Raw genomic sequence first — 89,082 nt, forward strand, 5'->3', positions numbered from 1 at the left:
GACACCGAGTACGGCCTGGCCGGCGCGGTGTGGACCGCCGACGCCGGACGCGCCCGCCGGGTCGCCGGACTGCTGCGCCACGGCACCGTCTGGATCAACGACTTCCACCCCTACCTGCCGCAGGCGGAGTGGGGCGGCTTCGGCAAGAGCGGCGTCGGCCGCGAACTCGGCCCGGCCGGGCTCGCCGAGTACCGCGAGACCAAGCACGTCTACCAGAACCTCGCGCCGAAGCCCGTCCGCTGGTTCGCCGGCTGAGCCCCGCCTCTTCCCCGACAGCTTCCTGGAGTAACACCCCCATGCCCCCCGTGCACCAGAACACCCCCCACGAACACGTCTACGACTACGTCGTCATCGGCGGCGGCACCGCCGGCTCCGTCATCGCCTCCCGGCTGACCGAGAACCCCGACACCACCGTCGCCGTCATCGAGGGCGGCCCCAGCGACGTGGGCCGCGACGACGTGCTCACCCTGCGCCGCTGGATGGGCCTGCTCGGCGGCGAGCTCGACTACGACTACCCGACGGTGGAACAGCCCCGCGGCAACTCCCACATCCGGCACAGCCGCGCCCGCGTGCTCGGCGGCTGCTCCTCGCACAACACCCTCATCTCCTTCAAGCCGCTGCCCTCCGACTGGGACGAGTGGGAGGACGCCGGCGCCAAGGGCTGGGGCGCGGTGCCGATGGAGGCGTACTACGCGCGGCTGCTGAACAACATCGTCTCCGTCGACGAGAAGGACCGCAACGCCATCGCCCGCGACTTCGTGGACGCCGCCCAGTCGGCGCTCGGAGTACCCCGCGTCGAGGGCTTCAACCGCAAGCCGTTCACCGAGGGCGTCGGCTTCTTCGACCTCGCCTACCACCCGGAGAACAACAAGCGTTCCTCGGCGTCGGTGGCGTATCTGCACCCGGTGATGGACTCCCGGCCCAACCTGACGATCCTGCTGGAGACCTGGGCGCACAAGCTCGAGATCACCGACGGCCGCGCCGAGGGCGTCCATGTGCGCACCAAGGACGGCGAGGAGCTGCTGATCCGGGCCCGTGGCGAGGTCGTGCTGTGCGCGGGCGCCGTCGACTCGCCGCGCCTGCTGCTGCACTCCGGCATCGGCCCCCGCAAGGACCTCGAGGCGCTCGGCATCCCCGTCGTCCAGGACCTGCCGGGCGTCGGCGAGAACCTGCTCGACCACCCCGAGTCGGTCATCGTCTGGGAGACGAACGGACCCATTCCGGAGAACTCCGCGATGGACTCCGACGCCGGCCTGTTCGTGCGCCGCGACCCGGACCACGCGGGCCCCGACCTGATGTTCCACTTCTACCAGATCCCGTTCACCGACAACCCGGAGCGACTGGGCTACGAGCGCCCGGAGTTCGGGGTGTCGATGACGCCGAACATCCCCAAGCCGAAGTCCCGCGGCCGGCTGTACCTGACCAGCCCCGACCCGGCCGTCAAGCCCGCGCTGGACTTCCGCTACTTCACCGACGAGGACGACTACGACGCCCGCACCCTCGTCGACGGCATCCGCATCGCCCGTGAGATCGCCGCCACCGAGCCGCTGTCCGGCTGGCTCAAGCGCGAGGTGTGCCCCGGCCCGGAGATCACCTCGGACGAGGACTTGAGCGAGTACGCCCGCAAGGTCGCGCACACCGTGTACCACCCGGCCGGCACCTGCAAGATGGGCGCCGCCGACGACGAACTCGCCGTCGTGGACCCGGAGCTGAGGCTCCGCGGCCTGGACGGCATACGGATCGCCGACGCGTCCGTGTTCCCGACCATGACGGCCGTCAACCCGATGATCGGAGTGCTCATGGTCGGGGAGAAGGCCGCCGACCTGATCGGAGGTGAGGCGCGATGACCATGACCGTGCCCACACGCAAGCCCCCCACCACGACCACCGGCCCCGCCGCCCCGGTCTTCTCCGTCGACGGACTGTGGAAGGTCTTCGGCCCCAAGGCGGACCGCATCCCCGGCGACCCCGAACTGACCGCGCTGGACGCCGCCGAGCTGCGCGCGCGCACCGGCTGCACCGCCGCCGTCCGGGACGTCTCCTTCGACGTGCGCAAGGGCGAGGTCTTCGTCGTCATGGGCCTGTCCGGCTCCGGCAAGTCCACGCTGGTGCGCTGTCTGACCCGGCTCATCGAGCCCACCGCCGGGACCATCGCCATCGACGGCGAGGACGTGCGCGCCATGGACCGCTCCCGGCTGCGCGAACTGCGCCGCCACCGCGCCGCGATGGTCTTCCAGCACTTCGGTCTGCTGCCGCACCGCACCGTCCTCGACAACGTCGCCTACGGCCTGGAGATCCAGGGTCTCGGCCGGGCCGAGCGCCGTGAGAAGGCCGCCGAGATCGTCGCCAAGGTCGGCCTGGAGGGCATGGAGCAGCGCCGCCCCGGCCAGCTGTCCGGCGGCCAGCGCCAGCGGGTCGGCCTCGCCCGGGCCCTCGCGGTCGACCCCGAGGTCCTGCTGTTCGACGAGCCGTTCAGCGCGCTCGACCCGCTGATCCGGCGGGACATGCAGGAGGAGGTCGTCCGGCTGCACCGCGACGAGGGCCGCACGATGGTCTTCATCACGCACGACCTCAGCGAGGCCCTCAAGCTCGGCGACCGCATCGCGCTGATGCGCGACGGCCGGGTCGTCCAGCTCGGCACCCCCGAGGAGATCGTCGCGACCCCGGCCGACGACTACGTCCGCGAGTTCGTCCGCGACGTGCCGCGCGAACAGGTCGTGACGGTCCGCAAGGCCATGCGGCCGGCCTCGGCCGACGAGGCCGGCAGCGGCCCCGCGGTCCGCCCGGACGCCACGGTGTCGGAGGCGATCGAGGCGGTGGCCCGCGCGGGCGAACCCGCCCGCGTCGTCGACCAGGGCCGCTGCCTGGGCGTCGTGGACGCGGACACGCTCCTCGGCGTGGTCGCGGGCGCCGCCACCGAGGCCGAGGGGGCCTGATGGCCACCGTCACCGCAACCCGTCCCCGTACCGCCCCCGCCTTCCTCACGCGGCCCGCGGTCCGCAAGCTCGCCGTGCTCGCCCTGCTCGCCGCGATCGTCGTGCCGCTCGCCACCAGCCACTGGCCCGGCACCGCCTGGCCGAGCGCGCTCACCGTCGACCTCACCCAGCCGCTCACCAAGGTCAGCGACTGGATCATCGACCACCGCGACAGCCACCCGCTGTTCCTCTACTTCTTCGGCTACGTCTCCAACGCCGTCGTCGTCTCCGTACGCGCCGTCTACCTGCTGCTCCTCGGCCTCGGCTGGGCCGGAGTCACCGCGCTCGGCGCGCTGGTGGCCTGGCGGGCCGCCGGGGCGCGGCTCGCGCTCGGCACGGCGGTGGCGTTCCTCGCCTGCGGGCTGCTCGGCATGTGGGTCCCCACCATGCAGACGCTCGCCCTCATGGTCGTCGCCGTCCTCGCGTCCGTGCTGGTCGGTGCCCTGCTGGGGCTGGGCGCCGGGCTGTCCGGGCGGCTGGACCGGGCGCTGCGGCCGCTGCTGGACACCATGCAGGTGCTGCCCGCCTTCGCCTACCTGCTGCCGGTCGTCCTGGTCTTCGGCATCGGCGTCCCCGCCGCCGTCCTCGCCACCGTCGTCTACGCCGCCCCGCCCATGGCCCGCCTGACCGCGCTCGGGCTGCGCGGCGCGGACAAGGAGGTGCTGGAGGCCGTCGACTCGCTCGGCGCCACCTCCCGGCAGCGGCTGCTGACCGCGCGTATCCCGCTGGCCCGCAAGGAGCTCCTGCTCGGCCTCAACCAGACGATCATGATGGCGCTGTCCATGGCCGTCATCGCGTCCGTGATCGGCGCCGGCGGCCTCGGTGACCGCGTCTACCAGGCGCTGGCCTCCGTCGACGTGGGCGCCGCCCTCGCCGCCGGCATCCCGATCGTGCTGCTCGCCGTCGTCCTGGACCGGGTGACCGGCGCGGCCGGCGCGGGCATGCCGCGGGTGCGGCGCTCCCTCGCCGCCGGCGCGCTCGCCGCCGTCGTCGCCGTCGCCCTCGCGGGCCGCTTCGCCGGGGCGCTGGAGTGGCCGTCCGGCTGGACCGTCGGCATCGCCGAGCCGGTCAACCGGGTCGTCGACTGGATGACCTCCCACCTGTACTCCGGCGTGCCCGTGATCGGCGGCACCGCCGAGTGGGCCGCGCACTTCACCACCTGGGTGCTCGACCCGGTCCGCTCCACGCTGCTGTGGCTGCCGTGGTGGTCGGTGCTGCTGATCGTCGCCGCGCTCGCCTGGCTGATCGGCACCTGGCGCACCGCGCTCACCGCGGTTCTCGCCATGGGCGTGATCGGTGCGCTCGGCGTGTGGAAGCCGTCCATGGACACCCTGTCCCAGGTGCTGGCCGCCGTCGCGGTCACCCTCGTCATCGGCTTCGCCACCGGCATCGCGGCCGCCCGCAGCGACCGCTTCGAGCGGCTGCTGCGGCCGGTGCTCGACGTCTTCCAGACGATGCCGCAGTTCGTGTACCTGATCCCGGTCGTCGCCCTGTTCGGCGTCGGCCGCGCCCCGGCCGTCGCCGCGGCCGTCGTCTACGCGCTGCCCGCCGTCGTCCGCATCACCACGCAGGGCCTGCGCCAGGTCGACCCGGCCGCGCTGGAGTCCGCCCGCTCGCTCGGCGCGACCCCCGGCCAGCAGCTGCGCCAGGTCCAGCTGCCGCTCGCCCGGCCCGCGCTGCTGCTCGCGCTCAACCAGGGCGTGGTCCTCGTCCTCGCCGTCGTCATCATCGGCGGTCTGGTCGGCAGCGGCGCCCTCGGCTACAGCGTCGTCTTCGGCCTCGCCCAGGGCGACCTCGCCACCGGCCTGGTCGCCGGCATCGCGATCGTCTGCCTCGGCCTGATGCTCGACCGGGTGACCCAGCCGACGGACCGCCGCGCCGGGAAGGGAGCCTGACATGCGTATCCGTACGACCGCCGCCGTCGCAGCGGCGGGCTCGCTGCTGCTGCTCACCGGTTGCGGCGCCGCCGACATGACCAAGCAGGCGTCGCCCTTCGCGAACGCCCGGGGCGCCAAGACGGTCACCCTGTCCGTGCAGTCCTGGGTGGGCGCGCAGTCCAACGTGGCCGTCGCCCAGTACCTGCTGGAGCACAAGCTCGGCTACCGCGTCGACACCGTCCAGGTCGACGAGGTGCCTGCCTGGGACGCGCTCAGCCAGGGCCGGGTCGACGCGATCCTGGAGGACTGGGGCCACCCCGACCAGGAGAAGCGGTACGTCGACGACAAGCACACCATCGCCCGGGCCGGCGGGCTCGGCGTCACCGGTCACATCGGCTGGTTCGTGCCGACGTATCTCGCCGAGCAGCACCCGGACATCACCGACTGGCGCAACCTGAACAAGTACGCCTCGCTCTTCAAGACCGCCGAGAGCGGCGGCAAGGGCCAGCTGATGGACGGCTCCCCGTCGTACGTCACCAACGACAAGGCGCTGGTGAACAACCTGAAGCTGAACTACCAGGTGGTGTTCGCCGGTTCCGAGGCGGCGCAGATCACCCAGATGAAACAGTTCGCCAAGGAGAAGAAGCCCTTCCTGACCTACTGGTACGCACCCCAGTGGCTGTTCAAGAAGGTGCCGATGACCGAGGTGAAGCTGCCTCCGTACAAGGAGGGCTGCGACGCGGACGCGGCGAAGGTCGCCTGCGCCTACCCGCACACCCCGCTGCAGAAGTACCTCAACGCGGGCTTCGCGCACCGCGGGGGCAAGGCGGCGGCCTTCCTGAAGAAGTTCCGCTGGACGACCGAGGACCAGAACGAGGTCGCCCTGATGATCGCCGAGCAGAAGCTGTCGCCCGAGCAGGCGGCGAAGAAGTGGGTGGACAGCCACCCCTCCACCTGGAAGGCGTGGCTGTCCTGACCGTCAGATCGCCTCGGCGATCTCCTCCAGGGCCCGTGCGGCCCGGCGCTGCAGCCCCGGTCCGAAGGTGATCCGGGTGGCCCCGCGCTCGCCCAGTGCGGCGGGCGTGGGGCCCTCGCCGAGCCGGGCCAGGGCGTTCAGGGGCCCCTCGGTCCCGGCCCGCAGCAGCGGCAGCACGTCGGCGGGGGCGAGGATCGGATAGACGCAGTCGGCGCCCGCCGCCACGTACAACGCGGCCCGCTCCAGGGCCCGTTCGGGGTCGCCGTCACCGTGGACGAAGGTGTCGATCCGGGCGTTGAGGAAGAGCCGCTCCCCTGCGGCGGCCCGTACCTCGGCGAGGAACGCGGCGTGCTCGTGCGGGTCCTTGAGCCGGCCGCCCGTGGAGTCCTCCAGGTTGCAGCCCACGGCACCCGTCTCCAGCAGCCGCTCCACCAGCTCCTTCGGGGCCAGTCCGTAGCCGTCCTCGATGTCCGCCGACACCGGCACGTCCACCGCCCGCGCGATCCGGGCGACGGCCGCGAACATCTCGTCGGCCGGGGTCTCACCGTCTTCGTACCCGAGAGAGGCGGCCACGCCGGCGCTCGGGGTGGCGAGCGCCGGGAAGCCGGCCTTGGCGAACACCCGGGCGCTCGCCGCGTCCCACGGTCCGGGCAGGACGAGGGGGTCGCCGGGGGAGCGGCGACGGTGCAGGGCGCGGAACGCCGCGGCCTTGTCCATGACGGGCTCCTCGGTCACCATGCGGGGCCTCCCGGCGGGACGCGGCGGCTGACCATCAGCCGGTTCCAGCTGTTGATGACCGCGATCAGCCCCAGCAGATGGGCCAGTTCGCGCTCGTCGAAGTGCCTTTCGGCACCCTCGTACACCGCGTCCGGCACGAAGCCGCCGGTGAGCACGGTCACCGCCTCCGTCAGCTCCAGCGCCGCCCGCTCGCGGGCGCTGTAGCGGTCGCCGGCCTCCCGCCAGGCGTTCAGCAACTGGATCCGCTCGTCCGACTCGCCGTTCTTGCGGGCGAGCGTCACATGCATGTCCAGGCAGAACGCGCACTGGTTGAGCTGCGAGGCGCGGATCATCACCAGCTCGGCGAGGGCCGGGTCGCCCAGTCCCCGCTTGGCGGCGGCGCCCGCCTGCTGCAACGCGTCGCGGACCCCGGCGTCCAGCAGGGTGGTACGGGCCGTCACGCGTGCTGTCCCGGGGTGTAGTGGCCCGGGATCATGCGGCAGGTCACGCCGAACCGGTTCCAGGCGTTGATCACCGTGATCGCGGCGATCAGCTGAGCGAGCTCGGCCTCCTCGAACTGCTTGGCGGCCTGCTCGTACACCTCGTCCGGCACGAAACCGTCGGTGAGGACGGTGATCGCCTCGGCCAGCTCCAGCGCCGCCAGTTCCTTCCCGGTGTAGAAGTGCCGGGACTCCTCCCAGGCGCTCAGCTGCACGATCCGCTCCACGCTCTCCCCGGCCGCGAGCGCGTCCTTGGTGTGCATGTCGAGGCAGAACGCGCAGTGGTTGAGCTGCGAGACGCGGATCTTCACCAGCTCCGCCAGCTTCGGGTCGAGGCCCTTCCGGGCGGCCACGTCCAGGCGGATCATCGCCTTGTACACCTCGGGCGCGTGCTGCGACCAGTTCAGGCGGGCCGGAGTCTCGGGGGCGTAAGCGACGTTCTCTGAGGTCATGCCCTTGAGCCTAGGAGCCGGGCAGCCCAGGGGTATGGTCCATTCCCATGGCGAAACCTTGGGCCACTTTCGGGGTCGACCTGCACCTGGAACCGTCCGGTCCAGGCGTGCGACGGGGACTGACCGACGCGCTGCGCGAGGCCGTGCGCGGCGGACGCCTCGCCCCCGGCACCCGGCTGCCCTCCTCCCGCTCGCTCGCCGCCGACCTCGGCATCGCGCGCAACACCGTCGCCGACGCCTACGCCGACCTCGTCGCCGAGGGCTGGCTCACCGCCCGGCAGGGCTCCGGCACCCGGGTCGCCGAGCACACCGCCGTGCCGCGTCCGCAGGAGCGCCCGGCACCCCGTCACCGCGAGCCCGGCCGGCCCACGCACAGCCTGATCCCCGGCGTGCCCGACCTGTCCTCCTTCCCGCGCGCCGAGTGGCTCAAGGCCGCCCGGCGCGCCCTGGCCGCCGCGCCCGACGACGTCCTTGGCTACGGCGACCCGCGCGGCCGTATCGAACTGCGCACCGCGCTCGCCGGTTACCTCGCCCGCGCCCGGGGCGTGCGCGCCGACCCCGGCCGGATCGTCGTCTGCAACGGCTTCGCCCGCGGCCTGAAACTCCTCGCCGAGGTCCTGCACGGACGCGGCCTGCGCAGCCTCACCGTCGAGTCGTACGGCCTCGACGTGCACTGGGACCTGCTGCACCGCACCGGCCTGACCACCGTCCCGCTGCCCCACGACGAGGCCGGGCCGCGGATCGACGCCCTCGGCGACGCCGGCGCGGTGCTGCTCAACCCCACCCACCAGTTCCCGCTCGGCGGCGCCCTGCCGCCCGAGCGGCGCGCGGCCGCCGTGGAGTGGGCGCGGCGCACCGGCGGCCTGATCCTGGAGGACGACTACGACGGCGAGTTCCGCTACGACCGCCAGCCCGTCGGCGCGCTCCAGGACCTCGACCCCGACCACGTCGTCTACCTCGGCACCGCCAGCAAGTCCCTCGCGCCCGGCCTGCGGCTGGGCTGGATGGTGCTCCCCGAGTCGCTGCTGCCGGAGGTCCTGGAGTACGGCGGCGCCCGCTCCGTCGGCATCCTCGATCAGCTCGCCCTGGCCGAGTTCCTCACCTCCGGCGCCTACGACCGGCACGTCCGCGCCGCCCGGCTGCGCTACCGGCGCCGCCGCGACGCCCTGGTCGCCGCGCTCGCCGCCCGCGCACCGCAGGTCCGCGTCACCGGTATCGCGGCCGGGCTGCACGCCGTACTGCGGCTGCCGCCCGGCACCGAGCAGGCGGTCGTGCAGGCCGCGGCCTGGCAGGGCCTCGCCGTCACCGGCCTCGACTACTACCGCCACCCCGACACGACCGCCGACCCCCTCGAGGCCCTGGTGGTCGGCTACGGCACCCCCTCCGACCACACCTGGCCCCAGACCCTGGAGGCCCTGTGCCGCGCGATGCCCTGACGAAGGGTCAGCACGGGTGCGGCCGGGGCCGGGGGCGTGGGCGTAATGCCGGCGGCTCCGGCGTGGCGTCCGGAAGGCCGTGAGGCGCGGTGTCAGTGGCTCCGGCGGTGGCTCCCCGAGGCCGACACCGACGTCGGCGCAGCCCTCTTGTCCCCGTCCGCGTCCGTGCCGTGGCTCAGCTCTCCGGCGCGGGTTCCGGGGCCTCTCCGAAGCGGGCCAGGGCGAGGGCACCGGCCACGGCCACCGCGAAGCCGAGGATCGCCAGCCAGGCCAGGCCCTCGCGGGTGCGGTCGCCCAGCCAGACCACGCCGATCAGGGCCGGGCCCACGGTCTCGCCGATCACCATGCCGGCCGTGGCCGTCGTCACCGAACCCCGCTGCAGGGCCGACGTCAGCAGCAGGAACGCGGCGCCCCCGCCGAGCAGCAGGGCATACGCCGCCGGGTCCCGCAGCAGGTCCAGCGGGTCGAGGGAGTCGATCAGCCGGACCGTCACCTCCACCACCCCGAAGCCGAAACCCGCCCCGAGCCCCAGCAGCAGCGCCCGCGCCCGCCCGGTGAGCCGCCCGCCCACCGCGCCCAGCAGCAGCACCCCCGCCGCCGTCGCGAGCATCGCCCAGTCGAGCCCCGCCGGTCCGCTCTCCTCGCCCTCCGTGCCCGAGGCCAGCCCGAGCATCGCCAGGCCCGCGCACACCACGCCCACCGCGGCCCACTCCACCGCGCTCAGCCGCGTCCGCAGCAGCCGCGCCGCGGCCACCGCCGTCACCGCCAGCGAGGCGGCGAGGGCCGCGCCGACCGCGTAGATCGGGACCGAGCGCAGCGCCACGATCTGCAGCAGGAAGCCGACGCCGTCCAGCCCGAGCCCCGCCAGATACCGCCACTGCCGCACCGCCCGCAGCAGCAGCGCCGCGTCGCCGCCCCGGCCCGGAGCGGCGGCCGCCCGCGCCGCCACCGCCTGCAACACCGTCGCCGTACCGAAGCAGACCGCCGCACCGAGCGCGCACACCATTCCGAAGAGCATCAGGCGACTCTAAGCGAGCGGTCCGGGTAAGGGGCTCTTGCACGTCCCCTCTCACCGGTCTCTAGGCTGACCGCCGAGAACGAGACATCCTTTCGACGGCGAAACAACCGCAACCACGGGGGAAAGACATGGCCGACGCACGGCGGCAACTGCGCTCCGGCACAGTGGTCCTCGGCGGGATGGGGCTGCTCGCGGCCGCCCTCACCGCCTGCTCCTCGGACCCGGACAAGCGCTGCGTGGACCGCGACAGCTACAACGCCCTCAAGGGCTACAAGGTCGTCTCCGACAAGAACTGCAAGGCCGGCACGGGCACCGGCACCTGGTACTACGGCGGCAAGAAGAAGAGCGGCTGGGTCGACGGCGGCTCCTTCACCAAGCCCCGCAAGGGCGGCGGCGGTTCGGGCGGCAGCGGCGGAAGCCACGGCGACGGCGTCGACCGCGGCGGCTTCGGCGGCGGCCACGGCAGCGGCGGCGGCTGAGCGGACGACGACCCATGGAACGCCGTACCGTCGCACCCCGCCCCGGCTGGCAGCAGACCGTGGAGGCGCAGGGCCTGATCTACCCGCTCACCCGCTACCCCGACGACTCCCTGCGCCCCTACTGGGACGAGAGCGCCTACTACGTCTTCTCCCTCGACGAGGTCGAGGCGCTGGAGGAGACCGTCGAGGAACTGCACCGCATGTGCCTGGCCGCGGCCGGCCACATCGTCGAGGAGAACCGCCTCGCCGACCTCGGCATCACCGACCCGCGCGTCGCCGGGGCGGTCACCGAGGCCTGGCACCGCCGCGCCGAACTGCCCTCCGTCTACGGCCGGTTCGACCTGCGCTACGACGGCACCGGCCCCGCCAAGCTGCTGGAGTACAACGCCGACACGCCCACCTCCCTGGTGGAGGCCGCGTCCCCGCAGTGGTTCTGGATGGAGGACCGCTTCCCCGGCGCCGACCAGTGGAACTCCCTGCACGAACGCCTCGTCGCCGCCTGGCGCGGTCAGGCGAAGCTGCTGCCGCCGGGCAGCCCCCTGTACTTCGCGCACTCCGCCGCCGACGAACTCGGCGAGGACCTGATGACGGTCGCCTACCTCAAGGAGACCGCCGAGCAGGCCGGGCTGGAGACCGACTGGATCTCCATGGAGGAGATCGGCTGGGATCCGCTCTCGGGCCGCTTCGTCGACAACCGGCTCCGGTTCATCCGCAGCGTCTTCAAGCTCTACCCCTGGGAGTGGCTCACCACCGACCGTTTCGCCGGTCACGTCCTCGGCACCCTCGACAACGGCGGCGGCACCGGCTCCACCCTGTGGATCGAGCCCGCGTGGAAGATGCTGCTCAGCAACAAGGCGCTGCTGGCGATCCTGTGGGAGCTGTACCCCGGCCACCCCCACCTGCTCCCCGCCTACCTCGACGGCCCCCGCGAACTGGCCGACGGGCCCGGCTGGGTCGCCAAGCCGCTGCTCGGCCGCGAGGGCGACGGCGTCACGGTCCACGAGCCGGGCAGCGCACCCGCCGTCCGCGACGAACCCTGCTGCTACCAGCAGCTCGCCCCGCTGCCCGCCTTCGACGGCAACCATGTCGTCCTCGGCGCCTGGGTCGTCGGGGACGAGGCGGCCGGCCTCGGCATCCGCGAGTCCTCCGGCCTGATCACCGACGAGTACGCCCGCTTCCTGCCGCACGTGATCCTCTAGGGGGGCGAGACACCCCCTGGCCCCGGCGTCGCCCGGTCCGGACGACACCCCCTCGCCCGGATGGTGGACGGCCCCGCCCGGCCGTCCGGACCGCCCGGTAGGCTGGCAGCGGGCCGTGACTGGCGCGCTGGGATGGGATGGACCATCGGGGAGCGGCCCCTGCGAAAGCTGTGCCGTGCGCCTGGGCCGAACCGTGAACGCCGTACCCACCACGTCCGGAGGTCCCCCGATGGCCGACAACGGTCCCCTCTCCACCGAGTCCACCGCCTACCGCGCCGCCCTCGACGTGATCCGCGCCGTCGAACCGCGGGTCGCCGACGCCATCGGCCAGGAGGTCGCCGACCAGCGCGAGATGCTCAAGCTGATCGCCTCGGAGAACTACGCCTCCCCGGCGACCCTGCTGGCGATGGGCAACTGGTTCAGCGACAAGTACGCCGAGGGCACCGTCGGCCGCCGCTTCTACGCCGGCTGCCGCAACGTCGACACCGTCGAGTCCCTCGCCGCCGAGCACGCCCGCGAACTCTTCGGCGCCCGGCACGCCTACGTCCAGCCGCACTCCGGCATCGACGCCAACCTGGTCGCCTTCTGGGCCGTCCTCGCCGACCGCGTCGAGGCGCCCTTCCTGCAGAAGACCGGCGTCCGCCAGATCAACGACCTCACCGACGCCGACTGGGCCGAGCTGCGCCAGGCCTTCGGCAACCAGCGCATGCTCGGCATGTCCCTGGACGCCGGCGGCCACCTCACCCACGGCTTCCGCCCGAACATCTCCGGCAAGATGTTCGACCAGCGCTCCTACGGCACCGACCCGGCCACCGGTCTCATCGACTACGAGGCCCTGCGCACCCAGGCCCGCGAGTTCAAGCCGCTGATCATCGTCGCCGGCTACTCCGCGTACCCCCGTCTGGTGAACTTCCGGATCATGCGCGAGATCGCCGACGAGGTCGGCGCGACCCTCATGGTCGACATGGCGCACTTCGCGGGCCTCGTCGCCGGCAAGGTCCTCACCGGCGACTTCGACCCGGTCCCGCACGCCCAGATCGTCACCACCACCACGCACAAGTCGCTGCGCGGCCCGCGCGGCGGCATGGTCCTGTGCGACGACTCCCTCAAGGACCAGGTCGACCGCGGCTGCCCGATGGTCCTCGGCGGCCCCCTGCCGCACGTCATGGCCGCCAAGGCCGTCGCCCTCGCCGAGGCCCGCCGGCCCGCGTTCCAGGACTACGCCCAGCGGATCGTCGACAACTCCCGCGCGCTCGCCGAGGGCCTGACGCGCCGCGGCGCCACCCTGGTCACGGGCGGCACGGACAACCACCTCAACCTGATCGACGTCGCCGGCTCCTACGGCCTCACCGGCCGCCAGGCCGAGCAGGCCCTGCTCGACTCCGGCATCGTCACCAACCGCAACGCGATCCCGGCCGACCCGAACGGCGCCTGGTACACCTCCGGCATCCGCATCGGCACCCCGGCGCTCACCACCCGCGGCCTCGGCACCGCCGAGATGGACGAGGTCGCCGGCCTGATCGACCGCGTCCTGACGGCCGCCGAGCCCGGCACCACCAAGTCCGGCGCCCCCTCCAAGGCGGCCCACGTCCTGGACGCGAAGATCTCCGACGAGATCTCCCGCCGCGCCACCGACCTCGTGGCCGGCTTCCCGCTGTACCCCGAGATCGACCTGGGCTGACCCCCTCCCGCTGGTCGGAGGCCGATCAGCTCCCGACGAGGCTCGTCCCGCGGGGGGGGGGGGGGGGGGGGGGGGGGGGGAGGGGGGGGGGGGGGGGGGGGAGGGGGGGGGGGGGGGGGGGGGGGGGGGGGGGGGGTACGTACNNNCCCTTGGCACCCGGGGGCCGACGGGGGCGGCCCCCCTCCCTTTGTTGGGGGGCGGGTAAGCCCCGGATGGGGTTTGTCCCGTGGCGGCCCGGCACTGCGCCGGCCCGCCGCGCGGCGTAGGGGCACCGCCCGAGGACCGACCGACTCACGCCTTCCCCCGGCCGCATCGCGCGCCCCCTTCGCTCGCCCGGCGCGGCCGCCGCGCACGGGCTCCCCCGGCTATTGCGCGCGGGGAAGCGCTCCGGAATGATCACCCGCGACCTTTCGGCCACACCCGGCCGCCATCAGTACGAAAACTTCATCGGGGGAACCATGACGGCTCAGGACGCCACGACCACGCCGGACCCATCCGCGGCGCCGGACATCCCGGCGTCACCCGCGGCCGAGCGCCCCGCGCCGCCCGCCCGGTCCCGGGGCGCGGCCCTCGGCGGGTGGGTCCTCACCATCGGGCTCAACGTGGCCGCCCCGATCCTCACCTACAACGCCCTGCGCGACCACGGCTGGAGCGAGTTCGCGGCGCTGCTCGCGAGCGGTGCCTGGCCGGTGCTCGACAGCGCCCTCCACCTGGCCTGGCGGCGCCGTCTCGACGAGTTCGCCGTGGTGACGCTGGTGTTCCTGGTGATCACGGCCGTGGTGTCGCTCGCCGGCCCGCACTCGGCGCTGTCCCTGCTGATCAAGGACTCGGTCGTCACCGGGCTGTTCGGGCTGCTGTGCCTGGTCACGCTGGCCGCGCCGCGCCCGCTGATGTTCTACTTCGGCCGCAAGTTCGCCACCGACGGCACGCCCGCGAGCACCGCCTGGTGGAACGGCCTGTGGGAGTTCGAGGGCTTCCGCACGACCATGCGGACCATGACGACGGTCTGGGGCGTGGCCTACTGCCTGGAGGCCGTCGTCCGCATCGCGCTGGCCTACACGCTCAGCACCGACACCATGGTCTCCCTGAGCCCCGTCATGATCTACGGCGTGCTCGGCGCCCTCGCCCTGTGGACGGCGCTCTACGGCAAGCGGGCCCGCCGCAAGGGCGAGGAACGCACCGCGGCCCTGGCCGCCGCGCGGGCGTAGGGCACACCCCCACCGCATCCCGGCCGGCGCTCGTCGCCGACCGGGTGCCGCGCGCCCTGTGGCCTCCGTCCCACCGGAGGACGATCTTGTTACACGGCCCGCGACGATTCGGTTCCGAGCTGTTTCCGACCAGTTCCTGTTCGACCCTCCCGCTCTGAGAGAATGGGCCCATGGCCTCTGATCGACCCCGCGTGCTGTCCGGCATCCAGCCCACCGCCGGCTCGTTCCACCTCGGCAACTACCTCGGCGCCGTCCGCCAGTGGGTGGCCCTCCAGGAGTCCCACGACGCCTTCTACATGGTCGTGGACCTGCACGCGATCACGGTCCCGCAGGACCCTGCCGACCTGCGTGCCAACACCCGCCTCGCCGCCGCCCAGCTCCTCGCCGCCGGCCTGGACCCGGACCGCTGCACCCTCTTCGTGCAGAGCCACGTGCCCGAGCACGCCCAGCTCGCCTGGGTCATGAACTGCCTCACCGGCTTCGGCGAGGCCTCCCGCATGACCCAGTTCAAGGACAAGTCCGCCAAGCAGGGCGCCGACCGCGCCTCCGTCGGCCTGTTCACGTACCCGGTGCTGCAGGTCGCGGACATCCTGCTGTACCAGGCGCACGAGGTGCCGGTCGGTGAGGACCAGCGCCAGCACATCGAGCTGACCCGCGACCTCGCCGAGCGCTTCAACGGCCGCTTCGGCGAGACCTTCACCGTGCCGAAGCCGTACATCCTCAAGGAGACGGCGAAGATCTACGACCTTCAGGACCCGTCGATCAAGATGAGCAAGTCGGCGTCCACGCCGAAGGGGCTCATCAACCTCCTCGACGAGCCGAAGACGACGGCGAAGAAGGTCAAGAGCGCGGTCACCGACACCGACACCGTCATCCGCTTCGACCCGGAGAACAAGCCGGGCGTGAGCAACCTCCTCAGCATCTACTCCACCCTCACCGGGGCGGGCGTCGCCGAGCTGGAGGAGAAGTACGACGGCAAGGGCTACGGCGCGCTCAAGACGGACCTCGCCGAGGTCATGGTCGAGTTCGTGACGCCGTTCCGGGAGCGCACCCGGAGTTACCTGGACGACCCGGAGACGCTGGACTCGATCCTCGCCAAGGGCGCGGAGAAGGCGCGTGCCGTGGCCGCGGAGACGCTGGCGCAGGCCTACGACAGGGTCGGATTCCTGCCTGCCAAGCACTGACCCGGCCGGCGCGCACGCCCCAGCGGAGACGGTACGGCGGCTCACCCTGCGCGGTGAGCCGTACAGCACACGTCCGCACCCGCCCAACACCGCGGCGGCAGCCGTACAGTCGATAACCGAAGGCTGCCGCGGCAGCCGCCCCTGCCCCGGACCCGCCGGGACAGCCCGACGACAGGAGACGACGTGGGGACCGTAACGATCGGCGTGTCGATCGCGGTCCCGGAGCCTCACGGCAGCCTGCTCCAACAGCTGCGCGCGGGCTTCGGTGACGCCGCCGCCCACGGCATCCCCACGCACGTCACCCTGCTGCCGCCGACCGAGGTGGACGCCTCCGCCCTGCCTCAGGTCGAGGCCCACCTCACCCGGGTCGCCGCGGCCGGCCGCCCCTTCCCGATGCGGCTGGAGGGCACGGGCACCTTCCGCCCGCTGTCCCCGGTCGTGTACGTCAAGGTCGTCGAGGGCGCCCAGGAGTGCACCCGGCTCCAGCAGCAGGTCCGCGACGCCTCCGGTCCCGTCGAGCGGGAGCTGCAGTTCCCCTACCACCCGCACGTCACGGTGGCGCACGGCATCGACGACGCCGCCATGGACCGCGCCTACGCGGAACTCGCCGGCTACACGGCCGACTGGTCCTGCACCGGCTTCGCCCTGTACGAACAGGGCGCCGACGGCGTCTGGCGCAAGCTCCGCGAGTTCGCCTTCGGCGGCGCGGTGGTCCCACCCCAGGCCGGCAGCATCGAACAGAGCTCCCTGCGCTAGCGGACCTGCACTAGAGCGGCAGCCTGCGGAACACGCCGCGGGGCAGGTGTCGCAGGGCCGTCATCACCATGCGCAGGGCGCCCGGTACCCATACCGTTTCCGAGCGGCGGCGCAGGCCGAGTTCGATGGCGGCGGCGACCGCCTCCGGTGTCGTCGTGAGCGGTGTCTCGTCCGGACCGTCCGTCCGCGGTGTCCGCACACTCCCGGGTCGTACGACCATGACGTGCACGCCCGTGCCGTGCAGCGCGTCGCCCAGGCCCTGGGCGAAGGCGTCCAGGCCGGCCTTGCTGGAGCCGTAGATGAAGTCCGAGCGGCGGGCCCGCTCGCCGGCCACCGAGGACAGCACGACGAGCGAGCCGTGCCCCTGGCCCTGCAGGGCGCGGGCGCTGACCAGGCCCGCGCTGAGGGCACCGGTGTAGTTGGTCTGCGCGACGCGCACCGCGGCGGACGGTTCGCGTTCGTCGCGTGCCTGGTCGCCGGGGACGCCGAAGGCGAGCAGCACCAGATCGATGTCGCCCTCCGCGAACACCTTGCCGAGGACCGTCTCGTGGGCCTCGGGGTCGAGGGCGTCGAAGGCGACGGTGCGGACGTCGGCGCCGAGGGCGCGCAGGCTCTCGGCGGCCCGCTCCAGGCCGGGGGAGGGACGCCCGGCCAGCCACACCGTGCGGGTGCGGCGGGCGATCAGCCGGCGCGCGGTGGCCAGCGCGATCTCGGACGTGCCGCCGAGGACGAGCAGGGACTGGGGAAGACCGAAGGCGTCCTTCACGAATGGCTCCTGGGTGTCACGGGCGGGGGTCACAGACCGAGGCGGCGGGCGAGGTCGGAGGTGAACACCCCGCCCGGGTCCAGCTCCGCGCGCAGCCGGCGGAAGTCGGCCAGGCGCGGGTACATCGCGGTGAGCAGGTCCGGGCGCAGCCGGGCGTCCTTGGCGAGGCAGACCCGGCCGCCCGCCGCGGCGACCTCCTCGTCCAGGCCGTCGAGGAGGGCGGCGAGGCCGGGAAGGCGCGCCGGGAGGTCCAGGGCGAGGCTCCAGCCGGGCGCCGGGAACGACAGCCAGCCGGACCCGGCTTCCCCGAAGCGCTTGAGCACGGCCGGGAAGGACGGGCAGCGGTGCTCGGCGAGGCGGCGCACGATCCGGCGCAGGGCGTCCTCCTCGCCGTAGCCGAGGAGGCACTGGTAGTGCACGAGCCCGCCGCGCCCGTAGACGCGGTTCCAGTGCGGGACGCCGTCCAGAGGGTGGAAGAAGGCGGCGACCGGCCGCAGTTCGGTACGCGCGCGTGCCGCCCTGCGGTGCCGCAGCTCTCCGGTCAGCGCTGCGGCGGTGCGGCCGAGCAGCCCCGTGGGGACGAAGGCGGGCGGGGCGGGCAGCGGGCGCGGGCGGAAGGCCAGGGGTTCGTGCCACGCGCGGGTGCCCGGGCGCAGGGCGGCCACCGGCGCGTGGTCGGCGTGGGTGACGAGGCCCCGGCCGGTGGCGGCGCCGCGGGCGAGCAGGTCGATGCGGGCGGCGGCGTGGCGGTGGCGCCGGGCGGCGTTCGCCAGGCCGGCCATCACCTCGTCGAGGTCACGCGCGCGTTCGGTGCCGACCGACATCAGGGCCGTCTCGACGGGCAGCAGCCGGAGCGTGGCCGTGAGGATCACCCCGGTCAGGCCGAGACCGCCGACGGTCGCGTCGAACAGCGGGGTGCCGTTCGCGACGGTGTGCACCGAGCCGTCGGCGGTGAGGAGTTCGAACGCCGCCACATGGCGGGAGAAGGCGCCCGCGACGGGATGGTCGCTGCCGTGCACATCGCCGGCGATCGCACCGCCGACCGTCACCTGGCGGGTGCCGGGAACCACCGGGACGAACCAGCCGAGCGGCAGCAGTACCTCCATCAGCCGGTGCAGGGAGACCCCCGCGTCGCACAGCACGGTTCCGTCGTCGGCGTCCACGACATGGATGCGGTCCAGGCCCGTCATGTCGAACACGTGACCGCCGGCGTTCTGCGCCGCGTCCCCGTACGCCCGGCCCAGCCCGCGCGCGATGCCTCCACGGGCCCCGCAGTCCCGGACGGCGGCCACGGCCTGCGCGTAGTCGCGGGGGCGGATCAGCCGGGCGGTGGTGGGGGCGGTGCGGCCCCACCCGGTGACGGGCACGGTGTCGGTTGCCATGAAAAGACGCTATCGACACGATATGCGGCGTTGGTTTACTAACATTCCGACTCTGCACGAAACGGGTGATAAGTGAGACAACGGCCATGCATCACCGGGCCGTGGCGGGGGAGATCACGACCATGGACTGGCTGACAGGACTCCCCGTCATCGGACCGCCCCTCAAGCGGCTGATGCTCACGCACGCGTGGCGGTCGTACGAGCGGCTGGACCGTGTGAAGTGGACGCGGCTGGCCGCCGCGATGACGTTCGTCAGCTTCGTCTCGCTCTTCCCGCTGCTCACCGTCGTCGCCGCGGTGGCCGCCGCCACCCTCGGCGCCGACCGGCAGAAGACCCTCGAGAACAAGATCGCCCAGCAGGTCCCGGGCATCTCCGACCAGCTCGACATCCAGGGCCTGGTGAACAACGCGGGCACCGTCGGCCTCATCGCCGGCGCGGTGCTGCTGTTCATCGGCATCAACTGGGTCGGCCAGATGCGGGACTGCCTGCGGGCGGTGTGGGAGCTGCCGGACAGCACGGAGAACCCCCTGCTGAACAAGGCCAAGGACGGCGGCATCCTGCTCGGTTTCGGCGGGGCGGTGCTCGCCACGCTCGCCGTCTCCGCCGTCGCCTCCGCCGCCGTCGACTGGATCGCCGGCCAGGCCGGACTCGACGAGCACGGCTGGGGCAGCGCCCTGCTGCGCGTCGCCGCGTTCGCCGTGGCCGTCCTCGCCGACTTCCTGCTCCTGCTGTACGTGCTCACCCTGCTGCCCGGCGTGGAGCCCGCGCGTCGCCGCCTGGTCGTCGCCGCCCTGCTCGGCGCGGTCGGCTTCGAACTGCTCAAGCTGCTGCTCAGCGGCTACATCCAGGGCGTCGCCACGAAGAGCATGTACGGCGCGTTCGGCATCCCCGTCGCCCTGCTGATGTGGATCAACCTCACCTGCAAGCTGCTGCTGTACTGCGCCGCCTGGACGGCGACGCGCAGCAAGGAGGAGGACGGCGTCGCCGTGGACGAGGGCGCGGACGTCAGCGCCGACGCCCCACCGGCCAGCGGCGGTTGACGACGAACGCGCCGCCGCCCAGCAGCACCAGCGCCCCGCCGGCGATACCGAGCGCGATGCCCATGCCGCTGGAGCCGCTCGCGGTCGCCGCGCTCGCCGCCGCCTTGCCGCCGGAGGCCCCGCCCGACGCGGTGCCGCCCGATGTGCCGGAGGAGGCCGTGGCGCCGGGCTGGGCGTCGCCGCCGACGCTCCTCGGCGCCACCAGCTCACCCACCGGCCGCACCTTGCCGGCCGCCTGGAAGCCCCAGTCGAACAGCCGCGCGGTCTCCTTGTAGACCTCGTTGTGCTCGCTCTTCTCCGGGTGCATCACCGTGACGAGCAGCACATGACCGCCCCGTTCGGCGACGCCGGTGAAGGTGGCGCCCGCGTTGGTGGTGTTGCCGTTCTTCACGCCCGCGATGCCCTGGTACACGGGGACGTCGCGGTCGGTGCCGCTCAGCAGACGGTTGGTGTTCTGGATCTCGAAGGGCTGACGGACCGCTTTGCCCGACTTGTCCTTCCTCGTCTCGCCCGGGAACTCGGCCCTGACCGTCGAGCAATACTCGCGGAAGTCCTTCTTCTGCAGGCCGGAACGGGCGAACAGGGTCAGGTCGTAGGCCGAGGAGACCTGCCCGGGAGCGTCGTAACCGTCCGGGCTGACCACATGCGTGTCGAGCGCCTGGAGTTCCTCGGCGTGCTGGTTCATCTCCTTCACGGTGGCCTCCACGCCGCCGTTCATCGACGACAGCACGTGCACCGCGTCGTTGCCGGAGCGCAGGAAGACACCGAGCCACAGGTCGTGGACCGTGTAGGTCTCGTTCTCCTTTATCCCGACCAGGCTGGAGCCGGCACCCATGCCCGCCAGATCGCTCGGCACCACCTTGTGCTGCGTGGAGGCGGGGAACTTCGGCAGCACCGTGTCCGCGAACAGCATCTTCATCGTGCTCGCCGGCGCCAGCCGCCAGTGCGCGTTGTGCGCGGCCAGCACCTCACCCGACTCCGCGTCGGCGACGATCCAGGAGCGCGCCGTGACGTCCTTGGGCAGCACCGGAACCCCGGAGGCCAGGTTGACCTGCGTACCCGGGCGGCCCAGTTGCGCGCCGCCCACCTGGGACATGGACGCCGGGGGCGTGGCCGACGGGCTCGGCGGCGGGGACGGGGCCGCGAGGGCCGCCGGCGAGGTCAGCGCGAGGGACAACAGGGTCGCGGAGGTGACCAGCAGGGATCGCCTGCCGGTCCTGCGGTGAGCGGGCACGACGCAGAACGTACCTCCCGCGCCCGCCGAAGTCGCGCCCCGCCCCCCACCCCGGACACGGAACCGGACACCCGGCGGCGATACTGGAGGTATGAAGCTCAGCCGCCGGGTCTCGTGGTTCCTGCTCGCCTTCGGGGTGTGGAGCCTCGTCATCTGGGTCACTTTCATCAAGAACTTGATCAAGGACAGCAGCGGGCTCGCCTTCGACGACGGACACCCGACGGCGTACTTCTGGGTGCACCTGCTGCTCGCGGTCGTTTCCTTCGTATTGGGGACGGCCATCGGGGTCATCGGGTTGCGTGGAGTGCGCGCACTGCGCCGCACGTCATAGCCGGCCGGACGGCCGGCACGCCGTCCGACCGGCCGGAAACCGACCGTCAACGGGGGACACGACACGGTGGTCATCGTCTTCGCGCTCGTGGCGCTGCTCGTCCTGGCCGTCCTGGTGTCGGCCAACTGGTACGTGTGGCGACGCCTGTTCCGCGACACCACCGCAGGCCCCGGCCGCACCCGCCGCCTGGGCGCGGCCCTGATCGCGGGCGGCTGGGCGCTCGCCGTCGGCGCGCTCGTCGCCGAACGCGCCGGCGCCCCCTTCTGGCTCCAGCGCGTCCTCGCCTGGCCGGGCTTCCTGTGGCTGGCCCTGTCGATCTACCTGCTGCTGGCCGTCCTCGCGGGCGAACTGCTGCGGCCGCTGCTCCTGCGACTGCGGCGACGGCGCGCGAGCACCGGGACGGACGCGCTGGGACAGGCCGTACCGCGTCCCGCCGTGCCCCGGCCGGCACCCCCGCCGGAGGCCGCCCCCGTGGGCGCGCCCTCGCAGGCCGCCGAGCGGCCGGAGCCGCCCGCACCGGCCGCGGACCCCTCCCGCCGGCTGGTCGTCTCCCGTTTCGTCGCCGGCGCGGCGGCCGCCGCGGCCGTCGGCACCGTCGGCTACGGCACCTACGGCGTGCTGCGCGGCCCGAGTGTGAAACGCGTCACGGTGCCGCTGGCCAAACTGCCGCGCGCCGCACACGGTTACCGGATCGCCGTGGTCAGCGACATCCACCTCGGCCCGATCCTGGGCCGCGGCTTCGCGCAGAAGGTCGTCGACACGATCAACGCCACGCAGCCCGACCTGATCGCGGTCGTCGGCGACCTCGTCGACGGCAGCGTCAAGGACCTCGGTCCGGCCGCGGCCCCGCTCGCCGGGCTGGAGGCCCGGCACGGCGCGTACTTCGTCACCGGCAACCACGAGTACTTCTCCGGCGCCGAGCAGTGGGTCGAGGAGGTGCGGCGGCTCGGCCTGCACCCGCTGGAGAACGCCCGCACCGAGATGCCCTGGTTCGACCTCGCCGGCGTCAACGACGTGCAGGGCGAGAGCGAGGGCCACGGCCCGGACTTCACCCGCGCCCTCGGCGACCGGGACACCACGCGCGCGTGCGTGCTGCTCGCCCACCAGCCCGTGCAGATCCACGAGGCCGTCCGGCACGGCGTCGACCTCCAGCTCTCCGGTCACACCCACGGCGGCCAGCTCTGGCCCGGCAACCTCGTCGCCGCGGCCGCCAACCCGACCGTGGCCGGGCTGGAGCGCTACGGCGACACCCAGCTGTACGTCAGCCGGGGCGCCGGCGCCTGGGGCCCGCCGACCCGCGTCGGCGCCCCCTCGGACATCACGGTGATCGAACTGGCCTCCCGCCAGGCCTGAACGAACCTTCACGAATCAACCAAATCCTCTTCCGTTGCATGGAACTCCTGTGATTGATTGAGCCGCGCGCCACTAATAGGGGAGTGGCCGCCACTGGGGGGAGTGGCACTTGCACAGGGGGCCCGGATCGGGCCCGTGGGAGGGCAACACCACCATGCGATCACTTCGCATGCGCGTTTCGGCGGCCGTACTCGTCCTGGCGGCCGCCGGTGTGGCCGGCTGGCAGATGCTGCCGTCACAGGGCAACAAGAACAAGACGATCGTGGTCGGTACGACGGACACCATCACGTCGCTCGACCCGGCCGGCGCCTACGACGCCGGTTCCTGGGCGCTGTTCAGCAACGTCTTCCAGTCGTTGCTGACCTTCGAGCCCGGCGGTACGCAACCCGTGCCGGACGCGGCCAAGAGCTGCGCCTTCGTCGCGGGCAGCCTGCGCGTCTACCGCTGTGAACTGCGGGACGACCTGACGTTCCCCAGCGGCCGCGAGGTGAGCGCGACGGACGTGAAGTTCTCGTTCGACCGCATCAAGAAGATCAACTCCGATGTCGGTCCGGCATCCTTGCTGTCCACGCTCGCCTCGGTGGAGGCACAGGGCCGCACGGTCACCTTCCATCTGTCGTCCCCGGACGCCACGTTCCCGTTCAAGGTGGCCACCGGCGCCGGTTCCATCGTCGACGCCGAGCAGTACCCGGCCGACAAGCTGCGCGAAGGCACCGCCGCCGACGGCACCGGGCCGTACGAGCTGGCCTCGTACACCAAGGGCGGCAAGGCCGTCCTGAAGCCCAACTCCCGCTACCGAGGCGCCATCAACAGCACCGGCACGCCGATCGAGCTGCGCTACTACAAGGACCCGAAGGCCCTGCACAACGCCTGGAAGGCCAAGCAGGTCGACGTCGCCACCCGCCAGCTGCCGCCGGACGTGCTGGCCGGGCTCAACGCCAGCGACCCCGGGCAGCGCGTCTTCGAGGCCGACAGCTCCGAGACCCGCAACCTGTACTTCAACACCCACAAGGGCGCCCCGCTGCACGACGCGCGCGTGCGGCAGGCGGTGGCCTGGCTGGTCAACCGCGAGCAGCTCGCCGGAGACGTCTACGACGGCACCGTGGAGCCGCTGTACTCGCTGATCCCGACCGGCATCATCGGCCACACCGCGTCGTTCTTCGACAGCTACCCCAAGCAGAACGCCGCCAAGGCGCGGGCACTGCTCACCGACGCCGGGGTCAGCCTGCCGGTCCGCTTCACCTACGGCTACGGCATCGGCAGCGGCGCCGCCGAGCAGGAGGCGAAGGAGATCAAGCGGCAACTGGAGGCGAGCGGCCTGTTCCAGGTCGACGTCAAGGGCTACGAATGGACCGACTTCCAGAAGCACTGGGCCACCGGCAAGCTCGACGCGTACGCCGTCGGCTGGGTCGCCGACTACCCCGACCCGGACACCTTCACGGGCCCGCTCGTCGGCAGCGCCGCCACCATGAACACCGGCTACAGCGACAAGACGGTCGACGCGCTGATCCGCTCCTCGCAGCAGTACGCCGACCGCAGCCGCTCCGCCCAGGACTTCCGCCGCCTGCAGACCCAGGTGGCCGACGACGTGCCGGTGATCCCGCTGTGGCAGAGCAAGGAGTACGTGGTCACGAAGGTGGACGTCAGCGGCGGCCAGTACCTGTCCGACGGCAACGGCGTGTTCCGGCTGTGGCAGCTGACGTGGATCTGATGCGGCCCTGAGGCGCATCCGACGGCAGGCTGACGGGCGCCCAGCGGGGCCGGGATCACCCGTCCCGGCCGGGGTCCTTGTCCTCCGGCTCCGGCGTGGGTGCGGGCGCGGGCAGCATCTTCGTCATGCCCGGCAGGAAGTCCGTGAACAGCTCGTGGACCTCGCGCACCAGCGGGCGCAGCACCCGGAAGCGGGCCAGCGCCACGCCCCGTGCCGTGATGCGCGCGCCCCGCTCGGCCAGCCGGTAGCTGCGCTCGCGCCCCGGGGTCCGGTCGAAGATCCAGTACAGCACCAGCCCCATCTGCGCGAGCCACATCAACTCGGGCAGTGCGTCCCGCAGTTCCTCGGGGACCTTCGTCTTCCTCGCCCCGCGCAGCACCTCGCGGTGGACGCTGATCGCCTCCTCGCGGGCGTGCTCCGACTCCTGCGAGAAGGGGCTCAGCGGGCTGTCCGGGTCGGCGGCGTTCTTGAAGAACTGCACCGCGAACTCGTGGTACGGCGCCGCCACGTCCAGCCAGGTCCTCAGCACGCCCGCGAGCCGCGCCTCGAAGTCGCTCTCGCGCTCCAGAACGCCGCGGACCGCCGCCTGGTGCTCGGCGGCGATCCGGTCGTAGAAGCCCTGGATCAGGTGCTCCTTGCCGGCGAAGTAGTAGTAGGCGTTGCCGACGGAGACTCCGGCCTCCTGGGCGATGGCCCGCATGGTGGTCTTGTCGTAGCCCCGTTCCTGGAACAGCCGCATCGCCGTCTCCAGGATCAGCGCACGGGTCTGCTCCGATTTCTCGGACTTCGGGGTCACGGGGCCCTCATGCGGGCTGTCGTTCTTGGCGGGCACGACACCAGAGCCTAGTCAGTGGCGCAGGTGCCGTCGTCACAGCCGGGTGCGTCGTACGTCCAGCCCGCCCCGCGGTCGTACGACCAGCCGTCGCCCCGCCGGTACACCCGACCGCCCCGTCCCTGCTGCCGCCCCCGCCACTTCGCGGCGGCGAGGACCGCGCCCCGGGCGAGTTTCGCGCCCGCCGGGGTGCTGAGCCGGCGGGCGAGGGGGCGGTGCTCGCGCAGGGCCCACAGGACGACGATCCAGGCGGCGGTGTCCCGGTAGACCTGGCCACCGTCGCCGACGACCGTGACCTCCTGAAGGGTGGCCCCGTGGTCGAGGCCCGGGAAGCGCCGGCGGGCCTCGTCCGACCCGGCCGGCACCAGCTCCAGCGGCACCAGCTGCGGCTGCCGTACGAGCCAGTCCCGCAGGAAGCCGCACAGGGAGCACTGGGCGTCGTAGAGGACGGTGAACCCCCGCACGGCCGGCGGCGCCCCGGCGGTCACGACGCTCATGCCCCGATGCTCGGCCCCGGCGGTCACGACGCTCATGCCCCGGTGCTCGGTGCGACCCAGCCCTGCGGCGGCACCGGCGGTACCTGCTCGCGCTCCATCACGCCGCGCCGCCGGATCCGGTTGAGCACGTACACGTTGCCCAGGTGCATCACGCCGAGCACGAGCAGGACCACACCGAGCTTGGTGGACAGGGCCTCGAAGATGCCGCGGGCGTCCTGGATGGTTTCGTCGCCGCTCAGGTAGAGGGCGACGAAGCCGAGGTTGACGAGGTAGAAGCCGACGACCAGGAGGTGGTTGACGGCGTCGGCGAGCTTCTCGTTGCCGTGCAGGACGTCGGCCAGGAAGACCCGCCCGTTGCGGCTGAGGGTCCGGGCCACCCAGACGGTCAGCCCGATGCTGACGACCAGGTAGATGACGTAGGCGATGACGGTGCGGTCCATGCCCCACCCCTTCTTGAACGCGTTCAAAACGCTGACAGTGACGACTGTAGACCTGTTTTTGAACACGTTCAACTCGCCTGTGGAGGCCGGTACGACCCCGTCAGCTCCGGCGCGCCAGCTCGGGCCGCTTGCTGTAGTCCGTGAACCCGATGACGTTGCCCCACGGGTCGGCGATCTCGACGGTCCACCCGGTGGCGACGGCGAACGGCATCTCCAGCGGCGTGATCCCGGCCGCCACGAGCCTCAGTGCGGCGAGCTTGGCGTCGGGCACCTCCACCCACACCCGCGGGGCGGCCCACGCGGGTGACCGGTACCCCAGCGCGTCCTCCTGCCGCAGCAGCACGCCCGGCGTCTCCCCGCCGACCTTCAGCAGCGCGATCCCGGCCTCGTCCAGTCGGAACCCGACGACGAACCCGGCCCGCTCGTAGAACTCGACGGCTTCCCCGAGCTCCCCGACCGGCAACAGCACGTTGTCGAACCCGAGCAGCTCGTACGACTCTTCGTCAGACATGTCGTCAGATTAGAGCGCACACGGTGCCAAACCCGACAAAAACGCCCGATGGTGCCGTGGGCTTCCGCCGGCCGGCGCGACGCCTACGGCGTGCCGGGAAGCCGGACGGTGACGAGGAGACCGCCGGCGGGGCGGGCCACGAGATCCACGGTCCCCTCGTGGGCGCGGACGATGCTGTGCACGATGGCCAGGCCGAGGCCGGCACCGGCGTGCTCGTCGGAGCGGACGCGTTCCGTTCCGCGCCGGAACGGCTCGACGAGCGTCGGCACCAGGTCCGGTGCGAGCCGGCGGCCCGTGTTCTCGACCCGCAGCACGCTCGTGCGATCCCGCGTCTCGGTGTGGACGGTCACGCTGCCGCCGACGGGCAGATTGTGGACGACGGCGTTCTGGACGAGGTTCGTCACCACCCGCAGCAACAGCTCGGCCGAACCGCGGGCCGGGGCCGCCCCGCCGGTGACGTCGAGCGTGATCCGGCGCTGCTCGGCCAGGGGAAGCAGCGTCTCGGCGGCTTCCTCGGCGATGAGGGAGAGGTCGACCCGCTCGCGGGTGAAGTTCCCCCGGTCGCCGCGGCCGAGCAGCAGGAGGGCCTCGGTGAGCCCGATCGCGCGGGTGTTGACGGCGTGCAGACGCTCGATGAGGTCGTCCCGGTCCCGCGTGGGGTCCTTGCGGGCGACGTCGAGCAGCGTGCGTGAGATCGCCAGCGGGGTGCGCAGTTCGTGGGAGGCGTTCGCGGCGAACCGCCGCTGTTCGGCGACGTGGGACTCGAGTTGCCCGAGCATCGAGTCGAACACGTCGGACAGTTCGCGGAATTCGTCCCGGCGGCCCTTCATGCGGATCCGGTGGGACAGCGAGCCCTTCCCGGCCAGCCGCGCCGCGTCCGTGATCCGGGCGAGAGGGGAGAGCATCCGGCCGGCGAGGAGCCATCCCCCGACGAGACCGAACACCAGCAGGAAGACCATCGCCACGGCCGCGGCGGGGGCGAAGGTGTGCACGAGGAGATAGCGGTTGGGCGAGATCCCGAGCAGGCCCTGTGGGTTGTCGGGTACGTAGCGCAGCAGGAACATCCACACCACGGCCAGCAGGAGAGCACCGGCGACGGCGAGGAACCCCGCATAGCTGAGGGTCAGCTTCAGCCGGACGCTGAGCCCCGGGCCCCTGGGGCCTGTCGTTCGGTGCGACTGCGCGCACCGGACCCCGCTCGGGTCGGCCGAGGGACACCGCACCTCACATCCGGCCTGATCCGAACGACAGGCCCTAGGCACGCGGACCGTCCGCGCGGGTGACGTCGGGGCCGGCGTCGATGCGGTAGCCGACGCCCGGCACCGTGGCGATGACCCAGGGTTCGCCGAGCCGTTTGCGCAGGGCGGAGACCGTGATGCGCACGGCGTTGGTGAGAGGGTCGGCGTTCGCGTCCCAGGCCCTCTCCAGCAGTTCCTCGGCGCTGACGACCCCGCCCTCGGCGGCGACGAGGACCTCCAGCACCGCGAACTGCTTGCGGGTGAGCGCTACATGGCGTCCGTCGCGGAAGACCTCCCGGCGGAAGGGGTCGAGCCGCAGGCCCGCGATCTCGCGGACCGGGGGCCGGGCGTAAGCGCGTCTGCGGTCCAGCGCCCTCAACCGCAGGACGAGTTCACGCAGGTCGAACGGTTTGGTGAGGTAGTCGTCGGCGCCCAGCTCGAACCCGCTGGCCTTGTCGTCGATCCGGTCGGCGGCGGTGAGCATCAGGATCGGCATGCCGCTGCCGGAGGCGACGATACGCCGGGCGACCTCGTCGCCGGAGGGGCCGGGGATGTCGCGGTCGAGGACGGCGAGGTCGTAGGAGTTGACGCCGAGCAGCTCCAGGGCGGCGTCCCCGTCACCGGCGATGTCTGCGGCGATCGCCTCCAGCCGCAGACCGTCACGGACGGCCTCGGCCAGATAGGGCTCGTCCTCCACGATCAGTACGCGCATGTCCGAAGCGTAGGCAGCACGCCGTATCGCCGGCGTATGCAGGACGTGGGCACACCCGGCACGCGGCTCAGCCCGCGGACACCGGCGCGGGGCGGGAGCGGTCCGCCGGCGCCTGCGCGGTACCGCGCCACCAGGGGCGTGACGCCAGCGCGGCCAGCACCACGCCCGCGGTGTTGACCAGTACGTCGTCCACCGAGGACACCCGGTCCAGCCGCAGCACGTACTGCGTCGTCTCCACCAGCGCCGAGAAGAGCGCACCGAGCGCCAGGACCCGCGGCACGGACGCCAGCGCCGCGAACCGCACCGGGGCGAAGAACCCCAGCGACGCGAAGGCCAGCAGATTGCCCACGATGCCGAGCGTCCCCATCGTGACCAGGTCCCGCAGCGGCACCAGGCTCACCCGCTCGGGCACGACGCCGGCCCCGGCGCCCGGCATCATCGTCAGCCACAGGGACGGCAGCGTCCCGTGGACCAGGCCCACCTCGGCCACCGACGTCCGCCGGGCCGAGGGGACGCCGGCGGCACGCCGACGGCTCGCCAGGACCCACGCCACCAGCGCGGACAGCGGCAGCGCGACCAGGGTCATGAGCACCACCCCGTTGAACGTGTCGTAGCAGCCGTGCCATCGCCCGGCCGCGCACATCGGTGCGGACATCATGAGCGGCCGCCGCAGGAGGAACGCGGCGCCCGCGAGGGCGAGGACCGCCAGACCGAGGAGCACGGTCCGGAGCGTGCGGCGCGGCGGTGCCGGCCGGGGCGTGTGGTGGCTCATGCCCTCATTGCAGCCGCAGGGCCGTTGCGACGCCGTATGCGCTTTTGCATACGCCCGCGATACGCGCGTACGGAGAGGGCCCCGCTCCCCGGTGTGGTCACCGGGGAGCGGGGCCCTCTGCCGTGGCTGCGGGAAGCTCAGAAGCGGCGCGTGATCAGTGCGCGCTTCACTTCCTGGATCGCCTTCGTGACCTCGATGCCACGCGGGCAGGCGTCCGTGCAGTTGAACGTCGTGCGGCAGCGCCAGACGCCGTCCTTGTCGTTCAGGATCTCCAGCCGCTGCTCGCCGGCCTCGTCACGCGAGTCGAAGATGAAGCGGTGCGCGTTGACGATGGCCGCCGGGCCGAAGTACTGGCCGTCGTTCCAGAAGACCGGGCAGGACGACGTGCACGCGGCGCACAGGATGCACTTCGTGGTGTCGTCGAAGCGCTCGCGGTCCTCGGCGGACTGCAGACGCTCACGCGTCGGCTCGTTGGTGTCCTTCGTGATCAGGAAGGGCATCACGTCGCGGTACGCCTGGAAGAACGGCTCCATGTCGACCACGAGGTCCTTCAGGACCGTCAGGCCCTTGATGGGCTCGACCGTGATCGGCTTCTCCGGGTTGATGTCCTTGATCAGCGTCTTGCACGCCAGACGGTTCTTGCCGTTGATCCGCATCGCGTCGGAGCCGCAGATGCCGTGGGCGCAGGAGCGGCGGAACGTCAGCGTGCCGTCCAGGTCCCACTTGATCTTGTGGAGGCCGTCGAGGACGCGCTCCTTCGGGTCGATCTCCAGCTGGAAGTCTTCCCAGGTCGCCTCGGCCGAGATCTCCGGGTTGAACCGGCGGACCCGGAAGGTGACCGTGATGTACGGGGAGGCCGCGGACTCCGCCTCGACCTTGTCCAGAACAGGGGTAGCCATCAGTACTTACGCTCCATCGGCTGGTAGCGGGTCTGGACGACCGGCTTGTAGTCGAGACGGATGGACTCGGTCCCGTCGGCGCCGACCTCGCGGTACGCCATGGTGTGACGCATGAAGTTGACGTCGTCGCGGTTCGGGTAGTCCTCGCGGTAGTGACCGCCGCGGGACTCCTTGCGGGCCAGCGCGGAGACCGCCATGACCTCGGCCAGGTCGAGCAGGTTGCCCAGCTCGATGGCCTCCAGCAGGTCCGTGTTGAACCGCTTGCCCTTGTCCTGGATCGCCACGTTCTTGTAGCGCTCACGCAGCTCGGCGATCTTCTCGACGGCCGTCTTGATCGTCTGCTCGGTGCGGAACACCATGACGTTGGCGTCCATGGTCTCCTGCAGCTCGCGCCGCAGCTCCGCCACCCGCTCGGTGCCCGTCGAGGTGCGCAGACGCTCGATCTGCTCCACGACGAGGGACTCCGGGTTCTCCGGCAGGTCGACGTAGTCCGCCTTCTGGGCGTACTCCGCGGCGGCGATGCCCGCGCGGCGGCCGAAGACGTTGATGTCCAGGAGGCTGTTCGTGCCCAGGCGGTTGGCGCCGTGGACGGACACGCAGGCCACCTCGCCGGCGGCGTACAGGCCGGGGACGACGGTGGTGTTGTCCGCCAGGACCTCACCCTCGACGTTCGTCGGGATGCCGCCCATGGCGTAGTGCGCGGTCGGCTGGATCGGGATCGGGTCCGTGTACGGCTCGATACCGAGGTAGGTGCGCGCGAACTCCGTGATGTCGGGCAGCTTGGCGTCCAGCTGCTCCGGCGGGAGGTGGGTGAGGTCGAGGTAGACGTGGTCGCCCTCGGGACCGCAGCCGCGGCCCTCACGGATCTCGGTGTAGATGGAGCGGGACACGACGTCACGGGACGCCAGGTCCTTCATGACGGGAGCGTACTTCTCCATGAAGCGCTCGCCGTCCTTGTTGCGCAGGATGCCGCCCTCACCGCGGGCGCCCTCGGTGAGCAGGATGCCCATGCGCCAGATGCCGGTCGGGTGGAACTGGAAGAACTCCATGTCCTCCAGCGGGATGCCCCGGCGGTAGACGGCGGCCTGGCCGTCACCCGTGAGGGTGTGCGCGTTGGAGGTCACCTTGAAGAACTTGCCGCAGCCGCCGGAGGCGTAGATCACGGACTTCGCCTGGAAGACGTGGATCTCGCCGGTGGCCAGCTCGTACGCCACGACACCGGCCGAGCGCTTGACGCCGTCGACCTCGGTGATCAGCTGGTCCAGGACGTAGAACTCGTTGAAGAACTCCACGCCCTCCTTGACGCAGTTCTGGTACAGCGTCTGGAGGATCATGTGGCCGGTGCGGTCGGCCGCGTAGCAGGAGCGGCGGACCGGCGCCTCGCCGTGGTTGCGGGAGTGACCGCCGAAGCGGCGCTGGTCGATGGTGCCGTTCGGGGTGCGGTTGAACGGCAGGCCCATCTTCTCCAGGTCGAGGACGGAGTCGATGGCCTCCTTCGCCAGGATCTCGGCGGCGTCCTGGTCGACCAGGTAGTCACCGCCCTTGACCGTGTCGAAGGTGTGCCACTCCCAGTTGTCCTCCTCCACGTTCGCCAGCGCGGCGGCCATGCCGCCCTGCGCGGCGCCCGTGTGGGAGCGGGTCGGGTAGAGCTTCGTCAGGACGGCGGTGCGGCTGCGCTTGGTCGACTCGATGGCCGCGCGCATGCCGGCGCCACCGGCGCCGACGATGACGGTGTCGTACTTGTGGATCTTCATGATTCTCGCAGCCCCGTGCCTAGCGGATGTTCGGGTCGAAGGTGAAGATCACCAGCGTGCCCAGCAGGATGGTGAACACCGTGGCGGTGTAGAGCAGGCCCTTGAGCCACAGGCGGGTGTTCGCGCGCTCCGCGTAGTCGTTGATGACCGTGCGCAGGCCGTTCGCGCCGTGCAGCATCGCCAGCCACAGCATCAGCAGGTCCCAGACCTGCCAGAACGGCGACGCCCAGCGGCCGGCCACGAAGGCGAAGCCGATCTTGGACACGCCGCCGTCCAGCACGAGCTGGATCAGCAGGTGGCCGATGACCAGGACGACGAGCACGACGCCGGACAGGCGCATGAAGAGCCAGGCCGCCATCTCGAAGTTGCCCCGGGTCGACTTCGGGGTCTTCTTGGTGCGCTTGCGCGGGGCCTCGATGAAGGGCGCCGGGTTGTCGACGGAGTAGACGGCTCCGCCCTCGACCGGGCCGATGCCGGCAGCGGTGGATTCAGTGGTGGACATGCGCGTCAGCTCCCGAACAGAACACGAGCGGCGTGGCCGAGGACGGGGTAGATCGCCCCGATCATCAGCACGACCCAGATGCCCACGACGGTCCAGAGCATCTGCTTCTGGTAGCGCGGGCCCTTGGACCAGAAGTCGACGGCGATGACGCGGAGGCCGTTGAGCGCGTGGAAGAGGATGGCGGCGACGAGGCCGTACTCAAGGCAGGCGACGATCGGCGTCTTGTAGGTGGCTACGACCTTGTCGTAGTCCTCGGGGGAGACACGCACGAGAGCGGTGTCCAGCACGTGAACGAACAGGAAGAAGAAAATGAGGACGCCGGTGACTCGATGAGCCACCCAGGACCACATTCCTTCCCGGCCGCGGTACAGCGTTCCAGCCGGCACGGAAGTTTCCTCCGGGAGCGGGGGTTGGGGCCGCGCCGGCTTCGGTGTCGGTCGGGCCCGGCCGGGTACGGTCCACCGGCCCCCAGCATCGTAGCGATGCGCCGGCGCTGGGCCTCGCCGGGGTCCCCCGGTGTGATCAAACTGGCACGCAAAGAGGTACGGGTGGGCTAGTGCGGCTGATGAGGTGCCTGGTTTCCGTGCATTTGCCGGGTGTGGGCCGTCAGTGACTGGTCGCGCCCACGCGGCGGAAGCCGCACATCGGACTGGAGCCCCGTGCCCCGGAGTGTCTCCAGCAGCCGCTCCTTCGCGAGGCGCCGGAGTTCCTCTGCCGCCACCACCCGTTCCTCCTCGGGATCGTTCGCCAAACGTGACCGGATCGCTTCCAGGACGTAGTCGAGGGCCTCGTGGGGCGCGACATCACCCAGGCAGATGACGAACGTGTGTCCGAATCTGGCCTCGTAGGCCGCGTTCGCGGCCGTGAGGGCCGTGTGCGCCGCTCCGTAGGTGTCGTCGGGCAGCGGAGGCAGGGTCTCAGCGGTCAGCGCCTCCGCCAGATCGGTGGGCGCGAGGTCGTAGGCGGCCTCGTCGGATGCGGCCAGCAGCGCGTCCAGCGTGGGATACGGACGGTGGTCGGCGATACGGCGCGCCCAGCGCAGGCTGCGCAGGCAGCACAGCAGGGCGCGCACTGCCTGGTCGGCGGGCGCGTCGTTGAAGTCCTCCAGGCCGGCCGGCGGCCGCGGGACGCGCGGCTGCTCGGGCAGTGCCGGTATGGCGACTCGGCCGGGGAGACGGGGAAGACGGTGCGCGGGCAGCGTGAGTCCTCGGCGTGGGTGATGTGTGGGTCGGCAGGGGATCATGTGAGAGATGTGACACCACGTTATCGAGAGTGGTCACGGTGTGTCCGACGGATGCCCGGATTTCACCCGCACGGGAGAGTTTCGTGATGCGGGGTGGACGCTCGGGGAGGCATGGCGGACGCGAGGGAGCCGCACTGCCGGCGGATCCGGGCGCGGTTCACGCCCTTGGCCGGCCGGCATCGGCGGACGGTCGGCCCGTTTGCCCCTGGCCGCCCCTGATCCGCTGGCCGAAAATCTCTTCTTCGCCCTCCCCGACCTGCTCGGTGTGGTACCCCTGTGACACTGCGCGGGCGTCGCACGCAGTAAGGGGAAGTGCGGGCTCCGTAAGGGATGGCGCCCCGTCGAGGGAGGCGTGGATGAGCCTGGTGGATCTCATCTCGCAGGCTGACGAACGCGGGCTGGCCGCGAGCGGACTGGCTTGTTTGGATCGGTGCCTGCCCCTGCTGGGCGGCGACGACGAGACCCTGCGACCCCTGTGGGGCAACCTCGCCGACGACGCCGGCGGCGCCTGGGGCGACCTGCTCGACGCGGCGCGCGGCAGACTCGCGGTGTCGGGCGGTGCCGGCGACGAGGCGACCCTGCTGGCCCAGCGGATGCTCGCCGCCGCGCCCGACGAGCGGTTCGCCCCGCAGGTGCGGGTGTGGGCGGACGCCTGCTCGGTCGCCTCGCTGCAGATCCACCGGTTGCTCGACCCCGCCGAGGACACCTCCGGCGTCGACGCGCGCCGCCAGGGCCGTACGGACGGTATCTCCCCGCTGGTCGCCGCCGAACTGCGCCGCCAGGTCACCGTCCTCGAAGTCCTCGCCGAGCACGGCACGTCCGGCCTGCGCCGGGCCCTGGACGTCTCCACCGAGGGCCGCCGGGTACTGCGCGCGGTGGTCTCACGCCGGTCCCGCGGACGGGCCTGACCCGAGACCGCCGGTCCCGCGGACGGGCCTGACCCCAGACCGCCGGTCCCGCGGACGGGCCTGACCCCAGACCGCCGGCCCCGCGGACGGGCCTGACCGCGGCGGGCCGGCCCGGCGGACGGTCCTGAGTACCAGGGCCGGCCCGGCGGACGGACCGAGCCCCGCCGCCGGTCCGGACAAGGGGGCCTGAACCCCGCAGCCGTACGCTCAAACCCGCTGCCGTGGGCGGGTCCTGTGGCCGTCGTGCGGGGGCGCTGGGGCGGACTCGCACCGGTTCGCGGAACACCCCGGAAACCCGTGACACCGCACCGGCCGGGCGCGCTCTTGGGTACGTGACGACTGTTACCTCCCAGTACACGACCTGGCACCAGCGGACGCCCGGGCGGGACGGCAGACCGCAGGCCGCCGCCAAACCGGCGCGATGGGCGGCCGACGTGGTGGCCACCATGCGCGAGGGCGCCCGCCTCCACCTCGACTACTCGGCGCAGAGCCTGTGGCGCGTCGACCGGATGATCGAGGAGATACGGCGGGAGGGCGCGCCCGAAGCCGCCGTGGCGACCGTGCTGCGCGGCTTCGGCGCCTACGCCGGTGAGGTGATCGTCCGCCAGGCCGGCGCCGAGTGGTGGGCGAGCGGCGGCGACCACTGGGTGCGCACCCCGGACGGCAAGCTCTGGGACCCGGTGGACGAGGCGCACCGCGTCTACGCCGGCCACGGCTCGCTGCGCCTGCTGTGCCGGGACGCGACGGCGTCCGACTGACACCGTCCGGCTCGGCGCGTACGTCGGGGAGGTGCTGGTGCCCCGGACGGGCGCGGCCTGGGTGGACCTCGACGCAGACCAGTGCCGCTGCTTCGGGCAGGCGGTCGGGGTGCGGATGCCCGACGGCCGGGTCCGGAACCCGCTCGGCAAGGTCCTCAATCGCTTCACGGCCGGCGCCCCCGAGGACTCGCTGCGGACCTTCCACCTCACCCTGCACGGCCGGTCCCGGCGGGAGGCCGCCTGACGTGCTGTGACACTTCTGTGAGCCGCGACGCTGATGACCGTGGAGGCGTGGACGACGAACGAGGGCGGACTTGGGCCAGGGAGCTGAACCTCGGCGTGCGCAGGCGTACGACGGGGAGCTGGGCGCGGCGGTCGCACGGGCCCAGGGCGGTGACGAGGCCGCTTTCGCGGTCGCGTACCGGATCGTGCAGCCCGGCCTGCTCGGTTATCTGCGCGGCCTGGTGGGGGAGGACGCCGAGGACGTCGCCTCCGACGCCTGGCTGGAGATAGCCCGCGACCTCGGGCGGTTCAAGGGCGACGGCGCGGGCTTCCGCGGCTGGACGGCCACCATCGCCCGGCACCGGGCGCTGGACCATCTGCGCCGCCGGCGCTCCCGGCCCCGGCCGGCGGCCCTGGACCCGGAGCTGCTGGAGCTGCCCGGGCCGCACAGCACGCACGACCAGGCGCTGGAGTCGCTCTCCACCGAGGAGACGCTCGCCCTCGTGCGCGGGCTGCCCCGCGACCAGGCCGAGGCGGTGCTGCTACGGGTGGTCGTCGGGCTCGACGGCCCGGCGACGGCACGGGTCCTCGGCAAGCGCCCGGGCGCGGTCCGCACCGCCGCCCACCGAGGGCTGCGGCGGCTCGCCCGGCAACTGGGCGTGGCGGCCCAGGCGGACGAAGGTGTGACGGATGAGGCTTCCCGGACGCTGGGGGAGTCGAAATGAACGGTGGCGGCTGCGGGCCGTACACCCCACAGCACAGGCCCGGCCCAGCGGGCCGGCCGGAAAGGGACGGACACGGACATGGGTGACACGCACAGGGGCGGCGAGCCGCACACTCGCCGGCACACCCACCCTGGCGCGCCCGCGTCCGCGACCCACGCCCCCGACGACGCCCCGGCGCCGGCCGCCGAGCACGGCACATCCGGCTCCCCGCTGTCTCCCGGGCGGCGCACGGTCCGAGGTGACCACCTCGCGCTGGAAGACCTGCTGGCCGCCGCGATCCTGAGCGGTGCGGTCGACCCGGACGCCGAGCAGCGCGCCGTGGCCGCGTTCCGCGCGGCCCGCGACGCGGGCGCCCACCGGGCCGGCACCCGGCGGCGCGACGACTGGCGGCCCCGCGCGCGGCGCCCCCGGCGCTCGCTGAGGACCGTGCTCTCCGTGCTGGCGGCGAGCATCACCCTCGGCGGTGTCGCCTTCGCGGCGATCGGCACCCCCGGCTCCTCCTCCGACGGCCCCGGCGGCCCGGACGGCGACCGCCCCGGCACCCGGCCCGTCACCAGTGCCCCCGGCCACACGGCGGACACGGCCACCGGTACGGCGCCCGGCACCTCCGCCGGCCCGCTCCGCACCGGGCCGCCGGGCCGCCCCGACCGGCCCGGGACGGCCCGGGACACCGAGGCCCACTGCCGCACCTGGCAGCGGGGCCACAAGAACGGCAAGGCACTCGACGCCACCGCCTGGCAGCGGCTGGTCGCGGCCGCCGGTGGCGCGGACCGGGTCGACGGGTACTGCGCCGAGCAGCTCGCACACCCGGGCGCGAGCCCGGCCGCCCACCCGAGCACGGCTGGCCGGCCCGCTCAGCCGGGCCACGGCACCGAGCACGGCGGTCAGCCGGACGCCCACGGCACGCCGCCGCAACGCGGGAGCGGGAAGACGCAGGAACCGAAGAAATAGGCCACCCGGGAGCGGGCGGATGCCGCTGTCACCGGTGTGTCGTGCCGCCAAGGCAACGGCCGGGGCCGCCACCCCCCACAGGAGAGGCCCCGGCCGTCGCGCGACACGGGCCGCGCGGCGGCCCGTACTTCCTACAGCGCCGAGCGTGCCTTTTCTGTCACACCCCGTCGGCATCCGTGCGCGTCACGAGATGGTTGCATCCCGGACCTGCATGGACGAGCAGTGGTTTAAGGCCGTAACGTGCCTTTCGCGCCGGACCGCGGGGGGCCCGGACCACCGCGACCACCTGCGGTCTTGAACCGCGACCATCGATCGAGGAACCAGGGTGCTGGGGGACGACGCGGAGCTGACAGCCGCGGTGCGTGCGGCGCAGGGCGGGGACGAGACCGCGTTCCGTACCGTGTACCGCACCGTGCACCCGCGGCTGCTCGGATACGTCAGGACGCTCGTCGGCGACTTCGAAGCGGAAGACGTCGCCTCCGAGGCCTGGCTGCAGATCGCCCGCGATCTGGAGCGGTTCGAGGGAGACGCCGACCGCTTCCGCGGCTGGGCCGCCCGGATCGCGCGCAACCGGGCGCTGGACCACATACGCATGCGCGGCCGCCGCCCCGCCGTCGGCGGCGACGAGACCGAGCTGACCGGCCGCCCCGCGGAGTCCGACACCGCGGGTGAGGCCATGGAGGCGCTGGCCACCGACCGCACCCTCTCGCTCATCGCCCGGCTGCCCCAGGACCAGGCCGAAGCCGTCGTGCTGCGTGTGGTCGTCGGCCTCGACGCCAAGACCGCCGCGCAGACCCTCGGCAAACGGCCGGGCGCCGTGCGCACCGCCGCGCACCGCGGCCTGAAGAAGCTCGCCGAGCTGCTCGGGGAGCGCCCGGACGGTGATCCGGAGTCGGCCGGCGGGCTCGGCGGGCTGCCGCCGCAGAGAGAACCGCGCACCCGCGCGGTGACGTCCGCCGGTGTGACGCAACGATGGGCGCGGACGCAGAAGGACATGTGATGGCCGACGAGCAGTACAGGTGGCTGGACCGCGAGACTGCCGAGCGTCTGCTGCGCGGAGAGCCGCTGGACGCCGTCCCCGCCGACGCCCGTGAGCCGGCCGAACGGATCGCCCGGGCCCTGGGCGCGCTGTCCGCCGTACCCGAGAACGCCGGCACCGAGCTCGCCGGTGAGAACGCGGCCCTGGCCGCCTTCCGCGAGGCGCGCGGCACGCACGCCGGTGCCACCCACGCCGCGGACAACGGTGTCGTCCGGATCGCTGCCGGGCGCCCGGCCGGCCGTCGCCCCCGCTGGGGCCGCCCGCTGCGGCTGGCGCTGTGCGCCGTCGTGGCCGCCGGGACCGTCGGCGGCGTCGCCGTCGCGGCCGGCACCGGGGTCCTCCCGGCGTTCGGCGGCGCCGAGCCCGATCCCCGCGTGTCGGTGTCGGCCGACGCCACCGCCGAGGGCTCACCGTCGCCGGACGGCACCGGGACGGACTCCTCCGGCGGCACCGCGGGCTCCGGCACCGGGCAGGACGGCCGGCGCGACACCGCGGGCGACCCCGACCCCGCAGCCGGCCGTGGCGCCGACGCCTTGCGACGCCGTATCACCGAGGCCTGCCAGGACCTGCGGGGCGGCCACGGCCTCGACGGCGACCGCCGGCACGCCCTGGAGACGGCGGCGGGCGGCGCCCCGCGCGTGGGCGCGTACTGCAAGACGGTCCTCGAAGCCCCGGGAGCCGGTCAGGACGGCACGGGCAGCACGCAGGGCGGAGGCGTCCGCGGCACCACCGGCGCGGGCAAGGACCCGTCCGGCAAGGGCGGCGAGAACGGCGGCGGCACCGGCAACGCCGGTCAGGGCGGCAAGGGCAACGGCGGCCAGGGCGGCGGCAACGGCGGCGGCAACGGCGGCAACGGTGGTGCCAAAGGTGGCGGCAACGGCGGCAACGGCGGCGCCAAGGGTGGCGGCAACGGCGGTGCCAAAGGCGGCGGCAAGGACGGCGGCGGCCAGGGCGGTGACGACGACGGCCACGGCAGATCCGGCGGCCACGGTCACGGCCCCTCGGGCGGCCACGGTCACGGGCACGGCGGCTCGAAGGGTTCCGGCGCTCCGAAGGGATCGGGCGGCGGCTCGAAGGGCGCAGGTCCCTCCAAGGGTTCCGGCGGTGCCGCCGGTCGCGGGGGCTCCGGTGCGGGTCACCACCCCGCCGGCAACGGCCGGGACAGCCAGGTGACGAGCCCGGCTCACCCCATCTGACCTGGGATTATGTAAGTCGTAGAAAAAATTTCGGGCAGGGTGTGACGTTTTCTGCCGCAGCGGCGCAGTAATGAGTGAGCCGACTGGTCATCGGCCGTCGCACTGAGCCGGGGTTCCCCCCGTACCCACGGCTCGTGCACCTGGCGCGGGCGGGGCACGTTCCCCCGGTCCCGCCCGCGCCCGTCTCTCTCCCTCCGGTCTCCCGGTGTCACCAGTACACGACGACCTTGTCGCCGGTGCGGACCTGCGCGAAGAGCGCCGCGATCGCCGTCTCGTCCCGAACGTTGACACAGCCGTGCGAGCCACCGGCGTAGCCCCGGGCGGCGAAGTCGTAGGAGTAGTGCACCGCCTGGCCGCCACTGAAGAACATCGCGTACGGCATCGGCGAGTCGTACAGCGTCGACACGTGGTGCCGGGACTTCCAGTACACGTGGAAGACGCCCTCCCGGGTCGGCGTGTACTGCGAGCCGAAGCGGACCGACATGGCCGACACCGTCCGGCCGTCGATCATCCAGCGCAGGGTGCGGCTGGACTTGCTGATGCACAGCACCCGCCCGGTCAGACAGCGCGGATCCGGAGCCGCGGCCGGCTGACCTCCCATCAGATACAGCTCCCAGGTGCCGGGTTCGTGCGTCATCCGCAGCAGCCGCTGCCAGGTCACCGTGTCGACCCGGCCGGTGCGCGGCAGTCCGCGTTTGCCCTGGAAGCCCTTGACGGCCTGCTCGGTGAGATCGTCGTAGCCGCCGGTCGGGCCGTCGAACAGCCACGCCACCTGCCGCAGCCGGGCCTGGAGTTCGCGCACCTGCCGCCCGGTGTCCCCGGGCGCGAGCAGCACCCGCGCCGCGGCACTCGGCTTGCCGTCGGGGGAGTCCGGGGAGCCGGTGGAGTCGCCGGACGAGGGCGCCGACGGCCCGCGCGACGGCGAGGACGTACCCGGCAGGTCCACGTGGACCGGTGAACGCTGTCCGCCGCCCGTGCCCTGCACGGTGCAGCCGCCGAGCGTCACCACCACCGCCGCCACGGCGGCCCCCGCGCCGACCGATCTGATCATGCCCCTGATACGCATCGCGGACCCCCGCCGTCTCACCGCTGAAGGGTTGGTGTCCTTCAGATGCTTTCCAGGCGTGACGCCTCGCGAACGGCGCGGCATCGTTGTGAGCAAGGTCCCAGCGTGGGGCACTGCACCGGGCGCACGGCCGTCGCTACAGTCCGTGGCAAGGGTTGGTTTCTACTGGCGAGTAACAGATGTAGTGCGGAGGCACACCATGGCACGCGAGTCGGAGTCCGGACTGCCCATCGAGCCGGTGTACGGGCCAGGGGTGCTGGCGGGCTGGGACCCGGCCGAGAAGCTGGGCGAGCCCGGCTCGTACCCCTTCACTCGCGGTGTCTACCCGTCGATGTACACCGGCCGGCCGTGGACCATGCGCCAGTACGCCGGTTTCGGCACGGCGGTGGAGTCCAACGCCCGCTACAAGCAGCTGATCGCCAACGGCACCATGGGCCTGTCGGTCGCCTTCGACCTGCCCACCCAGATGGGCCACGACTCCGACGCGCCGATCGCGCACGGCGAGGTCGGCAAGGTCGGCGTGGCGATCGACTCGGTCGACGACATGCGGGTGCTGTTCGACGGCATCCCGCTGGACAAGGTGTCCACGTCGATGACGATCAACGCGCCCGCCTCCCTCCTGCTGCTGCTGTACCAACTGGTGGCCGAGGAGCAGGGCGTCAGCGCCGACAAGCTGACCGGCACGATCCAGAACGACGTGCTGAAGGAGTACATCGCGCGCGGCACGTACATCTTCCCGCCCAAGCCGTCGCTGCGCCTGATCGCCGACATCTTCAAGTACTGCAAGGCCGAGATCCCGAAGTGGAACACGATCTCGATCTCCGGCTACCACATGGCCGAGGCCGGCGCATCCCCCGCGCAGGAGATCGCCTTCACCCTCGCCGACGGCATCGAGTACGTCCGCACGGCCGTCGCGGCCGGCATGGACGTCGACGACTTCGCGCCCCGCCTGTCCTTCTTCTTCGTCGCCCGGACCACGATCCTGGAGGAGGTCGCCAAGTTCCGCGCCGCGCGCCGGATCTGGGCGCGGGTGATGAAGGACGAGTTCGGGGCGAAGAACCCGAAGTCGATGATGCTGCGCTTCCACACGCAGACGGCGGGTGTGCAGCTCACCGCGCAGCAGCCGGAGGTCAACCTGGTCCGCGTGGCCGTGCAGGGCCTCGCCGCTGTCCTCGGCGGCACGCAGTCGCTGCACACGAACTCCTTCGACGAGGCGATCGCCCTCCCCACCGACAAGTCCGCCCGCCTCGCCCTGCGCACCCAGCAGGTGCTCGCCTACGAGACCGACGTCACCGCGACGGTCGACCCCTTCGCCGGCTCCTACGTCATCGAGAAGATGACCGACGAGGTCGAGGCGGCGGCGCTGGAGCTGATGGGCAAGGTCGAGGACCTCGGCGGCGCGGTCAACGCGATCGAGCACGGCTTCCAGAAGAGCGAGATCGAGCGCAACGCCTACCGCATCGCCCAGGAGACCGACAACGGCGAGCGGGTCGTGGTCGGCGTCAACCGCTTCCAGCTCGACGAGGAGGAGCCGTACGAGCCGCTGCGCGTCGACCCGTCGATCGAGGCCCAGCAGGCGGAGCGCCTGGCGAAGCTGCGCGCCGAGCGCGACCAGGCGGCGGTGGACTCGGCTCTCGCCGCCCTGAAGAAGGCCGCGGAGGGCGAGGACAACGTCCTCTACCCGATGAAGGACGCCCTGCGCGCCCGTGCCACGGTCGGCGAGGTCTGCAACGCGCTGCGCGAGGTGTGGGGCACGTACGTGCCGTCGGACGCGTTCTGACCGGCGCCGCGTGCCGGTGACCGAAACCACGGTGAGGAGTGTCGTACCCCCGTGCGACACTCCTTTCCATGTTCGGCGTCATCGACCTCCCCACCTATCTGGCCGGCCTCGTGCTGATCGTGCTGCTGCCCGGCCCCAACTCGCTCTACGTGCTGTCCGTCGCCGCCCGCAAGGGCATCCGCACCGGGTACAAGGCGGCGGCCGGCGTGTTCACCGGGGACACGATCCTGATGACGCTGTCGGCGCTCGGCGCGGCCTCCGTGCTGACCACGACCCCGCTGCTCTTCCTGGTCGTGAAGTACGCCGGCGCCGGATACCTCGCGTGGATGGCGTACGGCATGCTGCGCTCGGCCCGGGCGATGTGGAAGGCGCGCGGTGAGCAGCCGGCGCCCGCCGCCGAGCCGTCCGCCGAGCAGATGGCCGCCGACGAACGGCCCTACCGCCGCGCCCTGGTGGTCTCGCTGCTGAACCCGAAGGCGATCCTGTTCCTGATCTCCTTCTTCGTGCAGTTCGTCGACCCGCACTACGCCTACCCGGCGCTGTCCTTCGTCGTCCTCGGCGCCCTGCTGCAGACGGCCAGCTTCCTCTACCTGTCGCTGCTGATATTCGGCGGCACCCGCCTGGCCGACGCCTTCCGCCGCCGCAGGCGCCTGGCGGCCGGGGCCACGTCGGCGGCGGGAGCCCTGTTCCTCGGCTTCGCGGTGAAGCTGTCGCTGGCCTAGAGGCGTCCGTGGCCCAGGGGTGCTCCGTCGTCTAGGGCCTGTCGTTTGGATCAGGCCGGCCTCGAGTTGCGGTGCGTCTCGGCCAACCCGAGCGGGGTCTGGTGCGTGCAGCTGCAAGGCGGAGGAGGGCGCCAACGCGGAGCGTTGGCAACCGACGACAACGCGGCAGATGTGCGTGCCAGACCCCGCGACGCCGGGATGATCCAAACGACAGGCCCTAGGCGTCGGGCGAGCCCGCGGGCCGGTTCAGCAGTGCCCTCAGCTTCGGGGTGAAGCGCTCCTCCACCAGTTTGTTCATCAGCCACGCCAGCGCCAGCATGATGGCCACCGTGAGCAGGAACGTGCCGGAGGACGGGATGCCGAGGCCGCGGTGCAGGGCCTGGATCACCGGCCAGCCCAGGTGCTCGTGGACCAGGTAGAACGGGTAGGTCAGCGCGCCCGCGACGGTCAGCCAGCGCCAGTCCACCCGGTTCAGCCGGCCCAGCGCGATCGCGGCGACGGCGAGGAAGCCGAGCGTGACGACCAGGATGACGCCGTAGGCGCTGCGGTAGGAGAACATGTCCGGGGTCGCCGGGTGCCACAGGCTGCGCACCGCGACCTGCTGGCCGATCAGCCAGCTGACCAACGTGATGCCCCAGGCGTAGGCGTCGCGACGGTCGCGGTGCACCAGGTACAGGCCCATGCCGCCGATGAAGAACGGCGCGTAGTCCGGCATCACCACGGCGTCCAGCACCGGCTGGTTCAGCCCGCCCGCGATCGCCGCCGCAAGCGTCCAGCAGGCGCAGAACAGGATCACCCGGCGTCGCGTGGCGCCCGGCAGCACGATGCACAGCGCGAACAGGGCGTAGAAGCGGACCTCCGCCCACAGCGTCCAGCACACCCCGAGCACCCGGTGGGCGCCGAGCGGCATCTGCAGCATGGTGAAGTTGACCAGCGTCTCGCTCGCCGACACCGTCCTGTACGTCAGCACCGGCAGCGCCATCACGGCCGTCACCAGCACGATCGCCACCCAGTAGGCCGGCAGCAGCCGGGAGGCGCGGGAGGCGAAGAACGAACGCAAAGGCCGGCCCCAGCCGCTCATGCAGATCACGAAACCGCTGATGACGAAGAAGATCTGCACGCCCAGGCAGCCGTAGGCGAACAGGGTGTGCAGGGTCGGGAACTGCAAGCGCGGGGAGCTGCCCCAGGCCTTGGTGACCTCGCCGCCCCGGCCGCCGTAGTGGTAGGCCGCCACCATCAGCGCGGCGACCAGGCGCAGCCCGTCCAGGGCGCGCAGCCGCACCGCCCGGGGCCTGGCCGGCGGCTGCGGGATCGTGGTGCGCACCGCCGGGCCGGCCGCGGCGCTCCCCAGGGTGTCCGCGGGCGTGTCGATCACAGGGGACCTCTCATCGAAGCTCGTCAACTCAGCCGGACGCTAACGGCGTCCACCGGCCGCCTCGAGCCCTCGCGGCGACCTTTCGCCGGGCCGTCCGCGAGAGTTCATCCGGCCGTCGCCGGCCGCGCTGCGGGCGCCGCCCGCGGCGAAGCGGACGGCACCGGCACGAGGCTCAGGCGTCGCCCCGGCGGACCATCCGCCGCCGCAGCGTCCGCGCACGCCGTGCCATCCGGCGCACGGTCGCGTTGCGCGGGAGGAACGCCAGCTGCGCCGGCACTCCTCCGGGCAGGCCCAGCGAGGTCAGCCGGCGGCGCTTGAAGTACCGCCGGGTGTACGCGTCCAGCCGGCGGCTCAGATACCGCTCGGCGGCCGGCCGCAGCCCGGGGTGGATCTTCGACTGCATCGCGTAGCCGACCGCCCGCAGCAACTCGGTGAGGGCGTCCACGTCCAGACCCGGCCGCTGCTCGCGCACGGCGTCGCCGTCCGCGAGATCGGGCAGCAGCGCGTCGACGATGGTGACCGGGACCCGGTTGCTGTTCTCGTACGGGGTGAGCCGCTCCAGCAGCAGTCCGGTGCCGGTGCGCGCGACGGGCAGGCCGTACAGGGCCGACGCGGTCAGCAGCGCCGTGGAGAAGCAGCCGACGACCAGCGCCGGGCCCATCCGCTGGTACACCACCTCGGCCAGTACGGGCGTGTCCAGCACGGTCAGTTCGGCGCCGAGCCGCTCCGCCTCCTGCTCCAGCGCCCGCGACCAGCGGGCAGGGGCCGAGGGGTGCGGCTTGAACACCACACGCCTGTGCCCGAGGGCCACCGCCCCGCGCAGCATCCGCACATGGAGCTCTTCCTCCTCCTCGCCGGTGAGGATGTCCAGCGCGGACAGGTACTGGCCGAGCAGCAGCGCCGCCCCCTCGACCGCGGGAAGCTCCTCGCCGGCGGAGCCGAGGTCGCCGAGCACCTTCAGGAAGGCGTCCGTCGGCACGATCTCCGGCGCGACCCCGAACTCCGTGAGCAGCAGCGGCGCGAGGCCCGGCACCAGGTCCAGGTGCAGGACGCGCCGGACCCGGGTCCCCACCAGCGGGTCGATCTTGAAGCGGGTCGGGCCGTAGGACATCAGCCCGTCCGCGTACACGTCTACGGGCGCCCCGCCGAAGACCTGGCAGATCGCCAGCGCCGGGCTGACCTGGATGGACTCCACCGCCAGCTCGATCCGGTCGTCGCCCAGGTCCCACAGCATCCGCAGGTAACGCTCCCAGAGGATCTGGTCGTCCGGACGCGGGGCCCAGCCCCCGGGGTGGAAGGGGGCGATGGCCTCGTTCCACGACAGCACGCCGTCGAAGCGGTCCCGCAGGTGCGCGAAGGCGGGGGTGGCGTCGAAGGGCTCACTCAGCTCGGGGGTCGCGCTGTTGTTGCTGACCAGCAGCAGCCGCCGGTCCGCCGGTGCGAAACAGTCGGCGTCGAGCGCGGCGGCCAGGGTGGCGGCGCCGTACAGGGTGGACGCGCAGAAGATCTGGGTGGTGCGGCGGTCGTTCATGCCACGGCCTCCGAGGCCGTCGTGGGCCTGAGGCGCAGCCGGCGCAGCCGGGCGGCGCGGTCGAGGTCCATGGAGTCCAGGGTGTCGTCGAGCAGGTCCTGCGGCATCCGGCGCAGGGCGGCGGCGCTCAGGGAACGGAGTCTGCGGGCCACCGGCGCCTCGAACTTCTCGATGGTGGCCAGGTGGTGGCTGATGATGGCGCAGTAGGTGCGCACGGCCTTGGGCAGGAAGAGGGCCGCGTCCGGGTCCTCCGCGGTCTCCAGCAGCACCCGGTCGAAGGAGCGGATGAAGTCCAGCTGCCGGGTGTCGCCGATCTGCGTCAGCGAGGACATGACGCCCCGCCGGTAGAAGATGCCGAACACGCTCGGCACCGCGAAGGACTTCGCCTTGCGGTGCAGCCGCCAGATCCACGGCCGGTCCTCGGCGGTGCGCAGATCCTCGGGGAAGTGCAGCAGCCCCTCGTCGACCAGCCGCCGGTGGTAGGCGCCGGCCCAGGAGTACGGGTAGTCCACCGGGGTGGAGCGCTCCGCCGGGAGGATCACCGCGCGCGGGTCGACGACGGTGTCACGCGGTCCGAACGGCACCCGGTACAGGGTGCGCTCACTTCCGGTGAACCGCACGTGGTCGGTGCGGACGAAATCGCATCCCAACGATTCTATGGAATCAACCAATTGCGCGAAATAACCGGGAGCGGCGTAGTCGTCTCCGTCCATGAAGGTCAGATATTCGCCGCGGGCCGCGTCGATTCCGGCGTTGCGTGCGGCGGACACCCCTTTCTCGGTACGCCGGATCAGTACCGCGCCGGGAAGTTCACGCTCGGCGCGTTCCAGGATTTCCTTCGTGCCGTCCGTCGAACAGTCGTCGATCAGGATGAACTCGAAGTCGTCCCGGACGTTGGCGCGCAGGGACCGGACGGCGGCCGGGGCGTATTGCTGCACGTTGTAGAAGGGCACGATGACGGAGAGCTTGACCACGCGGATGACGTTAGGGCGCGGTTCCGGCCCGCGTCTTTGCCGTCGGTTTGCCGAGGAGTGAACGACGCGTGGCGGAGTCGTGAATCCAGCCCGCCCTCACCCCATTCACGTGCCGATTCGCCGTACGGCGACATGCTGTTAACCGTTTGTTGCGTTCCGGTTGGGCCGCACCTCTCCCTGCCTTCCTAGCGTCTTCGGCGTGCCAGTCAGTGCAACGAAAACCCTGCGAGTCGCCGTTCTCGCGGATTCCGACACCCGGTGGAAATGGGGTGCGCTCACCGCGCGCCGCCTTCTTCCCGAGGGCGCCGAAGTCCGCCTCGACGGCTACCTCCTGCGGGGCCGCGCCACCCCCACCGCCCGCCAGCTCGAGGAAGTCGGCGTCCGCGCGGACTCCCTGCGCGAGGTGAGTGCCGTCCAGTTCCTCGGCGAGCTGCGCGAGAAGCCGTACGACGTGCTCGTGCTGGCGCTCGTCGGCGGCGGGGTGCAGGCGATGCTGCACGGCCTGAGGCGGACCTGGGAGGGCCGAGCCGAGCGGCCCGTCGTGGTCACCGGCTATGTCGGCGTCGTCTACGAGAAGCTCGCCGACGGCCTGCTGCTGCGGCACGGCGCCGACCTCGTCCTCGCCAACTCCCGCCAGGACGCCGAGCGTTTCCGCGCGGTGTACGAAGGTGTGGGCGCCGACGCCCGCGCGGTCACCGAGGTCGCCCTGCCGTTCCTCGGCGGCGCGCCCTACACCGGCGAACACACCCCGTACACCGTGGTGTTCGCCGCCCAGCCCTCCGTCCCGGAGAGCCGCGCGGACCGCACCTATCTGCTGCACCGGCTGATCCGGCACGCCCGCCTGCACCCGGAGCGCGAGGTGCTGCTCAAGCTGCGCTCCAGGCCCGGCGAGCACACCACGCACCTGGAGGAGGTGCCCTACCAGAAGCTGGCGCAGAAGACGGGCCCGCTGCCGCCCAACCTCCGCCTGGTGTACGGCAACATGGGCGAGGTCCTGGACCGCACCGACCTGCTGGTGACGGTGAGTTCCACCGCGGCCCTGGAGTCCCTGCACCGCCGTGTCCCCACCGCCGTGCTCACCGACCTCGGGGTGCGCGAGGCGCTCGGCAACCACCACTTCACCGGCTCCGGCTGCCTGGCCTCCTGGGACCGGCTCGACGCCGGACACCGGCCCGAACCGGACGCCGAGTGGCTGGCCCGGCAGGGCGTCGCGGCCGACGGCGACTACGCGACCGCGTTCGACACCGCCCGCGAACGGATCGCCGGACTCCTCGCGCGGCCCGGCGGACTGCCGCCCCTCACGCCGTACTACACCAGCGAGACCGCGCCCGGATATCTGCCCGGCATCCTCGCCCGCCACCACCTCGCCCCCGACGGCAGCCCGCTGCCGGGCGCCCCCGCCGCCGACAGGGCACCCGGGCCCGTCCGGCAGATCGTGCGCCGGGCCGCCCGCGGCGCCTACCGGCACGGCGTGCAGCGCGTGGCGCCCGTCGTCCGGCGGATGGGGGAGCTGTGACCCCGCCCCCTGGAGTCCAAGGAGAAGAGCCCATGTCCGACACGCCGGCGTCACCCCGTGTGCTCGCCGTGATCCCCGCGCGCGGCGGCTCCAAGGGCGTCCCCGCGAAGAACCTGGCCCCCGTCGGCGGTGTCCCGCTGGTCGCCCGCGCCGTGCGCGAGTGCCGCGCCGCACGGCTCGTCACCGACGTCGTCGTCTCCACCGACGACCCGGCCATCGCGGCCGCCGCCCGCGAGGCCGGCGCGGAGGTCGTGCTGCGGCCCGCCGCCATCGCCGGCGACACAGCCACATCCGAGGCCGCGGTCCTGCACGCCCTGGACGCGCACGAGACACTGCACGGCGTCCCCGTGGACGTGGTGCTCCTCGTGCAGTGCACCAGTCCCTTCCTCGTCCGCGACGACGTCGACGGGGTCGCCGCGGCCGTCGTGGAACGGGGCGCCGACACCGCCGTGACCGTGGCGCCGTTCCACGGGTTCCTCTGGCGCGAGGCACCGGACACGCCGGAGGGCGGCTACGGCGTCAACCACGACAAGTCCTTCCGCCCGCGCCGCCAGGACCGCCCCCAGGACCTGCTGGAGACCGGCGCCGCCTACGCCATGGACGCGGCCGGCTTCCGCGAGCACCGGCACCGCTTCTTCGGCCGTACGGAACCCGTGCGCACCGACCCCGCGCGCGTACTGGAGATCGACGACCCGCACGACCTCGCCCGGGCCCGCGCCCTCGCGCCGCTCCTCGACGCCGACCGGCCCGGCGCCCTTCCCACCCACGCGGACATCGACGCCGTCGTCCTCGACTTCGACGGCACCCAGACCGACGACCGGGTGCTGATCGACTCCGAGGGACGGGAGTTCGTCTCCGTGCACCGCGGCGACGGACTCGGCATCGCCGCCCTGCGCGACAGCGGCCTGAAGATGCTGATCCTGTCCACGGAACAGAACCCGGTCGTCGCCGCCCGCGCCCGCAAGCTCAGGCTGCCCGTGCTGCACGGCATCGACCGCAAGGACCTCGCGCTCAAGCAGTGGTGCGAGGAAACGGGCACCGCGCCGGAACGCGTGCTCTACGTCGGCAACGACGTCAACGACCTGCCCTGCTTCGCCCTCGTCGGCTGGCCCGTGGCGGTCGCGAGCGCCCATGACGCCGTACGCGGCGCCGCGCGCGCGGTCACCACCGTCCCCGGTGGCGCCGGCGCCGTCCGCGAGATCGCCGGCTGGCTCCTCGGGCCGCGCCTCGATTCCCTCCCCCAGCCCGCCAAGACCCCCCACCTCCCCCAGCTCTCCAGTTAAGGACACCCCTGCCATGAGCACCCACTCCCGTCTGCGCATGTTCCGTTCGCGTGAGGTCGGCCCCGGCCGCCCCGTCTACATCTGCGGCGAGATCGGCATCAACCACAACGGTGAGCTGGAGAACGCCTTCAAGCTGATCGACGCCGCCGTCGAGGCCGGCTGCGACGCCGTGAAGTTCCAGAAGCGCACCCCCGAGATCTGCACCCCGCGCGACCAGTGGGACATCGAGCGGGACACGCCGTGGGGCCGGATGACGTACATCGACTACCGCCACCGCGTCGAGTTCGGCGAGGACGAGTACCTGCGGATCGACGAGTACTGCCGCACCCGGGGCATCGACTGGTTCGCCTCCCCGTGGGACACCGAGGCCGTCGCCTTCCTGGAGAAGTTCGACGTACCCGCCCACAAGGTGGCCTCCGCCTCCCTCACCGACGACGAGCTGCTGCGCGCCCTGCGCGCCACCGGCAAGACCGTCATCCTGTCCACCGGCATGTCGACGCCGAAGCAGATCCGCCACGCCGTCGAGGTGCTGGGCAGCGACAACATCGTCATGTGCCACGCCACGTCCACCTACCCGGCGAAGGCCGAGGAGCTGAACCTCCGCGTGATCAACACGCTGGAGAAGGAGTACCCGAACGTCCCGATCGGCTACTCCGGCCACGAGACCGGCCTGCAGACCACCCTCGCCGCCGTCGCGCTCGGCGCCTGCTTCGTCGAGCGGCACATCACCCTCGACCGCGCCATGTGGGGCTCCGACCAGGCCGCCTCCGTCGAGCCGCAGGGCCTCACCCGCCTCGTCCGCGACATCCGCACCATCGAGGGCGCCCTCGGCGACGGGGTGAAGAAGGTCTACGACTCCGAGCTGGCCCCGATGAAGAAGCTGCGCCGCGTCACGGGCGTCGTCGCCGAGGCGGAGATCGCGGCGGCGGCGGGCGAGCCGGTCGGCGTGTGACGGATCCGCAGCGCTGATCAGGGGACGGACCCGCGTCGATGAACCCACGCGCCGGCGAACCCGGCACCACCCTCGCCTTCGTGGAGAGCCCGGTACAGCTCCTCAACGTCCTGGAGTGGGCCCACGCCCACGGCATCCGGCCGCTTCAGGAGCCCGGCGCGGGGTTCACCCTCGTCGTCCTGTCCCCGACCGACCCGATGACCCGGGGCCAGCTGCGGCGCATGGCCGACCTGGCCCGGGACGAGGGACACACCGTCCGCTGGGAGGAGGCCCGGGGCGGTCCCGCGGCCCCCTTCCAGACGGTCGGCTCGCTGGCGGGCCCGCTGCGGCGGGCGGAGCGGATCGTCATGGGCGACCCGTTCTCCCGGTACGTCCAGCTGCTGCTGACCATCACCCGCGCCCGTGACCTGGTCGTCGTCGACGACGGCACGGCCACGATGGAGTTCGTCGCCCAGCTCGCGCGCGGCGAGCGGCTGGTGCGCTGGCACCGCAAGGGCGGCCGGCGCGGCCCGCGCGACCTGGTGTTCGCGCCGGTGTCCGCCGTCGCCCGGCGCCGCCTCACGCCCGGCGGCGAGCAGCGGGTGGAGGTCTTCTCCTCCCTGCCGATCGAGGAGGCCCCCGACGGCGTGCGCGTCACCGCCCACGACTTCGCCTGGACCCGGTCCCGCTTCGGGCCGCCGCGCATCACCAAGGGCGCCGACATGGTGGGTACGTCGCTGGTGGAGACCGGAGTCGTGGACGGCGAGCGCTACCTCGACGCCGTCCGCACCCTGGCCAAGGCACACGGTGTCACCCGCTACTTCGCCCACCGGCGCGAGAGCGCGGAGAAACTGCACCGGCTGGCCGTCGAGACCGGTCTCGAGATCGTCCGGCCCGAGCTGCCGCTGGAGCTGATCGCCCGCCGGGGGCCTGTCGGCCGGACCATCCTGAGCTTCCCCTCGACGGTCGTGCACACCCTGCCCCTGGCCCTGGCCGGCACCGACGTCCAGGTCGCGGTCTGCGACATCCACCCCGACTGGCTCACCCGCACGGCCTCACCACGCGCCCAGGGCTTCCTGTCGGGAGTGACGGGAACGGCCCGGGGAGTCCGCAGACTGACCCACATGAGCACCGCGTAGGCCTGTCCGGTGGATCAGGTGACGGGGGCGGCCGGGTACGGCGCCGACCGGTGCCGTGATCTGTCCGGCTGCCGGGTGCGGCGTCCGGCGCCTGCCGTGATCGGTCCGGCTGCCGTGTGCGGCGTCGGGCCGGTGCCGGCCGGAGGCCCGTCCGGCACCGGCCGGCCGCCGCGAGGCCCCGTGTCCGACCGTGCGGAGGGGCGTGGCAGGTCCCGCGTCGGCGACGTGAGCCGCTGGGCCGGGCCGGCGGTCGTCCGGTGAGGCGGATGCGGCGCCGGGCTCAGCTCGGCTTGCTCGCCAGTACGAAGGCCCGGGCGCGTTTTTCCTCGTCCAGCGGCTCGCGCACGACCCGGGCCCGGAGCGACAGGCCCGCCTCCGCCAGAACGGCGGCCACCGCCTCCGGGGTGCGCCAGTAGTAGTCGAGCGCGATCTCCCTCCCGAACCGCTCCGACAGGTGCAGATGCTCCGTCCCGTCGGCCGCCGGGTCCGCCGTCTGGAACGACAGCAGCAGCTGCCCGCCCGGCACCAGCACCCGGCGGAACTCGGCGAACACCGCCGGCAGCCGCTCGTCCGGTACGTGGATGACCGAGTACAGCGCCAGCAGTCCGCCGAGCGTGGCGTCCGGCAGGTCCAGCGCCGTCATCGACCCCACGTGAAAGCGCAGGCCCGGATGGGTCTCACGGGCGAGGGCCACCGTCCGTGGGGAGATGTCGACCCCGAACACCGGCACGCCGAGCGCGTGCAGCCGGGCCGTGACATGGCCCGGGCCGCTGCCGACGTCCGCGACGGGCTCCGGCCCGTGCGCCGTGACCTGCTCGGCGAACGCCGACAGCAGGGCCCGCTCCAGCGGGCGGTCGGTCAGGCTGTCCGGGAACGCCTCGGCGTACGCCGGCGCGATGGCGTCGTACGCGGCGCGGGTGTCGGTGAGGAACGCGGCGGGGGAGCCTCCCGCGAAGCCGCCGGGGGAGGCTGCGGGGGAGCCCGCGGGGGAGCCGGCGAGGCAGTCGGCGGTGGAGCCGGCGGTGGGTTCGGTCACGCCGGGACCCTACGGCCCCTGCCGTGCTCCGGGCGGGGTGATCAGGGAACCCGGTCCGGGGAACCCGGCTGCCGTCCCCACCGGGGACCCGAGCCCGTCCCGACAGGCGAACACCGGCCGCGTGGTCTGCGCGCGGCGTGGTATCCGTGGAAAAGAGGTGAAAAGAGCAGAAGACGGAGGCTCGACCCAAGATCGACCCGGTCTCGAGTCGGGCGAGTTTACCCTTCCACGACCACCCCTATGCGTCGAGCGGCCAGATTTTCTTCCCCTAACGGGCTGAACTTTTGTTGATCGCGGGTCAGTTGGCCGCCCCGGCGCCCTACCCTTCAGAGGGTGAAGCAACTGATGTCGCTACAGTCCGAGGCCGATCCGTCCGGGGCCGCCGTGCTCCCCGGCACGCTCCCCGAGCAGCTGCGCGCCGAGCTCGTCGCCTTCCGCCGCGACCTGCACATGCACCCCGAGCTCGGCAACCAGGAGTTCCGCACCACGGCGGCGATCAAGGCCCGTCTGGAGACGGCCGGGCTCCACCCGCGCGTGCTGCCCAGCGGGACCGGTCTGATCTGCGACATCGGCGTACCCGTGGGCGGCTCGTCCGACGGCCCCGGCATGCTCGCCCTGCGCGCCGACATCGACGCGCTGCCCATCCCGGACATGAAGGCCGACTGCCCGTACCGGTCGACCGTGCCCGACCGCGCCCACGCCTGCGGCCACGACGTGCACACCACGGTCGTCCTCGGCACCGGGCTCGTCCTCGCCGAGCTGCACCGGCACGGGCGGCTGCCGCGTCCGGTGCGGCTGATCTTCCAGCCCGCCGAGGAGGTGCTGCCGGGCGGCGCCGCCGACGCGATCGCCTGCGGCGCGCTGAACGGCGTCGGACGCATCCTCGCCGTGCACTGCGACCCGCGGGTCGACGCGGGCCGGGTCGGACTGCGGGCCGGCGCGATCACCTCCGCCTGTGACCGGCTGGAGATCTCGCTCGACGGCCCCGGCGGCCACACCGCGCGTCCGCACCTGACCACCGACCTGGTCACCGCCGCGGCCCGGGTGGTCACGGACGTGCCCGCGCTCGTCGGGCGGCGCGTCGACACGCGCAGCGGGCTCGCCGTGACATGGGGCCGCATCGAGTCCGGACACGCGCCGAACGTCATCCCGCAGCACGCGGAGCTGGCCGGGACCGTGCGCTGCCTGGACATCGAGGCGTGGCGGCAGGCGCCGGACATGGTGGTCGCGGCGATCGACGAGGTGGCGAACCTGCACGGGGCGAAGTCGGAGATCAATTACGTGCGCGGGGTGCCGCCGGTGATCAACGACCCGGCGGTCACGGAACTCCTGCGCGAGGCGATGACGGCTCGGCGCGGAGTGGAGTCGGTCGAGTCGACGGAGCAGTCGCTCGGCGGCGAGGACTTCTCCTGGTACCTGGAGCACGTGCCCGGCGCCATGGCCCGCCTCGGCGTCCGCCCGCCGGGCGAGCGCACGGTGCGGGACCTGCACCAGGGCGACTTCGACGTCGACGAGTCGGCGATCACGGTGGGGGTGGAACTCTTCACGGCGGCGGCACTGCTCGACGCGGTCGGCCGCTTCGGGTGAGCCTGGCCCGTCGTCCTGGTGCGTTTGCCTGCGGCGCCGGGTGCGTTTGCCTGCGGCGCCGGGTTCGTTGTTGTCTGCGGGTGCGTTGTGCCTGCGGCGCTGGGTGCGTTGTCTGCTGCGGGTTTCGTTGTGGCTGGTCGCGCCGTTCCCCGCGCCCCTTTTTTGCCTGCGGCGGCCCGTGGCGGTCCGTCGTGGCGTGCGTCGCCGCCTACGGGCGGTGGTCAAGTCGGGGCCGGGGTGGGGGGTGTCCGTCCTCGGTCCGGCCGGCCGTTTGCGACGGGGGTGCCGTTGGTCGGTGCCGGACGCTGCGGGCGGACACCCCCCACCCCGTCCCCTCCCCGCCGTACGCGACTGCGGGCCGTCGTCGGCTTGGGTGCCGGGTCGCGTGCTGGGCGGCACGAAACGGTAACGCCCGGTGCAAGCCCGTTCCCCCGCCTCTCTACGCGCGTTACTGTGCGCCGAAATCGCCTTGGGGATGCGGTCCCGTGAACGGTGCCGTGGGGATGAAGGGGTGCTCGACGTGCGTCTGAAATCTCGGAGGACCAGGTTCTCCCAAGCCGCGGTGGCCGTCACGGTCATCGCCCTCGCGGCCGCCGGATGCGGCGAGTCCAGCTCCTCCTCCAGCAGCGCCGACGCCTCCGGGAAGTACTCCGGCAAGGGCATCGGCCTCGCGTACGACATCGGAGGCAAGGGCGACCAGTCGTTCAACGACGCCGCCTTCTCCGGCTTCCAGAAGGCCGAGCAGGAGTTCAAGATCGGCGGCCGGGACGTCGAGCCCAGTGACAACGAGTCCAGCGCCGACAAGGTGCAGCGTCTCGAGCAGCTCGCCAAGGCCGGGTACAACCCGATCATCGGCGTCGGCTTCGTCTACGCACCGGCGGTCAAGGAAGTCGCCGCCAAGTATCCGAAGGTCACCTTCGGGATCATCGACGACGACACCGTCCAGGCGAAGAACGTCGCCGACCTGGTGTTCCACGAGGAGCAGTCGTCGTATCTCGCGGGCGTCGCCGCCGCGAAGGCCACCAAGAAGAACCACATCGGGTTCATCGGCGGCGTGGACATCCCGTTGATCCACAAGTTCGAGGCCGGGTTCGCGCAGGGCGCCAAGTCCGTGAACCCGGGGATCAAGATCGAGTCGCAGTATCTGACGCAGACCGCCCAGGAGGGCGGCTTCTCCAGCCCCGACAAGGGGGAGGACGCCGCCAACGGGCAGATCGAGGCCGGGGCCGACGTGGTGTACCACGCCGCCGGCCTGTCCGGGCAGGGCGTGATCAAGGCCGCCGCCCAGCACAAGGTGTGGGCGATCGGCGTCGACTCCGACCAGTACAAGCAGAGCGCCCTCGGCCAGTACAAGGACTGGATCCTCGGCTCGGCCCTGAAGAACGTCGGCGGCGCCGTCTACGACCTCGCCAAGTCGGTGTACCAGGGCAAGCCGCTCAGCGGCACCGTGCGCGGGTCGCTCGCCAACGACGGCGTCGGGTTCGCCGACTCCAACCCGAAGTACCAGGCCATGAAGGACGTCGTGGGCGCCGTCGACAAGGCCAGGCAGGAGATCGTGAACGGGAAGGTGACCGTCAACACCAAGTAGGCCCTTAGGGTTCCTTCCTGCGGATACGCCCCTTGCTTCCTGCAAGGGGCGTTTCGCTGTCCGTAATCTGGGGCGCGACTGTGGCCACAGCTCGATAACGGACCGGACAGAAGGGTTTTTCCGTCTGGTCTACGCGCGTTACGCTGCGGCGGAACCAGCGCCTGGTATGGGCGCTTGCACAAAGGAGTCTCGTTCCATGCGCCGGGTGTCCCGAATCGCGGTTGCGGGTGTTGCCACCGCAGCCCTCGCTGTCACCGTTTCCGCCTGCGGAAGCTCCTCCAGCTCCTCGTCGGGCAGCAAGAAGGACCTGGGCCTCGCCCTGGCCTACGACGTCGGCGGCAAGGGCGACCAGTCCTTCAACGACGCCGCCACCGCCGGCCTGGAGAAGGCCGACAAGGAGTTCGGCTACAAGTCGACGGCCGTCGAGCCGCAGGACGGTGAGTCCGACGCGGACAAGGTGCAGCGCCTGGAGACCCTCGCCAAGCAGGGCTACAACCCTGTCATCGGCGTCGGTTTCGCCTACGCGCCGGCCGTGAAGGAAGCCGCCGCCAAGTTCCCGAAGACCACCTTCGGCATCGTCGACGACAACACCATCAAGGCGCCCAACGTCGCCGACCTCGTCTTCCACGAGGAGCAGGCGTCCTACCTCGCCGGTGTCGTCGCCGCCAAGGCCACGAAGACCAACACCGTCGGCTTCATCGGCGGCGTGGACGTCCCGCTGATCCACAAGTTCGAGGCCGGCTTCAAGCAGGGCGTCGCCGACACCAAGAAGGGCGTCACGGTCAAGTCGCAGTACCTGACCCAGACGGCCCAGGAGGGCGGCTTCTCCAGCCCCGACAAGGGTGAGGATGCCGCCAACGGTCAGATCGAGGCCCACGCCGACGTCGTCTACGCCGCCGCCGGTCTGTCCGGCCAGGGCGTGATCAAGGCCGCCAACGCGCACAAGGTGTGGGCGATCGGCGTCGACTCGGACCAGTACAAGCAGGACGCGCTGGCCAAGTACAAGGCGTCCATCCTCACCTCCGCGATGAAGGACGTCGCCGGCGCCGTGTACAACCTGGCCAAGTCGGTGCACGACGGCAAGCCGCAGACCGGTGAGATCCGCGCCAGCCTCGCCACCGGCGGTGTGAGCCTCGCCGACTCCAACCCGGCCTACAAGAGCAACGCCGACATCCAGGCCGCGGTGAAGAAGGCCGAGGAAGGCATCAAGAACGGCACCATCCAGGTGAAGACCTCCTGACCATCCCGGTCAGAGGCCTTGGCCACCACAACGCCGCAATGGCAGCGTTACGGCCATGCAACGGGGCGCGGAGAGGATCGCTCACCGTGCCCCGTTCGCGCGGCAGAATGCTCGGAACCGATCGGGGACCCGAAAAAGACCGATTCGGTCCGAGCACTATTTAAAGCAGGGGCGCTACGCGCGTAGAGCGGCCCCTTTCCTGAGGAGAGTGCGCCATCGACGCGACCAGCAGCCCTCCGCTCACCGCTTCGTCGACCATCGCGGTAGAGCTGGCGGGGATCACCAAGCGATTCCCCGGTGTCGTCGCCAACCACGACATCCACCTGACCGTCCGCAAGGGCACCGTCCACGCCCTCGTCGGCGAGAACGGCGCCGGCAAATCGACCCTGATGAAGATCCTCTACGGCATGCAGAAGCCGGACGAGGGCACCATCACCGTCGACGGCGAGCAGGTCGCTTTCTCCAGCCCCGCCGACGCCATCGCCCGCGGCATCGGCATGGTCCACCAGCACTTCATGCTGGCCGACAACCTCACCGTGCTGGAGAACGTGGCGCTGGGCAGCGAGAAGCTGTTCGGCATCGGGGCCGGCGCCCGTAAGAAGATCAAGGAGATCTCCGACCGGTACGGCCTGGGCATCCGCCCGGACGAACTGGTCGAGAACCTCGGCGTGGCCGACCGCCAGCGCGTGGAGATCCTCAAGGTCCTCTACCGCGGCGCCAGGACGCTCATCCTCGACGAGCCGACCGCCGTGCTCGTCCCGCAGGAGGTCGACGCCCTGTTCGCCAACCTGCGCGAGCTGAAGTCCGAGGGCCTGTCCGTCATCTTCATCTCCCACAAGCTGGGCGAGGTGCTGTCGGTGGCGGACGACATCACCGTCATCCGCCGCGGTACGACCGTGGGCACGGCCGTCCCCTCGCAGACCACCCCGCGCCAGCTCGCCGAGATGATGGTCGGCAGCGAACTGCCCACGCCGGAGACCGCGGAGTCGACGGTCACGGACCGGCCGGTGATCGAGGTGCAGGGCCTCACGGTCTATTCGTCGGGCACGGTGTCGCTCGGCGAGTCGTCCGCGAGCTATCTCATGGACGAGGTCCAGCGCGGCGAGGTCAAGAAAGTCCTCGACGACGTCACCTTCACCATCCACGCCGGCGAGGTCATGGGCATCGCCGGTGTCGAGGGCAACGGCCAGACCGAGCTGATCGACGCGCTCATCGGCACCAAGAACGCCGACGCGGGCACGATCCGCTTCCTCGACGAGGACATCACCGGCTGGGCCACCCGCAAGCGCCGCGAGTCCGGCGTCGGGTACATCCCCGAGGACCGCCACCGCCAGGGCCTGCTCCTGGAGTCCCCGCTGTGGGAGAACCGCATCCTGGGCCATGTCACCGAGGCCCCCAACGCCAAGGGCTTCTGGCTGAACCCGAAGGGCGCCCAGGACGACACCCGCCGGATCGTCGAGGAGTACGACGTCCGCACCCCCGGCATCGACGTCACCGCGGCGTCCCTGTCCGGCGGCAACCAGCAGAAGCTGATCGTCGGCCGCGAGATGAGCCACGCCCCGAAGTTCCTGATCGCCGCCCACCCCACCCGCGGTGTGGACGTCGGCGCGCAGGCGCAGATCTGGGACCGCATCCGGGAGGCCCGCCGCGAGGGCCTGGCGGTGCTGCTGATCTCCGCCGACCTGGACGAGCTGATCGGTCTGTCGGACACCCTGCGCGTGATCTACAACGGCAGGCTGGTCGCCGACGCCGACCCGGCCACCATCACCCCCGAGGAGCTGGGCTCGGCCATGACCGGTGCCGCCACCGGCCACCTGGAGCACGACGAGCACGGCGACGACGAAGCCGCCCCGGAGGACGAGGCCCGATGAAGAAGTTCGACAAGGAGCGGGTGCTCACCGCGGTGGCCGGCCCGGTCATCGCGCTCGTCCTCGCCATCGCCCTGACGTCGGTGGTCCTGATCGCCTCCGGCAAGAACCCGTTCGAGCCGTACCGGCTGATGCTGGAGCAGGCCGGCTACTCCGACGTCCAGGTGCTGATCATCAACCAGGCGTCGCTGTACTACATCGCCGCCCTCGCGGTCGCCCTCGGCTTCCGGATGAACCTGTTCAACATCGGCGTCGACGGCCAGTACCGCCTGGCCGCCGTGATGACCGCCGTCGTCGGCGCCAAGGTCGCCCTGCCGAACTTCCTGCAGGTGCCGCTGCTGCTGCTCGTCGCGATCCTGACCGGCTCCCTGTGGGCCGGCATCGCGGGCGTCCTCAAGGTCACCCGGGGGGTCAGCGAGGTCGTCGCGACGATCATGCTGAACTCCATCGCCACCGCGCTCATCGGCTACCTCACGCTGACCGACGTGTGGGGCCGGCAGGTCGGCAACAACATGACGACCGGGATCATGCACGAGTCCGGCTGGATCCCCGGCATCAACCTGGGCTCCGACGTCGGCGAGATCTACGGCCTGGTCTTCCTCGCCGTGCTGCTGGGCATCCTGTACTGGCTCGTCCTCAACCGCACCCGCTTCGGCTTCGACCTGCGCGCCACCGGCGCCTCCGAGACCGCGGCCGCGGCCTCCGGCGTCGACGCCAAGCGCATGGTGCTGGTATCCATGCTGATCTCCGGCGGTGTCGCCGGCCTGTCCGGTCTGCCGCTGCTGCTCGGCGACGCCCACACCTACAGCCTGAGCTTCCCGGCGGGCCTCGGCTTCACCGCCATCGGCATCGCCCTGCTCGGCCGCAACCACCCCGGTGGCATCGCGCTCGCCGCGCTGCTGTGGGCCTTCCTCGACAAGGCGTCCCCCGCCCTCGACTACGCCACCCCGGTGGCGTACGAGAAGGAGATCGCCACGATCATGCAGGGCCTGATCGTCTTCGCGGTCGTCATCTCCTACGAGGCCGTACGGCAGTGGGGCCTGCGCCGCCAGCAGAAGCGGGTCGGTGCCGAGCTCGCCGCCGCCGCTCAGAACACCCAGAACAAGGAGGTGGCGGCCTGATGTCCACCGCGACCATCGCCAAGCCGCAGGCGAAGAAGCCCGGCCGGGGCGGCCGCCGCATGTCGCTCCCGGTGCTGCTGCTGGTCATCGCGGGCGTGCTGGTCCTGACCTCGGCCGTCCGCCTGATCACCGACGCCCACGGCATCACCTCCACCGGCCAGATGTCCACGGCGCTGCGCCTCGCCGTGCCGATCGGCCTCGCCGGTCTCGGCGGCCTGTGGGCCGAGCGCGCGGGTGTCGTCAACATCGGCCTCGAGGGCATGATGATCCTCGGCACCTGGTTCGGCGCCTGGGCCGGCTACCAGTGGGGCCCGTGGACCGGTGTCGTCTTCGGCATCATCGGCGGCATGCTCGGCGGCATCCTGCACGCCATCGCCACCGTCACCTTCAACGTCAACCACATCGTCTCCGGTGTGGCACTGAACATCCTGGCGCTCGGCACGACCCGCTATCTGTCGAAGTTCACCTTCGAGGGCGTCCCGCAGGGCTCCTCCAAGCAGTCACCGCCGATCGACTCCCTCGGCACCTTCGACATCCCGGGCCTGTCCAGCTGGCTGGACACCCTCAACGGCAAGCACTGGTTCCTGATCTCCGACATCGCCGGCCTGCTCGGCGGTCTGATCACCGACCTGTCCCCGCTCACCGTGATCGCGGTGGCGCTGGTCCCCGCGACCTGGTGGGTGCTGTGGCGCACCTCCTTCGGCCTGCGGCTGCGCTCCTGCGGCGAGAACCCGGTCGCCGCCGAGTCCCTCGGCGTCAACGTCTACAAGTACAAGTACATCGCGGTGATCATCTCCGGCGGCTTCGCCGGTCTCGGCGGCGCGTTCCTCTCGATCGTCGCCTCCAACGTCTACCTCGACGGCCAGACCGCCGGCCGCGGTTACATCGGCCTCGCAGCGATGATCTTCGGCAACTGGATGCCGGGCGGCCTCGCCCTCGGCGCGGGCCTGTTCGGCTACACCGACAGCCTCAACCTGCGCGGCGGCACCACCAACGTGCACGCGCTGATCCTGCTGCTGGCGATCCTGCTCGTGGCCGGGGCGATCTACCAGGCGTGGAAGAAGAAGTACGTCCCCGCCGTGATCACGCTCGCCGTCTCGGCACTGATGTTCGCCTGGTACCTCGGTACCGACGACGTCCCGAAGCAGGTCGTGACGGCCACCCCGTACCTCGTCACCCTGCTCGTGCTGTCGCTGTCCGCGCAGAAGCTGCGGATGCCGAAGGCGGACGGTCTGCCGTACCGCAAGGGCCAGGGCAAGTGACCGCGTCCGCCGAGGCCGGCGCCGGTGCCGGGGTCGACTGGGAGGCGCTGCGCGCCGTGGCCCGCGAGGCCATGACCCGGGCGTACGCCCCCTACTCCGGCTACCCGGTCGGGGTCGCGGCCCTCGTGGACGACGGCCGCACGGTCTCCGGCTGCAACGTGGAGAACGCCTCCTACGGCATCGGCCTGTGCGCCGAGTGCGGGCTGGTCTCGGAGCTGGCCCGCACCGGCGGCGGCCGGCTGACGCACTTCACGTGCGTGGACGGCCGCGGCGACATCCTCGTGCCGTGCGGCCGCTGCCGCCAGCTCCTGTACGAGTTCGGCGGCCCGGACCTGCTGCTGGAGACCCCGGAGGGCATCCTGCCGCTGTCCCGGATGCTGCCGCAGGCCTTCGGCCCGGACCACCTCTCCCGGTAACTCCCGCGCGGCCCCTCCGAGTCGGATCGGAGGGGCCGCGCATTTCTTGAACGTCTCGGAAGGAACGCCATGGCCATGGACGCCATCTCCGTCATCCGTACCAAGCGCGACCGCGGTGGACTCAGCGACGAACAGATCGACTGGGTCATCGACGCGTACACGCGCGGCGAGGTCGCCGACGAGCAGATGTCCGCGCTCGCGATGGCCATCCTGCTCAACGGCATGGACCGCCGGGAGATCGCCCGCTGGACGGCGGCGATGATCGCCTCCGGCGAGCGCATGGACTTCTCCTCGCTCACCCGCCCGACCGCCGACAAGCACTCCACGGGCGGCGTCGGCGACAAGATCACGCTGCCCCTCGCTCCGCTGGTCGCCGCGTGCGGCGCCGCCGTCCCGCAGCTCTCCGGCCGCGGCCTCGGCCACACCGGCGGCACCCTGGACAAGCTGGAGTCGATCCCCGGCTGGCGGGCCCTGCTGTCCAACGAGGAGATGCTGCGCGTCCTCGACGAGGTCGGCGCGGTGATCTGCGCGGCCGGCGACGGCCTGGCCCCGGCCGACAAGAAGCTCTACGCCCTGCGCGACGTCACCGGCACGGTCGAGGCGATCCCGCTGATCGCGTCCTCGATCATGTCGAAGAAGATCGCCGAGGGCACGGGCAGCCTGGTCCTGGACGTGAAGGTCGGCTCGGGCGCGTTCATGAAGACGATCGAGGACGCCCGTGAGCTGGCCACCACCATGGTGGGCCTGGGCACCGACCACGGGGTGAAGACGGTCGCCCTGCTCACCGACATGTCCACCCCGCTCGGCCTGACCGCGGGCAACGCCCTCGAGGTGCGCGAGTCCGTGGAGGTCCTGGCGGGCGGCGGCCCCGCGGACGTCGTGGAGCTGACGATCGCCCTGGCCCGCGAGATGCTCGACGCGGCCGGAGTGAAGGACGCCGACCCGGCGAAGGCCCTCGCCGACGGCTCCGCGATGGACGTCTGGCGCCGCATGATCGCGGCCCAGGGCGGCGACCCGGACGCGCAGCTGCCGGTGGCCCGTGAGCAGCACGTGATCAAGGCGCCGTCCTCGGGTGTCCTGACCCGCCTCGACGCCTACGACATCGGTGTCGCCGCCTGGCGCCTCGGCGCGGGCCGCGCCCGCAAGGAGGACCCGGTGCAGGCGGGCGCCGGCGTGGAGATGCACGCCAAGCCCGGCGACACGGTGACCGAGGGCCAGCCCCTCCTCACCCTCCACACCGACACCCCGGAGCGCTTCGACTACGCCCTCCAGGCGGTCGAGGGTTCCTACGACATCGCCGCCCCGGGCACGGCCTTCACGGCGTCGCCGGTGGTGCGGGAACGTATCGCCTGACCTGCGGTTTCCCCTTTCGGGTGAACGGGACCGGTGGACCTGCACCGGTCCCGTTCGGCATGCTGGGATCGGTGCCGCACCGATTGGAGAACCGCCATGAGCGCACTCACCGTCGACCACTCGACGGCCGGCGGCAGCGAGTGGGACGGCCTCGTCCGTATCTGGGAGGAGACGGACGCACCGGAGGGCTGCAAGGTGGAGATCATCGAGGGGATCGTCACCGTGGCACCACCGCCGTCCAACGACCACAACGACATCGCTGATCTCGTTCAGCGCAGCCTGTATGAAGTGATCCCCAAGAGTTGGGGCATCTACCAGACACTGGGCACGGCAGTCCCTTCCCGTGACGGGCTGTACATCCCGGACATCGCCGTCGCGCCGAGGGAAGTGCTGCGCGCGCAGAAGAGCCACTACATCGCGGCAGCTGCGGCCGAGCTCGTTGTGGAGATCACGTCCAAGTCGAACGCGAGCAATGACCGGATCAAGAAGGCTGCGGGTTATGCGCAGGCCGGTGTTCCCCTCTACCTCCTCATCGACCACTGGGCGCCCGGAGGACCCACGATCACGCTGTACGGCGAACCGCATGGTGACGTGTACCGCGTTTTGCGCGCCGGCAAGTTCGGCGTCACGATCTCCCTGCCGAAGCCCTTCGACCTCGACCTCGACACCAGCGAGTTTCCGGTCGACTGACCCTCACCCCAGCACCGCCGCCACCGCCACCAGTACCGGTACCGACGTCACCGTCGACAGCAGGATCGATTCGCGGGCCAGGGATTCCGCGACGCGGTAGCGGCTGGCGTAGGTGAACAGGTTCTGTGCGGCCGGCAGGGCCGACGTCACCACCACGTCCAGCAGGGCCGCGCCGTGCAGGCCGAAGACGGTCCGCGCCAGGCACCAGGCGATCAGCGGCTGGCCCACCGACTTCAGCGCCACCGACAGCAGCACCGGCACCCGGTCCCGCCCCCGGCCCGGCGCCGCGCTGCCGTACAGGGAGATGCCGAAGGCGAGCAGCGACGCCGGGACCGACATGTTGCCGATCAGCTTGATCGGGTCCATGACCGGCCCGGGGACGTGCACACCGGCCGCCGACACCAGGACACCGGCGAGCGAGCCCACCGCGACCGGGTTGCGCAGCGGCGTCAGCAGCCGCTGCCACAGCGGCCCCTTCTCGCCCCGCCCCGAGAGGTCCAGCACCGCCAGGGCGAGCGGGGTGACCAGGATCAGCTGGAAGAGCATCACGGGCGCGACGAGTGAGGCGTCGCCGAGGACGTACACGGCGATCGGGATCCCGAGGTTGCCGGAGTTGACGTAACCGGCGCACAGGGCACCGATCGTGGTGCGGCCCACGCCCCAGCGGCGCAGCACCCCCACCGCCACGAAGATCCCCACGACGGCCGCCGTGCTCAGCGCCGTCACCAGCAGCCGGCTGGAGAAGATCACCGACAGGTCGGCCCGCGCCAGGGTCGTGAACAGCAGCGCGGGCGTCGCCACCTGGAAGGCGAGCGCCGTCAGGACGTCACGGCCCTGCTGCCCGAGCGAGCCGAGCCGCCCCAGCACGTACCCCACACCGATGACGACCGCGATGACCGCGAAGCCGCTCAGCACCCCCTGCACAGGACCTCCCCGGCGAGCGGGTGAACGTCGGGTACCGGGTCCGGAGCTGGTTCACAGGGCATGGCGATCACCCTGGTCGGCGCGGCCGAGCCGGGTCAATGTGATTCTCGTCGGCGGCCCCCGGCGCCCGCCGCGATGAGTTCCGCCCGGCCGCGCGGTCTACCGCACGTGGACGCCATGACACCGCCCGTACTCGCGCTGGCCGGCCCCGTCACCCGGGATGAGGTGACGGGGCTGTGCGACGACGTGCGGGCGCTGCTGGAGGCCGGCGGGACCGGCGTCGTGGTCTGCGACGTCGGCGGGCTGGGACCACCCGGACTCACCGCCGTCGACCTGCTGGCGCGGCTCCAGCTGACCGCACGCCGGGCCGGCGCGCGGATACGCCTGCGCGACCCGGCCCCCGCGCTAACCGCCCTGCTGGACCTCGTCGGCCTCCGCTTCGAGCTGGAGGGGCAGGCCGAACAGCGGGAACCAGCGCTGCACGTCCAGGAAGCAGTGGAACCCGGTGATCCGGCCGTCTGAGATCTCCAGCGCCTGCACCGCCCACGCCGAGAAGCCGCCCGTCTCCTCCGGCTTGTAGTGCGCGAACCCGGGCAGGCCGTTGACCTGCACCGGCACCAGCCGGGAGTGCGCGCAGGACGCGCCCAGCGTGGTCATGAAGCCGGTGATGTCCGCCGGGCCGGTCAGCCACAGGTCGAACGGCGGCATGGTCATGATGGCGTCCTCGTGCAGCAACGCCGTCAGCGCGGCCATGTCGTAGCCCTCGAAGGCCTGCACATAGCGCTCCAGGAGCTTGCGCTGCTCCTCGTCCAGCGGGTCCGACACCGCGGCCTCGGCGCCCGGCTCCGGTTGCTCCGCGAGCGTCGCGCGGGCCCGCTGCAGGGCGCTGTTGACCGACGCCACCGATGTCTCGAGCAGCTCGGCGACCTCGCTCGCCCGCCAGGCCAGCACCTCCCGCAGGATCAGCACCGCGCGCTGCTTGGGCGGCAGCTTCTGCAGGGCCGCCATGAACGCCAGCCGCACCGACTCCTTGGCCACCGCCGCCTCCGCCGGGTCCTCGACCGCCGGCAGCACCCGCGCGTCCGGCATCGGCTCCAGCCAGGTGTTCTCGGGCCGCGGGGACAGCGCCGCCTGCGCCAGCGGCGTCGACTCCGTCAGATCCATCGGCCGCGCCCGCCTGTTGCCCGCGGTCAGCATGTCCAGGCAGACGTTCGTCGCGATCCGGTACAGCCACGAGCGCAGGGAGGAGCGGCCCTCGAACTTGTCGTAGCTGCGCCAGGCGCGGACCATCGTGTCCTGCACCGCGTCCTCGGCCTCGAAGGACGAGCCGAGCATCCGGTAGCAGTACCCCGTCAGCTCGACCCGGTGCTTCTCCAGCCTGACGTCCAGATCGGCCGTCGCCGTGCCGTCACCCATCGTCCACCCACCCCTGTGGCCGTGTCCCTGTCCGCCGCATCGTCGCTACCGGACACTTCGGAAGCTACCGCAGCCCACTGACAATGGCCTCCGGAGTGGACAAAGAGGCAGGTCAGGGGCGGGGAGTGGTCAGTGCGCCGGCACCGGCTCGCGACGGGCCGCCACCCGCGCCGCCCGGGTCCCCAGCAGCGTGATCGACACGACGCCCAGCACCGCCAGCAGGCCCACGCCCACCGTCCCGGCCCAGCCGCCCGAGTGGAACGCCATGGCGCCGACCGTGCTGCCGACGCTGGAGCCGATGTAGTACGCCGACTGGTACAGCGCCGACGCCTGCGCCCGTCCCCGGGTCGCCGTCTTGCTGACCGCCGAGGACGCCACCGCGTGTCCCGCGAAGAAGCCCGCCGTGATCAGCACCAGGCCGAGCAGCACCAGCGGCAGGGAGGCGGCCAGGGACAGCAGCAGACCCGCCGCCGTCGTGCCGCCCGCCAGGTAGAGCGCACCCCGTCGGCCCAGCCGCCCGACCAGCCGGCCCGCCGTCGACGCCGACACCGTGCCGACCAGGTACACCAGGAAGATCGAGCCGACGATGCCCTGCGGCAGCGAGAACGGCGCCCCGGTCAGCCGGTAGCCGATCACCGTGTACACCCCGCCGAAGACGGTCATGAACAGCGCGCCGATGGCGTACAGCCGCCGCAGCAGCGGGTTCGCCAGGTGGTCGCGGACCGTGGCGGCCAGCACCCGGGGCCTGAGCGACCCCGGCGTGAAGTGCCGCGGCGCGGGCAGCAGCAGCCGGAACGCCACCGCGCAGCCCACCGCGATCACCCCGATCACGCCGACCGCGGTCCGCCAGCCCCACTCCTGCGCGACCCAGCCGGTGATCACCCGGCCGCTCATCCCGCCGACGCTGTTGCCCGCCACGAACAGGCCGATCGCGGTCACCAGCGCCCGCGGCGCGACCTCCTCCGCGAGATACGCCTGCGCCGACGCCGGCAGCCCGGCCAGCGCCGCGCCCTGCAGCGCCCGCAGCACCACCAGCGCCCCGATCGACGGCGCGAAGGGCACCAGCAGCCCGAGGGTCACCGCCACCGCCAGCGAGGCCGTCATCACCGTACGGCGGCCGTAGCGCTCCGACAGGGCGCTCATCGGCAGCACGAACAGCGCCAGACCGCCCGTCGCGGCCGCCACCGTCCAGCTCGCCTCGCCCGCCGCGACCCCGAAGTCTCCTGAGATCAGCGGCAGCAGCGCCTGCGTGGAGTACAGCAGGGCGAACGTCGCCACGCCCGCGAGGAAGAGGGCGAGGCTCATCCGGCGGTAGCCGGGGCCGCCCGGCGTCATCCGGGCGTCGCAGGCCAGATCGGAAGCCAGGGAGGGAGCAGGGACACGAGCAGCGGCGCCCACGGTGGTGGACGCCCCGGTACTGGCGGGAGTCATGCCACGACCGTAGGGACGGCCCCACTCATCCGTCCAATGCATGGAAACGTCATAATCGTTCCCATGGTGCATCAGCAGAGGTCACAGGCGCGCCTGTCACCATCCAGTGACACAGAAGACATGGCGCTGTTGCTCGCACCCCGCCTGGCGTACTTCACCGCGGTCGCCCGCACCGAGCACGTCACCCGCGCTGCCCAGGAACTCAACGTCCCCCAGTCGACCCTCTCGCGCGCGATGGCCCGGCTGGAGGCGGACCTCGGCGTCGACCTGTTCGCCCGCCACGGCCGCACCGTCTCCCTCACACCCGCCGGCCGCACCTTCCTCGCATCCGCCGAGCGCGCCCTCGGCGAGATCCGCCGTGCCGCCGACGAGGTCCGCGCCGACGCCGACCCGGCCACCGGCAAGGTTGCCTTCGGCTTTCTGCACACCATGGGCGCCGAGACCGTGCCCGGCCTCATCCACGCCTTCCGCGCCGATCACCCCGGCGTCCGCTTCAGCCTGGTCCAGAACTACGGCGAGGCCATGCTGGAGGGGCTGCGCGCCGGCGACCTCGACCTCTGCCTGACCTCACCGGTCCCGGACGCCCCCGACCTGGTCGCCCGCCGCCTCGACGAACAGAAGCTGCGCCTCGTCGTCCCCCTCGACCACCGCCTGGCCTCGCGCCGCCGCATCCGCCTCGCCGAGGCCGCCGACGAAGCGTTCGTCACGCTGGAACCGGGTTACGGGCTGCGCCGCATCACCGACGACCTGTGCCGCGAGGCCGGCTTCAAGCCGAGGATCGCCTTCGAGGGCGAGGAGGCCGAAACCCTGCGCGGACTGGTGGCGGCGGGCCTCGGAGTGGCCCTGCTGCCCCCACCGGCGTTCCCCCGCCCCGGAGTCGCGGAACTGACGGTCACCGCCCCGAGAGCGGTCCGCGAGATCGGCGTCGCCTGGCTGAACGGCCACCCCGACACCCCACCCGTGGCGGCCTTCAAAAAGTTCCTGCTGTCCAGAAGGGGCAGCCTGCTGCCCTGACGGGCGGCGCTCTAGGGGGTGTCTCGCCGATCACGCCGGGCTCGCGGCGTCTGGCACCGCACCTCGCCGCGTTGTCGTCACTCTCCCCCAAGCTCTACGAGCAGGGGGGACCCCCAATGCTCCGCATCGACTCCCTCCTCCGCCTTGCGATGCACGGCACCAGACGCCGCTCCCTGATCCGGCCTGATCGACAAGACACCCCCTACCGCCGTAACGTCGCCCCGAACCCGGAGGCCAGCGGCATCCGCAGGCCCAGCGGCGGCGGGGCCTCCAGCGCGTCGCGCACCGGGCGCGCGAACGCCCAGCCGAACACGGCCCCCATCACGAAGTCGGCGGCCAGCGCCAGCACCTCGTCCCGGTAGGCGCGCAGCCCGTGCCCGTCCCCGTGCACCTCGAACCGGCACACCTCCCGGTTGGACTTCTTCGCGCGCGCCGCGAGCCGGAACGACAGCTCCGGGTCCGTACGCCGGTCGTTGGTGCCGTGCGCGATCAGCACCCGGCGCCCCGCGAGCTGCTTGACCGGTTCGGCGGGCGCCGCCAGGTCGTCCTCCGGCAGCCAAGGAGCGAGCGCGAGCACGGAGTTGACGGCCTCGTGGCCGCCCGCCCGCAACGCGGCCCGGCCGCCCATCCCGACGCCGGTGAGGCACACGGGGACGTCACCGTAGAGCCGTACCGCCTCGTCGGCGGCCCAGCCGGCGTCGGCCGCGAGACGGGCGTCGCTGCCGTTCCAGCCGCGGCAGCGGTAGTGCACGACGTGCACGGCCAGCCCCTCGGCGTGGCCCGTGCGGGCCAGGGCGCGGCCCAACGCCCGTACGGAGGCCGCCGCCCGCAGCGGTGAGGGTCTGCGGGTGGAGACCTCCTCACCGTCCGGGAGCAGCAGCACCACCCCGCTCACCGCCGTCGGTTGCGGACCGAGCGCCCGCCCCAGCCGGGCCGCAGGAGCCGGCGTCACATCGTGTGCCATGGCAGAACAGTGTCAGAAGCAACGGTGTACGCCACCCTTCCTCGCGGTCACCGTTACATATCGGCGGCGATGTACATCGCGCCCTCTACGCGCGTAGGCGTTACAGTGCGGAAATGACGAGCCAGACCATCCAGAAGGGCAGAATTCCGACGCCGGACCAGATCCGCCGGGCGCCCAAGGTTCTGCTGCACGACCATCTCGACGGCGGTCTGCGCCCCGCCACCGTCGTCGAACTCGCCCGTGAGACGGGCTATTCCGAGCTGCCGGAGACGGACCCGGGCAAGCTCGGCCTGTGGTTCCGGGAGGCCGCCGACTCCGGATCACTGGAGCGGTACCTGGAGACCTTCTCGCACACCGTCGGCGTGATGCAGACCCGCGAGGCCCTGGTACGGGTCGCGCGTGAGTGCGCCGAGGACCTCGCCGAGGACGGCGTCGTCTACGCCGAGGTGCGCTACGCCCCCGAGCAGCACCTGGAGGGCGGGCTGACGCTGGAGGAGGTCGTCGAGGCCGTCAACGAGGGCTTCAGGGAAGGCGAACGGCTCGCCCGGGACAACGGCCGGCGCATCCGCGTCGGCGCCCTGCTCACCGCCATGCGGCACGCCGCCCGCGCCCTGGAGATCGCCGAACTCGCCAACCGCTACCGGGACCTGGGGGTCGTCGGCTTCGACATCGCGGGCGCGGAGGCCGGTTACCCGCCCACCCGGCACCTGGACGCCTTCGAGTATCTGAAGCGGGAGAACAACCACTTCACGATCCATGCCGGTGAGGCGTTCGGACTGCCGTCCATCTGGCAGGCGTTGCAGTGGTGCGGCGCCGACCGGCTCGGGCACGGGGTGCGGATCATCGACGACATCGAGGTCGGGGACGACGGCACGGTCACCCTCGGACGGCTCGCCTCCTACGTCCGCGACAAGCGCATCCCGCTGGAGCTGTGCCCCAGCTCCAACCTGCAGACCGGCGCGGCGACGTCGTACGCCGAGCACCCCATCGGGCTGCTGCGGCGGCTGCACTTCCGGGCGACCGTCAACACGGACAACCGGCTGATGTCGCACACCAGCATGAGCCGGGAGTTCGAGCACCTGGTCGAGGCGTTCGGTTACACGCTCGACGACCTGCAGTGGTTCTCCGTCAATGCGATGAAATCAGCGTTCATTCCTTTCGATGAACGACTCGCGATGATCAATGACGTCATCAAGCCCGGATATGCAGAGCTGAAATCCGAATGGCTGTTTCAGTAGACCGCTTCCACCAGCGGTTCTGTGGACCCGGAGGGCTGAGCCATGGCATGACCGGCAGTGAAATGCGGACGGGCGTTCACCATCCGTCCGCATTTCGATGTTTGCGGCCGGAGGCGTCGCGTGTTTACGGTCGTGGACCGCTCAATCCCCGTCTCCATTCGAGGACGCATTTTCATGAAGCAGTCTGCTGCCAAGACCCTCGGTGTCGCCGCCCTCGGTGCCGCCTTCGCCGCTGCGGGCGCCGGCGCCGCGAACGCCGCCCCCGCCCTCCCCGACGCCTCCTCGGCGCTGGGCGGTCTGACCCAGACGCTGCCGGCGGAGAACGTCGCCCAGGCGGTGCCGGGCGCCGGTGCGGCGCTGTCCCACGGCCCGACCGCCCTCAACTCGGGCCTCGCGGCCGCCCAGCCGGCCGTCGGCAAGGTGCTCGCCGACGGGCCCGCGAAGCCCCTCACCGGGCTGCTCGGCGGCCTGCCGGTGCAGGGCCTGGGCTCGAGCGGCCTGAACGGCATCCCGCTGGGCTGACCCCCGCGAACGCCGACGGGGCGCACCCCTGCTTCCAGGAGTGCGCCCCGTCGGCGTGCGGTCACCAGGCCGTGCGGGCCCTGTCCTCGGACGGCAGCAGGATCCACAGCGCGATGTAGAGCAGGAACTGCGGGCCCGGCAGCAGACACGACAGCAGGAAGATCACCCGCATCGTGGTCGCCGAGGTGCCGAAGCGCCGCGCCAGGCCGGCGCACACGCCGGCGATCACACGGCCGTGGGTGGGGCGGGTCAGGGCGGTCATGTCGGCTCCTTCGCGAGCTGTCGGCGCTGAGGCCGCCGGGCCGGCTGCCTCCAACGACTTCAACGCTACGGCGACGACGGCGGCGCGACGTCGCTCCACGGGGCGATCCCGACCCTGGGAATCGTCGGGGTACGACCCTGAGCCGGCTCCTCCAGGGGCAGCGGCGAGCGCCGGGCGCCGCGGCGCAGGAAGGCCCGGCCGACGGGCACGACGAGCAGATGCGCGACGGCCACGCCCGCCGTGTTCAGCAGCAGCGCGTCCACGTCCGCCACCTGCCCGGGAACCCCGGTCTGCAGCAGTTCGATGCCCAGCGACAGCAGGGCCCCCGCGACGGTCGTGCGCAGCAGGGAACCGAACGGGGAGGCGTCCAGCCGGCCGTGCACCAGCGGCAGCAGCACGCCGAGCGGCGCCAGCAGCGCCAGTCCCGTGCCGAGCCGGCGCACCGCGAACGCCCCGCCCTGGGCGAGGTCGTAGCGGATCCCGGCGAAGGGATGCAGATTGGCCGGCATCACCCAGGGAACGTCCAGCGGCCGCAGCGTGAACCAGGCGACGAACGCGAGGTGGGCGACGAGGAGGACACCTCCTGCCACACGGACGCGAGACGCGGCGCTGCCGCCGATGGAGCCATGACGCTGCACGCCCCCCTAGACGCACCCCCCGGCAGGATCGGTTCCGCACCCCGCGCACCCACGGCCATGAGGCGTCGGCCACACCCGGCCGGCGTCTCCCGCGCCCCGGGGCCGTCAGGTCTCCGTGACCTCCGTCGACGGTGGCTCCTTGGTGCCCGGGCGGGAGCGGACCGCGCCGGTGCAGGCGTAGCGGCGCAGCGGCTCGCCCCGGGGGCCGCCGAGGATGACCGAACCGTCGCCCTCGGCCGCAGCGGAGTCCGAGAAGGTGCACACGATCTGCGCCAGCGCGTACGACGTGAGCGCGGCCGGGGACGTGCTCAGCCGCAGCGCGTCCTCGGGGTCGTGCGGGCCGGGCCCGGAGACGGTCATGCCGCCGCGCACGTCCGTGGAGTACCCGGCCTCCCGCTCCGCCGCCGACGGCGTCTGCGCCAGCTGGTCCAGCAGCCCCTGCGCCACCAGCACCCGCCGCCTGGAGTCCGCCGCGCCGTCCGGCACGCGCACCACCCGGTCCACGGCCACCAGCGACGCACCGCACAGCAGGAACACCTGCACCGGCAGCCCGCGCGAGGTCTGCGTGGACAGCTCCGGCTCGGACAGCGAGCAGCGCACCCGGGACGGCGCCGCCCCGAAGTCCGTCGGCACCTGGGTCGCCCGGATGCCGCACCCGGCCGCCAGCACGGCGAGCAGCGGCACGGCCAGCAGACGTCGAGCCCTCCTCATCAGACGTCCCCCTCCTGCTCGCGGCCCTTCTTCTCCCGGCCGGCCTGCTCCCGGCTCTGCTCCTCCTGGCGGGCCAGCTCCGACGCGTCCCGCGGCAGCCGCAGCGTGAACACCGCGCCGCCCTCCGGCGAGTTGGCCGCGGTGATCTCGCCGCCGTGGATGTGGGCGTTCTCCTGAGCGATGGACAGACCGAGCCCGCTGCCCTCCGACCGCGGCCGCGAGGCGCTCGCCTTGTAGAAGCGGTCGAAGACGTGCGGCAGGACCTCCTCGGGGATACCGGGCCCGTGGTCGCGCACCTGGATGACGACCTCGCTGTCCGTCTCCCGCACCGACACCCTCACCGGCGACCCGCCGTGCTTGAGCGCGTTGCCGATCAGGTTCGCCAGGATCACGTCGAGGCGGCGCGGATCGAGGCGGGCGTGGATGCCGCGCTCGGCGTCCAGGTCGACGGCGTCCAGCCAGGCCCGCGCGTCGATGCACGCGGTGATCTGGTCGGCGACGTCGACGTCGTCCAGCACCAGCCGGGCCGTACCGGCGTCGAAGCGGGTGACCTCCATGAGGTTCTCCACCAGGTTGTTCAGCCGGCGCGTCTCGCTGACCACCAGCCGCACCGCCGGCTCGACCATCGGGTCGATACCGCCGGTCTCGGCCTCCAGCTCCTCCTCCAGCACCTCGGTGACGGCGGTGATCGCGGTCAGCGGTGTACGCAGCTCATGACTCATGTCCGCGACGAACCGCCGCGACGCCTCGTCCCGCGCCGCCATGTCCGCGACCCGCTTCTCCAACGCCTCGGCCGCCTTGTTGAACGTCCGTGACAGATCGGCGAGTTCGTCCGTGCCGGAGACCCGCAGCCGGGTGTCCAGCTTGCCCTCGCCCAGCCGCCGCGCGGCCACCCCGAGCCGCTGCACCGGCTTCAGCACGGTCGTCGCGGCGGCCTGCGCGAGCAGGGCCGCGCCGATCAGCGCTAGGCCGGTGGCGATCCCCAGCGACCAGGCCAGCGAGTTGAGGTCCTTCGCCTCCGGCTCCAGCGACTTCAGCATGAACCCGGTCGGGCCGCCGCCGATGACCCGCGTCCCGGCGACGAGATACGGCGTGCCGTTCTCGACGATCCGCTGCCAGTACAGGTGGTACGGGGACTTGTTGGCGCCCGTGAGCTTCTGCTGCCGGTCCACGGCCGTCCGCAGCGACGTCGGCACCTCCTCCAGGGAGAAGCCGTTCAGGCCGCCGGAGTTGCCGTACACCGTCTTGCCGCTCGCGTCCGTGGCCACCAGCAGCACGCTGAAGCGCTGGCTGCTGTTCGCCATCTGCCCGGCGGTGTGCTGCAACTCGTCCTGGCTGGGGTGCTCCGGCAGCGCCCCCGCCCGGTTCTGCATCTCCTGCTGGAAATCGCGCAGCACCGCGTCCTGGGCGCGGGTGAGCACCGCTTCCCGGTTCAGCCAGTACGCGATGCCCGACGCCGACACGGCAGCGGTCAGCGCGACCAGCGCGAACACCACGACCAGCCGCAGCCGCAGGCTGGTGAAGCGCAGCCGCGAGAAGACTCCCTTGCGATCCGCGGCCCCGCCGCGGTCCCCCTCGTGCTCGTTCGTCACTGAGGCGGATCCAGGCGGTAGCCGACACCACGTACGGTACGGATCAGCGTCGGGGACGAGGGCACGTCCTCCACCTTGGCGCGCAGCCGCTGGACGCACGCGTCCACCAGCCGGGAGTCACCCAGGTAGTCGTGCTCCCACACCAGCCGCAGCAACTGCTGCCGCGACAGCGCCTGACCGGGCCGCCGGCTCAGCTCCAGCAGCAGCCGCAGCTCGGTCGGCGTCAGCTGCAGATCCTCGCCGTTCTTCGTCACCGTCATCGCCGAGCGGTCGATGACGAGGCTGCCGAAGGTCGCCGAGTCCGTCGACTCCCGCTCGCCGCGGCGCAGCACGGCCCGGATCCGCGCGTCGAGGACACGCCCCTGCACCGGCTTGACGACATAGTCGTCCGCGCCGGACTCCAGGCCGACGACGACGTCGATGTCGTCGCTGCGCGCGGTCAGCAGGATGATCGGCAGCTGGTCGGTGCGCCGGATGCGCCGGCACACCTCGAAACCGTCGATGCCGGGCAGCATCACATCCAGCACGATCAGATCCGGCCGCTGCTCGCGCAGCAGCTTCAGACCGTCCTCACCGCTGGCAGCGGTCGCCACCCGGTGTCCCTGGCGCGTCAGTGAGAGCTCCAGGGCCGTGCGGATGGCGTCGTCGTCCTCGATCAGCAACAGGGAAGGCACGGGCTCATTCTGGCCCATGGAGGCGGCGTTGTTCACCTGTGGGTTGTGCAGAAGCGGCGGGGGCGGCACCGGGAGCTGTGCACGATCTTCGCCGGGAGGGGCCCGTGGCCCTGTGACACGTCTGTGACAGTCGGCGGACACGGCCATGAAAGTGCCGCGGCAAGCTTTTCGGCATCGGGCAGGCCACCACCGCCCGCACCAGGAACGAACACCGGAAAGTCCACGACGGGGGGCGCGAGATGAACACGCTGCACAGCACCAGCACCAGCGCAGTGGTCACGCGTCTGCACGACGTGCACCGGAGTCACGAGAAGTCCGGTGCCGTGAGCGGGCGGGGGTGCGCTCGCGGCACCGGGCGTCAGCACACCGCGATCATGACGGTGGTTGACGGTTTCACGGGGGAAACACACGGGGGAAGCGCGTACGGGGAGGACCCGGGGGAGCGGACGTCCCTGACCGAGGCGGAGTTCACCGCCTACGTCCAGGAGCGCCGCGCCTCCCTGTACGCCACCGCCTACCACCTCACCGGCGACCGATTCGAGGCCGAGGACCTGCTGCAGAGCGCGCTGTTCTCGACGTACCGGGCGTGGGACCGGATCAGTGACAAGGCCGCGGTCGGGGGCTACCTGCGCCGCACCATGACGAACCTGCACATCAGCGCGTGGCGCCGCCGCAAGCTGAACGAGTACCCGACCGAGGAGCTGCCGGAGACGCCCGGCGACACGGACGCGATGCGCGGCACCGAGCTGCGCGCCGTCCTGTGGCAGGCGCTCGCCCGGCTGCCGGAACTCCAGCGCACCATGCTGGTCCTGCGCTACTACGAGGGCCGCACGGACCCGGAGATCGCGGAGATCCTCGACATCAGTGTCGGCACGGTGAAGTCCAGCATCTGGCGCTCGCTGCGCCGGCTGCGCGAGGACGAGGTCCTCAGCTTCGGCCGTGACCAGGAGGACGCCTTCGGGGAGCTTGTCGCCTGAAGGACCACGGGGGAACCCACGGAGCAGCCACGGGGGTGGCACGGTCCGGGGGAACCGAGGGGGAACTCCACGGGGGACGTGGAGACACGGGAAACTCCACGGGGGACGTGGAGACACGGGGGAAACAGGGGATCACGGGGGATCCACGGGGAAACAGGAGCGGGACTGGGGGGCCGGGGGGTCCATCCAGTCCCGCTTCTTCCTGTGCCCCGGCCGCTACGGCGGCTTCCTTCCGTTTCCGCGCCGCTACGGCGACGACGGCTGGGCCGCCGCCGACCGCGCCCGTACCTGACGGCCCGCCGCGGCCGCCGCGAGCCGGCCGAGGGCCTCGTCCAGGTCGCAGCGGTGGGCGCCCAGCGCCGTCTGCCGGGCGATGATCGAGCGTTCGGCGCGCATCAGCCGCCAGCCGCGCCGCAGCAGGAACGGCACCGACTTGCGGCCCTCCTTCAGATCCCGCACGAACCGCCGCCGGAACGTGGTGACCGCGCCCCGGCTCAGGCACAGCGCGTCCGCCAGCAGGCCCAACTCCCGGCAGCGCTCCACGATCTCGGCGGCGAAGATGCCCTCCGCGATGAACAGCGGGGTACGGCCGATGCTCAGCGTCTCCGCGCCCGTGCGCGCGCTCAGCGCGATGTCGTACACCGGCACCCGGGTCGAACCGGTGGCGCACAGCTCGGCGATCGCGGCGACCGCGACCTCGGCGTCCCACGACCGCGGATGGTCCCAGTCGATGTCGGAGCTCCCCTCCACCAGCGGCAGCGTCGGGTCGTCGGCCTCCTTGTAGAAGTCGTCCAGGCGCAGGACCGGCAGCCCGGAACGGGCGGCGACGAGGGACTTGCCCGAGCCCGAGGGGCCGCACAGCAGCACGACACGGGCGGGGGAGGAGGGATGAAGGCTCACGGAACACCAGTTTGACGCATGGTGGCCGCGCTGCCGACCCCGCGGGTCGGCTTTGGAGTGCGCATCACACCTCAACTACGCTTCGCGTCGACGTGATTACGTCTTGTAGGCGTCCCGTGGCAGGCACGGGCGGCAACTCGCAGCAGTACGCAGCTTCGACGCAGCAGAAGGTGGCACCGGCGATGGCGCGACACGACTCCCCTCAGACCTCGACCGGCCGTCGTGCCCTGGTCGCCCTGGCGACCGTGGGTGCGGCGATGGCCGCCGGGACGGCGACCGCCTCCGCGGACGTCCTCACCCCGGCGACCGACCCGGGCGCCCCCCTCCTGGAGGTGCCGCACCGGGCCTCCTCCCTCGGCAACGTCGACCCGCGGGCCGGCCTGACGGCGCTGACCGGCTCGGTCGGCTACGTCACCGGTCCGGTCGCCGGCCTCAAGCCCAACCCGCTCGCCGGGACGGGCGTCGACCCGCTCGACAACGGCGCCGGCACCCAGGTCGCCGACTTCAAGCCGGTGGCCACGCAGGCGCTCACCGCTCCCGTCGCGCAGGCGCAGTCCATCGGCGCCCTGCCGGTCGTGGGCCAGGTGACGGGCCTGCTCGGCGGGGTGCAGGGCGGCCCGCTGGGCTGACCGCACCCCTGTCGACGTGCGAGAGCCGCGCCGCCCCCGGACGGAGGGGCGGCGCGGCTCTCGCGTGGGGGGTGGCGGTCAGTAGGACGAGCCGGAGGCGCCCAGCGAGCCCGTGGGGTGCCAGACGGTCTTCGTCTCCAGGAACGCCGTCATACGGTCGATGCCCGGCGCCGCGAAGTAATCCACAGGCTGTGGACGCAGCACGCGCTTGAGGTTGTCCGCCGCGGCGATCTCCAGCTCCTTGGCCAGCTCCTCGTCGGCGCCCGCGAGGTCGATCGCGTTGACGTCCTGGTGCGCGGCCAGCGGCTTCGCGATCTCTGCCGTACGGCCGGACAGGACGTTGACGACACCGCCGGGCACGTCGGAGGTCGCCAGCACCTCGGCGAGGGACAGGGCGGGCAGCGGGGCCTTCTCGGAGGCGATCACGACCGCGGTGTTGCCGGTCGCGATCACGGGCGCGAGCACCGAGACCAGGCCAAGGAACGACGACTCCTGCGGGGCCACCACGGCCACCACACCGGTCGGCTCCGGCGAGGACAGGTTGAAGAAGGGGCCCGCGACCGGGTTGCCGCCGCCGATCACCTGGGCGATCTTGTCGGTCCAGCCCGCGTACCAGACCCAGCGGTCGATCGTGGCGTCCACGACCGCGGCCGCCTTCGACTTCGACAGGCCCTCCGCGTCCGCGACCTCGCGCACGAACTGGTCCCGGCGGCCCTCCAGCATCTCCGCGACCCGGTACAGCACCTGGCCGCGGTTGTAGGCGGTCGCGCCGGACCAGCCGCCGAACGCCTTGCGCGCGGCCACGACCGCGTCCCGGGCGTCCTTGCGGGAGGACTGGGGAGCGTTGGCCAGCCACTTGCCCTTCGAGTCGGTCACCTCGTACACCCGGCCGCTCTCGGAACGCGGGAACTTCCCGCCCACGTACAGCTTGTAGGTCTTGAAGACGGACAGCCGCTGCTCATCAGACATCGAGGTAAGCCTCCAGGCCGTGGCGACCGCCCTCGCGGCCGAAGCCCGACTCCTTGTAGCCGCCGAAGGGCGAGGTCGGGTCGAACTTGTTGAACGTGTTGGACCAGACGACACCGGCGCGCAGCTTGTTCGCGACGGCGAGGATCCGCGACCCCTTCTCCGTCCAGATGCCCGCGGACAGGCCGTACGGCGTGTTGTTCGCCTTGGCGACCGCCTCGTCCGGGGTGCGGAAGGTGAGGACCGACAGCACCGGGCCGAAGATCTCGTCCCGGGCGACGGTGTGCGCCTGGGTGACGTTCGTGAAGAGCGTCGGGGCGAACCAGTAGCCGTTCTCGGGCAGTTCGCAGGCCGGGGACCAGCGCTCGGCGCCCTCGGCCTCGCCCCGCTCGACGAGCGTGGTGATCCGGGCGAGCTGCTCCTCGGAGTTGATCGCGCCGATGTCGGTGTTCTTGTCCAGCGGGTCGCCGAGGCGCAGCGTGGACAGCCGGCGCTTGAGGGAGTCCAGCAGCTCGTCCTGGATGGACTCCTGTACCAGCAGCCGGGAGCCCGCGCAGCAGACCTGGCCCTGGTTGAAGAAGATGCCGTTGACGATGCCCTCGACGGCTTGGTCGATGGGGGCGTCGTCGAAGACGATGTTGGCGCCCTTGCCGCCCAGTTCGAGCGTGAGCTTCTTGCGCGTGCCCGCGACGGACCGGGCGATCTCCTTGCCGACGGCCGTGGAGCCGGTGAAGGCGACCTTGTTCACGTCGGGGTGCGCGACGAGCGCGGCGCCCGCGTCGCCGTACCCGGGAAGGATGTTCACGACACCCTTGGGCAGGCCCGCCTGGCGGCAGATGTCCGCGAAGAACAGGGCGGACAGCGGGGTGGTCTCGGCCGGCTTCAGCACGACCGTGTTGCCGGTGGCGAGCGCCGGGGCGATCTTCCACGCCAGCATCAGCAGGGGGAAGTTCCACGGGATGACCTGGCCGGCGACACCCAGCGGACGCGGGTTCGCACGGAACCCGGCGTGCTCCAGCTTGTCGGCCCAGCCGGCGTAGTAGAAGAAGTGCGCGGCGACCAGGGGGAGGTCGGCGTCGCGGGTCTCCTTGATCGGCTTGCCGTTGTCCAGGGTCTCCAGGACGGCCAGCTCGCGGCTGCGCTCCTGGATGATCCGGGCGATGCGGAAGAGGTACTTGGCGCGCTCGGAGCCGGGCAGCGCCGACCACTTCTCGAACGCCTTGCGGGCGGCCTTCACCGCGCGGTCGACGTCCGCCTCGCCGGCCTGGGCGACCTCGGAGAGGACCTCCTCCGTCGACGGGCTGACCGTCTTGAAGACCTTGCCGTCGGCCGCGTCGGCGAACTCGCCGTCGATGAACAGGCCGTAGGAGGGGGCGATGTCGACGACCGAGCGGGACTCGGGCGCGGGAGCGTACTCGAACACGGATGCCATGGGGATCAGTCCACCGTCACGTAGTCGGGGCCGGAGTAGCGGCCGGTGGCCAGCTTCTGGCGCTGCATCAGCAGGTCGTTGAGCAGCGAGGAGGCGCCGAAGCGGAACCAGTGGTTGTCCAGCCAGTCCTCGCCCGCGGTCTCGTTGACCAGGACGAGGAACTTGATCGCGTCCTTGGACGTCCGGATACCGCCGGCCGGCTTCACGCCGACCTGGACGCCGGTCTGCGCCCGGAAGTCGCGCACGGCCTCCAGCATCAGGAGCGTGTTGGCGGGGGTGGCGTTGACGGCGACCTTGCCGGTGGAGGTCTTGATGAAGTCGGCGCCGGCGAGCATGCCCAGCCAGCTGGCGCGGCGGATGTTGTCGTACGTCGACAGCTCGCCGGTCTCGAAGATGACCTTCAGCCGGGCGCTCGTCCCGCAGGCCTCCTTCACGGCGACGATCTCGTCGTACACCTTGAGGTACTTGCCCGCGAGGAACGCGCCACGGTCGATGACCATGTCGATCTCGTCGGCGCCCGCGGCGACGGCGTCCTTCACGTCGGCGAGCTTCACCTCCAGGGCGGCGCGGCCGGCCGGGAAGGCGGTGGCGACGGAGGCGACCTTCACGCCGGAACCGGCGACGGCCTCCTTGGCGACGGCCACCATGTCGGGGTAGACGCAGACCGCGGCCGTGGTGGGGGCCGTGCGGTCGGTCGGGTCGGGCAGGACCGCCTTGGCGCCGAGCGCCCGGACCTTGCCCGGGGTGTCCGCGCCTTCCAGCGTCGTCAGGTCGACCATCGAGATGGCGAGGTCGATGGCGTATGCCTTCGCGGTGGTCTTGATGGAACGGGTGCCGAGAGACGCGGCGCGCGCCTCCAGGCCGACCGCGTCGACGCCGGGCAGCCCGTGGAGGAAGCGGCGCAGCGTGCTGTCGGACGCGGTGACGTCCGAGAGAGCGTGAGCTGTGGGTGCGGTAGTGGGCATGGTCACCAGACGAGCATATCTACGCGCGTAGCGGATGTATAGCCCCCGAGGTCGCAGGGGTGGATCGGGAGGGCCGGCGCACGGTGGACCGGGGCCCGCGGCGTACCGCCGGCGGGGTCCGGCCGGGGCGTCGGGCACAATCGGGGCCATGACCACCCCGGAGCACCCGTCACCAGCGCCGCAGGCACCCGAGGCCAAGGACCGCGTCCACCGGTCGTCCGCCGGCATCGCCTCCGGCGTGATGCTGCTGGCCCTCGCCGGCTGGCTCGGCATCGACGCGATCGTCGTCGGACACGGCCGCACGCCGTGGCTGGCGCTGGCCGGACTGCTGCTGGTGGTGCCGCTGGTGGTGGCGTTCACCATCCGCCCGGCGATCTTCGTGAACGACGACCGGCTGCGCGTGCGCAACCCGCTGCGGGTGATCGCCCTGCCGTGGGGCACGGTGGCGGCGCTGCGCTCCGGCTACTCCAACGAGGTCGTCACGGTCTCCGGCGCCAAGTACCAGCTGTGGGCCCTGCCGGTCTCGCTGCGGGCCCGCAAGCGCGCGGCACGGCAGCAGGCACGGGCGGCGGCCGCCGGCGGCCAGGAGGGCGGCCTCCTCGGTACGCCGGGCACGGGCGCCGGCCGCACGGAGCCGCCGCGCGCGCAGACCGACAAGGCGATGGACGACCTGAAGCAACTCCGCGACGACCGCTGCACCGCCGAGTCCGCCCAGGGCGACGTCGCGGTCCGCTGGGCGTACGAGGTGATCGCCCCGGCGGCCGCGGGGGCGGTACTGCTGGCGATCCTGGCGGCACTGGGCTGACGCCCTTCTCGGGCCCCCGAAACCGGCGTCTGGTCCGTTCCGGGCGGTTGCAGGGCGTGGGGTGCACGCCGGAGCCGTGAGCGCTGCAACGCTCGCCGTCATGAACATCGCCACCTTCTACGCCCTCTTCTCCACGACCTGCTTCACGCTGGTCGGCCTGTGGTGGAACGTCGTACAGAAGCACGACGACTGGATGTGCGATCCCGCCCAGCGCCGCGTCGTCGGCGGGGTCTACCTGTCCTTCCTGCTGCCGGCGGTGATGGGCCTGTTCGCCCAGGTCGGCGGGGACGCACAGCCGCAGATCTGGCGGGCGGCCTTCATCGTCCTGGCCGTGGTCGGCTGCGCCTGCACCCTGCGGCTGCTCTCCCGTACCCGCGGCGACGGCTTCGTCGCCCGGCACCAGGCCGGTGCCGGCCTGCTCTACGCCCTGATCGCGGTCGTCGGCGCGTTCCCCGGACTCGCCGGCCACGTCGGGCTGCGTCCCATCCAGGCCGAGGCCCTGATGCTGATCGCCCTGGTCGTCCTGGGCCACGCCCTCGTGTGGCGGTTCATGGTGGGCGAGGGCCGTTTCGTCGAGGAGGAACACGCCGCCTCGACCCGATGACCGGACCGCCGGCCGGGTGACCGAGCCGGCATCCGCCCATGTGCCCGGAACGCGCGACCGGGGCACCCGGACGAGGGTGCCCCGGCATCACGTCTCCCGGCTCGGCGCCGGACGTGGCGGCTCAGATGCCAGCGGCCTGCGAGAGGTCCCGCTTGATGGCGCTCAGCTGCTGCTCCGCCGTCGCCCGCGCCGCCGGGAGGTCGTCGTGCGCCGACACCGGCACGACCACCTCGAGGTAGCACTTCAGCTTGGGTTCGGTGCCGCTCGGGCGAACGATCACGCGGGCGCCCCGCAGGGTGTAGCGCAGGCCGTCCGTCGGCGGCAGCTTCTGAGTGCCCTGGGTGAGGTCCTCCGCGTTCACCACCGGCAGGCCCGCCAGCTCCGTCGGCGGCTGCTCGCGCAGCCGGCGCATGGCCTCGGCGATCAGCGACAGGTCCTCGACCCGGACCGACAGCTGGTCCGTGGCGTGCAGGCCGTGCTCCACCGCGAGGTCGTCCAGCAGGTCGAGCAGGGTGCGGCCCTGCTCCTTCAGCTCCGACGCCAGCTCGGTGATCAGCAGCGCGGCCGTGATGCCGTCCTTGTCGCGCACGCCGTCGGGGTCGACGCAGTAGCCGAGGGCCTCCTCGTAGCCGTACCGCAGGCCCTCCACGCGGGCGATCCACTTGAAGCCGGTCAGGGTCTCCTCGTACGGCAGGCCCGCCTTCTCGGCGATCCGGCCGAGCAGGGAGGAGGAGACGATCGACTCCGCGAACGTGCCGCGCGCGCCGCGCCGGACGAGGTGCGCGGCGAGCAGCGCGCCGACCTCGTCGCCGCGCAGCATCCGCCAGTCCTCACCGTCCCGCACGGCCACCGCGCAGCGGTCGGCGTCCGGGTCGTTGGCGATGACCAGGTCCGGTTCCACCTCGCGGGCCTTGGCGAACGCCAGGTCCATCGCGCCGGGCTCCTCCGGGTTGGGGAAGGCCACGGTCGGGAACTCCGGATCCGGGTCCGCCTGCTCGGCGACCAGCACCGGCTCAGGGAAGCCGGCGCGGGCGAACGCGGCCAGCAGGACGTCACGGCCGACGCCGTGCATCGCCGTGTAGACCGAGCGCGCGGTGCGTGCCGAGCCCGGGGCCAGGACCGCGTCCGTACGGGCCAGGTAGGCATCGAGGACCGCGTCGTCGAGGATCTCCCAGCCCTCCGTCGGGCGGTCGACCGTCGTCAGGCTGCCGATCGCGGCGATCTCCGCGGCGATCTCCGCGTCCGCGGGCGGCACGATCTGCGAGCCGTCGCCGAGGTAGACCTTGTAGCCGTTGTCCCGGGGCGGGTTGTGGCTGGCCGTGACCTCCACACCCGCGACCGCGCCGAGGTGCCGTATGGCGAAGGCGAGGACGGGGGTGGGCAGCGGCCGCGGGAGCACCGCCGCGCGCAGACCGGCGCCCACCATCACGGCGGCCGTGTCGTAGGCGAAGTCGGCGGACTTGTGACGGGCGTCGTAGCCGATGACCACCAGGCCACCCGCCTCGCCGTTCTTCTTCAGGTACGACGCGAGGCCCGCCGCCGCCCGGATGACGACCGTGCGGTTCATGCGCATCGGCCCCGCGCCCAGCTCCCCGCGCAGGCCGGCGGTGCCGAACTGCAGGGTGCCGGAGAAGCGGGCGATCAGCTCCTCGACGTCGCCGGTGTCGATCAGCCGGGCGAGTTCCTCACGGGTGTCCGCGTCGGGGTCCTCGGCCAGCCACGCCTTGGCCCGGGCGATGACTTCGTCGTGCACGTGGGGTCAGCCTCTCCTCGTCGGTGGTGCGTGCTTACAGGCGGTCCAGCACCTGCGCCAGCAGGGAGCCCATGCGGGTGGCGCTGTCGCGGCCGGCCTGCAGGACCTCCTCGTGGTTCAGCGGCTCGCCCGTCATGCCGGCGGCGAGGTTGGTGACCAGGGAGATGCCGAGCACCTCGGCGCCCGCCTCACGCGCGGCGATGGCCTCGAGCACGGTGGACATGCCGACCAAGTCCGCGCCGATGACACGGGCCATGCGGATCTCGGCCGGGGTCTCGTAGTGCGGGCCGGGGAACTGGGCGTAGACGCCCTCCTCCAGCGTGGGGTCGACCTCCTTGCACAGCGCGCGCAGCCGCGGCGAGTACAGGTCGGTCAGGTCGACGAAGTTGGCGCCGACGATGGGGGAGGTGGCGGTGAGGTTGATGTGGTCGCTGATCAGCACGGGCTGACCCGGACGCATGCCCTCGCGCAGACCACCGCAGCCGTTGGTCAGCACGATGGTCTTCGCACCGGCGGCGACGGCGGTGCGCACCCCGTGGGAGACGGCGGCGACGCCACGGCCCTCGTAGTAGTGCGTACGGCCCAGGAAGACCAGGGCGCGCTTGGTGCCGATGCGGTACGAGCGGATCTTGCCGCCGTGACCCTCGACCGCCGGGGGCGGGAAGCCGGGGAGCTCGGTGACCTGGAACTCGGCCTCGGGGGCGCCCAGGGCGTCGACGGCCGGAGCCCAGCCGGAGCCCATCACGAGGGCGACGTCGTGGGTCTCGGCACCGGTCAGTTCGCGCAGGCGCGCGGCGGCGGCGTCGGCGGCGGCGTACGGGTCGCCCTGGATGTCGTCCGGAAGAAGAGATGCGTTCACGAGGTCGAGGGTAGCCGAGCTTCGCCTACGCGCGTAGATGTCAGAGCCGACGGCATGGGGATCGTTGTCTTGTCGTTTCCGACGAGGCCCTGTGACGGCGCCCTCCCGAGCGATCCGCCACAGCCCGCACCCGCGCACGGCGGGAAGGGGACGGGGCGGGGGGTGTCCGCCCGCAGCGTCCGGCACCTTGACACTGAGCGCTCGTCGGAAACGGCCGGCCGGACCGAGGACGGACACCCCCCGCCCCGGCCCCGACGTGAAACCGGCCGCAGGCGAGGACCGCAACCGACCACACACCCGCACGGGCCGCCGCAGGCAAAAAAGGGGCGCGGGGAACGGCGCGACCAGCCACGACGAACCTGCAGCAGATAACGCACCCGCCGCAGGCAAACGCACCCGGCGCCGCAGGCAAACGCACCCGCAGCAGACAACGCACCCGCCGCAGGCACAACGCACCCGGCGCCGCAGGCACCCGCACCCGGCGCCGCAGGCACCCGCACGCGGCGCCGCAGGCACCCCCACCCGGCCCCCGGGGTCAGCAGGGCCGTTTCCGCAGCTCCATCACATAGTCGTGCGGCGCCCCCGCCGACTCCGCCGCATCCGCGATGTCCCCCAGATAGCGGGCCGACGGCAGCCCGCCCTCGTAGGCGTTCAGTACGTACGTCCAAGCGCGCGACTCGCCGTCCAGCGTGTGCACACGCACCCGCATGCGACGGTAGATGTCCAGGCCGACGCCCTCCCAGCGGTCCAGCGCGGCCTCGTCCATCTCGGCGATGTCGTACAGCGCGACGAAGACCTGCGACAGCGGGTCCTCCACGATCGTCGCGAGCGCGCCCTCCCAGCCCAGCTGCTCCCCGCCGAACGTCAGCCGCCAGCCGTTCAGCCAGCCCGTGGCGCGCAACGGCGAGTGCGGGGCGCGGCGCGACATCAGCCGCGCGTCGAGATGGCCGGCGTACGCGGCGTAGAGCGACATGCACGAAGGGTACGGCAGTGGCGGGTTGCGTCACTGCGGTAACGGACGGCTCACAGACCGCCCCCGAGGCGGTAGCAGGTTGAAGCGTGCGGGACAATGGAATACGTGACTCGGATCGTGATCATCGGTGGCGGACCCGGCGGATACGAAGCGGCCCTGGTGGCCGCGCAACTCGGTGCGGAGGTGACCGTCGTCGACAGCGACGGTCTGGGCGGGGCGTCGGTGCTGACCGACTGCGTACCGTCCAAGACCCTCATCGCCACGGCCGAGGTGATGACGACCTTCGACTCCTCCTACGAGGAGCTCGGCATCATCGTCGCCGACGACACCCCGCCGCTGGAGCAGGCGGCCCGGGTGGTCGGCGTGGACCTCGGCAAGGTCAACCGGCGTGTGAAGCGCCTCGCGCTCGCCCAGTCGCACGACATCACCGCCTCCGTCACGCGGGCCGGCGCCCGGGTCATGCGCGGCCGTGGCCGTCTGGAGGGCATGCAGGCCCTCGACGGCTCCCGCAAGGTCGTCGTCACCGCCGCCGACGGCACCGAGGAGACGCTCACCGCCGACGCCGTACTGATCGCCACCGGTGGTCACCCGCGTGAGCTGCCCGACGCCCAGCCGGACGGCGAGCGCATCCTGAACTGGACGCAGGTCTACGACCTCACCGAGCTGCCCGAGGAGCTCATCGTGGTCGGCTCCGGCGTCACCGGCGCCGAGTTCGCCGGCGCCTACCAGGCCCTCGGCTCCCGGGTCACCCTCGTCTCCTCCCGCGACCGCGTGCTGCCCGGCGAGGACCCGGACGCCGCCGCCGTCCTCGAGGACGTCTTCCGCCGCCGCGGCATGAACGTCATGGCCCGCTCCCGCGCCGCCGCCGCCAAGCGGGTCGGCGACCGGGTCGAGGTCACGCTCGCCGACGGCCGGGTCATCACCGGCTCGCACTGCCTGATGGCGGTCGGCGCGATCCCGAACTCCGCGGGCCTCGGCCTGGAGGAGGCCGGCGTCAAGCTGCGCGAGTCCGGGCATATCTGGACCGACAAGGTCTCCCGCACCACCGCCCCCGGCGTGTACGCCGCCGGTGACGTGACCGGCGTGTTCGCGCTCGCGTCCGTCGCCGCGATGCAGGGCCGTATCGCCATGTACCACTTCCTCGGCGACGCGGTGGCCCCGCTGAACCTGAAGACGGTGTCGTCCAACGTGTTCACCGACCCCGAGATCGCCACCGTCGGCTACAGCCAGGCCGACGTCGACGCCGGCAAGATCGACGCCCGGGTGGTCAAGCTGCCGCTGCTGCGCAACCCGCGCGCCAAGATGCAGGGCATCCGGGACGGCTTCGTCAAGATCTTCTGTCGCCCGGGCACCGGGATCGTCGTCGGCGGTGTGGTCGTGGCGCCGCGCGCCTCGGAACTGATCCACCCCATCTCGATCGCGGTCGACAACAATCTGACGGTCGAACAGATCGCGAACGCCTTCACCGTGTACCCGTCCCTGTCGGGCTCGATCGCGGAGGTCGCCCGGCAGCTGCACACGCGCAAGGCGGCGGGCGAGGTCTGACCGCCCGGCGCGGCTCCCCGCCGCTGGTGGGGAGCCGTCGCCGCAGGTCACGGGGGATCCTGAGGGCCGGTCACGGTGCGTTGCCGCGCATGCGTGCGGCATAGGCGGCGGGACTAGGCCCCTATACCACTTCGCACCGTACTGTGCGAACAACTTCCGTTATTCGGCGCATACTGCTGAAACCAGACGGTCGCCCGCGTTACTGTCAGTTTCGTGTTCGCTGCAGAACGTCGCCAACTGATCCTCGAAATGGTGCGGGCCAACGGGGCCGTGTCGCTCCGTGAGCTCGCCCGCGTCGTCCAGACCTCCGAAGTGACCGTACGGCGGGACGTGCGGGCACTGGAGGCCGAAGGACTCCTCGACCGCCGGCACGGCGGTGCGGTGCTGCCGGGCGGGTTCACCCGCGAGTCGGGCTTCCCGCAGAAGTCCCATGTCGCGACCGCCGAGAAGACGGCCATCGCCGATCTCGCCGCCACCTTCGTGGAGGAGGGCGAGGCCATCGTGGTCGGCGCCGGCACCACGACCCAGGAGCTGGCCCGCCGGCTCGCCCGCATCCCCGGGCTGACGGTGGTCACCAACTCCCTGCTGGTCGCCCAGGCGCTGGCCCACGCCAACCGCGTGGAGGTCGTCATGACCGGCGGCACGCTCAGAGGCTCCAACTACGCCCTGGTCGGCAGCGGAGCGGAACAGTCCCTGCAGGGGCTGCGTGTCTCCCGTGCCTTCCTCTCGGGCAGCGGGCTGACCGCCGAACGCGGGCTCTCGACGTCCAACATGCTCTCGGCGTCCGTCGACCGGGCGCTCGTGCAGGCCGCCGCCGAGGTCGTGGTCCTCGCCGACCACACCAAGCTCGGCACCGACACGATGTTCCAGACGGTCCCGACGGACGTCATCACCCGCCTGGTCACCGACGAGCCACCGGCCCACGACGACCGTGCCCAGACCGAGCTCCAGGCCCTTGCCGACCAGGGGGTGCAGATCGCCGTGGCCGGGGCGACGGGAAGCCAGGGGGGTGACCCGGTCCCGGCGCGCCAGCAGCGCCGGGACGTGCCCCTCCCGAACCCCCGCCGCGGCCACCTCCCCGGCATCCGCCCCACGGGCGTCCTCACCGACCAGCCCCAGCAGCCCGAACGCAACCGCGTCGCGGACATGCGACGACGCTGACGGCCGGCTGCGTACGACGAAGCGCCCGGTGGGCCGAGAGGATCGGTCCGCCGGGCGCTTCGTCGTATGCGGTGTGGGGGGTCAGTCGGTGATGTCGCAGATGGCGGCGCCGCTGGTGAGGGAGGCGCCGACTTCGGCGGTGAGGCCCTTGATGGTGCCGGATTTGTGGGCGTTGA

87 protein-coding genes, 1 pseudogene and 1 riboswitch (1 of these 89 only partly in view) are annotated in these 89,082 nt (G+C 72.1%); of the genes and pseudogenes, 48 read left to right on the forward strand and 40 right to left on the reverse strand.

The features are described from left to right. The 5 genes in view from ACZ64A_RS20160 to ACZ64A_RS20180 are tightly spaced (at most 41 nt apart) and all read left to right on the forward strand, a layout consistent with a single transcriptional unit that may run on beyond the window. Positions 1-255 carry the 3' portion of an aldehyde dehydrogenase family protein gene (locus tag ACZ64A_RS20160; protein WP_469811791.1) on the forward strand. The gene continues 1,272 nt to the left of window position 1, outside the view, so only the last 255 of its 1,527 coding nucleotides appear in the window; its start codon lies beyond the left edge, outside the window; its stop codon occupies positions 253-255. Between the two features lie 41 nt (positions 256-296). Continuing rightward, on the forward strand, positions 297-1,847 hold the full coding sequence (locus ACZ64A_RS20165) for a GMC family oxidoreductase (RefSeq protein WP_469811793.1): 1,551 nt from the start codon (positions 297-299) through the stop codon (positions 1,845-1,847). Next, complete coding sequence (locus ACZ64A_RS20170; protein ID WP_469811794.1) at positions 1,844-2,935, forward strand: quaternary amine ABC transporter ATP-binding protein; 1,092 nt, start codon at positions 1,844-1,846, stop codon at positions 2,933-2,935. The genes ACZ64A_RS20165 and ACZ64A_RS20170 overlap by 4 nt, the downstream gene beginning before the upstream one ends. Beyond that, the gene (locus ACZ64A_RS20175) at positions 2,935-4,869 is read left to right on the forward strand and encodes an ABC transporter permease (protein WP_469811796.1); all 1,935 of its coding nucleotides are present in this window, start codon (positions 2,935-2,937) and stop codon (positions 4,867-4,869) included. The genes ACZ64A_RS20170 and ACZ64A_RS20175 overlap by 1 nt, the downstream gene beginning before the upstream one ends. 1 nt (position 4,870) lies before the next feature. After that, a complete protein-coding gene (locus ACZ64A_RS20180) occupies positions 4,871-5,827 on the forward strand; it encodes an ABC transporter substrate-binding protein (protein ID WP_469811797.1) in 957 nt (318 codons plus the stop codon). A gap of 3 nt (positions 5,828-5,830) precedes the next feature. Here ACZ64A_RS20180 and ACZ64A_RS20185 read toward each other — a convergent pair whose 3' ends face one another. The 3 genes from ACZ64A_RS20185 to ACZ64A_RS20195 are packed head-to-tail and all read right to left on the reverse strand — an operon-like array spanning position 5,831 to position 7,496. Further along, on the reverse strand, positions 5,831-6,544 hold the full coding sequence (locus ACZ64A_RS20185) for an isocitrate lyase/PEP mutase family protein (RefSeq protein WP_469811914.1): 714 nt from the start codon (positions 6,542-6,544) through the stop codon (positions 5,831-5,833). A 14-nt stretch (positions 6,545-6,558) separates the two neighbouring features. Then, on the reverse strand, positions 6,559-7,005 hold the full coding sequence (locus ACZ64A_RS20190) for a carboxymuconolactone decarboxylase family protein (protein WP_469811798.1): 447 nt from the start codon (positions 7,003-7,005) through the stop codon (positions 6,559-6,561). Beyond that, the gene (locus ACZ64A_RS20195) at positions 7,002-7,496 is read right to left on the reverse strand and encodes a carboxymuconolactone decarboxylase family protein (RefSeq protein WP_469811800.1); all 495 of its coding nucleotides are present in this window, start codon (positions 7,494-7,496) and stop codon (positions 7,002-7,004) included. Before ACZ64A_RS20195 ends, ACZ64A_RS20190 begins: the two co-directional genes overlap by 4 nt. A gap of 47 nt (positions 7,497-7,543) precedes the next feature. Here ACZ64A_RS20195 and pdxR point away from each other — a divergent pair, with 47 nt between their 5' ends. After that, the gene (gene pdxR / locus ACZ64A_RS20200) at positions 7,544-8,932 is read left to right on the forward strand and encodes a MocR-like pyridoxine biosynthesis transcription factor PdxR (RefSeq protein ID WP_469811801.1); all 1,389 of its coding nucleotides are present in this window, start codon (positions 7,544-7,546) and stop codon (positions 8,930-8,932) included. 175 nt (positions 8,933-9,107) lie between these two features. On the opposite strand, the gene ACZ64A_RS20205 is transcribed toward pdxR, so the two are convergent. Next, the gene (locus ACZ64A_RS20205) at positions 9,108-9,938 is read right to left on the reverse strand and encodes a DMT family transporter (RefSeq protein WP_469811916.1); all 831 of its coding nucleotides are present in this window, start codon (positions 9,936-9,938) and stop codon (positions 9,108-9,110) included. Positions 9,939-10,078: 140 nt separating this feature from the next. Here ACZ64A_RS20205 and ACZ64A_RS20210 point away from each other — a divergent pair, with 140 nt between their 5' ends. From ACZ64A_RS20210 to ACZ64A_RS20235, 6 genes are all read left to right on the forward strand, one after another. After that, a complete protein-coding gene (locus ACZ64A_RS20210) occupies positions 10,079-10,429 on the forward strand; it encodes a hypothetical protein (protein WP_469811803.1) in 351 nt (116 codons plus the stop codon). 14 nt (positions 10,430-10,443) lie between these two features. After that, on the forward strand, positions 10,444-11,628 hold the full coding sequence (locus tag ACZ64A_RS20215) for a glutathionylspermidine synthase family protein (protein WP_469811805.1): 1,185 nt from the start codon (positions 10,444-10,446) through the stop codon (positions 11,626-11,628). A gap of 105 nt (positions 11,629-11,733) precedes the next feature. Next, positions 11,734-11,822, forward strand: a riboswitch (ZMP/ZTP riboswitch). A gap of 35 nt (positions 11,823-11,857) precedes the next feature. After that, entirely contained in the window at positions 11,858-13,309 is a 1,452-nt protein-coding gene (locus ACZ64A_RS20220) for a glycine hydroxymethyltransferase (protein ID WP_469811806.1), read from the forward strand. 458 nt (positions 13,310-13,767) lie between these two features. Further along, the gene (locus tag ACZ64A_RS20225) at positions 13,768-14,517 is read left to right on the forward strand and encodes a VC0807 family protein (protein ID WP_469811807.1); all 750 of its coding nucleotides are present in this window, start codon (positions 13,768-13,770) and stop codon (positions 14,515-14,517) included. Positions 14,518-14,687: 170 nt separating this feature from the next. Further along, on the forward strand, positions 14,688-15,701 hold the full coding sequence (gene trpS, locus ACZ64A_RS20230) for a tryptophan--tRNA ligase (protein ID WP_469811809.1): 1,014 nt from the start codon (positions 14,688-14,690) through the stop codon (positions 15,699-15,701). Positions 15,702-15,884: 183 nt separating this feature from the next. Continuing rightward, complete coding sequence (locus tag ACZ64A_RS20235) at positions 15,885-16,457, forward strand: 2'-5' RNA ligase family protein (protein WP_469811810.1); 573 nt, start codon at positions 15,885-15,887, stop codon at positions 16,455-16,457. 10 nt (positions 16,458-16,467) lie between these two features. Here ACZ64A_RS20235 and ACZ64A_RS20240 read toward each other — a convergent pair whose 3' ends face one another. Further along, entirely contained in the window at positions 16,468-17,223 is a 756-nt protein-coding gene (locus tag ACZ64A_RS20240) for a decaprenylphospho-beta-D-erythro-pentofuranosid-2-ulose 2-reductase (protein ID WP_469811812.1), read from the reverse strand. A gap of 29 nt (positions 17,224-17,252) precedes the next feature. Beyond that, positions 17,253-18,605: an FAD-binding protein gene (locus ACZ64A_RS20245; RefSeq protein WP_469811814.1), complete on the reverse strand. Its 1,353-nt coding sequence runs from the start codon at positions 18,603-18,605 to the stop codon at positions 17,253-17,255. A 122-nt stretch (positions 18,606-18,727) separates the two neighbouring features. On the opposite strand from ACZ64A_RS20245, the gene ACZ64A_RS20250 reads away from it, so the two are divergent. Next, entirely contained in the window at positions 18,728-19,645 is a 918-nt protein-coding gene (locus ACZ64A_RS20250; protein WP_469811816.1) for a YihY/virulence factor BrkB family protein, read from the forward strand. On the opposite strand, the gene ACZ64A_RS20255 is transcribed toward ACZ64A_RS20250, so the two are convergent. After that, positions 19,611-20,879 carry a D-alanyl-D-alanine carboxypeptidase family protein gene (locus ACZ64A_RS20255; protein WP_469811818.1) on the reverse strand — a complete coding sequence of 423 codons (1,269 nt, stop codon included), beginning with the start codon at positions 20,877-20,879 and terminating at the stop codon, positions 19,611-19,613. The genes ACZ64A_RS20250 and ACZ64A_RS20255 overlap by 35 nt on opposite strands. A gap of 91 nt (positions 20,880-20,970) precedes the next feature. Between ACZ64A_RS20255 and ACZ64A_RS20260 the strand changes: the two genes are divergently transcribed. The 3 genes from ACZ64A_RS20260 (at position 20,971) to ACZ64A_RS20270 (ending at position 24,274) form a co-directional block, all read left to right on the forward strand. Next, positions 20,971-21,210: an SCO4848 family membrane protein gene (locus tag ACZ64A_RS20260; protein WP_361632337.1), complete on the forward strand. Its 240-nt coding sequence runs from the start codon at positions 20,971-20,973 to the stop codon at positions 21,208-21,210. A gap of 66 nt (positions 21,211-21,276) precedes the next feature. Further along, a complete protein-coding gene (locus tag ACZ64A_RS20265; protein WP_469811820.1) occupies positions 21,277-22,563 on the forward strand; it encodes a metallophosphoesterase in 1,287 nt (428 codons plus the stop codon). Positions 22,564-22,717: 154 nt separating this feature from the next. Continuing rightward, complete coding sequence (locus tag ACZ64A_RS20270) at positions 22,718-24,274, forward strand: ABC transporter substrate-binding protein (protein ID WP_469811821.1); 1,557 nt, start codon at positions 22,718-22,720, stop codon at positions 24,272-24,274. 55 nt (positions 24,275-24,329) lie between these two features. Here ACZ64A_RS20270 and ACZ64A_RS20275 read toward each other — a convergent pair whose 3' ends face one another. The 12 genes from ACZ64A_RS20275 to ACZ64A_RS20330 form a co-directional block, all read right to left on the reverse strand. Beyond that, positions 24,330-25,106 (reverse strand): TetR family transcriptional regulator, encoded by a 777-nt coding sequence (locus tag ACZ64A_RS20275; RefSeq protein WP_469811822.1) that lies wholly within the window; start codon positions 25,104-25,106, stop codon positions 24,330-24,332. Between the two features lie 11 nt (positions 25,107-25,117). Further along, positions 25,118-25,603, reverse strand: a complete 486-nt coding sequence (locus ACZ64A_RS20280; protein WP_469811824.1) for a thiol-disulfide oxidoreductase DCC family protein — start codon at positions 25,601-25,603, stop codon at positions 25,118-25,120. Between the two features lie 32 nt (positions 25,604-25,635). Continuing rightward, positions 25,636-26,043, reverse strand: coding sequence for a hypothetical protein (locus ACZ64A_RS20285; protein WP_469811826.1), 408 nt, complete (start codon positions 26,041-26,043; stop codon positions 25,636-25,638). Positions 26,044-26,143: 100 nt separating this feature from the next. After that, the gene (locus ACZ64A_RS20290) at positions 26,144-26,554 is read right to left on the reverse strand and encodes a VOC family protein (RefSeq protein WP_469811827.1); all 411 of its coding nucleotides are present in this window, start codon (positions 26,552-26,554) and stop codon (positions 26,144-26,146) included. Between the two features lie 83 nt (positions 26,555-26,637). Next, complete coding sequence (locus tag ACZ64A_RS20295; RefSeq protein ID WP_469811829.1) at positions 26,638-27,627, reverse strand: sensor histidine kinase; 990 nt, start codon at positions 27,625-27,627, stop codon at positions 26,638-26,640. Between the two features lie 181 nt (positions 27,628-27,808). Then, positions 27,809-28,504 carry a response regulator transcription factor gene (locus tag ACZ64A_RS20300; protein WP_469811830.1) on the reverse strand — a complete coding sequence of 232 codons (696 nt, stop codon included), beginning with the start codon at positions 28,502-28,504 and terminating at the stop codon, positions 27,809-27,811. A 67-nt stretch (positions 28,505-28,571) separates the two neighbouring features. Next, positions 28,572-29,276 (reverse strand): VanZ family protein, encoded by a 705-nt coding sequence (locus tag ACZ64A_RS20305; protein ID WP_469811831.1) that lies wholly within the window; start codon positions 29,274-29,276, stop codon positions 28,572-28,574. Between the two features lie 137 nt (positions 29,277-29,413). Further along, positions 29,414-30,175, reverse strand: a complete 762-nt coding sequence (locus ACZ64A_RS20310; RefSeq protein ID WP_469811832.1) for a succinate dehydrogenase iron-sulfur subunit — start codon at positions 30,173-30,175, stop codon at positions 29,414-29,416. Further along, on the reverse strand, positions 30,175-31,929 hold the full coding sequence (gene sdhA / locus ACZ64A_RS20315; RefSeq protein ID WP_469811834.1) for a succinate dehydrogenase flavoprotein subunit: 1,755 nt from the start codon (positions 31,927-31,929) through the stop codon (positions 30,175-30,177). The genes ACZ64A_RS20310 and sdhA overlap by 1 nt, the downstream gene beginning before the upstream one ends. A 19-nt stretch (positions 31,930-31,948) precedes the next feature. Then, positions 31,949-32,431 (reverse strand): succinate dehydrogenase hydrophobic membrane anchor subunit, encoded by a 483-nt coding sequence (locus ACZ64A_RS20320; RefSeq protein ID WP_469811835.1) that lies wholly within the window; start codon positions 32,429-32,431, stop codon positions 31,949-31,951. 5 nt (positions 32,432-32,436) lie between these two features. After that, the gene (gene sdhC / locus ACZ64A_RS20325) at positions 32,437-32,817 is read right to left on the reverse strand and encodes a succinate dehydrogenase, cytochrome b556 subunit (RefSeq protein WP_469811836.1); all 381 of its coding nucleotides are present in this window, start codon (positions 32,815-32,817) and stop codon (positions 32,437-32,439) included. 167 nt (positions 32,818-32,984) lie between these two features. Then, positions 32,985-33,674, reverse strand: coding sequence for a 2-oxo-4-hydroxy-4-carboxy-5-ureidoimidazoline decarboxylase (locus ACZ64A_RS20330; RefSeq protein WP_469811838.1), 690 nt, complete (start codon positions 33,672-33,674; stop codon positions 32,985-32,987). A gap of 356 nt (positions 33,675-34,030) precedes the next feature. Between ACZ64A_RS20330 and ACZ64A_RS20335 the strand changes: the two genes are divergently transcribed. The 7 genes and pseudogenes from ACZ64A_RS20335 to ACZ64A_RS20365 all read left to right on the forward strand — a co-directional run bounded on the left by ACZ64A_RS20335 (position 34,031) and on the right by ACZ64A_RS20365 (position 39,473). After that, the gene (locus ACZ64A_RS20335) at positions 34,031-34,582 is read left to right on the forward strand and encodes a hypothetical protein (protein ID WP_469811839.1); all 552 of its coding nucleotides are present in this window, start codon (positions 34,031-34,033) and stop codon (positions 34,580-34,582) included. Positions 34,583-34,914: 332 nt separating this feature from the next. Next, positions 34,915-35,340, forward strand: coding sequence for a hypothetical protein (locus ACZ64A_RS20340; protein WP_469811840.1), 426 nt, complete (start codon positions 34,915-34,917; stop codon positions 35,338-35,340). 10 nt (positions 35,341-35,350) lie between these two features. Beyond that, a pseudogene (locus tag ACZ64A_RS20345) lies at positions 35,351-35,584 on the forward strand (hypothetical protein); the annotation flags it as partial. A 70-nt stretch (positions 35,585-35,654) separates the two neighbouring features. Continuing rightward, positions 35,655-36,287, forward strand: coding sequence for an RNA polymerase sigma factor (locus ACZ64A_RS20350; protein WP_469811842.1), 633 nt, complete (start codon positions 35,655-35,657; stop codon positions 36,285-36,287). A 78-nt stretch (positions 36,288-36,365) separates the two neighbouring features. Beyond that, complete coding sequence (locus ACZ64A_RS20355) at positions 36,366-37,238, forward strand: hypothetical protein (protein WP_469811844.1); 873 nt, start codon at positions 36,366-36,368, stop codon at positions 37,236-37,238. 325 nt (positions 37,239-37,563) lie between these two features. Continuing rightward, positions 37,564-38,238, forward strand: a complete 675-nt coding sequence (locus ACZ64A_RS20360; RefSeq protein ID WP_469811845.1) for an RNA polymerase sigma factor — start codon at positions 37,564-37,566, stop codon at positions 38,236-38,238. Continuing rightward, the gene (locus tag ACZ64A_RS20365; protein ID WP_469811846.1) at positions 38,238-39,473 is read left to right on the forward strand and encodes a hypothetical protein; all 1,236 of its coding nucleotides are present in this window, start codon (positions 38,238-38,240) and stop codon (positions 39,471-39,473) included. The genes ACZ64A_RS20360 and ACZ64A_RS20365 overlap by 1 nt, the downstream gene beginning before the upstream one ends. A gap of 208 nt (positions 39,474-39,681) precedes the next feature. Here the strand turns inward: ACZ64A_RS20365 and ACZ64A_RS20370 are convergent, their stop codons facing one another. Then, positions 39,682-40,524: a L,D-transpeptidase family protein gene (locus tag ACZ64A_RS20370; RefSeq protein WP_469811847.1), complete on the reverse strand. Its 843-nt coding sequence runs from the start codon at positions 40,522-40,524 to the stop codon at positions 39,682-39,684. A 214-nt stretch (positions 40,525-40,738) separates the two neighbouring features. Between ACZ64A_RS20370 and ACZ64A_RS20375 the strand changes: the two genes are divergently transcribed. Next, positions 40,739-42,319 (forward strand): acyl-CoA mutase large subunit family protein, encoded by a 1,581-nt coding sequence (locus tag ACZ64A_RS20375; RefSeq protein ID WP_469811849.1) that lies wholly within the window; start codon positions 40,739-40,741, stop codon positions 42,317-42,319. 68 nt (positions 42,320-42,387) lie between these two features. Next, complete coding sequence (gene leuE, locus ACZ64A_RS20380; protein ID WP_469811850.1) at positions 42,388-43,041, forward strand: leucine efflux protein LeuE; 654 nt, start codon at positions 42,388-42,390, stop codon at positions 43,039-43,041. Between the two features lie 217 nt (positions 43,042-43,258). Here the strand turns inward: leuE and ACZ64A_RS20385 are convergent, their stop codons facing one another. The 3 genes from ACZ64A_RS20385 to ACZ64A_RS20395 form a co-directional block, all read right to left on the reverse strand. Continuing rightward, positions 43,259-44,416: an acyltransferase family protein gene (locus tag ACZ64A_RS20385; protein WP_469811851.1), complete on the reverse strand. Its 1,158-nt coding sequence runs from the start codon at positions 44,414-44,416 to the stop codon at positions 43,259-43,261. 172 nt (positions 44,417-44,588) lie between these two features. Next, a complete protein-coding gene (locus tag ACZ64A_RS20390) occupies positions 44,589-45,947 on the reverse strand; it encodes a polysialyltransferase family glycosyltransferase (RefSeq protein WP_469811852.1) in 1,359 nt (452 codons plus the stop codon). Next, positions 45,944-46,921, reverse strand: coding sequence for a glycosyltransferase family 2 protein (locus ACZ64A_RS20395; protein WP_469811853.1), 978 nt, complete (start codon positions 46,919-46,921; stop codon positions 45,944-45,946). The genes ACZ64A_RS20390 and ACZ64A_RS20395 overlap by 4 nt, the downstream gene beginning before the upstream one ends. A 199-nt stretch (positions 46,922-47,120) precedes the next feature. On the opposite strand from ACZ64A_RS20395, the gene ACZ64A_RS20400 reads away from it, so the two are divergent. The 4 genes from ACZ64A_RS20400 to ACZ64A_RS20415 are packed head-to-tail and all read left to right on the forward strand — an operon-like array spanning position 47,121 to position 51,790. Further along, positions 47,121-48,437, forward strand: coding sequence for a DUF6716 putative glycosyltransferase (locus tag ACZ64A_RS20400; protein WP_469811855.1), 1,317 nt, complete (start codon positions 47,121-47,123; stop codon positions 48,435-48,437). 32 nt (positions 48,438-48,469) lie between these two features. Continuing rightward, a complete protein-coding gene (locus ACZ64A_RS20405) occupies positions 48,470-49,720 on the forward strand; it encodes a cytidylyltransferase domain-containing protein (RefSeq protein WP_469811856.1) in 1,251 nt (416 codons plus the stop codon). A 13-nt stretch (positions 49,721-49,733) separates the two neighbouring features. Further along, positions 49,734-50,672: an N-acetylneuraminate synthase family protein gene (locus ACZ64A_RS20410; RefSeq protein WP_469811857.1), complete on the forward strand. Its 939-nt coding sequence runs from the start codon at positions 49,734-49,736 to the stop codon at positions 50,670-50,672. A gap of 38 nt (positions 50,673-50,710) precedes the next feature. Next, on the forward strand, positions 50,711-51,790 hold the full coding sequence (locus tag ACZ64A_RS20415) for a hypothetical protein (protein ID WP_469811858.1): 1,080 nt from the start codon (positions 50,711-50,713) through the stop codon (positions 51,788-51,790). Positions 51,791-52,070: 280 nt separating this feature from the next. On the opposite strand, the gene ACZ64A_RS20420 is transcribed toward ACZ64A_RS20415, so the two are convergent. Further along, positions 52,071-52,688, reverse strand: coding sequence for a class I SAM-dependent methyltransferase (locus tag ACZ64A_RS20420; protein ID WP_469811917.1), 618 nt, complete (start codon positions 52,686-52,688; stop codon positions 52,071-52,073). Between the two features lie 483 nt (positions 52,689-53,171). Between ACZ64A_RS20420 and ACZ64A_RS20425 the strand changes: the two genes are divergently transcribed. The 9 genes from ACZ64A_RS20425 to ACZ64A_RS20465 all read left to right on the forward strand — a co-directional run bounded on the left by ACZ64A_RS20425 (position 53,172) and on the right by ACZ64A_RS20465 (position 63,951). Then, complete coding sequence (locus ACZ64A_RS20425) at positions 53,172-54,413, forward strand: M20 family metallopeptidase (RefSeq protein ID WP_469811859.1); 1,242 nt, start codon at positions 53,172-53,174, stop codon at positions 54,411-54,413. Positions 54,414-54,975: 562 nt separating this feature from the next. After that, a complete protein-coding gene (locus ACZ64A_RS20430) occupies positions 54,976-56,001 on the forward strand; it encodes a BMP family lipoprotein (RefSeq protein ID WP_469811860.1) in 1,026 nt (341 codons plus the stop codon). Positions 56,002-56,197: 196 nt separating this feature from the next. Then, entirely contained in the window at positions 56,198-57,241 is a 1,044-nt protein-coding gene (locus tag ACZ64A_RS20435; RefSeq protein WP_361638336.1) for a BMP family lipoprotein, read from the forward strand. Positions 57,242-57,498: 257 nt separating this feature from the next. Continuing rightward, the gene (locus tag ACZ64A_RS20440; RefSeq protein ID WP_469811919.1) at positions 57,499-59,112 is read left to right on the forward strand and encodes an ABC transporter ATP-binding protein; all 1,614 of its coding nucleotides are present in this window, start codon (positions 57,499-57,501) and stop codon (positions 59,110-59,112) included. Continuing rightward, the gene (locus ACZ64A_RS20445; RefSeq protein ID WP_469811862.1) at positions 59,109-60,230 is read left to right on the forward strand and encodes an ABC transporter permease; all 1,122 of its coding nucleotides are present in this window, start codon (positions 59,109-59,111) and stop codon (positions 60,228-60,230) included. The genes ACZ64A_RS20440 and ACZ64A_RS20445 overlap by 4 nt, the downstream gene beginning before the upstream one ends. Next, on the forward strand, positions 60,230-61,492 hold the full coding sequence (locus ACZ64A_RS20450) for an ABC transporter permease (protein WP_469811863.1): 1,263 nt from the start codon (positions 60,230-60,232) through the stop codon (positions 61,490-61,492). Before ACZ64A_RS20445 ends, ACZ64A_RS20450 begins: the two co-directional genes overlap by 1 nt. After that, positions 61,489-61,908 (forward strand): cytidine deaminase, encoded by a 420-nt coding sequence (locus ACZ64A_RS20455; RefSeq protein WP_469811864.1) that lies wholly within the window; start codon positions 61,489-61,491, stop codon positions 61,906-61,908. The genes ACZ64A_RS20450 and ACZ64A_RS20455 overlap by 4 nt, the downstream gene beginning before the upstream one ends. A gap of 75 nt (positions 61,909-61,983) precedes the next feature. Continuing rightward, positions 61,984-63,261 (forward strand): thymidine phosphorylase, encoded by a 1,278-nt coding sequence (locus tag ACZ64A_RS20460; RefSeq protein ID WP_469811865.1) that lies wholly within the window; start codon positions 61,984-61,986, stop codon positions 63,259-63,261. Positions 63,262-63,357: 96 nt separating this feature from the next. Further along, on the forward strand, positions 63,358-63,951 hold the full coding sequence (locus ACZ64A_RS20465) for a Uma2 family endonuclease (protein ID WP_469811867.1): 594 nt from the start codon (positions 63,358-63,360) through the stop codon (positions 63,949-63,951). A gap of 3 nt (positions 63,952-63,954) precedes the next feature. Here ACZ64A_RS20465 and ACZ64A_RS20470 read toward each other — a convergent pair whose 3' ends face one another. Then, positions 63,955-64,875 (reverse strand): AEC family transporter, encoded by a 921-nt coding sequence (locus ACZ64A_RS20470; RefSeq protein WP_469811868.1) that lies wholly within the window; start codon positions 64,873-64,875, stop codon positions 63,955-63,957. A 135-nt stretch (positions 64,876-65,010) separates the two neighbouring features. Between ACZ64A_RS20470 and ACZ64A_RS20475 the strand changes: the two genes are divergently transcribed. Next, the gene (locus ACZ64A_RS20475; protein ID WP_469811869.1) at positions 65,011-65,397 is read left to right on the forward strand and encodes an STAS domain-containing protein; all 387 of its coding nucleotides are present in this window, start codon (positions 65,011-65,013) and stop codon (positions 65,395-65,397) included. Here the strand turns inward: ACZ64A_RS20475 and ACZ64A_RS20480 are convergent. Next, entirely contained in the window at positions 65,281-66,291 is a 1,011-nt protein-coding gene (locus ACZ64A_RS20480) for a sigma-70 family RNA polymerase sigma factor (protein WP_469811871.1), read from the reverse strand. The two genes, ACZ64A_RS20475 and ACZ64A_RS20480, sit on opposite strands and share 117 nt — an antisense overlap. Before the next feature lie 129 nt (positions 66,292-66,420). Beyond that, complete coding sequence (locus ACZ64A_RS20485; protein ID WP_469811872.1) at positions 66,421-67,722, reverse strand: MFS transporter; 1,302 nt, start codon at positions 67,720-67,722, stop codon at positions 66,421-66,423. A gap of 63 nt (positions 67,723-67,785) precedes the next feature. Between ACZ64A_RS20485 and ACZ64A_RS20490 the strand changes: the two genes are divergently transcribed. Then, positions 67,786-68,736 (forward strand): LysR family transcriptional regulator, encoded by a 951-nt coding sequence (locus tag ACZ64A_RS20490; protein ID WP_469811873.1) that lies wholly within the window; start codon positions 67,786-67,788, stop codon positions 68,734-68,736. 202 nt (positions 68,737-68,938) lie between these two features. Here the strand turns inward: ACZ64A_RS20490 and ACZ64A_RS20495 are convergent, their stop codons facing one another. Then, on the reverse strand, positions 68,939-69,700 hold the full coding sequence (locus ACZ64A_RS20495; RefSeq protein WP_469811874.1) for a dienelactone hydrolase family protein: 762 nt from the start codon (positions 69,698-69,700) through the stop codon (positions 68,939-68,941). A 113-nt stretch (positions 69,701-69,813) separates the two neighbouring features. Here ACZ64A_RS20495 and ACZ64A_RS20500 point away from each other — a divergent pair, with 113 nt between their 5' ends. After that, entirely contained in the window at positions 69,814-70,938 is a 1,125-nt protein-coding gene (locus tag ACZ64A_RS20500; protein WP_469811876.1) for an adenosine deaminase, read from the forward strand. Between the two features lie 174 nt (positions 70,939-71,112). Next, positions 71,113-71,460 carry an ATP-binding protein gene (locus ACZ64A_RS20505; RefSeq protein ID WP_469811877.1) on the forward strand — a complete coding sequence of 116 codons (348 nt, stop codon included), beginning with the start codon at positions 71,113-71,115 and terminating at the stop codon, positions 71,458-71,460. A 61-nt stretch (positions 71,461-71,521) separates the two neighbouring features. Here the strand turns inward: ACZ64A_RS20505 and ACZ64A_RS20510 are convergent, their stop codons facing one another. The 5 genes from ACZ64A_RS20510 to afsQ1 all read right to left on the reverse strand — a co-directional run bounded on the left by ACZ64A_RS20510 (position 71,522) and on the right by afsQ1 (position 75,337). After that, positions 71,522-71,722: a PspC domain-containing protein gene (locus tag ACZ64A_RS20510; protein ID WP_469811878.1), complete on the reverse strand. Its 201-nt coding sequence runs from the start codon at positions 71,720-71,722 to the stop codon at positions 71,522-71,524. A 65-nt stretch (positions 71,723-71,787) separates the two neighbouring features. Beyond that, positions 71,788-72,360, reverse strand: a complete 573-nt coding sequence (locus tag ACZ64A_RS20515; protein ID WP_469811879.1) for a VanZ family protein — start codon at positions 72,358-72,360, stop codon at positions 71,788-71,790. A 105-nt stretch (positions 72,361-72,465) separates the two neighbouring features. Beyond that, positions 72,466-73,071 carry a hypothetical protein gene (locus ACZ64A_RS20520; protein WP_469811881.1) on the reverse strand — a complete coding sequence of 202 codons (606 nt, stop codon included), beginning with the start codon at positions 73,069-73,071 and terminating at the stop codon, positions 72,466-72,468. Further along, positions 73,071-74,663, reverse strand: coding sequence for an ATP-binding protein (locus ACZ64A_RS20525; RefSeq protein WP_469811882.1), 1,593 nt, complete (start codon positions 74,661-74,663; stop codon positions 73,071-73,073). Before ACZ64A_RS20525 ends, ACZ64A_RS20520 begins: the two co-directional genes overlap by 1 nt. Further along, positions 74,660-75,337, reverse strand: coding sequence for a two-component system response regulator AfsQ1 (gene afsQ1 / locus ACZ64A_RS20530; RefSeq protein WP_469811883.1), 678 nt, complete (start codon positions 75,335-75,337; stop codon positions 74,660-74,662). Before afsQ1 ends, ACZ64A_RS20525 begins: the two co-directional genes overlap by 4 nt. 239 nt (positions 75,338-75,576) lie before the next feature. Here afsQ1 and ACZ64A_RS20535 point away from each other — a divergent pair, with 239 nt between their 5' ends. After that, positions 75,577-76,314: a SigE family RNA polymerase sigma factor gene (locus ACZ64A_RS20535; protein ID WP_361638369.1), complete on the forward strand. Its 738-nt coding sequence runs from the start codon at positions 75,577-75,579 to the stop codon at positions 76,312-76,314. Positions 76,315-76,560: 246 nt separating this feature from the next. On the opposite strand, the gene ACZ64A_RS20540 is transcribed toward ACZ64A_RS20535, so the two are convergent. Beyond that, positions 76,561-77,214, reverse strand: a complete 654-nt coding sequence (locus ACZ64A_RS20540) for a uridine kinase family protein (protein WP_469811885.1) — start codon at positions 77,212-77,214, stop codon at positions 76,561-76,563. Between the two features lie 182 nt (positions 77,215-77,396). On the opposite strand from ACZ64A_RS20540, the gene ACZ64A_RS20545 reads away from it, so the two are divergent. Then, positions 77,397-77,843, forward strand: a complete 447-nt coding sequence (locus ACZ64A_RS20545; protein WP_469811886.1) for a hypothetical protein — start codon at positions 77,397-77,399, stop codon at positions 77,841-77,843. Positions 77,844-77,921: 78 nt separating this feature from the next. Here the strand turns inward: ACZ64A_RS20545 and ACZ64A_RS20550 are convergent, their stop codons facing one another. The 3 genes from ACZ64A_RS20550 to deoC are packed head-to-tail and all read right to left on the reverse strand — an operon-like array spanning position 77,922 to position 81,206. After that, positions 77,922-78,812, reverse strand: a complete 891-nt coding sequence (locus ACZ64A_RS20550) for an aldehyde dehydrogenase family protein (RefSeq protein ID WP_469811887.1) — start codon at positions 78,810-78,812, stop codon at positions 77,922-77,924. Further along, positions 78,805-80,241 (reverse strand): aldehyde dehydrogenase family protein, encoded by a 1,437-nt coding sequence (locus ACZ64A_RS20555; RefSeq protein ID WP_469811888.1) that lies wholly within the window; start codon positions 80,239-80,241, stop codon positions 78,805-78,807. The genes ACZ64A_RS20550 and ACZ64A_RS20555 overlap by 8 nt, the downstream gene beginning before the upstream one ends. A 5-nt stretch (positions 80,242-80,246) precedes the next feature. After that, entirely contained in the window at positions 80,247-81,206 is a 960-nt protein-coding gene (gene deoC, locus ACZ64A_RS20560; RefSeq protein WP_469811920.1) for a deoxyribose-phosphate aldolase, read from the reverse strand. 148 nt (positions 81,207-81,354) lie between these two features. On the opposite strand from deoC, the gene ACZ64A_RS20565 reads away from it, so the two are divergent. Together ACZ64A_RS20565 and ACZ64A_RS20570 are read left to right on the forward strand one after the other, a co-directional pair. Continuing rightward, positions 81,355-82,011 (forward strand): PH domain-containing protein, encoded by a 657-nt coding sequence (locus ACZ64A_RS20565; protein WP_469811890.1) that lies wholly within the window; start codon positions 81,355-81,357, stop codon positions 82,009-82,011. 100 nt (positions 82,012-82,111) lie between these two features. Then, positions 82,112-82,615: a hypothetical protein gene (locus tag ACZ64A_RS20570; protein WP_469811921.1), complete on the forward strand. Its 504-nt coding sequence runs from the start codon at positions 82,112-82,114 to the stop codon at positions 82,613-82,615. 121 nt (positions 82,616-82,736) lie between these two features. On the opposite strand, the gene ACZ64A_RS20575 is transcribed toward ACZ64A_RS20570, so the two are convergent. The 3 genes from ACZ64A_RS20575 to ACZ64A_RS20585 form a co-directional block, all read right to left on the reverse strand. Further along, positions 82,737-84,368, reverse strand: coding sequence for a phospho-sugar mutase (locus ACZ64A_RS20575; RefSeq protein ID WP_469811891.1), 1,632 nt, complete (start codon positions 84,366-84,368; stop codon positions 82,737-82,739). A gap of 34 nt (positions 84,369-84,402) precedes the next feature. Beyond that, on the reverse strand, positions 84,403-85,227 hold the full coding sequence (locus ACZ64A_RS20580; protein ID WP_361638385.1) for a purine-nucleoside phosphorylase: 825 nt from the start codon (positions 85,225-85,227) through the stop codon (positions 84,403-84,405). 535 nt (positions 85,228-85,762) lie between these two features. Next, positions 85,763-86,200, reverse strand: a complete 438-nt coding sequence (locus ACZ64A_RS20585) for a gamma-glutamylcyclotransferase family protein (RefSeq protein WP_469811893.1) — start codon at positions 86,198-86,200, stop codon at positions 85,763-85,765. A gap of 96 nt (positions 86,201-86,296) precedes the next feature. Here ACZ64A_RS20585 and ACZ64A_RS20590 point away from each other — a divergent pair, with 96 nt between their 5' ends. Continuing rightward, positions 86,297-87,745: an NAD(P)H-quinone dehydrogenase gene (locus ACZ64A_RS20590; RefSeq protein WP_469811894.1), complete on the forward strand. Its 1,449-nt coding sequence runs from the start codon at positions 86,297-86,299 to the stop codon at positions 87,743-87,745. A 213-nt stretch (positions 87,746-87,958) separates the two neighbouring features. Next, positions 87,959-88,906 carry a DeoR/GlpR family DNA-binding transcription regulator gene (locus tag ACZ64A_RS20595; protein ID WP_469811895.1) on the forward strand — a complete coding sequence of 316 codons (948 nt, stop codon included), beginning with the start codon at positions 87,959-87,961 and terminating at the stop codon, positions 88,904-88,906. The last annotated feature ends 176 nt before the right edge of the window (positions 88,907-89,082 follow it).

The organism is Streptomyces sp. NPDC104814 (assembly GCF_055583185.1).

Bases quoted from the DNA above. Each gene is read 5' to 3' on its own strand.
- ACZ64A_RS20165 (WP_469811793.1), top strand. From the start codon at position 297: ATGCCCCCCGTGCACCAGAACACCCCCCACGAACACGTCTACGACTAC.
- ACZ64A_RS20170 (WP_469811794.1), top strand. From the start codon at position 1,844: ATGACCATGACCGTGCCCACACGCAAGCCCCCCACCACGACCACCGGC.
- ACZ64A_RS20175 (WP_469811796.1), top strand. From the start codon at position 2,935: ATGGCCACCGTCACCGCAACCCGTCCCCGTACCGCCCCCGCCTTCCTC.
- ACZ64A_RS20180 (WP_469811797.1), top strand. From the start codon at position 4,871: ATGCGTATCCGTACGACCGCCGCCGTCGCAGCGGCGGGCTCGCTGCTG.
- ACZ64A_RS20185 (WP_469811914.1), bottom strand. From the start codon at position 6,544: ATGGACAAGGCCGCGGCGTTCCGCGCCCTGCACCGTCGCCGCTCCCCC.
- ACZ64A_RS20195 (WP_469811800.1), bottom strand. From the start codon at position 7,496: ATGACCTCAGAGAACGTCGCTTACGCCCCCGAGACTCCGGCCCGCCTG.
- pdxR (WP_469811801.1), top strand. From the start codon at position 7,544: ATGGCGAAACCTTGGGCCACTTTCGGGGTCGACCTGCACCTGGAACCG.
- ACZ64A_RS20205 (WP_469811916.1), bottom strand. From the start codon at position 9,938: ATGGTGTGCGCGCTCGGTGCGGCGGTCTGCTTCGGTACGGCGACGGTG.
- ACZ64A_RS20210 (WP_469811803.1), top strand. From the start codon at position 10,079: ATGGCCGACGCACGGCGGCAACTGCGCTCCGGCACAGTGGTCCTCGGC.
- ACZ64A_RS20215 (WP_469811805.1), top strand. From the start codon at position 10,444: ATGGAACGCCGTACCGTCGCACCCCGCCCCGGCTGGCAGCAGACCGTG.
- ACZ64A_RS20220 (WP_469811806.1), top strand. From the start codon at position 11,858: ATGGCCGACAACGGTCCCCTCTCCACCGAGTCCACCGCCTACCGCGCC.
- ACZ64A_RS20225 (WP_469811807.1), top strand. From the start codon at position 13,768: ATGACGGCTCAGGACGCCACGACCACGCCGGACCCATCCGCGGCGCCG.
- trpS (WP_469811809.1), top strand. From the start codon at position 14,688: ATGGCCTCTGATCGACCCCGCGTGCTGTCCGGCATCCAGCCCACCGCC.
- ACZ64A_RS20245 (WP_469811814.1), bottom strand. From the start codon at position 18,605: ATGGCAACCGACACCGTGCCCGTCACCGGGTGGGGCCGCACCGCCCCC.
- ACZ64A_RS20250 (WP_469811816.1), top strand. From the start codon at position 18,728: ATGGACTGGCTGACAGGACTCCCCGTCATCGGACCGCCCCTCAAGCGG.
- ACZ64A_RS20260 (WP_361632337.1), top strand. From the start codon at position 20,971: ATGAAGCTCAGCCGCCGGGTCTCGTGGTTCCTGCTCGCCTTCGGGGTG.
- ACZ64A_RS20270 (WP_469811821.1), top strand. From the start codon at position 22,718: ATGCGATCACTTCGCATGCGCGTTTCGGCGGCCGTACTCGTCCTGGCG.
- ACZ64A_RS20280 (WP_469811824.1), bottom strand. From the start codon at position 25,603: ATGAGCGTCGTGACCGCCGGGGCGCCGCCGGCCGTGCGGGGGTTCACC.
- ACZ64A_RS20285 (WP_469811826.1), bottom strand. From the start codon at position 26,043: ATGGACCGCACCGTCATCGCCTACGTCATCTACCTGGTCGTCAGCATC.
- ACZ64A_RS20290 (WP_469811827.1), bottom strand. From the start codon at position 26,554: ATGTCTGACGAAGAGTCGTACGAGCTGCTCGGGTTCGACAACGTGCTG.
- ACZ64A_RS20300 (WP_469811830.1), bottom strand. From the start codon at position 28,504: ATGCGCGTACTGATCGTGGAGGACGAGCCCTATCTGGCCGAGGCCGTC.
- ACZ64A_RS20305 (WP_469811831.1), bottom strand. From the start codon at position 29,276: ATGAGCCACCACACGCCCCGGCCGGCACCGCCGCGCCGCACGCTCCGG.
- ACZ64A_RS20310 (WP_469811832.1), bottom strand. From the start codon at position 30,175: ATGGCTACCCCTGTTCTGGACAAGGTCGAGGCGGAGTCCGCGGCCTCC.
- sdhA (WP_469811834.1), bottom strand. From the start codon at position 31,929: ATGAAGATCCACAAGTACGACACCGTCATCGTCGGCGCCGGTGGCGCC.
- ACZ64A_RS20320 (WP_469811835.1), bottom strand. From the start codon at position 32,431: ATGTCCACCACTGAATCCACCGCTGCCGGCATCGGCCCGGTCGAGGGC.
- ACZ64A_RS20330 (WP_469811838.1), bottom strand. From the start codon at position 33,674: ATGATCCCCTGCCGACCCACACATCACCCACGCCGAGGACTCACGCTG.
- ACZ64A_RS20335 (WP_469811839.1), top strand. From the start codon at position 34,031: ATGAGCCTGGTGGATCTCATCTCGCAGGCTGACGAACGCGGGCTGGCC.
- ACZ64A_RS20355 (WP_469811844.1), top strand. From the start codon at position 36,366: ATGGGTGACACGCACAGGGGCGGCGAGCCGCACACTCGCCGGCACACC.
- ACZ64A_RS20365 (WP_469811846.1), top strand. From the start codon at position 38,238: ATGGCCGACGAGCAGTACAGGTGGCTGGACCGCGAGACTGCCGAGCGT.
- ACZ64A_RS20370 (WP_469811847.1), bottom strand. From the start codon at position 40,524: ATGATCAGATCGGTCGGCGCGGGGGCCGCCGTGGCGGCGGTGGTGGTG.
- ACZ64A_RS20375 (WP_469811849.1), top strand. From the start codon at position 40,739: ATGGCACGCGAGTCGGAGTCCGGACTGCCCATCGAGCCGGTGTACGGG.
- leuE (WP_469811850.1), top strand. From the start codon at position 42,388: ATGTTCGGCGTCATCGACCTCCCCACCTATCTGGCCGGCCTCGTGCTG.
- ACZ64A_RS20390 (WP_469811852.1), bottom strand. From the start codon at position 45,947: ATGAACGACCGCCGCACCACCCAGATCTTCTGCGCGTCCACCCTGTAC.
- ACZ64A_RS20405 (WP_469811856.1), top strand. From the start codon at position 48,470: ATGTCCGACACGCCGGCGTCACCCCGTGTGCTCGCCGTGATCCCCGCG.
- ACZ64A_RS20410 (WP_469811857.1), top strand. From the start codon at position 49,734: ATGAGCACCCACTCCCGTCTGCGCATGTTCCGTTCGCGTGAGGTCGGC.
- ACZ64A_RS20415 (WP_469811858.1), top strand. From the start codon at position 50,711: ATGAACCCACGCGCCGGCGAACCCGGCACCACCCTCGCCTTCGTGGAG.
- ACZ64A_RS20425 (WP_469811859.1), top strand. From the start codon at position 53,172: ATGTCGCTACAGTCCGAGGCCGATCCGTCCGGGGCCGCCGTGCTCCCC.
- ACZ64A_RS20435 (WP_361638336.1), top strand. From the start codon at position 56,198: ATGCGCCGGGTGTCCCGAATCGCGGTTGCGGGTGTTGCCACCGCAGCC.
- ACZ64A_RS20445 (WP_469811862.1), top strand. From the start codon at position 59,109: ATGAAGAAGTTCGACAAGGAGCGGGTGCTCACCGCGGTGGCCGGCCCG.
- ACZ64A_RS20450 (WP_469811863.1), top strand. From the start codon at position 60,230: ATGTCCACCGCGACCATCGCCAAGCCGCAGGCGAAGAAGCCCGGCCGG.
- ACZ64A_RS20460 (WP_469811865.1), top strand. From the start codon at position 61,984: ATGGACGCCATCTCCGTCATCCGTACCAAGCGCGACCGCGGTGGACTC.
- ACZ64A_RS20465 (WP_469811867.1), top strand. From the start codon at position 63,358: ATGAGCGCACTCACCGTCGACCACTCGACGGCCGGCGGCAGCGAGTGG.
- ACZ64A_RS20475 (WP_469811869.1), top strand. From the start codon at position 65,011: ATGAGTTCCGCCCGGCCGCGCGGTCTACCGCACGTGGACGCCATGACA.
- ACZ64A_RS20480 (WP_469811871.1), bottom strand. From the start codon at position 66,291: ATGGGTGACGGCACGGCGACGGCCGATCTGGACGTCAGGCTGGAGAAG.
- ACZ64A_RS20485 (WP_469811872.1), bottom strand. From the start codon at position 67,722: ATGACTCCCGCCAGTACCGGGGCGTCCACCACCGTGGGCGCCGCTGCT.
- ACZ64A_RS20490 (WP_469811873.1), top strand. From the start codon at position 67,786: ATGGTGCATCAGCAGAGGTCACAGGCGCGCCTGTCACCATCCAGTGAC.
- ACZ64A_RS20495 (WP_469811874.1), bottom strand. From the start codon at position 69,700: ATGGCACACGATGTGACGCCGGCTCCTGCGGCCCGGCTGGGGCGGGCG.
- ACZ64A_RS20500 (WP_469811876.1), top strand. From the start codon at position 69,814: ATGACGAGCCAGACCATCCAGAAGGGCAGAATTCCGACGCCGGACCAG.
- ACZ64A_RS20505 (WP_469811877.1), top strand. From the start codon at position 71,113: ATGAAGCAGTCTGCTGCCAAGACCCTCGGTGTCGCCGCCCTCGGTGCC.
- ACZ64A_RS20510 (WP_469811878.1), bottom strand. From the start codon at position 71,722: ATGACCGCCCTGACCCGCCCCACCCACGGCCGTGTGATCGCCGGCGTG.
- ACZ64A_RS20520 (WP_469811881.1), bottom strand. From the start codon at position 73,071: ATGAGGAGGGCTCGACGTCTGCTGGCCGTGCCGCTGCTCGCCGTGCTG.
- ACZ64A_RS20535 (WP_361638369.1), top strand. From the start codon at position 75,577: ATGAACACGCTGCACAGCACCAGCACCAGCGCAGTGGTCACGCGTCTG.
- ACZ64A_RS20545 (WP_469811886.1), top strand. From the start codon at position 77,397: ATGGCGCGACACGACTCCCCTCAGACCTCGACCGGCCGTCGTGCCCTG.
- ACZ64A_RS20550 (WP_469811887.1), bottom strand. From the start codon at position 78,812: ATGTCTGATGAGCAGCGGCTGTCCGTCTTCAAGACCTACAAGCTGTAC.
- ACZ64A_RS20555 (WP_469811888.1), bottom strand. From the start codon at position 80,241: ATGGCATCCGTGTTCGAGTACGCTCCCGCGCCCGAGTCCCGCTCGGTC.
- deoC (WP_469811920.1), bottom strand. From the start codon at position 81,206: ATGCCCACTACCGCACCCACAGCTCACGCTCTCTCGGACGTCACCGCG.
- ACZ64A_RS20565 (WP_469811890.1), top strand. From the start codon at position 81,355: ATGACCACCCCGGAGCACCCGTCACCAGCGCCGCAGGCACCCGAGGCC.
- ACZ64A_RS20570 (WP_469811921.1), top strand. From the start codon at position 82,112: ATGAACATCGCCACCTTCTACGCCCTCTTCTCCACGACCTGCTTCACG.
- ACZ64A_RS20585 (WP_469811893.1), bottom strand. From the start codon at position 86,200: ATGTCGCTCTACGCCGCGTACGCCGGCCATCTCGACGCGCGGCTGATG.
- ACZ64A_RS20590 (WP_469811894.1), top strand. From the start codon at position 86,297: ATGGAATACGTGACTCGGATCGTGATCATCGGTGGCGGACCCGGCGGA.